The following is a 112,839-nucleotide window of genomic DNA, read 5'->3' as shown; positions in this document are numbered from 1 at the left end:
GGGATCAGCAGGTCCGCCGCTGCGCAGCAGGATTCCGTCACTGCTGAGGAACCCTCCTTCTCCAGCGATCTCGATATCACTTACGACTCCTGATGGTCGTCGGCTCTCCGTACCACGTCCATACGCCGTGCGGAGAGCCGCACTTCCTGCGCTAAAAACGCCTACGCTCTCCCGCTTCCGCGGGCCACAGCGTTGTTCGCACGATGCGATAGGCTCCGCGCGCTGGGCGACCCTCCGCCCCGTTCCGAGATGGATGTAACTCTGAGGGACCGCCAGGTGGCTCCTGGCGCAGAAAGCAGCGCCGGAGGCGTGGGGGAGAAAGTGTCCCGACGTGGCGAAGCCACTGTCCGCAGACCAGTTCCTTGCCGCCCTGAAGAAGTCTGGCGTCCGCGTCGTCGAGCACAGTAGCTGGCGCACCCACAACCGCAATCACAAGGGCGCCTGGGGCCCAGTCCACGGCGTCATGATCCACCACACCGGCCCGTACTCCACCGAGGCCGCCATGGTGGAACTCTGCCGCACCGGTTACACCGACCTGCCCGGCCCGCTGTGCCACGGCGTCATCGACCGCTCCGGCACCGTTCACCTCGTCGGCTACGGCCGCGCCAACCACGCCGGGGTCGGCGACGACGATGTCCTCAGTGCGGTCATCGCCGAGAAGCTTCTGCCTCCGGACAACGAGGCCAACACCGACGGCAACGCCCGCTTCTACGGCTTCGAGGCGATCAACACCGGCGGCGGCCAGACGTGGCCGAAGGCCCAGGTGGAGGCCATGCACAAGGTCAGCGCCGCACTCTGCCAGGCCCACGGCTGGACCGCTCCCTCCGTCATCGCCCACAAGGAGTGGCAGCCCGGCAAGCCCGACCCCGCGGGCATCAAGATGGACGACTTCCGCACCGCGGTCGCCAATCTCCTGGGCGGCAAGTCCTCGGAGAGCAAGCCGGAGTACGCCCCTTACCCCGGCGCCGCCTACTTCCGCACCGGCCGCCGCTCTGCCCTGATCACCGCGATGGGCAGGCGCCTCGTCGCCGAGGGCTGCAGCAAGTACAGCAAGGGCCCCGGTCCCACGTGGACCGACGCCGACCGACGCTCGTATGCCGCCTGGCAGCGCAAGCTCGGCTACTCCGGTGCTGACGCCGACGGCATCCCGGGCCCGACGAGCTGGGCCAAGCTCCGCGTCCCCAAGCCCTGACCTGCACGCTCACCCCGAGAGGACCCCATCCCCATGGCCACCAACCACACCCCCAAGCTCCTCGCCGACATCGCCGAGCGCGCCGTCCTCACCTACGTCGAGGCGTTCCTCGGTCTCCTCCTCGCCTCCGAAACGACCGACGTCCTCACCCTGTCCGCGCTCGAGTCGGCGGCCATCGCCGCGATCCCGGCCGGCTTGGCCGTCGTCAAGGGCGCCATCGGCTCCCTGCTCGGCCGCGCCGGCACGGCCTCGTGGCTCTCCGCCAGAACCGACCCGGCCTCCACCACCATCAACTGATCACAAGGAGCACAACGCCATGCCCGACGGAGAGATCGCCCTGGAGCTCGCCGAACTCCGCCGCGCCCTCGAAGTCGGGCTGGCGCGCATCGACGGTCAACTCGCCCTTCTGGTCCAGCGATCCGACCAGATCGACAAGGCCATCGAAGAACTCGACGCACGGGTCACCGCCCTCGAACGCACCCGGTGGCCGCTGCCCACCATCAGCACCCTCACCGGCCTTGCCGCACTCGGCGTAGCCATCTGGTCGGCGATCAGCCGCTAACGGCACCGGATCACGAACAGCCCAGAGACAGAGCGTCCGACTCGATCCTGGTCACCGGTCACCGCCCGACCCGGGCAGCCAGGAACACCGCCGCCACTGAGGGACGGACCGCGTACGTTGCGCCCGCCCCGCCCTCAGGGGCCTCCCACCAAGAGAACGGATAGCGCCGCTCACTGTTGCTGCGTGCCTTGCTCATCCCGGACAGCACGCCGGCCACACGGCGTGCCGAATCGACGCCGTTCGGCCCTCCGAGGGCCTTGTCCACCAGTTCCGTGCAGTGGATCTCCCGGCCGGGGTTGCGCAGCAGGTACTCGAACACCTGCAGGGCCTGCGGCGCGAGTTCTTCCAGGAACACCGCGGCGCGCTCCAAGTCCCCGGGGCTCCATTCCGGGTCCCCCGAGTGCCCTTCTCCGCCAGAGTGCTCAACCCAGCGCGGATCAGCCTCAGTCAGATACACCGTCACATCCGTCTCCTCGCCTCGCCCTTGAGCGCCCCATATTGCCCTGCTCCAGGCGCACGCTGGGACCGGCGGGTTCCCTGGCGGGCTCCCGTACGGATCGACTTACGCAACGGTTGTGGTGAGGCGAGCAGCGGATCAAGCGCAGGCACAAGCCGCCGGGTCAACTATGCTTGACGCATCAAGTCCATTTTATGTCACGAGCGGCCGGAGACACCGTGGCCAAGAAGAAGTTCCCCTACCTGCTGGGGCACGCGGAGATCGCGTTCCTCTACGGCGTGGAGCGACAGACCTCCCAGCTGTGGAAGACCCGTGGCGTGCTGGGCGAACCGGATGCCGTGATCTCAGGCAACCCGTACTGGCTGCTGCCGACCGCGCTCGGGCTCGCCGAGGACGGAACGCGGGAGTTCCTTCCCGAACGACTGAAGGAGTACAAGGCTCACGTCGACGGTGGGTACGAGGTCGAGGCTGCGGCGGACCTGCCCGACATCGTCGGCCTGAAGGAGATCCCCTGGATCTTCGGCAAGAAGTACATGGACGTCTACCAGTGGCGGGTCCGCAAGAGCTTCGCGCCCGAGGACGCCATGATCTCCGGCTCACCCCTGTGGCTGCTGGACACCGTCCTCAAAGACGCCGAACAGCGCGGACGGGTCACCGTGCAGGAGGGCATCGACCGGATCCGGGCGGGTGAGCGCGAGCAGATCAAACCCCGCGGTCGGAAGCCCCCTGCGGAGCCGAAGCCGACGCCCCAGCCGCTTCCGGAGGCGCGCACCTTCACTCCGGGCAAGCACACCGTGGAGGACGTGGCGGCGTTCGCGGCAGAGCTGTTGGACTCCGGGTTCACCTTGACCGTACGACCGAAACGGTAGGGCGGCCGGGCGCCCCGCTGCCCGATCACATCAGCTTGGTGCGGTGTCTACGGGCGCGAAAGCTCTGGCGCTCCTGCACACGTCATGCCATCAGTCGAGGCCGGTCTGTACGAGATGCTCCCTAAACGTGCTGCCGATGTGGGGGCGGGTGGCGTCCGGGACAGGCGTGTCCGGCAGCTCGGCCTCCAAGCCCCACTCCGTGTTGAACACGACGGCCTTGCCCGCAGGCACCACGTGATTCCTCAGCCACATGACGAACGTGGCCGCCGAGTCGGCGGTGCAGTCCATGACGGACACCCCCTCGGGCGACAGAAGGGCCATGCCCTCCATCTGCTCATCGTCCAGGGTGATCCCGAAGTGCATCGACGAGCCCTTGACCGGCCCATGGGAACCCTCGTCGACGCGGACGAACTCATCAGGATCCCGCTCTCGGAGCCGGGCCTCCAAACCCTCGTACGTAAGGCCCCAGCTCTCCCCCTCCGGCGGGGAAAAGATGTACATGGTGCGGAGGTCTGCGATCTCTTCGGGTTCCATCGTGACGGGATGCTTCCTGTACGGGGGCGGTCGTGGCAGAGGTCAGGGAACGTAACGCGCGTGGCCTTTGACACCGTAGGCGGCCATCATGATGCGCCAGTACTGGACCGACTCCTGTTTGTTCGTGACGGTTTCCACGCCTCGCATCTCGGTGTTCCGCGGGTCGTTGAGGGCGGCGGCGTACTTCTCGAGCTCCTCGCGGTCGGACCGGTAGAGGAAGTCCTTCTTCCCTGACGCATGGTTCTCGCGGAGTTCCTCGAGGGAGCGGTAGCAGCGCTGGTCGGGCTTGTTGACGTACTTGGCCTCGACGGCCATGCCGTCCAGGTCGCGGAACCCGTCCACCATCAGGGTGTTGTTCTTGCTGAGACCGGGCGGGATATGGACCTCGTACTCGGGATAGCCGGCTACGCGCCTCTGGTAGGCCACCTCTGCCGGCCTACCGCCTGAGACATCGCCTTGGCGCAGGGAGTTCAGCCAGGTCTGGAAGTTCTTCCGCTCTCCGGGCGCGAGCGGCGGAAAGCGCGGGTCGGGTGGTGTGGCCGGGGGTATCGGCTGGACACGTGGGCCGTTGGCCGGACGATAGGCGACCGGGACCAGGGTGGGAACGCGGATGATCGGCGCCAGGAACGGGGGCAGCCCGGGTATGGGGCCGTCGTTGTCCGGCCGCGGCATCTTCACCCGCGCCTTGGAGCTGTCCAGAGCGGGCGGGATGTTCCCGAGCGCGTTGATCCGCATGTCGTTCGCGACGAGTTCGTGCAGACCGCCGTCGTGGCCGTCCCCTCCGAACCTCGGCTGCTCCCACGGCCAGAGGAACTCCCCGGTGGGGTCAGTCTCCTCGTACGGCAGCCGCCGCTTGGCAGTCTCGATGTGATCGGCGTAGGCGTCGCAGGCGTTGGCGATCATTCTGCAGGCGGTCGGCAGGTTTGCCATGAGGGTCTCGTCCTCGCTCGCCTGGCTTGGCGGCGGGTTCTTGCCGACGAACTTCCTGAAGAACTCCTCGACCGCGTCGGCGGTCTGACCCGCCTCGTCGAGGGTGGCGCGCTTCCACGCGGTCTCGGAGTCCCAGTACGCGTCGTCGAGGATCTTGGCTGCGGCCCGCCAGGTACCAGCTACGGCACGGAGCTTGGCCGGTTGCCCGAGGAAGCGCTCGTTGAAAAGGTACTGGTCGACTCCGCTGGTCTCACCGACAACCTCGGGCAGGTCTTCGGCATGGTGACTGGCACGGGGCGTGCAGTCAGGGCCCGACGGCTGCGAACCGATGCCGGGATCTTGAGGACTGTTACCGAGGAGCTCTGCGGCGATCCTGCTTTCCTGCCGCAGGAACGCCTCGGCCGACTTCAGCAGCGCGCCCGCACCATTGGCCATCACCTGATGGGCAAACCCGGCCTTGTCGAAGACCGTCTTCACGGCTTCCTTGTATACGGTGGCGAACGCCCGGCCGGCCTCGTCGTCGCCCGCCATGCCCCCGTTCTCACTGAGTTCCGTGGAAAGCAGACTCAGCATGTTGTAGATCAGGTCACGCAGATCTACCAGGGACCAGGACGCATTGACGAAGTTCTCCGTCTGATGTCGAAGATCCAACATCCCTCCCCCGGTGAGACCATGACGCGCACCCCGGGAACCGTACACGGTTGCGAACGGGCTTTGCGATGAGGCCGGTTGACGCTCGACGCACGAAGACCCGCCTCGGCAGGGAGCAGGCGAGAATCTTGACCTCCCGTGCAAATTCGGCGCGATGCCCTCTATGGTGAGCCCAACATGTGTTGGAGCAATACACGGCAGCCACGAGGGAAGCGCGACACCGGGCCCACACGGCAAACCGTTCCGAAGCTGATGGTTCAGCAGTATGAACTTGACGGCAAGGCCTAATTGAAATATATTTTTATCAACTTCAATTGATCGTCACATGTGTTGCGACAGTTGTAAGTCGACAAGGGGAATCAACATGTCGGGAGGGGAAGTGGCCGAAGCTCCGGTCACCTGGCTCGCGATCCGCGAGGACCAGAAGGCGTTCGAGGACCAGCAGTTACGCGCGCTGCGCGCGGCGTTCCCGGATCTGGCGGAGGCCAGTCCGGCGCAGCTGGGGATCTTCTTCCACTACTGCAAGGCATCCGGGCTGGACCCGTTCGGCCGGCAGATCTACATGATCAAGCGGAAGTCGCGCGGCGAGATCCGCTGGACCATCCAGACCGGCATCGACGGCTACCGGCTCATCGCGCGCAGGGCCGCGGACCGGGCCGGGCAGTCCATCACCTACGAGGACTTCGTCTGGTATGACGGCGACGGCGGCGAGCACCTGGTGTGGCTGCGCGACGAGCCGCCGGCCGCCTGCCGGGTCGTCGTCTGGCGCGGGGACTCCCGGTTTCCCGCCGTGGCCCACTGGCGGGAGTACGCGCCGAAGGTGTGGGACTACGAGGCGCAGGAGTACAAGCTCGGCGGACTGTGGCCGCAGATGCCGGCCAGCCAGCTGAGCAAGGTCGCCGAGGCCCTTGCGCTGCGGCGTGCCTGCCCGGCTGATCTGTCCGGGCTGCACGTGGACGAGGAGATGCACGCCGCGGACGCTGCCGAGTCCCGTGAGCGGGTGAGGGAAGCGGCGGCTCGGCTGCGATCCACGGAGGATCAGGAGGGCAAGCAGCAGCCAGACGGAACTTCGTCCGCCCGGGCCTCCACCGTCGTCGACGTCGAGATCGTCGAGTCCGCCGATCCCGGTAGCGACAAGGCAGCGGCCCGGGAAGTGCAGCAGGCACCGGAGCAGCCTGCCGAGCCACCCACCGCCAACGACGCCGAGGAACGCCTGACGTCGGCGGACCAGGAACGTCGCCGACTCGAAGAAGCCCGCGCCCATGTCCAAGAGGTGGCTCAGCACCTCGGCCTGGGATTCGACGCGGTCAACGACCGCTGTTTCGACGCCTTCGACGTCTCGTTCCAGGACGCGAGCGCCGAGCAACTGGCCGACCTGGCCGTCACCCTCTCCTCCGCCGACCGCGCTTCCGACGGTGCCCCCGCCTCCAGGGCCTCGAACCGCAGCAAGACACCGGCACGCGCGACACCGACGAAGAAGGCCGCCGCGAAGAAGACGGCGGCCAAGAAGACGGCGGCCCGCGCCTCCAAGCCGCGCGGCACAACGGCGCGCACTGCCAACAAGTAGCCGTGTCCGGCCCGCGGTTGTCGCGGGCCGGCACTCCGACGCAGCCCGAGCAGGGCTCCACAGAGCGCGAGCACTCCATGTCCACTGACAGATCCGCAAATATGCCCATCGGCGCGAGCACCGCCCCGGTCCCCGATCTCTGGAAGGGCGCCCACCGCGACGACCGCTCCCGCCCCCGTTCTCGCCAGCGGCTCCTCGGCCCGTCCTCCATCGGCCTGTGCAGACGCCGAGCCGCCTACGAGCTGCACGGCACCTGGCCCACCGACCTCGACGACAACATGCACGCCGCGATCCTCGGCACCTGGCTGCACGAGGGCATCCTGCGCGTGCTGGCCGAGCAGTACGGCGCCCATACGGAGCTGGAACTCACCGACGGCGTCATCCTCGGTCACGCCGACGCCTATTGGACGCCGAGCGGGCAGGTCCCCGGCGTCGTCGAGGACGTCAAGACCAAGTCCACCCGGGCTCTGGACCTCGTCGTACGCCAGGGGCCTCGTCGGCACGAGTTGTTCCAAGTGCACCTGTACGCCCACCTGTTGCGCACCGGCGGCCTCACCAATCACCCGCACCTGCCGACCGGAAAGCCCCTGGAGGCCGACGTCGTACGGATCCGCTACGTCGGACGCGAGTACGGGCAGGTTGTAGTCCACCAGCAGGCTTACGACGAGGACGTCACCCGGCAGGCGCTCGCCTGGGCTGAGGACGTCCTCGACAGCCAGGAACCCGAGGCCATGCCGCGCGACCTCGACGGACCCGGCCTGTCGGTCATCTGCGACAACTGCCCCTTCAGAAGCACCTGTTGGCAACTCGACAGCCTCGCGGACGACGGCCGCGCACCGCAGACGATCCTCGCCGAGGACACCGCGGCCATCACCGAGGCCCTGAGCGCGTACGCCGATGCCGCCGAGATCGAAAGCGCCGCGAAGAAGCGCAAGGCCAAGGCCCGCAAGATGCTCGATGCCGCCGATGCCGGCACCTACGGCGCGTTCAGGCTGTCCTGGTCCGGCGGCAATCCGCGGCCGCCCGAGCCCGACGCCGAGGCGATGATCCGCGTCCTTGAGGGCCTCGGCGTCGACATCCCCATGCGGTCCGGCGGGCGGACGTCGCGCACCATCGGCGTCTCCCGCGTTCCCGAGGCCGGCTGACCAGCCGCGACCACGCCACGGGGCCACCACACGGCGGTACCGACCGCTGGCAGCCCGCGTCCACACCTGTCACCAAACACACCCTGGAGGGACAGCATGTCCACACCCGTACGCGTCCCAGGCCGCCCGGGCCGCGGAGTACGAGGCCGCACGCGATGACACGTCCGCCCCGGAGCGCGGCCACGACCTCGACGGCAAGGAGTGAACCGGTCACGCCCACCGCCTTCGCCCCCCGGCCGCACAACGTGGCGTCCGCATTCGTCATCAGCGGCGCCGACCCCGCTCGCACGCCCACCCGTCGCGTCTACGTCAGCACCACTGCCACGGGCGTCCCTGGCATTGACTTCCTCGCGGTCGAGCGGGTCGTCAACGGGGACCTCCCGCTTCCCGGCCTCAACGAGGCCGAGCAGGAACTCGCCGCGCGCCTCATGACCCGCGCGGAACTGAGCGCGGACGAGATCGCCGAACGTCTCAGCCTCGAGCCACGCACCATCACCCGCTGGCGGGCTGCCTGGAAGAAGGAAGAGGGAGCCAATTGAGCATCGAGGCCATGGCCTGGGCCTTCCGGCAGAACATCCCCAAGCCCGGCGCGAAGCTCGTACTGCTCGCCCTGTGCGACTTCGCCGACGAAGCGTGGTCCTGCTTCCCCGGGCAGGCCACCCTGGCGGAGAAGACGAGCCAGGGAGAGCGCACTGTACGGCGGCACCTGGAGTGGCTGGAGAAGGAAGGCTTCATCGTCTCGCGCGCCCGGTTCTCGGACGGACACCGCACCAGCAACCGCTACACGATCCACGCCCCGCGCCCGTCGGCGCCGCCACCGTCAGCCTCACCGACCAACGGCTCCGACGCTCCCGCGCCGGAACCCGAGAAGGGCGGGAAGAGGGACGTTGGAAAACGGACAAAGCAGGCGGCCAAAATGGCCACCGGCCAACCTGACCAGCGGACAGTTTCGGCAGAGGAACCGGCCAGTTTGGCCGGGGAACCGTCAGAGAACCACCAGAGAACCCCCCTCCCCCCGGCGGACGGTATCGGCCGGCACGGGGCTGACGGCTGTGCGGCACATCCGGATTCTCCGGCCGCCAACTGCCGCGGCTGTGGCACGAGCCCACGTGCCCGTCGCGCCGCTGCCGCGGCTCAGGACAAGCGTGAGACGGACGAGCGTGCCCGCCGCCGGGACCGCCGTTGGTTCGAGGAGGACCGGGCGCGGCGCGCTCGAGCCGCGGAGCTCCAGGCCCAGGGTGCTCTGGACGGGCCGCGCCGGGCCGCGCGCGAGGCTGTCAGACGCCGGCGCCCCGAGACGCTACATAAAGAACACTTGACGAAAGTTGATCAAGATTGATAAAATATTATTAACATCTCAATTAAGCCCACTCCATGGAGGATTCGCCCGATGTTCCGACAACTCACCCCGGACGAGCGACAGGCGCTCGCCGACAGACTCGCCGCCCAGGGCGTCACGTCCGAGCAGTTCACGCAGGCGCAGGAGCAGGCACGCGCGATCGGCGAAGCTCTGGCACGCGCCTACGGCGAGGCGGTCGGCCGCACGGTAACCCCGGTGCAGTTCATCACCGAGGTCCTCGGCGTCGAGGGCGCCGGTCGACTCCTGGCATGCGCCCTGCGCGAGGTCACCGGCCGCCCGGACCTGTACCGAGATCTGTGACGGCGCGCGGCACTTTCCCGTAGCCGCGACATGTGTGGAGACAGGCATCCGACATGGCACCTCGACTAAGCGCCCCAACCACGAGTGCGAGGAACCCGACGAGCAGCATCCCCCTGCCCGACATCACAGCGATAGTCATCGCCGCGCGCGTCCAGGGCCCGCCCACCGTCCGCGCTGACCTGGACGGCCGTCCCGTACGCGCCATGACTCTGCGCGGCCTCCGCCCCGGCGAGCTGTACGACTTCACGCTCGACCACGGCCACCGCCGCTGGCGGCTGGAGTCCGCCACGAACGACCGCGGGATCGACATGCACGGCCGCACGCTCGGCCGACGTCTGTCGGCCCGGCTTCACGCCCTGTACGGCACGGCAGTCGAGCACTTCGACCAGGAACCCCCGAGCCTCCCGTAACCCCCGCCCCCACCACCGCAGGCCCGGGACAGCGAGGGCCTGCAGCACCGACGAAGGAGAGCGAAGTGGACCAGCCCACCCGCGAGCAGTTACTGCACGCCGAAGCCGCCAAGTACGGCGTCGCTCCGGACGTGATCGACCGCGCGGTCGGCGTCATCGCGGCCGCCCAGCGCCGCGACCGCGCGGACTTCCGACGGAACTTCGGCGGAGAGCTCACCCCGGACCGCTGGCTCGCCGCCTACGGCGTTTCCGGGTTCAGGGACCTGTGCGCGTACGCGGCTCACAAGGCCGGACTCGTCGACGACGGCGACCTGATCATGCGCATCGTCTCCGCAGTCGCCCCGCCACCCGAGCAGCGCGCCGACGACCGCCCCGTGCAGTTCTGGGCCCGTCCCCTCACCGACCCCGCCGAGGCGGCGTTCGCCGCGTACCGCGTGACCTTCGAGGCGAAGTGGGCCAAGGACGTCACCGGCACGTACTGGTCCGGAGCACTGCTGCGTCAGTCCCTCGGCGCGGCCCTCACACACCACCGGGGCACGGCGAGCCTCGAGGAAGCGACGGGCATCGTCATCTTCACCGAGAAGCCCCTGCACGGCGTCTTCGCCGCCCGGCCCGCCCCGAGGCACGCCCAGCCTGCCTGCTCCGTGTGCGGCCAGTGGACGCAGGAGCACGACTCGAATACTCCCTCCGGCACCTGCCCGCAGTTCATCGCCTCGACCAGCCGGCTCAGCCCGGTCGGCGCCCTGTAGCGCCATGCAGTCCTCCGCCCGGGGCTGACGCCGATGCGCGCGGCCCCGGCCCAGCCCCGGACGGCTCACACCGAACTCCCCCCGTACGCAAAGGAGTCCAGTCATGTCTCCCAAATCCTGGTGCGCAGGCGGCGCCCAGCGGCAAGGCCGCCGCGAAGTCCAGGCGGACGTCTTCGCTGTCGCGGGCAATCAGGCCAACGGCCGTATCGCCGCAGCCGTGACCGACGGCATCGGCGACACCACGGCGGCCGCCGCGGCCGCCGACCTAGCCGCGGAAGAGGCCGTCGGCGCAGCGCTCGCTGCCACACCCGAGCTCGGCTGCATCAGGGCCCGCATCCAGCTCGCTGCCAGCGGCATCACCGCGGATGCCTCCATCGTCACCGCGCTGTTCGACCCCGCCCACAGCCGCGTCCAGTTCACCTGGGCCGGTCTGTGCCGCGCCTACGTCCTCACGACCGACGGGGAGCTCCGGCGCGCCACCTACGACCACTCCTTCGGCGAACGCATCCGCCGCCGCACCAAGCAGCGCGGCCCGCTGCGGCTGTACGACCGCAAGGTCACGCGCACCGTCGCGCGCCACGAGTTCGTGACCACGTCACTGCCCGCGCACAGCACCACCGCGGTCCTGCTGTGCACCGACGGCGTCAGCCAGAGCGCTTCGGAGCGGACCATCGCCGCCGCTCTCCTCCACGACGACCCGAACCAGGGCGCCGAACTCCTCGCCGAAGCAGCCGGCATCAACGGCCCGGACAACGCCACAGCCGTCGTCCTACGCCGCACGCACTGACCAGACCGACACCGATAGTCCACCCCTTCGACAGGAGCCAACTCCCTTGTCTGAACAGCAGCTTCGCCCCACCCAGACCCCTCTCAACGAACTCGCGGCCACGTACGTCCGGGCGGGCGAGACGCTCTTCCTCGCGATCCTGGACGACATCGCTGCCCGCGTGCGCCTGGCCCATCCCGAAGCCGAGTACCTGGAGGTCAGTCTCTACCCGACCGACGAAGTCGAGCTGCACGGCATCTGGAGCACCACGACCCCCGGACAGGGAAGCCACCGCCTCCTCTGGGCGCGCGCCGGCGCGACCGAGGACTGGCGCGACGGACCGCTGGACCTCGGCGAACTCGTCCAGGACCTCGGCCGGATCCTGCCCCACTCCTTCCTCCACCGCTGGGGCGTGATCCAGCCAGACCCCCGCATCGAGTACCGCAACCGTCGGCGCTGGCTCGCCCTCCCGTCAGCCGACCGCACCGCCGCCATCGCAGAAACGGTCCGCCGACACGTCCCCGACGCCGAGTCGCTGATCTGCCGCTTCGAAACGGACCACGGAGGCATCGCGGTCGGCTTCGAGCAAGTCACGCTCACCAGCGGCGCAACGATCAGCATCCCGTGCCCGCACTGCTCGCCGGACAGCGAAGACGGCCCCTGGCCGCATGAGATCACCTACCAACTCGCCCAGCTTCTCGGCCAGCTCTACGCCCTGCCGCATCTACGCGCCCGTCACCTCACCCCATGCGTGGACCTCGAGTCCGAGCACGAGGGACAGCTGTGGCAGCTGGTCTTCCCGTATCGCGAGCCCACCCTCGTCGGCGCCACCCACCACTGACCGGAATCCCCCTGGAAGGACGCATCCCTGATGACCGACACCGCAGCGAATCGGGTCGCCACGGCCCTGCGCTACCGCAAACGCGCCGTCGACGCCTTCAACGAGGCCCAGGCCCAGTACGAGATCGCGGTCCTCGACCACGTCACCGCGCGCATCGTCGAGGCGTACCCGGAGGCGACCCACCTCACCTTCGACCACTACACGCACGACCGCACGATCGAACTGCACGGCCTGTGGACCACGTACCGCGACTGCACGGAGGAACTGGTCCTCGACGTACGGCGTGACGCCGACACCACCGCGCTCGACCTGGACGAGCTCGCCGACGACCTGACCGACGCACTCGCCGGGCTCCACTCGGCCGCCTGGAGCGCCGTACGCCCCGACCCGAGACCGGACCGGCGATGGGTACTCGACCTCCCGCCGGCAGACCGGATCGTGCGGATCGCCGAACTCGTCCGCGTACACCATCCCCACGCCCAACTGATCACGGTCGAATTCCTCGGTGACACGTGCCGCGTACTCGACGTCACCTGCGCGGACGTCTCCGAGTCCGGAGGCGGCGTCACCGAACCGATCCCCGCCAGCGACGAGCACCCCCTGTGGCTGGAGGACACCGAGCGGCGGATCACCGCGCTCGCCCGGCAGATCCACGCCCACCCGCACCTGCGCGCGCAGTACCTCGCGCGCGTCGGCGGTCCGGCGGAGCGCAAGGCGTTCCTCCTGCTCCCGCAGACAGAGACCGGCAAGGAGTGAGCTGTCATGTCCCTGCCGACCGCACATCCGATCGCGCCACCCCTCCCTGCCGTACACGCCCAGTCAATCGCGGCGAACGTACTGAAGACCTGGCCGACGGCCATCGGCCTGACCATCGAGTACGTCGCCCACCACGACCAGGGCCCACGCGGTGCCGTCACCTTCGCCGTCGTCCGCGCCCGAGAGTCCTGGCCGAGCCCCGCCCTGATCCGCTGCGACGGCTACGGCCACCTCACCCGCGGCTGTGAGCACCCCCGCCCCGACGGACAGCCTTGCTGGCACCCCTCGGCTCCGCACCTCTCCTTACGCGACGTCGGCCTGTGCCCACAGCACCTGCCGCCGCTCGCCGAAGGCGACTGGGTGAAACACCCCGAGCATCCGCTCTACGGATGCGTCACCCGCACCAACACGGACGGCACCGTCGCTGTCGCCTTCGCGAGCGGCGAGCTGATCCTCGATCCGGCCAAGGCGCCGCGCGTCGCTCCGCACATCGCCGACGAGCTCGGCCGCGGATCGCTCAACGGACCCGTGCGCCTCGTCGACGAGTAGCCGAGCCACCACCCCAACGGCCACGCACACGACGACAAAGACCAACCAGCCAGCCACCCGCAATAGGACGTGGCACGCACCGAAGGACCTTCACACCATGAGCAGCAGCGACGCCGTGGTCACCCTCAGCTTCACCAGGCCCGTCTACGCGCACGAACTGCGCCCCGGCGACGTGTTCGCCTTCCCCGACGCACCGCACACCCCGCTCACCGTGGCCGCCGTCAAGAAGACGGTCGTCTCGGATGAACTCACCCTGCTCGCCTTCACCCTCCCGGGCCGGGCCGAACCGATGCACCTCCCGGCCAACGTCCCCCTCCGCCCCCTACGTATGGTCCGCACCGTCTCCCTCCCCTGCCTGCTGTGCCGCAAGGACCAGGAGATCGAGCTGGACCTTCCGGCCGACGGCGAACCCCTGTCGCTCGTCTGCGGCAACCACGTGCCGAGCACGGACCAGCCGAAGGCCGTGGACTGATGACCCTCCACTACCTCAGCGCCGTCCAACTCCTACGCAGGGTAGACGAGGACAAGGCCCGCGCCCTGTACGCCGACGTCATCGAAGCCCTCGAACAGCACTGCACGGACGTCGGCGTGGACTGGTGCGGCAACGAGCTGAACATCACCGTCCAGCTCACGACCGACGGTGAGCAGTACGTGGCGATCGCGGGCCGCGAGTCACTCCCGTGGCACCCGGACCGCAGCGAGATCGGCGGCTGGAAGGCCGTGCACATCGACAACACCTACGGCACGGCCAGGGTCATCTACGACTCCACGACCGCTGAGGGCGCACCGCCCGGGGACCTGTCCCTCGACCCCCTCGCCGAGGAGGTCGGGGCGTACGTCAACGGCTGGCACACCGAACACGGCGGATAACCCAGCCCACCCGCACCACAGCAGGGGGCCGAGCCTGCGTCATCGGCCGGCCCTCTACCCCACCCATGCCTGAACCACCAGAAAGGGCACCCTGTGCTGACCTTCACCATCGACGGTGGACCAGCCCTCGAGGCCGCCGAGTTCGCCGACTTCGACACCGGCCAGGCCGTCTACCGCGTCACCGGCATCGGCGCCTTCACCCTCGGCTGGGACCCCGACCACCACCCCGAGGCCGATCAGGACCCCATGGCGGAGATCCTCCACGTCGCCTACGGCACCGGCCCGATCGGCTTCCAGATGGACGAGGCCCCGGTCCTCTTCGGCGTCACGCTCGCCGGCACCGAGTCCTTCGCCCGCGCCGGCCTCGACGCGGGCACCGTCCGACTCCGCCCGTACCGGCTCATCATCAGCGCGCCCGTGCGCGTCCCGAAGGGCACCGCCCGCCGGGCCTCGGCCATCGTCTCAGCGCTGGCTCGGCACTGGCTCGACCAGCCCTGGACGCCGGAACTGCGCCGCGCCCACGAACGCCACTGCGCACCCCGATCCCTGCATCGGTACGGCGGCCTCATCGCCCAACACGAGGAACGCATGCGGCGCCTCCGCGAGGACCACGCCTACTACCTCCAGCGCGCCGACCGGGCCACGGCGGTCCTCCACGCGGGCCCCGTCCTCTCCCCCGCAGGCGCCCCGCCACACCCGTCCAATCCGACCGAGACCGCAGGACGGTGAGCGGGATGGTCCAGTTCGACCTGTTCGGCGAGGTGGAGCAGAAGCTCGAAGAGCGCGCCAAGCAACGCGAAGCAGAAGCCACCAAGCCGCCCAAATCACGCCCCGCCCCGGCTTGGCGCCGCAAGCACCGTGCCTTCCCGAGCGACCCGCAGCGGCACGCCAGCGACATCGCCGAGAACGTCATCGGTGCCTGGTTCAGCCACTACGGCGGCAACCGCGTGGACGTCCCCCTCGGCACCATCGCCGGCCTGACCTTCATCCGCGAACCCCTCATCGCCGACTGGCTCCTCACCCTCGAACCCGCCCAGCTCCCGCCCCTCCTGCGGGAGATCTGGGGAGTGCAGTGGATGATCCGCCCCGATCTCATCGAGGTGGCCCGCCCCCTGCACGGCTGGGTCGAGGAGGATCCCGACGAGTACCAGCTCAAGGCCGTCCAGGCCGTCATCCATACCGCAGTCCGCAAGGGGCTGTTCGACCTCACCGCCCGGGAGGACCCCTACTACCGCTCCCAGGCGGACGTCCTCAGCCCCTTGCTGACGGGACTGCGGCACAAGAGCGACAAGAAGTGGCGCGGCGAGTACCACACACCTGCGTGCGTCTCCGACCTGATGGCCCACATCCTCATCGACACCAACCGCTGCGAGCCCGGCATGTCCGTACGCGATCCGGCCATCGGCAGCGGCGGCATGTTCCGCTCCGTCGCCCAGCAGCTACGCGAACTCGGCCTCGACCCACACGACTTCTCCTGGTTCGGCAACGACATCGACCCACTGGCCACCGCCTGCGCCGCCGTCAACGCCATCCTGTGGGACCTCGGCCCCAAGGTCGCCATCTGGTGCGGGGACTCCCTCGCCGACGACGGCACCGCCGTCGACCAGGCCCTCGCCGAACGCGCCGCCGTCATCCAGCACCGCAACACGGTCGTGGAACAAGCCCTCTTCGAGCACAAGACCAGGCGCCTGCTCCACGCCCTCGACCAACTCCTCGAAGGAACCGCAGCGTGAGCGTCGTCTCCAGCACGATGTCGGGCGAATCCGACGGCCCACAGCACGGCTCCAGCGTGTTCCGGCCAGCCTCCGGCCGAAGCGGACACCTCCGGGCTACCCCCGCCCACAGGGCCGGATCAAGCCGGGTCGGCGCCGGCTGCGACAGCAAGCTCCAGCCCCTCGCGCAGAAAGTGCAACTCATCCATCCACCGCGGCACGGGCACCTGGAGGATCAGCTGCGACGCTTGCGCGAACACCGCGGCCGTACGCGGTGCGCCCAACGCGTCGAGCCACCGGCTCTGTGCCTCCAGAATCTGGCAGACCGCAAGCCCGTGGTCACGCTCCTTCGGGTCGGCGAACGCGAACAGCGACGGCGGGATCAGGAACACCCGCTGTTCCGCGGCATCCTGCAGCATTGGCAGCACCTCAGGCGCCGCGGCCGCGCTCGGTGGCCCGGCGTCGGCCACCAGCTCCTGGAGGATCTGGACGAACCGGAGCCGATGCCGCGCGCCGAAGCTCGGCTTCAGACCGGCCCGGTAGAAGTCGACGGCCTCGCGCCGCGCCGCACGCGCCGCCTCGACGTCTCCGATCAGCGCCATCCCCGACGCGTACCGCCCGAGCCCCTCCGCGATCGTGAGCGGCTCGGTGTCGTCCTCGTGTGCCTGCTGCCGGTACGCCTCTACTGCTCGCCCAGTTTCCCGAGCGGCCGCCACGTCGCCCCGCGCCGCGTACAGCTCGCACTGCAGCAGCCGCAGCAGCGGGATCGCCAGCGGGGGCGGGTCCTCAAGGCGCCCGTAGAGCGTGATCGCCGCCTCCGCGTCCTTGATCGCCTTGGTCCGGTTGCCGAGCTCCTCGTGGATGAACGCACGCCAACGGTGCCGTTCAGCGAGCACGTTGATCACTCGCTGGTCGTCGGATATCTGACGAAGGACCCGCTGCGTGAGCTTCACGGCCCGGTCGGCAGCCTGCAACGCGTCGCTGTAGTGGCCGTCGAGGTAAGCCCGGCCCGCCACTTCGGCGTACCAGTCGGCGTGGTCGGCGTCTTCGGTCAGGCGATCGGTCACGGTGACCATTGCACACCCTGTTGCCATCCTGATGTCCAGACCCAGGGCGGCAGATGCTCCCGCCGCCTACGTGGCGGGGTGGTCCAACCGGTCAAAACAGATGGTCCCCAGGTGGGCGATGTAGCCACTGAAGTCGGCCCCGCGCTCCTGCGGCCGAGGCACCAGGGTGCAGCAGCCCTCTCCCGGACGGCGTCCCCGCAGCTCACCACCCCCGACAGTTCGTCCACAAGGCACACGATCACAGAGCCAGCCGACACCCGCCCGAGCGCCCAGACCACCGGCCTGCTCTCCCACGCCCTGGACGACTGCCCCGTGGAAGACCTCCGCGGCTCAGTGATCTTCGCGGGCCTCGCCTCCTCCGGCCACCTGATCTCCCTGCCTGACGCGGCCCTGCCCGAAGCCCGGGCGATCTGCACCACGCCCCCGGACCAACTCCCGGCAGCCGGGCCGACTACCCCCACCGCACCACACCGCACGACCGAAGAGGACAACTCGTGACTCCACCGAAGCCGACCTCACCGAAGGACACCGACGCCCGGAAGAAGAAGCAGCGCGTCTTCCCGGCGGACTTTGACGAGTTCGTCACTGCGACCGCGGCCGAACTTGGCGACGGCTGGACCGTCGACGTCGGCAACAAGCCCCACCCGAAGCTGTCCGCTTACCTCACGCACCCCGACGGCCGCCGCATCGGCATCAAGCACCTCTGGCGCGGCGAGACCGTCCAGATCTGGGCACTCGTCGTCCCACCCCGCGAGTTCGACAACGACAGCGACGCCGAGGCGTACGCCAACAGCCTCAAGCAGCTCACCCCCGGCATCCGCTACAACGTCGGCGTCTGCTTCACGAACAACCCACCCGCCGCGACCGCAGCGAAGAACATCCGCACCCGGCTCCTGCCCGCCTTCGACGGCAAACGCCCACCGCTGCGAGCCTTCTCGAAGAAGCGCTCCCGCCGTACCTCGGTGACGGAGAAGACCCCGGCAAACGCCAACGTGACGACGCTCAGCAGCACCAAACGATCGGCGGACCGCCCCGAGCCGGAAGAGACCACCGCGAAGCCTGCCGCCCCGGCGAAGACCCCAGGCCGTACGACCAAGAAGGCACAGCCCACCGAGGAAGAGACCGAGCCGAAGAAGCGACCGGCTGCACGCCGGTCACGGCGCTCCACACCGCCTGCTGACAAGGCAAAGACGGAGAAGGAGCCCAAGGCCCAGGAGACGAGAACGACAGAGACCAGCTCCAGTGGCTGATCGACGCCCTGGGTGCGGGGGCCCGATACGGCGCCGCGCACCCTCCACATGCCAATCGACCTGAGTACTGCCATCCCCATCTTGTGCATCTTCGCCTGGATCCCAGGGCCTGCACTCACTCCAGTGCGATGCCGCGGCCCAGAGCCCACGGCATTAGAAATTCCCCAGGTCAGGTGGGGTAACAGTCGCCCGGACTGACACCGCGATCCCGGGGGAAGTGCCTGACGCCAGCAGGCCGTCCGCTCCGGCCTGGCCGGGGGTGGCTCGTCCGGCGGCCAAGGGCGCGGGTCTGCATGTCGTCCACTCCAGAGAGCAAATGGCCCGACCCCTGAGGGCCGGGCCACTCGCGGTACTCAGCCGGTCAGACCGGCGGCTGGCGGTACGCCTTGCGCCGGAACGCCGCCTTGGTCCCCGGTCCGGCGATGCCGTCGAGGGCACCGGTGTAGCCGTCGAACTTCTTCAGGTTGGCCTGGAGCGACACGATCGTCTTGGGCCCCACGATCCCGTCGATGTCACCCCTGTAGGGAGAGGGCTGGCTGGGCCAGGTAGCCAGCCAGCGCTGCATCGCCTTCCAGCTCTTGGTCCCGAGTAGCCCGTCGATCGCGCCGTTGTAGCCGTACATGGTGAGGATCCACCGCTGGATCCGTTTGGCGCCCTGCCTGTCAAGGCCGAGGTTGACCACGGCCGCGCTCGCCGGCCCTGCGAGGCCGACCACCGCCACGCCGGATGCCGCCACCGCCAGCAGCCCGCCTCGGATCAGCCCGCGACGCGAGACGCCGTTCCGCCTGCTCTGCTCCACGCTCTTCCCTCCGTTGGTCGGGAGTCTCCTCCCGGCTTGGCGCACAGGTGAGCCCGGATCACATGTCCCCTCCCCCGTACGACGGGCAGCGTATTCCGGCCCCCTGGCGGAGTGTGACGGCCATTTGACCCACACCGGAGTGCACGCAGGCCCCGACCGGGTGCGCTCTCGACCGGGCGGCCGGATCAGGTGACGTCGAGGACCTGCCGGGCGCGCACGTGGAACATGCCCCGCGTGCGCGTGTAGGCGATGCTGTCCGCGTCCTCCAGCCACAGCTCGGCGTGGCGGTCCTCGACGACCACCAGCCGCTCGGCGTACAGCCAGCGAGCACGGCATGCGGGCTCTGCGATTGAGCAAAGCTCCCTACAGGAGAGCTACACCCGTTCGATAACTGGTCTACGCGGACGGCTCGCTCACGACCGGAAGATAGCGATTTGACCGCATATCATCGGCGCAGAAGAATGGCCGGTTCAACACGGCGGGACACTCCTCCAATACAAGGGTGAATCAGACACCCCTGTGCTCCCCAGAGAGCCGCGGATACCCCTCACTTCGGGAGGGGGCCCGTCGGCGTCCGGGAAGCTCTCCCGCATGGCACGTCGAAAGTCCGCGATCGGCCTCGTACTTTGCCTCGTGATCGTACAGATGGCGAACATGCCGCACAGCGAACTTCAGCCTTCGGCGCTCTGGAGTGACCTCGGCCTGTTCGGAGCCATCGTCTTCCTTGTCCTGCTGTGCATCGGCCCAAGAAAGAAGAAAGAAGCGGGAAGTGATGCATGGAACACCGGTTCCAGGTGGGTGAATCCACTGGTGTCGCCCCCGACAAACGGGGAAGTGAACCCGCGCCGCGAAGGGCAAGCGGTGCTCACGGAACCGAAGCAGGTGACCGATCAGGGCGTCGAAGCCGCACAGGTCAGTGTCCGTCCCCGAACAGCCTCGGCGAGGACGCGACGGGGACAGCACGGGGACACACCCCACCCGACGGGGACACAACGGGGACGTAGTGCGTGGGAGACTTCGAGAGTGCCCAGGACTGTTCGGGACTCGATGGGACTGAATCCGCGCAGGTCAGAGCCCATAAGGAGGCCCAGCGCACCCACACGCGCCGCTTCCTGCCTGCTCAGCCCGCTCCCGCCTCACCAGCCCAAAAACGATCTTGGCTTTCTCCTAAAGCGGGCGTCGCAGGTTCGAATCCTGCCGGGGCACAACGCGTTACCGCTTCCTACTCGGCCTCGGACTCCTCGTCCGGGGCCGTTTGCGTGAGCAGGCGGATGGCCAGGCTCCGAAGTTCCCCCAATGGATCAGCGTGATCCGGCACAGGCGCCTGGGCAGGCTCCTTTGACCCGAGACGCTTGCCGCTGATGGAGTCCTGGGAGTCGACCGGTTCGGCGCCGGTTCCGCCCGCCAGCGGGTCTGGTCCGGCGGGCGGGGTGAGCGTCCTGACCTCCTCGACCAGATGTTGAGCTGTTGCGCTTCGGAGCGGTCGGGGCGGTGTTGCCGGGCCCGGTCGCCGTGGACGGTCCGTCGGCGCAGGTTCCCGTGCCCCGGGTTCGCCCGTGGCCGCTTCCCGCTGTTGACCCGGGTATCAGGATTCCGGCTGACTCGGTCTGTCACTCACGCCCCGGCAGCGGCAGGTCCGGATGGTGACGCAGCACGTCCAGCACGACGCGCACCGCCGCGCGAGGTGGTGAGCCGCAGCGGATCGCCGCCGTGATCGTGCGCGTCACAGGAGTCGCGAGTTCCCTGGTGGCGACTCGGTAACGGCGGTCGACCGCCAGGCCGGGCAGCAGCGCGATCGACAGCCCGGCCTCGACGTGCTGCAGGGTCATCATGTAGTTGCTGAACCGGCACACCACCCGCGGCTCGAACCTCGACTGGCGGCACAGTCGTAGCGCGAGATTCGCCATGTACGACTGTGGCATGTCGAACGCCCACGGCTCGTCCGCGCAGGCCGCGAGGTCCACGGCACCGCGCCCGGCCGCGGGATGCTCGGGCGGGACCACCAGCAAGATCGGATCCGTGGCCAGCGGCACGAGGTCGAGATCCGGCCCCAAGGGCAGCTCGTCGAAGTCCGTGGTCGTGATGATGATGTCCGCGTCGCCACCTCGCAGTGCGGGCATGCTCTCGTGCGGCTCCAGTTGCAGCAGCTCGACGTCGAGGTGCGGATGCTCACGCGCCAGACGCGTCACCGCCGGCACGGCCATGGTGTGGATCGCGCTCTGGAACACCCCCAGCCGCACCAGCCCGGCCGGTTCTTCGCCGAAGCCGCGCAGCTCCGCCTCGACGCCGTCCATGTGATCGAGGATCGCTCGCGCCCGCCGCGCGAGGATCAGCCCGGCCGAGGTGAGCCGCACCCGGCGACCCGTTCGTTCCAGCAGCTGTGTGCGCGTCTCGGCCTCCAGCACGGCGAGCTGCTGAGACACGCTCGACGGACTCAGGTTGGCGGCCTGGGCGACCGCCCGGACGGTGCCCAGCGTGTCCAGCTGGCTCAGCAGCCGCAGCCTCCAGGGGTTCATCACGCCCTCATTCTTGTGCGGCTTTGCCGAACAGGACAGCCGGAATTGTGTGATGGACGTGTCGCTCGAGCGCGGCTTACCGTCGGGGCATGGCTGCTTCGACCACCGCCGCGCCGTCCGCCGAAACCTTCTGGGCCGATGCCGACAGGCACCTCGTGCGCTACGGCGGCACCTTCACCCGCGAGATCATCGACCGCGCCGCCGGGAGTTTCCTGTTCACCGCGGACGGCCGGAAGATCCTCGACTTCACCTCCGGCCAGATGAGCGCGATCCTCGGCCACTCGCACCCGGAGATCGTCGCGACCGTCCAGCGGCAGGTCGCGACCCTCGACCACCTCTACAGCGGCATGCTCAGCCGCCCGGTGGTCGACCTCGCCCGGCGGCTGGCCGCTACGTTGCCCGCTCCGCTGGAGAAGGCGCTGCTGCTGACGACCGGCGCCGAGTCGAACGAAGCCGCCATCCGGATGGCCAAGCTCGTCACCGGCAGGCACGAGATCGTCTCGTTCGCGCGATCCTGGCACGGCATGACGCAGGCCGCCGCGTCCGCCACCTACAGCGCGGGACGCAAGGGCTACGGCCCGGCCGCACCCGGCAACTTCGCCATCCCCGTGCCGAATGCGTACCGGCCCGACTTCACCACGGCCGACGGCTCGCTGGACTGGCGCCGCCAGCTGGATTTCGCCTTCGACCTGATCGACGCTCAGTCGACCGGCAGCCTGGCCGCGTGCCTCGTCGAACCGATTCTCAGTTCTGGCGGAATCATCGAGCCGCCGGCCGGGTATTTCGCGGCCCTGCAAGCCAAATGCCGGGAGCGCGGCATGCTGTTGATCCTCGACGAGGCCCAGACCGGCCTGTGCCGCACCGGGACCTGGTACGCGTTCGAACGCGACGGCATCGTCCCTGACATCCTCACACTGTCCAAGACGCTCGGTGCGGGACTGCCCCTCGCGGCCGTGGTCACCAGCGCCGAGATCGAGCAGGAGGCGTACGAGCGCGGGTTCCTGTTCTTCACCACGCACGTCGCCGACCCGCTGGTCGCGGCGGTCGGCAACACCGTCCTCGACGTCCTGACCGGCGACAAGCTCGACGAGCGGGCGCGGTCGCTCGGCGCGTTCCTGCGCCAGGGCCTGGAGGACATCGCCGGGCGCCACGAGGTCGTCGGCGACATTCGCGGCCGGGGCCTGCTGGCCGGGCTCGAACTCGTCGTCGACCGCGAGACGAAGCGGAACTCGGACGAGTTGGGCGCACGGGTCACCCGGCGCTGCCTCGAACTCGGCCTGCACATGAACATCGTCCAGCTCCCGGGCATGGGCGGAGTCTTCCGGATCGCGCCGCCGCTGACCGCCAGCGAGGACGAGCTTTCGCTCGGGTTGACGATTCTGGACAAGGCGATCGGCGACGTCTGCGCCGCACTCTGAGCATTCACACTGCGGGCGGACGGACGGCTCCTGCCCGCCCGTCACAAGCCAAGGCACAGAAATGGCGTTCGGCGTAGCGGAACGACGCAGCAGAGCGTGCTGGGCGCAGCGATGTGTGAGCAGATGGTCGAGCACCAGCTGTCACGACCAGGGCCAAAGATCATGCTGGGGCGGGAGCGGTCGCACTGACTGTCAGGGATGTCCTCGGCAGACCGATCTGGAGTGGCCCAGGCGTATCACGCAGGAGTGTGCTGCTACTTGAGCTCGTCGGCGGTGAAGTAGTCGTCCACGACCAGAACTTCGTAGTTGGTCTTGTCGACACTCGTCGGCTGCAGCAGGACGGCAGGCACGTCCTTGGCGCCGTTGTTGTAATCCCCAACGTTGTCCACCCACGGCGTCCTGCCGTCGAGGATGTCGTCGACCATTTCCGCGGCGGCGTCGGCGAGCCGGCGGACGTCCTTGTAGACGGTCTGCGACTGCTGACCCGCGATGATCGACTTCACCGAGGCCAGTTCGGCGTCCTGGCCCGTGATGACCGGGAGAGGCTTGCTGTCGGAGCCGTAGCCATCCGACTTCAGCGCAGACATTACGCCCCTGGAGATGCCGTCGTACGGCGACAGGACCGCGTCGACCTTCTTACTGCCGTACCACTCGGCGAGGGTGCTGCTCATGCGCTTTTGCGCGGTGAGCCCGTCCCAGCGCGGCGTGGTGATCTGGTTGAGCGCGGTCTTGCCGGAGGGGACGACCAACTGCTTGCTGTCCAGGAACGGCTGCAGGAGCGCCATCGAACCTTCGAAGAAGTATCTGGTGTTGTTGTCGTCGGGGGAGCCGGCGAACAACTCGATGTTGAACGGGCCCTTGCCGTCCTCCAGGCCGAGCTTCTTGATGATGTGGCCGGCCTGGAACCTGCCGACCATCTCGTTGTCGAAGGAGACGTAGTAGTCGACGTTCTCGGTACCGAGGATGAGCCGGTCGTAGGAGATCACCGGAATGTCCGCATCGGCGGCCCGTTGAAGCACGCCGTTCAGCGACTTGGCGTCGATGGCCGCGATGATCAGTGCATCGACGCCCTGCTTGATCAGGCCCTCGATCTGTGAGACCTGGGCTTTCGGGTCGTCGTCGCCGTAGACCAGCTTGGTCTTGTGCCCCTTGCCCTTCAGGTCCTCGACGAGGCTCTTGCCGTCGGTGAGCCAGCGCTCGGACGTCCGGGTCGGCATGGCGATGCCGACGGTACCGCCCTCGGACCTGCCCTCGGAGCTGCCCCCGCTGTTCTGGCCGCATGCGGACAAGGTGAGGGTGAGGGAGGCAGCTCCGGCGAGGGCGGCGAGGGCGGCTCTTCGGTTGAACATGGTGATTGTTCCTTGTTCTTCTCGTCGTTGAGCGGGATGACGGCGTATCAGGCGTGGATGGGGAAGCGGTGGAGCGGGCCGGGTAGTCGGCCGGCAGGTCGAGCGCGAGTCGGACGCGCTGCACCCGCTCCCGGGCGGTGTGCAGGGCCAGGTCCCGCAGAAGAGCGCGCCGTACGGGTAGATGGCCGGGTGCCCTGGGGAGACCGAACTTCAGACGGAGCGGTGTGCCGGGCGGGATCAGCTCGGCGCTCTGGTGGATCGGCACGTAGCCGCCGAGATCGTCGGGCGTCTTGGTGCACGGGTTTCAAGGCGAGTGAGCAACCGGCGGACTTCGCCCAATGGTTGAGGTCAAATCGGTCGGCACGCTGCTCGAGACGTCGCTCAGGGCTTTACCGCGCCCCGGCATCCGGGGCTTGCCGACTTTCGCGATCCCTTTGCCGGTGTGCACCTGTACGTGCGTCAGGCTGCGCCGCGGCGTTCCGGCCACGTGCGTGCTGCTTCCGGGGATGCACAGGACACTTGCCTTTCAGCGTTCGAAATGTCGCCACATGTTCGGAATGCTGGCGTGACACTAAGGGTGGGTGTGCGGGGTGTCAACGGGGCGAACTGGAACGGTTACAGAAAGGTGTGGCAGATCGCTTTCGGTCTCCAACATGGATGGGCAACGTTGGAGACGTGCTTGGCGGCGTGAAAGGACCTTCTGCTGGTCGGCTGAGAGGGCGGGCGATCAGAGGATCCATTGGTTGCCTGGACCCCAACGCATCGAGCACCACCCGGCAAATCCTGCGGGGGAGGGTACAACGCGTTACCGCTTCTGACCTGGAGTTTCTCCCTCCGGGAGGGCTCCTACTCCGGGCGGATCGTATGCGCCACTGCATCGGCCGTGCCTCCGGCTCATGGGGCCGCTGTGTTGCACGGGTCAGCCGGGGCGGGTGCGGACGGTCAGATGTTGGAGAGGAGCCTGTTGACGGCTCGGCGGGCCGCCCACCACAGCTGCTGGGGTCGTCCCAGGACGATGGCCTTGCCGGTGAGCTCCATCGCGTACAGGCTCAGCTCGACGCGTCGGGCGCCCCAGACGGAACGGATGCGGTGCTCCAGGTGGCCTGCGATCTCGTCAAGCGATTCCCTGTTCAACATGCCGATCAGCTTGAGGTGGTAGTCGAGCGGCCGAGAGCGCAGGACGTGGTCCAAGAGTCGCTCCGCGACCAGCGTGGACTGTCCCTTGCTGGAATCGTGAAGGCGTCGGAAGTTCTTCAGCAGCACGGCGACATGCCCAGCCGATTGCTCCGGGCCGGCGGTGCCGAGTACGGCGTCAAGGTGTGTGGAGAGACGGGCCGTGTACAGGGCGAGGCTGAGGTTGACCACGCTTGAGGCGGTGCCGGTGCGGGCCTGGTCTGCCAGACCGGAGGGGAGCAGGTACTTGGGCCGGGTGGTGTGCAGCCTGAGCAGTGCGGCGCCCGCGTGTCCCGTGGGGCGGTCCTGTGTGGTGCAGGTATAGACGACGCCGGCGTGTTCGGACAGGCCGCCGTCGAAGAGGGCGACGAGCATGTCCGCCGCGTGCTCGGGGCTGCAGCGGGTGGCTGCCTCGGCCAGCAGGGACAGGGCGTCCATGCCGGGGTGCATCTGGTCCAGGCAGTGCAGCAGGACATGGATGTCGGCCTGTGTGCGTGAGCACAGGCTTCCTGTCAGGGCGTCGGAGGCGTCCTTGTGACGGCCTGCGACATTGAGGTCGATGATCAGCTGGGCGAGCTCGGGCGCCGGACGCGTCAGGAGTGCGTGGGAGAGCACGTCCGAGGCGGAGTCGTGCATGTTCGCCGTGTGCAGGGCGGACACGAGGGCCACGAGATGGCCTGTGGTGCGCTGCTGGGTCTGCCGGAAAACGGCGGCCGCAGCCCTGGAAAGCCCCGCCCTGCACAGGGCACCGATCAGCTCCGCGACGTCGGTGGCCAGACGGCTGCGCGCCATCGCGCTCTGCAGTGCATCGGCAAGGGGCTCGAAGCCGGATTTGTGCAAGGCAATGACCAGTTCCGCGAGTTCGGCACAGACGCGATCCTGGGCGGGGCAGGCCACGGCCTGCACCAGGGCGTCGTCGAGAGCGGGATCCGCCAGCCGGCCGCAGACGGCCAGGATCTCCGGCACGCAGCGGTGGGTCACTATGGCACTGAGCAGGACCAGCACCGCGTCGTGGTGACCGTGACGGTGGAGGGTCCTGGCCAGTTCGGCGAGCCCGTCCGGGCTGTGCAGTTCCACCGACGCCTGCAGAAGTGCGGCAGCGGGTTCCTGCAGATCGGCGCTCAGCAGTTCCCCGATGAGATCCGCCGTGTCACCGACCGGCCGCATGGCGACCATGGCCGGCAGCGCGGCTTCGGCATGCTTGTGCAGTCCCGCTTCGTAAAGGGCATTGAGCAGGGCCTGAACATCGGCCACCGGGCGGCAGCGGCTCACAGATGTGACGAGTTCGCTGGCAATGGCCCCGCGCGGGCCGGTGGCAAGCCCTCCGACCAACTGCACCAGTTCGGGCACGGAGGCCGTCTGGTCGGCGGCCTCGAGGACCTCCATGAGGGACGCCCCGGAAATGCCCTCGCCGAGGAGCTCTTCGGCGGCCTCCAGCTGCTGCTCCAGGCGGTGGCAGCGTTCCTCGGCAATCCGCAGTTCGACCCTGGTGTCGGCCAGTTGCCGCCGCAGATCGGTCACCTCGTCCTGCAGGGCGCTGCCGGCCCGCCTCAGGGCGCCGCAGCGCTCCTGCCACACCTCGACGGCCGCCGCGTACGTGTGACGCTGCTCGTCGAGGTCGGCCTGCAGCCCCGCCTGTTCCACGGACTGCCGTGCCAGTTGCTGCTGGCGCTCGTCGATGGCCTCCAGCAGGGCGCGTTCCCGCAACCGGAGCCGGCGCACCTCTTCATCCTGGGCGAGAAAGCGGTCCTGCAGACGCTGCAGGTCTGTGCCCGGCTGACGGCACGCACTGGCCGCATCGTGCAGCCTGCGCAGACCCGCGATCGCATCCGCGGTGACCGGCGTCCCGCAGTGCTCCGCCACATCAGCGAGCAAGGTGTTGACGAACGACCACGGCGTGCGCCGACTGCCGTTGAGGTATCGGCTCACCGTCCCGGGATCCATGTGCCGGCGCCCCGCGTACGCACGGACGCTGACGTCCAGACGGGCGAAGTACGTACGCAAATCAGTTACGAACGCTTCCACCGCGGGCGACAGCTCGGGGCTGAGCGCAGCCAATCCCGTGGTCCTCGCTTTGGCGTCCATGATTTCCGTCCCGTTGTGCTGTGAGTGCTGCCGTTGACAGCACAACTATGGCGAGAGGGAAGGGGAGTTCGTCTGCCGTTGAGTGTTTCCACGCTCTTCGGCAACACCCCCGGCCGTTGCCGGAACAGCCGGCTGCTGATGCAGCCTGCCGGGCAACACCCCAGGCCCGGCAGGATCAGCCGCAGCCGGCCAGCAGCCTGTGTCGGCTCATCCCTCATCGCAAGTGCACAGCAGGAGAAGCCGTGTCCGTCAGCAAGCGCCCCGCCCGCCCCGCCTCACCGCCGGCTGCTGTCCGCCGCGACATGCGTGAACGGGAAGGGCTCGGCCGGGTGACCTTCGAAGTGAGCGCGCCCAGGAAACTCACCGCGACCGGCAGCGGAGCGGTGCTCAGCAACAGCCTGCTGATCACGGGCCTGGTCAGCGGCCAGATCCCGGCCACCCCCGAGCTCGTGTGGCCGCTCGTGGCCTTGAGCATCGCCAGCATTGCCTACGACCTCGGCCGCAAGGCGATCACACACGATCGGCTCTGAGTGGGCGTTGGCGTCCGTGGGCTGCTCCACGCGGCCCACGATGCTGTGCCCGCGGTGGATTCTGCGCGGCGGCCACCGCCTGGCCCTCGTGCGGCGCGTCCTTCTCCCCGCTCTCTGACCTCTCCTCCTGACGCGGCTTGCGGCGCCCGTTCGTCTCCTCGTGCTGGAGCATCGGGTGCTCGCGCGAGATCTTGTCGCGCAGGGTCATCTCCGCCTGCATGTCCCTGGCGATGTCTTGGTACGTCTGCACGACCTTCCGCTCCCGGACAAGCCGCCGGTGTATGAGGGCCGGTTCTTCCTGGTCCGCTGATCCACGTCATGCGCGAGCCGGGACGCCCTGACGCGCATCTCGGCGAGCCTGACGGCGATGTTCTCGATCCCGTCCGGTGCTTCCTGCAGGGCGTCGAGCGCGGCGGCGAAGTGGCTGGAGCGGATGACTTCCCACGCGGCGACTCCGGCGTTGCTCCGTTCGGCGCGGGGCGTGGCCCGCAGTGCCTCGGCCTGGTCCAGGAGGCGGTTCGCCTCGGCGGCGCGGCCGGCCTCACGTACGGCGCCTTCGGGCCGCTGGGCCAGGCCCTCGACGTCCCCGTACGGACGCCGCTTCGAGGACGGGATGGCCAAGCGCTCACGCTCCTCACGCATACGGGACAACTACTGCTGCTTCTGCTCGTCGCTTCGTCTCCATGCCGAAGGCCTCGGCGATCCGCCGGATCACTTCGCATGGTTGTGGTCAGGCAGGGCGGCCTGGACGGCGCTGGCCAAGACGGTGCGGGCCTGGCGTTCGGCCTGCTCGACGGTCCACCTTCGGCGCACGAAGCATCAGTCCAGGTGGCGGATGCCCCGCAGGCACATCGAACTGGTGGAGAGACCTGCTTCCCGAGATCGCATATGCCCGACAAGTCGCGCCTGATGGGCTCCCCTCCACGATCACCTACAACTCCGAAAACGAGCACCTGATCATCGAGGGAGGCGTCGTCTTCACTGGCGTCACGCCGCGTATGCGCAACTGCCGGGCCAGCTTGCCCGCGACCCCGAAGGCCCGCAGGAGCGGTGCCGCGGCCGCGGCCGCGATCAGCGGGCGGGACAGCAGCGGGGTGAGGACGAACACGCCGATGACCAGCTGCGCCGCGCCGAGGCTCATCGGGTTCCGGGCCTTCTTGCTGTCCATCGACGTGGGCGCAGCACCAGCGACTTGACGGTGGCCTGCGCGTGCACGCTGCTCACGCCGCGACCGGCGGGATCTTCGCGGCCCGGCGGCCGGGCAGCCACGCCGCCAGCACGGTGACGACGATGCCGACGACCAGACCGGCGCCGCCGGCCACCTCACCGATCACGAACGCCTCGATCAGCACCGACCGCGTGACCTGCCGGCGCGAGGTGCCGACCGCGCGCAGCAGGGCCAGTTCCCTGGTGCGCTGGAGGACCAGCATGGTGAAGGTGTTGGCGATGATGAACGTCATCACGAGCCGGTGGTCCAGTCCGATGTCACCGTCCTCGCCAGGCGAACGGCCTTCAGACGACGTCGAATTCGTTGCCCTCGGGGTCCTGCATGGCGGCGGCATAGAGCCCCATGTCCGGCTCATCCTTGATCCGCAGCACGGTGGCACCAGCCTTGACCAGCCGTTCCACCGTAGCCTTGACCCGCTGTGCGCGGACCTCCAGTGGGACGTCACGGCCCCCGCCGACCTTCAGGTCGAAGTGCCACCGGTTCTTGGCGACCTTCGGCTCCGGAACCTGCTGGAACCACACCCTCGGTCCACGTCCCGCGGGATCGATGATCGACTCGGGGACATCCCCGGCACCGGCCGGCAACTCCGCCTCGGGCACCCCCACCGCCGCCCAGTAAGCACGCCACGTGGCGTGCCCGCCCGGCGGAGGCTCAGGCACGTAGCCCAGGGCCTCGGCCCAGAAAGTCACCATTCTCTGCGGATCGGAGCAGTCGATCGTCAGCTGCACTGTCATCTCCATGCTCGGAGCATCCCAGGCAGGTCTGACAGACGACCGGGACGCCCTGCACTCTATTCGAAACATTCGAAGATACCGAACCGGGAACTTTGATCTCTTAATCGCAGTCAGCCAGTAACGTCTCGATTTACCTCATCGATCACGGCCATGAACTGGTTCAACGCCTCCATAAGACGCCATTGCGTCAAGCGAATGTTTCGGGATCAATGCCGAAACCATTGACAGTTGACAGGGCCATATCAAAGCTGTGCCCCGTCGGCCCTACGAAGACGAGGAGGAAGCACGCTCATGAACGACGGACCCGCACACCCGACGCGCCGCAGCGTCTGCACCCTGCTGCTGGCCACCGGAGCCACGCTGGCCCTGCCCGGCACCGCCGAGGCGGCCACGGTCATCACCACGAACCAGACCGGAACCGACAACGGGTACTACTACTCGTTCTGGACGGACAGCCAGGGCACGGTCTCCATGACCCTGAACTCCGGCGGCAACTACAGCACCTCGTGGCGAAACACCGGGAACTTCGTCGCCGGCAAGGGCTGGAGCAACGGCTCACGCCGGACCGTGACCTACTCCGGCAGCTTCAACCCGTCCGGCAACGGCTATCTGACTCTCTACGGGTGGACGTCGAACCCGCTCGTCGAGTACTACGTCGTCGACAACTGGGGCACCTACCGGCCCACGGGAACGTACAAGGGCACTGTCTCCAGCGACGGCGGCACGTACGACATCTACCAGACCACGCGCTACAACGCCCCCTCCGTCGAGGGCATCCGCACGTTCAACCAGTACTGGAGCGTCCGGCAGTCGAAGCGGACCGGTGGCACCATCACCACCGGCAACCACTTCGACGCCTGGGCCCGCGCCGGAATGCGCCTGGGGAGCTTCAACTACTACATGATCCTCGCCACCGAGGGATATCAGAGCAGCGGGAACTCCAACATCACGGTGTACTAGGCCGGTTCGGAGGGGGCGGCCGCGGGTCGGCGGTAGCACGGCGACCGTGATGACGGACTGCCCCCTCTCCATCCGGAACATCGGCGCCATCCGCCCCAGTTCCAGGCACCGGCCAGGAGCGGCAGGAGCGGCACGCTGAACGTACCTCTTACAAAACCCTTTCGGGATCGCGAGCACTTCCCTACGCCAAGCGCCCGCTGAGAACATCGGACTCGTTCATCGGGCGTGAGGGCGAACTGGATTCCGTGACGGTTGAGGTGACGACCATCAGGGTCGCCGAACGCCCGCGAGTCCGAGTCCGTGACCGACGGCCCACAGCAGCAATTCCTCGAAGGATGTGTCCATGCGGCTGGCCCTGAAGACGTCGGACCCTGTGCGAGCCAGGTCCCTGCGGCGGCTCCTCATCACACTTCTGGTCGCCGCTGTCGCCGCCGGCCTGGCGATCGGCTACATCGCGGTGGCCAACGCGGTGAACCAGCCGGAGCTTCGCATACGCGGCATCCCCGACAGCGGCGTGCTGAACGCCGCCGCCGACTCCTCCGAGGCCATACTCACGGTGGACGTGGTCGATCGCCACGACGACGAGGCGCTGCGCGATGAGGCGCTGCGCAGTGTCGAGGCCAGGCTGAACGGCGAGATCGTCCCCACCCTGTGGGTCGGAGACCACAGGGTGATCGATGTGGGGGCGTTGCGGGACGGGGAGTACGAGCTGACGGTGACCGCCGACCCTGGCCTGCTCTCGCGCGAGATCACTCTCAGCCGCCGTTTCGTCGTGGGCACCCAGCCGCGCACACGGGCAGGGGAAGCACCATGAGACGGCCGTGAGGTGCGTGGTGCGTGGTGAGTGGTGCGCGGGCAGGAGTCATCGCGTGACCGAGCCCTGGCAGATGTCCGGTTCCCGCCGAGAAGGGTGGGTCGGGTCACACGATCCATGTGGTGTGGCGTTCCATCGGCCTCCGGCGCGTATCGGCTGCGATCGATGCGCCTGGAGCGGCCGGAGGCGCTGGTGGATGTGCCGCTGAGTCAGTTGTTGGCCGCGCGTAACGGCGTCATCGAGTTCACCGGACGCGGTGCTGAACTGGACGCGATGCGTTCGCTGGCATGACGAGCAGCCCGCGCGGTCGGCGGTGCTGTTGGTTCGCGGGCCCGGCGGGCAGGGGAAGACGCGGCTGGTCGCTCGGTTTGCCACGGAGTGCCGGGCCGGGGGGATGGGATGTGCTGGAGGCCAGGCGAGGGACCAGTTCGCCGAGGTTCTCGGGCGTGACCGACACGGCAGGTGTCGCTCGCCCGGGGAGACTCGGCGACCCGGCGTGCGCGCTCGCGCTGTCCCCCCTGGAATGGGCGTCCACGGCGGCCAGCGCCGCCATATGAAGCCGTGCCAGGCGGGCGCGTCCGTACTGGACCTGACGGGGGTGACATCACCGGCCGCGCCCGCGGCCGCCGTCCTGGCGGACCACAGGGTCTGCTCCCCCCGGCCGACACCGCCGAGGTGCTGGAACCGCTGCACCCGGACCGGCTGGCCGAGGATTTTGTCGCGCTGCTCCTTCCCGGCCATCAGGTCGACGGCCACGAACCCGACACGTGGACGGCCGAGTGCCCGCACAGCTCCTGGCCGACGAGGATTCCCCGTCGCTGCCGGCCGTCGTCCGGTCCACGCTCACGGTGCTCGTGGAAGCCGCGCGCCGCTGGCCCCGTCTCCGTGAACGGCACCTGAGCCCGCTCTGCACGAGCACCCGCAACCGGCGCTGGCCGCCGGGGGCGCGGTACTCGGTGCCCTGGCCGAACTGGACGCGGTCTCTATCGAGGCCTGGCTCGGCCGATGGTGCGAAGCGCCGGCCGCGGTCGAAGAGGTCGAAGAAGTCGAAGAGCCAGTGCACGCCCTCCGCGGGACTGCCGACACCGGCGGCACACCGGGCGGCGGCAAAGTCCTCTCCGAGGTGGCAGCGAGCGCTTCGTGCCGCCATTCGGAAGCTGGCTCGGCCACCACCCGCGTGACACCGTCGGAGACCGCGTGACGCCGTCGGAGACCCGGCCTCCGTCCGGGTCAGGCCAGGCCGAAGCGTTCGGCGTGTATCTGTCGTGCGGGGACCCGCAGGTCCCTCAGGCTGGAGAGCACGGCCTTGGTCATGGTGGGCGGGCCGCAGACGTACACGTCGCGTTCGGTGATGTCGGGGACCAGTCGGTGCAGGCCGCTCGGGTCGAACGGCGCGGTGCCGGACTCGCCGGTCCTGCCCGTGAGCAGGTGCAGCCGTCCGCCCCGTAGCGCGACCAGCTCCCGCACCTCGTTCAGCAGCACGGCGTCGGCCTCGCTGCGCACCCGGTACAGCACCACGACGTCGCCGGTCGCCTGCTCCTCCAGCATGGCCCGCACCGGAGTGATCCCCACGCCACCGGCGATCAGGAGGGCGCCGGGCCGGGTCCGATGCAGCGAGGTGAACGCGCCGTACGGCCCCTCGACGAAGGCGCGGCTGCCGGCCGGGACGTTCCGCAGGCCAGCGCTGGCGCTGCCCACCGCCTTCGCCGTGAGGCGCAGCCCCTGCCCGCCCGGCGCCGCCGACAGGGAGAAGGGGTTGGCAAGCCACCAGTGGTTGTGCCCGGGGAACCGCCAGATGCAGAACTGGCCCGCGCGGGCTGGGAGTCTGTCGAGGTGCCGGCCGGTGACGTACACGGAGACCACGTCGTCCGACTCCGGCACCACGGCCGCGACCCGGAATCGGTGGTACGCGTTGCGCCACAGCGGCACGGCCAGGCGCCCGGTCAGCAGCGTGCCGAAGGCGAACAGCCACAGGGTCCACCAGTAGGCGGTGGCGAACGCGGAGGACGTGAACGTCGTGGTCTCCTGCAACTGGTGGACGAACGCCAGGCCCAGGGCGACGTAGAGGAGAAGGTGCAGGCCGTGCCAGATCTCGTAGCGCAGCCGCCGCCGCAGGGGGCGGGTGGAGATCACGGCGATCGCGGTGATGACGGCCGCGGCGAGTATGCCCAGCAGGGAGGCCGGCACCCCGCTCAGCGCGACGAACGTCCTGCCCATGGACGTGTCGTCGAGCGTCGCGTAGCCGAGCACCACCAGCGTGGCGTGGGTGAGGACGGTCCACAGCAGGGTGAAGCCGACCCAGCGGTGCCACACCGTGAGCCGGTCCATGCCGATACGGCGGTCCAGCCATGGCAGCCTGGCCACCAGCAGCAGTTGGAACAGCATCAGCAGGGCCGCGTGCAGTCCGAAGAACTTGGCGACCGTGAGCACGCCGTTCTTGCCCGAACCGGCGCTGAGGAACAGCGCCTCGACGATCACCACGTTGACGGTGACGAATGCCCACATCGCCCGTCGCGCCGCGTCCACCGGAAGTACGGTGCCGTTGCGCACCGTGCCGCTCGTCGCCGCCATGGTTGCCTCACATCCCCCCGGGCCGCAGTACTCGTGGCCCGTATGAACAAACCCCATGAAGACCGAGGAATTCGGCCGGATGTGCACCTCGATCGGGTAAGAATACGGCGCGCGGGCCGGATCCGTTCACACCGGAACCGACCAATCTAACCGGGGTTGGGTGCGTTGATGTACGTGGTGCCGCCGCCGGCGATCGCTGCGTGGATCAGACGGCCGGGTCCGCTCGACCCGGGCGACAGCGACCAGGACGGGGAGTGAGCGCTCTACGCCTCCAAGGGCTGGAGCGGTGAACCGCCGGAAAGCCGACTTCGTGGACGCGACCACGCGCGCCCAGGACGCCCATGTGGAGCAGGCCCGCCCGCCGGCCCTGCGCGGACGGTACGAGGAGGCCATGCTCGGCGAACGGGCCTGGACCCTGCACGCGCCGGCCAGGCCCCGGGCGCACACTGGAAGCAGAAGGGCATGGCTTCATGAGCCGGACGTGGAGGTGGGCCATGAGCACCCTCGAAGAACATGTGGATGTCGGAGTTCCGATCGACCGGGCGTGGGACAGCCTGCACCGGGTGGAGAACTATCCGCGCTTCCTGGCGGGGGTGAGCGAGGCCCGTGCGGAGGGGAGCGGTCGGGCGCGGCTGGGTGTCGAGGCCGGCGGGCGGGCCCGGGAGGTCGAGGCCGAGGTCTCCGATCGGGCCGGGGAACGCGTGCTGGAGTGGCGTACGACAGGCGATCCCGCGCTCGCGGGGTCCTTCTCGCTGCTGGCGATCGACGACGGTCACACCCGGGTCCAGGCGCGGCTGGAGTACGACCCCGGCACGGTCAGGGACACCTTCGGCGGGCCCAAGGGGTTCGCCCAGGCGAACGCGATCGAGCGGCTGGTCCGCGGTGATCTGGAGCAGTTCAAGGAGTACGTGGAGCGGGGGCGGTGAACCGGGCCGGGGCGTGACTCAGGGCTTGCGGCCCACCCCGCAGTACGCGTCGACCGCGGCCGTCGCCGGATCCGTCGGGCCATGGGCGTCGGGGCGCCACTCGGGCACCTGGACGACGCCCGGGTCCACCAGGTCCAGGCCGTCGAAGAAGGCGGCGATCTCGCCGATGCTGCGCACGTGGTAGGGCACGGCGCCGCTGGCGTTGTACGCCTCGGACGCGGCGATCATGCCCTCGCTGGTGGCCGTGCTGTCGCTGATCACCAGGTGGCTGCCGGAGGGGAGGCCGGCCAGGAGGCGGCGTACCAGGTCGCGGGCCTGGTCGTGGTCGGCGACATGGCCGAGGGTGTTGAGGATCATCAGGGCGACCGGGCGGGACAGGTCGAGCGTGCCCGCGGCGGCCTCCAGGACGGCCTCGGGGTCGTACAGGTCGGCGTCCAGGAACGCAGTCATGCCCTCGGGGGTGCTGGTGAGCAGGGCGCTGGCGTGGGCCAGCACGACGGGATCGTTGTCGACGTACACGATCCGGGCGTCCGGCGCCACGCGCTGGGCCACCTGGTGGGTGTTGTCGGCGGTCGGCAGGCCGGTGCCGATGTCCAGGAACTGCCGGATGCCCGCCTCGCCTGCCAGGTGGCGTACGGCGCGGCCCAGGAACTGCCGGCTGGTGACGGCCACGTCGACCAGGCCCGGGAAGATCTCCTTGATCTCGTCCCCGATCCGCCGGTCGATCTCGTAGTGGTCCTTGCCGCCGACGAAGTAGTTCCAGAAGCGGGCCGAGTGGGGCCTGGAGGTGTCGATCCGGATGTCGGGGTCGAGGTCGGGCACGGTGGGCCTCCTGGGGATCGATGCGAAGCGTTCGCCGGTGATCAAATCAGCAACCAACCTAGTGAACGACCGCTGAACGCGGGCGAGTTGACGCAGAGACGATTGACACACCGTGATGTTTTGGCCATCCCTGACGCCGCGGGCAGACCGGCCGGCGCCTCAGTGATCCAAGTTCACGGCCGGCGCGGTGTCCGTGGGTCGAAGCGGACTTGTCCTCCGCCGGCTCAGGACCGGCGAACGCCCGCCGGCACCGGCCCGCCGCCCTCCTCCACGTCCCGCAGCCCCGCCCCCACCAGCCCCAGCGTGGGGAGGTGCTCGTGAAGGCCAATGGGGCGGGGGAAGTTCGTGAAGGCCGGTGGGGCCGGGCCGCGGGGTCGGCATCGAGCGGAGCTAGCATCCGCTTATGACTGCTGACACCAACGCATCCCCTCTCACCGTCGAGATCGGCGCCCTCCAGGGCGGCTCCGCGAACCTCTCCCAGTACGCCGGCAAGGCCGTCCTCGTCGTGAACGTCGCCTCCAAGTGCGGCCTCACCCCGCAGTACACCGGCCTGGAGAAGCTCCAGGAGCGCTACGCGGAGCGCGGCTTCACCGTGCTCGGCGTGCCCTGCAACCAGTTCCTCGGCCAGGAGCCCGGCAGCGCCGAGGAGATCGCCGAGTTCTGCTCGGCGACGTACGGCGTGACCTTCCCGATGACCGAGAAGGTCGAGGTGAACGGCGAAGGCCGGCACCCGCTGTACGAGCGGCTCGTCGGGTTCGCGGACGCCGAGGGGCACAGCGGCGACATCCGCTGGAACTTCGAGAAGTTCCTGATCGGCCGCGACGGCACGGTCGTCGCCCGCTTCTCCCCGCAGACCGAGCCGGAGGCAGCGGAACTCGTGGCCGCCGTCGAGGGCGAGCTGGCGTAGCCGACGGTTGACCTTGCCCCTGGGGCAGGGCTGAGCGTCCTTGTCACCGGGCGGAACGGTCCGCCCGGTGACGGAGGAGAGGGCTGTGGACGACGAACTGCTGACCATCGGCGCGTTCGCCGCGCGCTCCAGGCTCTCGGCCAAGGCGCTGCGCCTGTACGACCGCCTGGGGCTGCTGGCCCCCGCGCACGTCGACGAGTTCAACGGCTACCGCTACTACCGCGCCGACCAGATCGAACGCGCCCGCCTCGTGGCGCTCCTGCGCCAGCTCGACATGCCGCTCGCGCGGGTCGCCGAGGTCGTCGAGGCCCCGGACGGGGCCACGGCCGCCGACCGGCTCACCGCGTACTGGGCGGACGTCGAGACGCGGGTGGCGGAACAGCGGGCACTGGCCGAGTACCTCCGTGAACGGCTGTCGGGGAGGAGCTCCGAGATGTACGGAAAGTTCGATGTCGAGACGGTGGACGTGCCCGAGCAGGTGCTGATCACCGAGACGCGTCATGTGCTGGCGGGCGAGCTGCCGGCGTGGATCGGCGCGTCGCTGGGCCGGCTGACGGAGGGGGCGCGGGAGTGCGGCGGCGTCACCGCGGCACCGTTCGTCGTGTACCACTCCGATGTGTCGATGGAGAGCGACGGACCGGCCGAGTCCTGTGTGCCGGTGGCCGACGAGGCTGCGGCCCGGGCCTGGGTCGAGAAGCAGGGCCGTACGCATGACGCGAAGGTGCGCGTCGAGCCGGCCCACCGGCTCGCCTACACCCGCATCACCAAGGCCCAGGTGAACCATCCGCAGATCCTGGCCGCCTTCGAGGCGGTGGAGGAGTGGATCCCGCAGCAGGGGCTGTGGCAGGCGGGCCCGTGCCGCGAGGTGTACTTCGCGGACTGGGACGCGGCGGGCGCCGATGACCCGGTGTGCGATGTGGCGTTCCCGGTGAGGTGAAGTGAAGTGAGGTGACCGGGCCGGCCGGCCCGGCTGAGCCAGGTCTCACCCCTGGCTCAGCTCCTCCGGGCAGGGCGTGCCGCGCGGCACCCCGTACGGTGCCGCCAGGTGGTAGGTGCCGGCCTTCGGGGCCAGAAGCATCGTCCACCGGTCGCCGAAGGCGTCCTCCTCGGTCTCCGTCAGGCAGCCGTTGACGTTGTCGTACGTCTTCGGCTCGCCGTCGGGCCGGTCCTTGGACGCCTCCGTCTCCTGAGGCGGGTCGAGCTTCTTGCCCTCGGCGTCGACGATGCTCAGCCAGGGCGAGTAGGGGATGCGGACGAGGACACGGCCCGGCTTGCTCACCCGCATCGTCAGCTCGCCCTGCTCGGCCCGGTCCACGACGGCGTTCGGCTCGGCGAGCGGCGCCGGGTTGGTCACCTTGAACAACTGCCAGTTGGCGTCGCCCCACACCTGCCGCAGATACGGCATGCCGCGCTGCACCAGCTCCCGCTCCCGCTCCGCCGCCGAGGGGTCCGGCTCGTCCTTGGGCAGCACCACGAAGTGCACCGCCCAGCGCTTGAGCCACTCGTGGTAGTTCGCGGAGTTGAGGGTGTCGTCGTAGAAGAGCGGGTTGCGCTTCATGTCGGCCTGGCGGTTCCAGCCGCGGGCCAGGTTGTAGTACGGCGCGAGGGCGGCGGCCTCGCGGTGGGAGCGGACCGGTACGACCTCCACCCGGCCCTTCTCGGCGCCGACCTCCTGGAGCTCGTTGACCAGCGGCGCCAACTGGCGCGCCCAGGACGCCTCCGGGGCGGCGTGCGTGACGTCGTCGACCGTCTTGTAGCCGATCCAGCCGGCGAAGGTGAGCAGGGCCAGCACGCCCGCGTACCACTGGCGCGAGCGCGGCACCGCGAACGGCAGGGCCGCCACCAGCGTCGTGCCGGCGAACAGCATCGCCAGGCGCGTGATGTTGGAGCCGATCTGCGAGCTGATCACCCAGACGAGGACCACGGAGACGCCGTAGACCGCGGCCACCAGCCGGACCGACTTCCACTCCGTGGGCACCAGGAAGAACACGGCGACCGACATCAGCAGCGGCAGGAGCACCGAGCCGATCACCATCGGCTGGGTGCCCGAGAACGGGAACAGCCACGCCGACAGCGCGACCACCGCCGACGGCGCCAGCCCCAGCGCCCAGGCGCCCGGCCGCCGCTTCTGCAGGAACAGCGCCACCGCCACGAAGCCCACGAACAGCCCCGCGACCGGCGACGCCATGGTGGCGAGGGCGGCCAGCGGGGCCGCGCACAGCGCCTTCGCCCAGCGCTTGTAGCGCCAGCGGTGCGGCCAGCAGTACACGACGGCGACCGCGCCCAGCGCGAACATCGTGCCCAGGCCGAAGGTCACCCGGCCGGAGACCGCGTTGGCGATCAGCCCGAAGATCCCGGCGAGCGCGGCCCACAGCGGATTGCGCACCGAGCGGCTGCGCAGCAGGATCAGCGTCAGCAGGCCCGCGGAGGCGGTCCCCGCGATCATCATCGTCGTACGGACGCCGAGGACCGACATCAGATACGGCGACACCACGCTGTACGACACCGGGTGCATACCGCCGTACCAGGCCAGGTTGTAGGCCGAGTCGGGGTGCCGGCCGACGAACTCGGCCCAGGCGTCCTGGGCCGCGAGATCGCCGCCGCTGTTCGCGAACGTGAAGAACCAGATGACGTGGAGCAGCCCGGCCAGCGCCGTCATGGACAGCACCGGGTGCCGCAGCAGGCGCTCACGCAGGGCGTGGGCGGCGGCCTTCACACGGGAGGGCGGTCTTTCCTCCATACGGCTTCGATCGTCTTCCGGGCGCGGCTCGGGTACGCGTATTCGCGGACCGGCTCCTGGTCCCGGATCGGCGTCGTCGGCGCGTGTCGGCTCCGCAGTGGCCACTTGTGAGGCACTCCCCGTGCTGTCCCGTCTTCTTCTGTTCCGGCCGCGTCCCGTTTCCCGCGTGTTGTCGGCCCAGACCCTGAAGGTTCCCCGGCCGCGCCTTGTGAGCGGCGACCTGCCCGTTTCGTGACGCTAGCACGCAGCCCGCCGACGGGCGCCGTCGGCGGGCTGCGGTGCGGTCTGTTCCGGTGCCCGCGGGTCAGCCGATGCGGGTCAGCTTGTCCGTGAAGCCCGGTTCGGTGAGTTCCGTCCGCAGGGCGACCGGGATCTTCACCGCGCCGCTGGTGCCGTCACCGACGGTGAGCGTGCCCACCTGGGTGCCCGCCTTCGCGGTGTGCGGCACCTCGTCGGAGGCGAAGGTCAGCTTCACCTTCAGGCCGGACCAGCCGACCGCCGTGACGTCCTTGGTGGCGACGACCGCGGTGCGGCCGCCGAGACCGTCGTCCACGTACCCGACGACGTCACCCTTCTTCAGGATGGTCGCCGACTCGAGCGCGTCCTGGGCGGCGCGGATGAGCTGGTCGCCGCCGACGAGGGCGGCGCTGAGGATGGTGTTGTCGGTGCCGCCGGCGGGCTGGCGGACGACGGCGCCGACGATGGTGCGGGTCTCGCCGCCGATCTCCTTCTTCGCGGCGAACACCAGGTTGCCGAGGGCGGAGGTGGTGGTGCCGGTCTTGATGCCGACGACGTTGTTGCGGCCGACGAGCTGGTTCCAGTTGGAGTGGTTGACGCCCTTGTAGTCGTCGTACGACATCATCGCGGCGACCTCGCGGAAGGCGGGCTGCTTCATCGCCGCCTTGGCCAGCTTCACCTGGTCCACGGCCGTGCTGACGGTGGTGTTGTTCAGGCCGGAGGGGTCGGTGTACGTCGTGTTCGTCATGCCGAGGTCCTCGGCGGCGGCGTTCATCTTCTCTACGAACGCCTTCTCCGAACCGGCGTCCCAGCGGGCCAGCAGGCGGGCCACGTTGTTCGCGGATGCGATGAGGATGCTCTCCAGGGCCTCGCGCTGGGTGATCTTGTCGCCCTTGGTCACGTCGACGGTCGACTCCTGGCCCGCGTCCGCCTGGTCCTCGGCGGCCTGGTCGATCTCGATCTCCGGGCCCTCGGCGCCGCTCTTGAGGGAGTGGTCGCGCAGGATGACGTACGCGGTCATGACCTTGGCGACGCTGGCGATCGGGACGGGCTTCTGGTCGCCGGAGGAGCCGAAGGTGCCGATGCCGTCGACGTCGAGCGCGGCCTGGCCCGCGGCGGGCCAGGGGATGTCGATCTTGCCGCCCTCGAAGGTGTAGGTGTCCTTCGCGGTGAGGTCGAGGGTGGGGGTCGGGAGCGGGCGCACGGACTGCACGACCCCGAAGACGATCGCGAGCAGCACCACCAGGGGCGTCCAGATCTTGATCCGCCGGATGACGGTCCGCACGGCGGTGTCCGGGGGCGGCGGGGTGTTCGTCAGCTCGGCGAGCAGGTCGAGCGGCGGCTTGGGCGGCAGGGGCTGCTGCGTGGTCCGCTCGGGGCCGACCTGGGGGACGGCGGCGGTGACGTCGGGGGTGGGGCCGCGGTGCGGAGCCTGCGGGGTGGGGCTCTGCGGGGCCTGCGGCGCCTTGGGCGGCGCCGTGTCCTCGCGGATGTCCGGCTTGAGCGCGACGAACTTGCTGGTGCGCTCGGCGGGGGCCTCGGCGTCGGGCCTGGGGGCCTTCAGCATGGTGGTCGGCTGATCGACGGCGGGCTTGGCGGGGGGCCGTACGGCCTTGAAGACGGCGGTGGCCTGATCGACGGCCTCGGCTCCGCCTTCGCCCGTCCGGGCTTGCCCACCCGCACCACCCGTGCGACTTTCGTCGCCGGGTGCGGGTGGCCCCTGTGGGGGGTCACCGCCGTCGGCGGCTGCGGGTGAATCTTGGGGGGTGTCCTCGGCCTTCCCGGACGCGGACGCCGCCTGCGGGCCTCCATCACCGTCGGCGGGGGCGGGCGCCTCCTGCCGGGCCTCATCGGCGCCGGCGAGTGCGGGTGCCCCCTGCCGGGCCTCAGCTGCGTCGGCAAGTGCGGGTGCCCCCTGCCGGGCTCCGTCGGCATCACCGTGTGCGGAACCCCGTCGGGCTTCATCGGCGCCGGCGGCTGAAGGTGCCGCCTGCGAGGTGGTCTCACCCTCGCCGCGGGCACCGTCGCCGGGTGCGGGCGAGCCCTGCCGGGCTCCATCGCCGCGGGCGGGTGAACCCCGCCGGGCCTCTTCACCTTCGGCGGCGGGCGCCGCCTGCGAGACGCTCCCGTCCTCGCCGCGCGTGGGTGCCCCTTGCCGGGCCTCATCGGCGTCAGCGGCTGCGGGTGCGTCGTCGGGGGCAGCGGCGTCGTCCGCGGCGGTGGACTCGGCGTCCGCAACCTCCCCTGCGGCGCTGGTGGTGTTCACGTCGTCCGAGTCGGCGGGAGTGGTGGGCTCGGCGTCCGCGTCGTCAGCCGCGGCGCGCTTGGCGGGTGCGCCCTGGTCCGCGTCGGTGCGTCCGGCGTCCACGCCTTCGCCCTCGTCGGTGCCGGCTGCCTGGGCGGCCTCGTCTATGCCGGTGCCGGCGTCCCCGGTGGCCTCGTCGGCCCCGGGAGCGGCTCCGGTGGCCTCGTCGGGGGCAGTCGAGCCGTCCTCGGCGCTGGTGGACGGGTCGTCGGTGTCGGAGGACGCCGCAGCGGTCGCCTCTGCGTCCGGTGCCGTCTTCTCGCCCTCGGTGTCCTCGGTGTCCGCGGAGGCCACCCAAGCCGCCACAACCGCCTTCAGGCGGTCGTCACTCGACGTGGCGTCGGCCTCGGCGTCGCCCTTGCTCGGCTCGGCCGCGGCCGCAGTGTCCGCGTCCTCGGCCGGCGCCGCCACGGCCTCCGCGTCGCCGGTCCCCGTCCCGGCGCCCTCCGCGCCGGTGGTCTCCGTCCCGACACCCTCCACGCCGCTGGTCTTCACCCCGACGCCCTCCGCGTCGCCGGTCTCCGTTCCGGCGCCCTTCGCGTCGCCGGTCTTCGTCCCAGCGCCCTCCGCCTCGTCGGCCCCGGCACGCTCCTCGCCGTCCGGCTCCGTCGCGGCGCGTTCCGCGGTGTCAGGCCGCGCCTTCGTGCTCTCGTTGCTCTCGGCCACAGGCCTCGTCTGCCCGGCAGCGGACTTCGCATGCCCGGTGGCGTTCGCCTCCGTGTTGCCGACCTCAGGCCCCTGCTCGGCGTTGCCCGCCGCAGGCCCCCGCTCGGCGTCCTCGACGCCCGGCTTCGGCCCGTCGGCCTCCCCGGCGCCCCCCATCCGCGCCCGTACCGCCTCCAGTTCAGCCCGGGACAGCACGCGCGTCGCCGTGTCGACGCCGCCCCGTGACGTCTCCCGCGCCACCACCAGGCGCGGGTCGCCCTTGGGTTCGGGGGTGGGATCCGGAACCGGAACCGCGCTCCCCGACGTCGGTACTGCCGACGACTCGCGCTGCTTCGACCTGTCGGGGGACTCGCCCGCCACCGATGCCTCCTCCATGTGCCGCACGCCTCCGTGCGTCTGCCGAACCGTGAGCCGTCGCCCGGACACCGTGCCCGCACGACCCCCCGTGCCGCTGCCCGAACCATGTACCAGTGTCCTGTGCGCGGCGCTCCGCTCGTGCGGTAGACGAGAACGACATACCTACCGGTTCCCTCACGAACCGGTCACGCACTCTCGACAGACCAATGTGAGAGGGGTCACCCTGTCTTTCATCCACGCGGGGAGGCATGGATGGGCAGGAGCCGCAGAACACTTCCGGAGGAGCTTCTGCTGCTGGCACTGGACCCGGCCACGGGTACCACTGCACAGCCGCAGTCGCTCGACCTCGGTCTGGCCGGAGCACAGCTAGTGGAGCTGGCGCTGGCCGGACGGATAGCCCCTGACGGGGATCGTATCGCCGTGGTAGCCCCACGGCCGACTGGAGATCCGACTTTGGACTGCGCGTTGGAGTTGCTGCGAAGGCGCGGCGCTCCGGTACGTGCCGTCCACTGGATCGGCGGGCCCCGGCTGGGGTTGCGCCAGACCTATCTCTCACATCTGGAGAGGTGCGGCATGGTGCACGCCGTCGCCGGTCAGATGTGCGGAGTGTTGCCGACGACTCGTTACCAGGCGACGGACAACGCCATCAGCCGGGAGATCAGGGCCCGGCTGGACTCCGCGATCCGCACCGGCGTGCCGCCGGACCCGCGGACCGCGGCGCTCGCCGCCCTGGCACACGCGGTCGGCCTCGGCAAGCATCTGTATCCGGGCAACGAGGGCAGGTCCTCGAGGTCCCGGCTGCGGGATCTGATCCGGCACGATCCCATGGGCGGTCTCGTCGCGCACGCGGTGATGGACGTCCAGAACGGCGCGGCGGCCCAGCCGCGTCGCAGCCCGGCGCCGGCCGGCCGTCAGGCCGCCCCCGGAGGCAGGGCCGCAGCGGAACCCTCCCGTGGGGTTCCGGTGCAGCAGCGCCGCGGATCGATGGCGCGCGTCGTGGCCCACTGAGCCGCGGTTCCACGACCCGCAACGCATCAACCCGCAGCGCCTGAACCACCAGCTCGACAGGCACTTCACGCACGCCACGTGCAGCGCCGCACCGCAGTCACCAGACCGGTACGGGAGCCGCTGGCCGCGCGGGGTGACGGGACCGCCCCGTCCGGACATCGGACGGGAGAACACCGGTCCCGCCGCCCCGCGCGGCCGCATGTGCCGGGACAGAGGCCGAACTGGCGTGTATCCAGCGCATATCCACCGTTTCCCAGCGGTAGTAAGCACCTTGGTGGCAGTCTGCTCAACAGCAGATACGCAAAGTGGCAATCACAAGGCACGCAGCCGGAGGTGCACGTCCCGTGGCGTCCAATGTCAATCCCACCGTCAGGCGACGCCGGCTGGGCCAGGAGCTGCGCCGGCTCCGCGAGCTCAAGGGCATGACGGCCGAGGAGGTGGCCGAGCGGCTGCTGGTGTCGCAGTCGAAGATCAGCCGGCTGGAGAACGGGCGGCGCAGCATCAGCCAGCGCGATGTCCGCGATCTGTGCGGGGTCTACGAGGTGGAGGACCACCGGATCGTGGATTCGCTGATGCAGATGGCGAAGGACAGCCGCCAGCAGGGGTGGTGGCATTCGTTCGGTGATATTCCGTACAGCGTTTACATCGGGCTGGAGACCGATGCGGCGAGTCTGCGGGTGTACGACCCGCAGGTCGTCCCCGGGCTGTTGCAGACCCCGCAGTACGCCCAGGCCCTGATCGCGGGGGCGTTGCCGGAGACGGCTCAGGGCGAGATCGAGAAGCGGGTCCAGGTGCGCATGCGCCGACAGGAACGAATCTCCACCGCGGAGAACCCGCTGCGCCTGTGGACCGTCATGGACGAGGCCGCCCTGCGCCGGGTCGTCGGCAACCGCTCCCTCATGCGCGACCAGTTGGAGCAGCTCGTCGAGCAGTCCCAGTTGCCGCATGTCACCGTGCAGGTGATCCCTTTCGAGATGGGCGCGCACCCGGGCCTCAACGGCCAGTACGCGATCCTGGAGTTCCCGGACGCGGCCGACTCCAGCGTCGTCTACATCGAGGGCGTCACCAGCGACCTGTACCTGGAGAAGGCCAACGACGTCCAGAAGTACAGCGTGATGTACGAGCACCTGCGGGCGCAGGCCCTGAACGTGGACCAGTCACGCCAGTTCATCGCGGACATCGCCAAGGAGTACGCGCGCTGATGCCCCCGCCCCGACCAGGAAGCGCCGTACGGTACACCGTCTCCCGGTCGGAATGGAAGAGTCCTCTGGAATATGCACCCACCCGAGTGAATAGTCGCTTCGTAAGCCGATGTTGGCGAGTAGCGTCGATCACGCCACCCAGCACCACAGGTTGGCGTGAATCGTCCCGCGGGATCCGGTCCGGACGCGCGGGGCGGTGACAGCACTCACCATCTGGCAATTCGGAGCAAACATGGCAATTCGTCAGGGTTCCACGGACACGTGGACCAAGTCCTCGTACTCCACAGGAAACGGCGCGTGCGTCGAGGTCAAGTCACCGGTCACGGCGGCCATGGCGGTGCGGGACTCCAAGGTTCCCGAGGGCCCGGTCCTGGCGTTCCCCGCGAAGGCGTGGAACACCTTCGTGGCGTCGGTGAAGGCGTAAGGAGCGGGTCTGTCCGATCCTCAGCCGCAACCGACTTCGCGCTCAACAACTGCACAAGCACCATAGGCAGAGCCCTCTCGACCAGTCCGCCGTCCTTGCCGAGAGGGCTCGGCCGTGCCCGCGCTCAGCGCAGCTCCGCCACATACCGGTCCGTGCCCGGGACCGTGGGAACGAACGGCGCCACCAGCTCCACCCGCCCCAGTGCGGCCTCCTCGACCGCGGCGTCCAGACCTGTGAAGGCGCCCGCCCAGCACTCCCTCGGGTCCGCTTCCAGGAACCACAGCAGCGTCAGGCGGGTGTCGACGCCCTCGACCTGCTTGACGTACGACATGCGGTCCAGGGGCAAGGGCGTCGGCCGGAAAATCGTCACCAGCGCGGCCGGGGAGCCCGCCGCCAGGCGCCCGGGGAGGTGCTTCGCGCGCAGCCACTCCAGCAGTTCGGCGCGCTGCTGCGGTGAGTCGGCGTCGATGACCTGCACCACCAGGCCCGCGTACGGGTGGTCCAGGGCGTGGAAGTCGCGGGGGCCCGCCGCGCCGTCGCGGTACACCGTCGCCTCGTGGTCCTGGAACGCCGTGAAGACATGGGTGCGGTCCTGGTAGACCCGGGCGTCCCGGTTGAGGCGCTTGTTGATCGCCACCGTCCAGCGCATGTGGTCGTCGTAGCGGCCGGCGGTGATCCAGTACGTCGAGATGTAGCAGCCCGCGGTGACCGGCTGGGCGATCGCCGACTTCTCCGGGTAGCGCAGCAGTTGCAGGTCCCTGGTCGCCACCCAGCGGCGGCCCGCGAACATCCACGGCATCGCCATCGCGCCGGCGTAGTAGTGGTCGTCCTCGTACCAGCGGTTGTAGGCGTACTCGTGGCCCGGGTGCGGTTCCACCATGGTGATCAGGGCGTGGCCCGGGTGGACGCCGTACGGGCCCACGGCGGCCAGTTCGGCGTACGTCCCGCTGCGGGTGTCCTCGCTCATTGCCGTCCCCTTCCTTCCTCCCTCGGACGCCCATACTCTGACGCCCCGTCAGTTAATGCGCCATAGCCCGGAGAGCCCCGATGCCTGCGGGTGCCGCCCGGCCGCCGCCGACAGGGTGATGTCGCGGTACCGGCTCCCCGGCCCCGGCGTGTGTGGGACCGGCGGCCGGAGCGGCTTTGACGAACATGTCGGCATGTTCATCGGCCGGTGCAGGTATGCCAGACCCTCAGTCACACCCGCACGGGCGCGCCGACGGCCGGTGAACCGCAGCGAGGCGGCGGTGTACGACGTGTGGATCACGGTGCGCCACGGCGGTGCGCCGCGGTCCCGGAACGTACGCCGGGGAGGGGCATGCCCTGGGCAGCGACCGGGCCGGCGCCCTCGGACGCTCCGGCGGGACCGGGTCCCGTTTCCCGCTCACCTCGCCGGTCTCCGCCCGCTTCACCCCTCGGGAGCAGCCGCCACGGCCACCCGCCCGCCCTGCGCCCGCCGGCTCCTCCCGGCGCGGGTGGCACGGCCCACGCCCCCTCCCGGCATCGCCGCACCCGGCGAGGCCGAGGCCGGCGTGGTGGCCGAACGCTCCCGCATCGACGGCGTGCACTGCGCATGCCTGCTCACGCCCGATACACCAGGAGCCAGGCCCTGATGACCAAGACCCTCGTGACCGTCTTCGGCGCCGCCGTGCTCGCCGCCGGCGCGGTACTGGTCAAGCACCACTACTGGCCACTGGAACCGGACCACAAACCGCGCGAGGAAGTGGCCGAGTACATCGCCATGATGGTCAGTGTGCTCTACGCCCTCGTCCTGGGCCTGTCCTTGGCGGCCGTCCAGGGGATCCAGAGCAGCGCCGGGGCCCACGTCCAGGCCGAGGCAAGCGCGGCACACCAGATCCTGCTGCTCGCCGAAGGGCTGCCTCCCGCACAGGCCGAGCGGACGCGCGTCGGCGTCGACGCGTACGTGCGCCACGTCGTGACCGTCGAATGGCCCGCCATGGCGCACGGCACACTGGACGGCGGCCGGGGCTGGGACCTGGTGGAACGGCTCCGGACCGCCATGCAGGTTCCGGACACCGCCACCGCGGCCCAGCAGCTCACCGGCAGGGAGACGCTCGCCCAGCTCAGCACCCTCAGCAGAGCCCGGCGCGGGCGCGAGGCCGACGTGGGCGCGAGTCTGTCGCCCGTGCTGTGGTTCGGTCTGCTCGTGGGCGGCGTGCTCACCATGGCGTTCATCTTCGTCTTCGGCATCGACCGGAGCTTCACTCACGTGGCCATGGTGATGGGACTGAGCGCGCTGATCACCCTCACCGCGCTGCTCGTCCACCATCTCAACACGCCCTTCAGCGGCTTGTTCGCGGTGGACGCGACCCCCTTCATGCGCTACTTCCCGTTCCCTTGAACTCACCCGGCGGCACGACGGTCGCCGGGGCACCGACGGCCCAGTTCGGCATGACAAGCCGCAACACCCCTCATAGCCTTGCCCATGAATGCGGCATTCGTGTGCATTGTCGTGAATGTTTTGCATGCCGATGCGTCGGACGGGATGAAGGGAATACGGATGGTGAGTGCCGATGGCACCGATCTGACGTTCCGTCCGGGAACCGATCTCTCGTCCCCGCCTCCGTCGCCGTCGCCGAGACGGAGAGTGCCGCGCGGACGCTGCACCGCCGCGGCCGCGATGTGCGGCCTGCTGAGCCTGACAGGGGGTGTGGCGGCCCTTCTCGCCTGGCGTGCGGGCGGCCGTGCGGCCGTCGGCTCACCTCTGTTCGGGACCGCGGTGATCTGCGGGGTGATCGCGGGTTTCTGCGCCGCCCTCCTGGTCACCCGCCCCTGGGAGTTCACCGCCCGCAAGGTGTGGTTGACCAGTGTGGCCTTCACCCTGGTCTGCGTGACCGGGATGACGGTCTGCTGGGCGGCCATCCTCCGCGACGAGGGCGGGAGCCTCGCCGCCGGGCAGACCATGCGCGACGAGGGGGACGTGCAGCGGTACCTGGAGAAAGCGATACCGCAAGGACGGTCTCCGGTCATGATCCGCACCGGCCTGTACGTGGAGTCCATAGAGTTCACCAGCGCCAGCAACGTGGCCGTGACGGGGTATGTGTGGCAGCGGTATCCCGAAGGATTCCCCAAGGACGTCACCAAGGGTGTCGTCTTCCCGGAGGCCGACAACGCCTACCTGAGATACCGCGACATCGCCTACGACAAGACGGCGGCAGACGGAACACGGACCATCGGCTGGTACTTCACCACGACCTTCCGGCAGCGGTTCGACTACCACACCTACCCTTTCGACCGTCAGAACGTCTGGCTGCGGATGTGGCAGCCCGACTTCGACAAGGACGCCGTCCTCGTCCCGGACCTCTCCTCCTATCCGCCCTGGACGGACAAGCGCATACTGGGCGTCGACGGCCAGATCGTCACCGGCCAATGGCGGCCGGTGTACTCGGTCTACAGCTACGCCCGTTACTCCTATCCCACGAGCTACGGCCTGAAGGCGTACGACCGGCCCGTGAGTTACCCGGACCTGTACTTCAACATGGTCTTCGAGCGAAACTTCACCGGCGTGGTCATCGGCGATCTCGTCCCCGTCGGCCTCATCGCCCTGGTGGTGTTCGCCTCGCTGTTCGTCACCAGCCGGGACCAGAAGTTCCAGCTCTACGGCTCCACCACGTTCGCGGTCATGGCATTTCTGGTGACCATGCTGCTGGTGGTGGTCGTCGACCACAACCAGCTCAGAACGATCTCGGCGGACGGCTCGGTGATGTACTGGGAGTACGTGTACTTCGGGCTCTACCTGCTGCTGGTCCTGGCCACCGCCAATGGCGTGCTGATCGCCCTGGACCGGCCCGGCGCGGTTCTCACCAGAACCAGTTGCCTGCCGGCCAAGGCGCTGTACTGGCCGCTGCTGGCCGTGGTCATGCTGGCCGGCACCGTCGCGGTGTTCTTCGGGGTGGGCTGGTGATCAGTCCGCGGCGGCGGCCAGCTTCGGCACGAGGACCGAGGCGTCCACGGTGCCCAGGCCGGAGGCCAGGTCGTAGCCCCTGGTGGCTTCGAAGCCGTCGGGGCCGTTGTCGCCGACGGTGATGTCGACGACGCCGCCCTTCGGATCCCGGGCCAGCGCGTACAACGCGTCGTGGATGCCGCCGAGCCGGCTGCCCGCCTTCTCGTTGGCGAGCGCGACGAGGGCGGCGAACACGGGTGCGGCCCCGGCGGCGCCGCCGGCCGGCATCCAGCCCGCGCCCCCGGGCAGGAATCCCTGGTAGATGAGGGCGCCGCCGGAGGCGGAGGCGTCCATGGAGAGGTCGCAGGTGCCGCGGGACTCATCGACCACATCGCTGACCCGATCCTGGTAGACGGGCCGCGGGAAAATCTGTGACGGGCCCCCTCCGGTGGCACCGGCCCGGTCGCGCCGGACGGTGTCCGGGCCCGTGCGCTCACCCTTGTCGTCCAGGTGCAGCCGGGAGGCGCCGAGCGCGAGCACGCTCGGGTCGGAGGCCGGCCAGGACGCGGACCTGACCCGCTCGCCGCCCGGTCCGATGGGCGGGGCGGCGCCGGAGTCGCCCGCGTCGGCCACCAGGGTGGTGCCGCCCGCCACCACCGCCGCCAGGGGGTCGCCGAGTTCCTCCAGGTCGTCGGCGGGTTCACCGCTGTTGCCCGCGGCGGTGTACTCCGGGATGCCGAAGCCGATGGAGATCGCGTCCGGGGTGTGCCGGTGAACGGACTCGCCGATGCCGTCGAGGATCAGCTCGGCGCCCGCCGCCGCTCCTTCCGCGGCTTCGCGGGCGGACTGCGGACGCGGTGAGCCGGCGGGGGCGAGGACGGTGCGCCGGGCCGCCTCAGGCAGGCCGATCGCGGTGACGACGATCTTGGCATCCGGGGCCACCATGTGCACCGTCTGCACGGCCAAGGTGGTCTCCACGGCCGCGTCGGCCATCCGCTTGTTCCCCGGGTCGAACGGGGCGATGCGCCCGGCCGGGTCGTAGGGGTCGACGGCCAGGTCCGGCTTCGGCAGCTTCATCGCCCTGCTGAAGGTCTCCAGATCCTTCCTCAGGGTGTCGGGCACGACCTCCTCGTAGACCACCACTGTGCGGCCCTTGCCCGTCAGTCCGGCCGAGTTCAGCTTGTCGACGCCGTACGCGCTGCGCACCAGGTCCGGCCTGTGGCAGGCGGTGCCCAGCCTCGCACGGCACTGCGCAGCCGTCGGCATCGTGCGGAAAGGGCGCGGGGCGGCGGCGGAGGGGGAGGGAGAAGCGGAGGGCGGGGCGGAAGCGCGGACGGCGTCCGAGACGGCCGTTGCGGCGGCCCGCCTCGGCTCCGGTCCGGAGACGTCGCCGCAGCCCGAGACGGTCACGGTCAGCGTCGCGACCGACGTCGTGGCAAGGAGACACCAGCGCTTGGTGAGCGGGGCAGCCATGCTCCCATCGTGGACACGCTCCGTGCACGGCGCCCGCTGGGCTGGGCTGTCGGAGGACAACACGTACACCGTCGGACGCGGCCGGCCCGTCGCGGCCCATCCCCTTCACGCCCTTCCCTCCTCTCTCGCGCACTCATACTCTGACGCCCCGTCAGATAAATCGCCACGGTGCGCGTCGAAGGTTTCAGCCAGGGAGGCCCCATGTCACTGCTCAGCGGCAAGACCGTCGTCGTCTCGGGAGTCGGCGCCGGGCTCGGCCATCAGGTCGCGGCGGCGGTCGTACGAGGCGGCGGGAACGCCGTACTGGGGGCGCGTACGGAGGCCAACCTGGCCAAGTGCGCGGCCGAGATCGATCCCGGCGGGGCGCACACGGCGTACCGGGCGACCGACATCACGGACGAGGGGCAGTGCGAGGCGCTGGCCGCGCTGGCCCGTCAGCGGTTCGGCGGGATCGACGGGGTCGTACATGTCGCCGCCCTGGACTCCTGCTTCGGCGGCCTGGAGGACGCCGACTTCGCCACCTGGCAGTCGGTGCTCGACGTCAACCTGCTGGGGTCGCTGCGGATGACCCGCGCCTGTCTGCCGGCGCTGAAGGAGGGCGGCGGCTCGGTGGTGTTCATCGGGACGCAGTCCGCGGTGGCCGCCCCGACCCAGGTGCGGCAGGCCGCCTACGCCGCCTCCAAGGGCGCCCTCACCAGCGCCATGTACTCGCTGGCCCGGGAACTCGGCCCGCACCGGATCCGGGTCAACACCGTGCTGCCGGGCTGGATGTGGGGGCCTCCGGTGCAGGCGTTCGTCCGGCTCAGGGCGCAGACGGAGGGCGTACCGGAGACAGACGTACTGAAGCGGCTGGCGGGGCGGATGGCGCTGCCTGAGCTGGCCACGGACGGGGATGTGGCGGGCGCGGCCGTGTTCCTCGCGTCGGACCTGGCCCGGGCCATCACCGGGCAGTCTCTGCTGGTCAACGCCGGTGAGCTGATGCGATGAGGGACACGGAGAGCGATTCATGTAAGTGAACGCAGGCCATCATGGCGAATACTTTTACCTCCCCTTGACCTGACGCTCACTTGTCGTGTTCACGCGACAGCGCCCACGATGAGCGCCGGGCCGAACCCTGGGAGGACGCACATGAACGGTCTCGACTGGGCCGTGCTCATCGGCTACTTCGGCGTGATGGTGGCGATCGGCGTCTGGTCGCACAAACGGGTGGACAACGTCAGCGACTTCTTCACCGCGGGCGGCAAGATGCCGTGGTGGCTGTCCGGGATCTCGCATCACATGTCCGGATACAGCGCGGTGATGTTCACCGGGTACGCGGGCATCGCCTACACCTACGGCGTCACATCCTTCGTCACCTGGTCCTTCCCCATCGCGCTCGGCATCGCCATCGGCTCGAAGCTGTTCGCGCCGCGCATCAACCGGCTGCGCTCCCGCCTCCATGTGGCCTCCCCGCTGGAGTACCTGAAGAACCGCTACGACCTCAAGACCCAGCAGGCGCTGGCCTGGTCCGGCATGCTGCTGAAGATCGTGGACGTGGGCGCGAAGTGGGCCGCGATCGCGACGCTGCTGTCGGTCTTCACGGGCGTCAGCCTGAACCAGGGCATCCTGATCACCGGCAGCATCACCGCCGTCTACTGCACCATCGGCGGCCTGTGGGCGGACGCGCTCACCGAACTCGGCCAGTTCGTCATCCAGTTGCTGGCCGGCGTCGCGATGTTCGTCGCGGTGATCCTGGAGCTGAACGACAAGGGCATCGGCTTCTTCGGCGCCTGGGACGAGCCGGAGCTCCAGGGCCACGGTGAGCCGCTGGTCGGCCCCTACGGCACGGTCTTCCTCCTCGCCTTCCTCTTCATCAAGCTCTTCGAGTACAACGGCGGCATGCTCAACCAGGCCCAGCGCTACATGGCCACGGCCACCGCGCACGAGGCCGAGCGCTCGGCGCGGCTGTCGGCGCTGCTGTGGCTGGTCTGGCCGGTGGTCCTGTTCTTCCCGATGTGGATGTCGCCGCTGCTGGTCGAGTCGCAGAAGCCGGACGGCTCCGACTCCTACGGCCTGATGACCGAACAGCTCCTCCCGCACGGCCTGTTGGGTCTCGTCATCGTCGGCTTCTTCTCGCACACCATGGCCATGTGCTCCTCCGACGCCAACGCCATCGCGGCCGTGTTCACCCGGGACTGCGCTCCGGTGATCTGGCGCCGGGCGCGGACCTGGACCGAGGGGCAGGGGCTGCGGGTCGCCCGGATCACCACCGTGGTCTTCCTCGGCCTGTCCATGGCGGCGGCGACGCAGGTCAACTCGCCCACGTTCAAGGACATCATCACGGTCGTCATCAAATGGGTCGCCGGTCTGATGGGCCCGATGGCGATCCCGATGATGCTGGGCATGCTCCGCCCGTTCCGCCGCTCCGGCCCGACCGCCGCCCTCGTGAGCTGGTCGATGGGCCTGCTCGCCTTCTGGCTGGTCAACTACCCGATCAGCTGGCAGATCGAGGGCGGGGTGCCACTGCAGTACCAGGTCTCCATCCCGCTGGCGGTCTCGCTGGTCCTGTACATCCTCATCGGCTACATCAAGCCGGAGGACACCCCGGAGCGACTCGCGATCGTCGAGCGCATCAACACCGACGGCGACGGGGCCGCGGCGGCGGCGGTGCCGGTGGCCGGGGAGCCGGTGGCCGGGGAGCCGGTGGCCGGGGAGCCGGTGGAGGACGCGGTGGGGACGCGGGCGGCGAAGGACTGAGGCCCGCTGTCCCCCCTCTCGGCCCTGTCGGCGCGAGTGCCTCCCGAACGGCTCATCCGCCGCGTCATCCGCCGAGCAGACGCAGGTCCGACCGGACGATCGTGGTGGTGATCAGCAGGTCGGTGATGAGGTTGTGGTTCAGGGTGTTCCCGACCGGCTGCGGGACGTCTTCCTCCAGGAGCCCGGGGACGCCGTACTCCTTGCTGAGGCGTTTGCGCACCTTGGCCACGATGTGCGCGGCGCGCTTGGGGCTCCACTGCCGCTGCGGCTGCAACTCGCCCAGTTCGAAGGCGACCTGGGCCCAGGCCAGGGGCTGCGGATACCGTTCGAGCCGCAGATAGCGCTGCGCGAGGCAGACGAGCACCAGCTTCTCCTCGGCCGACAGCACCCGGGCCTCGTGGCGCGTCTCCTCCTCGCGCAGCCCGCGTCCGCTCCCCGCGCGGGCCGGCGCCGACGCCGTGATCCTGACCTCCAGCAAGTGCTCCTGCCGCGGCGATACGACGAACAGCGGCGTGAAGCCGGCCGACAGACGCGCCCGGCCGCCACCGAGCACCAGCCGCGACCCGGGGAAACGGATGGGCAGACCGCCGGTGTTGTGCAGCACCCAGCGGGCGGACTCCCGCACGATCAGGCCCTGTCGCCGGCTGACGCGCGTGTCGCCCGCGCCGACGCAGACGTGGACCTCGGGCTCGTTGCGCCCGAACACCAGGGTGAAGTCCGCGTCCGGCGCCACGCTCATGCCGCCGTTCACGCCGAGGACATGGAGCGTGCCCGGCAGCCCCGGCGGCACCGTGCGGCTGAGGCTGCCGATGTCCCGCGGAAGCAGACTGACCTTGCTCGCCGGACTCGCCATGGCCTCCCCCTGGGGCGTGTGTCGGTGGAGGGCGAGGGTAGAGGCCGGCGTCCGGGAGGGGTCCCGGGGCGGAGACGGTCACCGACTCATCGACCACCGACCATTGGCCCCTCCCCGGCCACCGCCTCATCGGCCCTCCCCGCCCACCACGTCGATCAGGCCGCGAGGCGCGTTGTCGCCGAACAGGAGCTCCTGGAGGTGGGCGCCTTCGTCGGCGGCCTCGGCGCTGCGCGGGAACATGGCCCGCTCGTACTCGGTGAGCGCGGCCTCGATGTCGTCGGCATGTGCGGCCAGGGCCCTGCCGAGTTCGGCGCCGTCGAGCATGGCCGGGTTGGCGCCCTCGCCGTTCGGGACCGCGAGGTGGGCGGCGTCGCCGAGCAGGGTCACCCCCGGCACCCGGTCCCAGCGGTGCCCCGCCGGCAGGGCGTGGCGGGGGCGCAGGACCGGCGCGGTGCCGCCGTCGGTGATCAGCGCGGTGAGTTCGGGTGCCCAGCCCTCGAACTCCGCCGCGATCCGCGCGATCACCGCCGCGGCACAGAACGCGGGCCGGCGTGAGTCCGCCGAGTCCGGCGCCGGTGATCGTGGCAGGGGTGCTGAGCATGGTGGCTCCTCGGGGATCGGGGCCTCCCGGCGGGCTCCGGGCGGCCGTCCCCGGAACGGTGCCGGGCCCCGCCGGCAAGCCGCCGACACCGAACCGACAGCACGCGACAGCAGCGACAGCACCCGACAGACAACCGGCACCCGCCCCCGTCAGTTCCTCGGCGCCGCGCCGATCCGGTCGGCGATACCGACACCCAGCAGCGCCTCCTCGTCGGTGCCGAGGAACTTCAGGGACTTCTTGTCGAAGACCCATGTGGCCTGGTCGTCGCGGTCCTTGGGGTCCTGGTCCTCGAAGGTGAGTCCGACGCCCTTGCGCCCGGCGATGTCCTCGGCGTCGCGGACCACCGAGACGCCGGGGATCCTCGCGGCGGCACGATAGAGGGCGGCGTTCAGCTCGGGCAGCAGGGTCGCCGAGGGCAGCATCGCGCCGATCTCCTCGAGCGCGGCCGCCTCGTGCGTCGGCCCCTCCCCCTCGGTGCCCTCCCAGATCTTCCGGTACAGCTTCCGCGGATCGGTCGGCAGGGCCTCCAGCTCGCGGTAGTAGGTGACGTTCGGGTCGCGGCCCAGCTTCATGTCACCGCTCTGGTGGAAGGGGTCCGGGCCGGCGAGGACCTTGATCCGGGCGAGTCCGGACCGCCTGCCGTCGACGGGCTGCCAGTCCTCACGGCGCAGGGTGTTGACGCCGTACTCCTCCATGTCCTGGGTGCCCTGGGTGGCGACGTAGACGTACTGGTCGTCGCGGACGGGGGTCGTGGGCCGGGCGGCGGCGACCTCGGCGATGCGGTTCAGCAGGTCGACGGCCTCCTGGTCGGGGGCGGGGCGGCTGCCGGATCCGCCGAGGAGGACGGTGGCGGTGACGGCGGCGGCGGTGACGAGGGGGACGGCGACGGCGGCGAAGCGCCGACGGCCGCGTGTGCTGTTGTTGGTGCTGTTGTTGGTGCTGTTGCCAGGGCTCGAGGTGAGCTCGCGCATCAGGTGTTCCCTCAGGACGGTCCGGCGGTCGCTCGGCAGGAGCGGTTCACCCGGGCTCGGCAGCAGCCGGGCCAGTTCTTCACGCTCGGTGGGGTTCATCGGCACTTCTCCTGTCTCGACCGGGCCGCTCGCTGCGGCCACCCGGTTCCTGTCCGGCGGCGGGAGTGCGTCCCGTGGTTCTTCTCAGCTCCGCCTCGGCCAGCCGCCGCAGCCGCTGCCGGGCGCGGGCGAGGCGGGAGCGCACGGTGCTGGCGGGGACGCCGAGGGCGTCGGCGGCGGCCGCGTAGCTCAGGCCCGACCAGACGCACAGCGCGAACACCTCGCGTTCGTCTCTGCGCAGCCGGTGCAGCGCCGCGCGGGCGGCCGCGAGCCGTTCGGCGTCCGCCATGCGGCCGACGACCTCGTCGGCGAAGTCCGGCACGGTCTCGCGGTCGGTGCGCCGGTCCGGGATCCGGGCGAGGGCGGCGCGGTGCCGGCGGGCGGCGCGACGGGAGTTGCGCAGCACGTTGGTGGCGATGCCGTACAGCCAGGGCCGCAGCCCGTCACCCTCGTCGGGGTCGGGGGGCTCGGGTCTGAGCCGGTCGCGCAGCCGCCAGGCCTCCAGGAACGTCAGCGACACCGCGTCCTCGGCGGCGCCGCGGTCGCCGGTCAGCCGGGCGGCGTGGCCGTAGAGGGCCTGCGCGTGGGCCGAGAACAGCTCGGCGAAGGCCTCGGGGTCACCGGCCCGGATCCGGGCGCGTAGGGAAAGGTCCACACTCCGCCCTGTCCGCCCGCCTCATCCTGTCCCTGTGACGTCCATCACGGGCCGGGAGGGGTCATCCCCGCGGATAGCGCGCGAGCCACGCCGGTGACGCACCCGCCGGGCTGTGCAGGGCCGGCCCCTGGGTCATCTCCATGGCGAAGTCGTCGGCGAGTTCGAGGATGGTGGGGCGGCCCTCGAGTTCGGCGAGCCAGGCCGGGGGGAGGGCCGTCTCGCCGTGCAGGGCGCCGAGCAGCCCGCCGGTGAGGGCGGCCGCGGCGGCGGAGGGGCCGTCGTGGTTCACGGCGAGGCAGAGCCCGTGCCGTACGTCCTCCCCCACCAGGGCGCAGTACACGGCGGCCGCGAGCAGTCCGTCCGCGGAGCCGTCGGCCGCGAGTTCCTCCACCCGCGCCGGGGTGGGCATGCCCTGCCGTACGGCGCCCAGCGCGTGCTGCAGCGCGTCGGACACGGGCTCGTGCCCGGGCCGTACGGCGAGCAGCGCGAGCGCCCGCTGCACGGCGCCGTCGAGGGTCTCCCCGCAGGCCAGCCCGTGCACGATGACGGCGTACGCGCCGGCCGACAGGTAGGCGACGGGATGACCGTGGGTCTGCGTCGCGCACTCCACGGCGAGCTGCACGACGAGCTGTGGCTCCCACCCCACGAGCAACCCGAAGGGCGCGGAACGGGCGGTGGCCTCCGGCCCGAGCTCGGCGCTGTTCTTGGGCGACTCCAGCGTGCCCATGGTGTCGTCACCGAGGCCGAGGAGAAGCGCGCGGGTCGGATCCCGCCGGGCGTACAGCCACTCCTCCCGCGCCAGCCACCCGTCGTCCTTGCGGCGCTCGTCGGGCCCCCAGTCCCGCTGCGTGGCGGCCCACCGCAGATAGGCACGATGCAGGTCGGTGGGCGGATGCCAGGCTCCGGTGTCCCTCCTGACCTGGGCCCTTATCAACCCGTCGACGGAGAACAGAGTGAGCTGCGTCAGATGACTCACGGCACCGCGCCGCCCGTACCCGAACCCCAGATCGACGACGCCCTCGGCACCGTACTGCTCCTGGATCTCCTCCAGCCCGAGCCCGTCGACAGGCGCCCCGAGAGCGTCCCCGACCGCCACACCGAGCAGCGTCCCACGCACCCGGCTACGAAAGTCCTGCTGCTCGGTACGGCCCCAGACGGCGCCGGCTGTCGCACCCATCGAGACCTCCCCGCGCGTTACTTACCCGTACGACAGTTCAGCACTGTAATCGAACGGGGACGGGCTGTTCAGGGGGCGATTCGGTATGCGAGGTGTGACCGAAGTGAGCGGGAGTGGTCAGTCATCACCCATACCAGGTGACATTGCAGACGTAGACGCATTCGTGACGCGGCACGGGAAGAAAGCTGATGAAGCCCCGCCCGCCAAAAATGTCGAATTCCCGCAGCCCGCCCTCGCGGTCGAGCGGTCTACTACACCGGGCGGCAGCCCGTCCGTCACGTACTCGGCACTCGGGTTGTAGTCCCATGCCCAGTCCGTCACAACCCGGCCTCCGCCTCGGCGGCCTCCCTGATCACGCGGATCTCGGTGATGGCCTCCGTCGGGTCCTGCTCTCCCGCATCCACGATCCGCTCCAGCTCACGCAGCCGGGCGGCGCGTTCAGGGTGTCGTTCAATCGCCACGAACACGGCCCAGGAGTGCACGAAGGATCGCAGCGGGGCGAGGCTCTGAGTCTGCTGAGCGTTCGTCGTGGCCTCGAAGAGGTGTTGTGTGAGGGCGGGGATCCGGCTCGGCGCGATGCGCGCGACTGCCGCCCTCAGCGCGTCGGGGGTCAGCTCGGGCATGGGGATCAGCGGTCCGTACGGGCCGTCGGTCTGGGCGCTCGCGGTGACCTCCGGGGCAGGTGGCTCGGTACTCGTACGGTACCGGCGGAGTCGGTGGCGCGATGCCCTGCGCAGCGCTTGTCACTGGGCTCACTTCCGGTCTCTACGCCGCCGTGAGGGACGTACGACAGTCCCGGCACTGGCCTGGCTGCGACGCCCGGAAGGCCCGGTCGCAGCCGTCGCAGTTCTGGAGGGGGGCAGGGCGGGCGGCCTCCGGCCCCAGTCCCGGCACGGGCTCGAACGGCAGAGGCAGGAGGGCGGTGAGGCGGTGGGCCAGGAAGCGCGCCGGATGACGTACGCCTTCCGGGGGCAGCCCCGCCGAAAGTGTTCGCTGTACGTCGTCGGGGGCAACGCCTCGGTCCAGCCAGGCGACGACGGCGGGAGCAAGGCGGCGTACGTCGGGCTCGGCGAGATGGAGGCGGGGATCACGGATGCGGAGGCCCGCGAGGACATTGCGCGCGGTGCGGTGGGCGGGCAGGTCGGATGTGTCCGGCACGGCCGGCGGTGCGGTCCGGGCTGGGCCGCCGGGCTGTTCCGACTCCTTGAGATCGGGAGCCGGTTCGCGGCGAGGCGCGGGGGTCGTACGGGCCGTCGTACGCCCCTGGGCTTGTTGTACGAGGTCGTACGCGTCACGATCCGACCCGACGGCAGGCGCTCCTTCGTGCGGGACAGGTACCCGTACGCCTCCAGTTCCCGCAGGGCCGAGGCGATGCGCGTCTCGCCCTCGGGGAACTTCGCCGCGAGGGCCTTGATGCCGACGAGGCTTCCGGTGGGGAGCGACTGGATATGGACGGCGAGTCCGATGGCCGTCAGAGACAGCTCGGAGTGCTGGGCCAGATGATTTCCGACGACGGTGAACTCTTGGTCATGGCTTTCGTCCACGTGGGCAACTCCGAGGGAGGAACGGCAGGGGCGGAGGCGTGCGTGCGCGCTAAGGTGCTGCTCAGTCATCGGGAAGGTCTCTTCTTCCTGGGTGATCAGGCCCTCGTTCGGGATGGCAGTCCCGACGGGGGCCGTTTGTTGTGTGCGGTTGTTCGTCGAGTTGGTGTGCGGCTGCTTGCCAAGATCGACGCTGCCTGACCAATTCGCCGACACGCCAGCGGAATTGAACGCGATCACTCGACCGAGTGACCAGGGGTGCGGTGGTCGACGGGCTGGGTGGGGTGGGGTTGGTTCTCCCCGGTTCTTTGTCTTTGGCGTCGGGCGTGGCCGGGTCACTGGTGCACGCGATCCGGCATCGGAAAAGGCCTCAGCCCCACCGGATTCCGCGCACTCAGGACCCGGGTCTGAGTGCGCGGAATCCGGGCGCCCTACAGCACTGGCGCGCAGGCAACGCCGCGAGCACCGGTCACTTCAAGGAGTCCTCGATCGCCTCGAAGATGTCCGAGTCCGTCTCCTTCTGCCAGTCCGGAAGCTCCCGCCAGTCAGCGACGTAGCCCGGCTTCGGGTCCTTGAAATGCTTGTACATCTGGGCCGTCCAGCACGTCGCCACGAAGCGGCCCTTCTGCTCGCGCGTGAGCCGTGCGGCGTGGCCGCTGCTCAGATCGAGGAACTGGCGCACCTGCTCATACACGGCACCCGCAGCCGCGCGCTCCCACTCGGGCGTGTCCTTCCAGGGAGTGACGTAGCTCGACTTCGGTTCTCCGGGGAAGTGCTTGTGCACTCCCGCGATCCACGTCTCCCGGAACAGTCGAGCGCCCTCGGTCTGCGACATGCCATCCCCTTTCGTCACGTCATACACAAGACGCCGATCTCGGCGTTCAGTTCGGCCACGCGGCGATCCTGGCCAAGGGAACCGAGCTCCACCTGTAGCGCTTGGAGTCTATGGGCGACGTATCCAGAGCCGGATTGCTGAGCCAGGCGGAGAGCCTCGCCTCCGTAGGCCACGACCTGCTCGACATCCCGGCGCTTCGCCCCAATCGCCGCGAGGTCAGTCAAAACGGCTCCGCGTCGTCGGAAGGACAGTCCCTTGGCCAGAGCTCCGGATTCGAGCACGCTTGAGAGCGTCGCTTCTGCGAGATCGAGTCGTCCGAGTTGGACGTATCGGGCACCGCGCTCCTCTGCGAGACGTGAGCCGTCGAAGCGGAGCCATCCGCCGTTGTGGATAAGCCCCGGCAGGTCGGCGACCCCCTCGGCCTCGTCAAGAGCTCGCTCGCAGGCGGTCAGGTCCGGCAGGCCGGCGTACGCCTCGGCCTGCACCGAGGCGACCCAGTACCGCGTGGACAGAGAGCTGTCACCGCGTGCCGCGACTCTCCGCGCGACGTCCAGGATCTCTGCGGCCTCCGCGAACCGCTTCGCGTACAGGCCCACGTACGCGTGCCGTACCAGTGCGCAGGCCCATAGGTCGAAGGCTCGCGCCTCGCTGCCGGCTGAGGCGGCCAGCGTGTAGGCGGCTGCCGCATCCGTGTACCGGTTGCCGTCGAACGCCAGCTCTCCGGCGAGTTGGAAGAGATCTCCTGCGGCCTCGCACAGAGCACCGGCTTGGCGAGACGAGCCGGCCTTCAAGGCATCGCTGAGCGCACTGAGCTGATCTTGAACGACTGCGGTGACGGAGCGCTTCGAGCGAGCAAGCTGATAGACCTGCCAAAGATGCCCGTTCATGCGATGGAAGTCGTCGATCGAACCGCCCTCGGCCGCCTCCGCCATGGCCTCGGCCTCGTCCGGCGACAGTGCGGTCAAGGCTCCTGTCACCGCTAAGAGGCGCAAGAACTCGCGTCGAATCATGTCGTCGATCTCCCCTGAGCCGTGACGGTCGCCAGACAGCGACGCTGACGACGCTTGGAAGTCGGCTTGTGGCGGAGTCAGCAGTACGTCGAGTTCGGCGAGATCCAGTTGCAGTAGTTCGGCCATCCTCGGCCGCTGAACAGCGTCGGGCGTCGTCTCGCCGCGCTCCCAACGGCCGACCGTTGTGCGGTCGACGCTGAGCGCGTGGGCGAATTTCTCCTGACTGTAACCCATGGCTTTCCGCCGCTTGGCCAGGCCCATTTCGTCTCCCCCCCCACTTGAGCGTGGTCTTACCCAGGCGGCGCGGCCCGTGCATCGGATGTGCATCAAGAGTGCCGCACAGGTGCCGTGGCTCGCAGCGATCTCCAGCGGTTGGCTGGACAGTGCCCGTCGGCCCCTCTTCTTCGGAGCCGGTCCGGCGGCATGGAAGAGAGCTCGGCCCTGCTGCCCCCCGTCAGGGCCGAGCGTCTACGCCGGAGGGATGGCCCCGTGACAACGACAGCCGCAAGCCCCCATGCGATCGGTGTACCCGGTTACACCGAGACACTGCCCTGCGAGCCGGAGTCGGCGCACCGCGCCCGGCTCCTTGTCTCGACCGCCCTCACAGCATGGGCCATGGAGGAGTTGGTCGAGGACGGGATACTGATCGTGTCGGAACTGCTGACGAACACGATCGACCACACGTCGTGCCGGACGGCACGCGTCATGATCCAGCATCGGCCGAGTGGGCTCGTACGCATCGGAGTCGCCGACAAGTTCTCAGGCCCGCCGCAGATGGGCACTCCCGGTGACGATGCCGTGGAGGGCCGCGGTCTGCTTCTGGTCGATGCCGTGAGCTGGAGATGGGGCTACGACCGCGACCGGCGAGGCAAGGTCGTTTGGGCCGAACTGCGGGTGCCGACAGAGTGCTGACGCATCGATTTCGACCCGGCGTTGTCCTTCCGTGGTGAGTCCTCGCCGGGCTCAAGGGGCTCGACCCGGTGATGCCGTGTGGGAGTCAACGCTCCTGTCGCCCGCCAGCCCAAGAACTCACTTCATTCCGGGCCCTTTCGGGCTCTTCTCCCTGGGGAGGTCCCCAATGCACGCTGCTCACACCCCGCTTTCCGTCCCCGCAGTCGACTGGACGGCCCTGCAGAACTTCGCCGCTCTTCGAGGCCAGTTGCGCGTCTCCTTCGGACCCGTGTGCAATCTCCTGTGCTGGTTCTGCCACAACGAGGGCGACGTTCCGCCGCCGCGCACCCGAGAGGACCGAACTCAGCAGCCGCGCAGTCGCTCGCTGTGTCCCGATCACTACGTCGCTGTCATCACCGCGCTGATGGAAGTCGGACTTCGTCGTGTCTATTTCACGGGCGGAGAGCCACTGATCTCCCGCCTCGCCCGCCCCGTGCTGGAACGCCTTCCCCGACCTGGCCCGGACTCCTCGTACACGCTCATCACCAACGGCCTCCTCTTACGAGCGAACCAAGAGTGGCTGGCCCGCTCCCCGCTGGACAAGGTGAAGGTGAGCCTCCACTACTTCTCCGACGAATCCCTACGCACGATCGCCAAGACGCGTACAGGGATCAGCGCCGTCCTCGACGGCATCGAGGTGGCGCGAGAGATCTTCGAACGCGTGGAGCTGAACACCCTTCTCCAGCAGGAGAACGCCCACGAGGTACGGGACATCCTCCACTTCGCCCTGGACCGCAGGATGCCCGTCCAGTTCATCGAGCTCGTCGGGACGGGCTTCAATGAGAACCACGCATCCTCGGCCGTCTCAGCCGACGACATCGTGACCTACCTCCGCACGCTCACGACCGACGAGCACACAGAGGTGGCCGGCGTCGGCCAGGGGCGCCGCGTGTTCCGCATCGACGGCGTGGAGATCGACGTCATTCACCGCAATCTCGGCCGTCACCACGTCGGCCAGTGCGGAACCTGCCCGGTGCGAACCAAGTGCGTCGAGGGTTTCTGGGCCCTGCGCTTCGACCATGACGGCGGCCTTCAGCCGTGCCTTCTACGCGAAGACCTGCGCCTGGACCTCAAAGAACTCCTGGCCGATTCCCGGCAATTGGCCGAGGCCGTCGCCGGACACGTCTCATCGTTCACCGAGGGGACCCTATGAACCTCCCGCCTCCCTACCGGCCCGTCTACTACGACGAGCCCGCCTCTCCTCTGATCGTCCTCGAAGGCGTCTCGGGCATCGGCAAGTCGACGCTGGCCAAGATCCTCGCGGGGCGGCTGAAGGGCTCGGTCATTCACACGCTTCCCCCGCCACACTCCGACTGGGCCCAGCAGGTGAACGCCAAACTGCGCCCGCTCTCCCAGTTCGCCTTTTACCTGTCCGGCGTCCTCCACGGCTCCGACTCGATCCGCAGGACGCGACGGGTCAGTCCGGCAATCGCCGACCGTTACGTATCGTCGGTGATCGCCTGTCATGCCGCCGTTCATGGAGTGGAGTCGAGGCGGTCAACGAACTGCTCGTGCCCTTTCGCGCCTATCTGGACATGCCGACGCACACCTTCTACCTCCGCTGCTCGGAGTCGTCCCTGCATGAGCGACTCGCGAGCAAGCAGGACCTGAAGGATGACGACACAGCTCTCCTCCGCACACCCGGACGGCTCGCCCGGCTCCTCAACACCTACGAATCCGTCGCGAACGCCGACCCCACGGCCGTCTTCCTCGACACCGATGACAAGGCACCAGACGCCTTGGCCGACCGGATCATTGATCATCTCGTGGAGGCTTCAGATGCTCAAGCCCATCGACGCTGATGCCGTCATCCGCGCCGGTGGCGCCGTGGGCGAGTACCCCGGCGAGATCCATGAGGGCGTGGCGTGGTGGTTCGGCGCCTGTCTCGTCGTCACGCAGAAGGCCCGCAGGATCGCCGTTGCGCACGACGGACATCCGATCACCGCCGAGTTCGCACACCGGTTCTACAGAGGCGCCGCCAACGCTCAGCACTATGCGTGCAGCGTCCGATTCCTCGGCCACCAGACCGAGGAACGGTTGTTGAAGACTCTCGCGTACCTCAATGGAATGCCCGGCGCCATGCTTACAGCTAACGGAGCCATCGGGTCACCCATGGTGCACATCAAGCTCTTCAATAGCCACGGCATCGTCCTGGACGACGACAACGGCCTTTCCGAGATCCGCCGCCTCATCGCGGAGGACTGCGTACCCATCCCAGTGAACGCACAAGCGAAGGGCACGATCGAGCCGTGGCACCACCAGCTCACCGAGGGAGAACGAGCGTGATCAACGCCGCCGAGATCATCGAGTCCGGCACGAGCATCCTCTTCGTCACCCTCGACTCCCTGCGCTACGACGTGGCCCGCACGGCCTTCGACGAAGGGTTCACGCCCAGCCTGAAGAGCTTGCTCCCCGAAGGCGGATGGGAGCGTCGGCACACCCCCGGAAGTTTCACGCTGCCCGCCCACATGGCGTTCTTCAGCGGCTTCCTCCCCAAGGTTCCGCAACCAAAGCAGCCCCCTCGGCTGTGGGAGTGCCGCCCGCCCGCGTTCAAGACGGTGCCCATGGAGACGTTCGTCTTCGACGCGCCAAACCTCCTCAAGGGGCTTGGGCAGCACGCGTATCGGACAGTGTGCGTTGGAGGCGTGACGTACTTCTCCCGCGAGACGCCGCTCGGCTCAGTACTACCCGCCCTTTTCGACGAGGATCATTGGCGGCCCGAGTTCTGCTCCCCCGAGACGGACTCCACCCGCCACCAGGTCGACCAGGCCATCGAACTCGCCGAACGCTACGGCGGACGCCCCCTGTACCTGTTCGTCAACGTCTCGGCCACGCACGTCCCCCACGGCCATTACATCGGTGAAAGCCGCGACACCCTGGCGTCCCAGAGAGCCGCCCTCTCCTACGCGGACAGCCACCTTGGCCGCTTGATCACCACGCTGACGGCCAAGAGGCGGTGGCTGATCATCATGTGCGCCGATCACGGTGACGCATTCGGCGACGACGGCTTTCACGGTCGAGGGATCGCACACCCCGCCGTCATGAACGTGCCGTACGCCGCCTGGGTGGGCTGATGCTCGCTACGCTCGCGTGGCATGAGCGATGACAACCAGAGCTACGGGCCCATCCGCGACGCCTCGGTGGTGGTGGCCCGCGACTCTGAGGGCCTCGTGGCCATCCTGAGCGCGGACTTCCCCCGGCATGGCGGGGAGTACCTCTTCCTCCCCGGTGGACGCCGAGAAGACGGCGAGACGCCGGAGCGGTGCGCTCGCCGGGAACTCCGGGAAGAGGCCGGCGTTACGGCCGACGCCTGGGAGTCACTCGGCTCATATACCATCACGCTCGGCTCCCCCGCCCGCGTGCACCTCTTCGATGCGACCTCGCTGACCTGCGGCCCACAGCAGCTCACTCCGACTGAGGAGGGCTTCAAGCTGACGTGGTGGCCCATGGCGGAGGCACTCAATGCCGTGGCGCAGGGGCGATTTCTGCTACCGGCCGGGCCTCTGGCGCTGTTCCTCGCGGATAGGCGCCGAGATTCCCGCCAACCCTGTCGTTCAGAGCTGTCCACACCCACGGTCGCCTTCTCCGATCTCTCCAAGAACTCGAAGCGCGTCGCCGAGAGACTCGACCGGGCCCATCGTGTGCACATCACGCGTCGGGACGGCGAGGACCTCTGTCTCACGACAGCACGCCACGACCATGAGCGCGAGGAGACGGCGGACATCACAGCCCGCCTCCTCGCTGCCCTCGTGCGCAGCGATGCCGGCGAGCGCGCCATACTGCGCGCGCTCCCCTCGGTCTTCCCGTGGGTCCGTCATCTGTCGGAGGACGAGCTCAAGGAATTCGTGGCCGAGCTCATCGACGCCACATACGACGCCGCCCAGTTGGACGTCCACGCCAATCTCCACCGAGTCGTCGTCGAGTGGCGCGCCACAGCACGCGTCCTGGCCGACCCCGAGCTCGTCACGCAGCTCACCCGCCGGCTGCCGGACGAGAACCATGGTGAGGTGGCTCAATGCGTATGTGGTGAAGCAGCCCGCCAGGGAAGATGACCCCCATGTCGACCACACCCCCACGCACCCCCCTCCACCTCACCACCACCCTCCTCACCGCGTCCGTCGCCCTCTACATCACCCTCGTCGCCTTCGGCAACATCACCGACTTCGGTACGAACCAGCAGTTCGTGCGGCATGTGCTGGCGATGGATACGACGTTCAAGGACGACGATCTGATGTGGAGAGCCGTCACCAGCAAGGGACTTCAGGACGCGGCCTACGTCGCGATCATCGTCTGGGAGACCGTCGCCGCGCTCGTGTTGATATACGGGACCTGGCTCTGGTTCCGGCGTGACGACGCCCGTGCCCGCCGTTTCTCCACCTATGGCCTGCTGATGCTGATGCTGCTGTTCGGGGCCGGGTTCATCGCGATCGGTGGGGAGTGGTTCTCGATGTGGCAGTCGGGGGACTGGAACGGTCTGGACGCGGCGACCCGGGTGTTCCTGTTCAGCGGGGTCGTGCTGGTCGTCAACCACCTGCCGTTCGGGCAGGCGGTACGGGAGAGCGACACCTGATCCGTATCAGCGGCGCAGGGCCCACTTCTGGACCGCCTCCAGGGGCCCTGCCGAAAATCGCCGCAGCCACAGCGTGGAGCCCACCATCAGCACCGTGCAGACCGCGGCCCACAGACCCACCACCCACCAGGGGCCCGTGTCGCCGAGCCGCTGCGCGAGGCCGAGTCCGATGCCGTATGAGACGAGTACGCAGAGCACGTTCTGCAGGACGTAGCCGGACAGGGCGGTGCGGCCGACCGAGGTGAGGCCCGTCATCAGAGGGCCGGGGCGTCGTACCCGGTCCACCGCCGCGCCTGTCAGGCCGATGTACCCGAGGGCCAGCAGCGGGGCGGTGACGTACCGGGCCAGGAGGAAGAAGTCCTGGCCGGCCAGGGTCGCCGCCACGTTGAGCGGCAGGCCCAGGACCAGGCCCCACAGCAGGAGGCGGGAACGCAGTCGGCGGCCCGTCTCGTCCGCGCCGAACGCGCCCGCCCGGAACAGCCGTACGCCGAGGAGGAAGAGGAAGAGCAGGAGGAAGAAGGTCAGCACCGGTTCCATGCGCAGCGCCACCGCGTTCTCCAGGCGGAAGGCGATCTGGTCCGCGAAGCTGCCGTGGGCGTACAGGTCCACGACCTCGCGGGAGACGGTGGCGTCGCCGTCCGCTTCGTCGCCGGTCAGGGCCAGGGCCGCCGTCAACAGGGCCATCAGCGTCAGATGGATCCCCGCCGCCCACCACATCACCCGCCGCTGCGCCCGCTCCGAGCGGGTCAGCAGCCAGGCGACGAGGAGTGCGGTGACCGCGTACCCCATCAGTACGTCCCAGGCGAAGACCAGGACGAAGTGCACCGTGCCCTCGCCGAACAGGAACAGCGCCCGCCACCGGTAGCGCCCCGGCCACGGCTGCCCGCGGCGCGCGGCCGAGGCGTACTGGATGGCGAGGCCGACGCCGAAGAGGATCGTCAGCAGGGACAGGAACTTGCCGTTCGCCAGCACACTGAACGCGCCCTCGACGACCCCCGTGGACGCCCCCGACTGCAGGGCTCCCCACTCCCCGCCCGGACCGGTGAAGATCCATACGTTGGTCATGAGCGTGCCCAGGATGGCCGCCCCGCGCAGTACGTCGAGGAGGGGGAGCCGGCGTCCGGTGGGGGCGGCCTGCGGTGTCCGCGTCGCTCGCGCGTCCGTGTGCGTCATGCGTTCATCGTCACGGCCGTATCGCACGGAATCGTCATGAGCGAAGTCGAACCCGGCGTACATCGAAAGATGCAGTCGGGCGCGGAGGACTGCTACTTGACCACAGTCACCGCCGTGCCCGTCTCCCCGAACGTCCACAGCGCCGCACCGTCCGCCGCGCGCGTGCGGATCCCGCCGGTCTCCTTGCCCTCGGCGGGCGGGGGCGAGGAGCCGTCCACGGCGTTGGAGAAGGCGATGGAGCTGCCGGACTTCGCGGCGAAGTAGAGGATGTTCTCGATCTGCACGCCGTCCGAGCCGGTCGTGGCCATCTTGCGCGAGGACACCGTGTAGGCGCCGGGGTCGGGGCTCACGGTGCCGGGCCAGACGGTGAAGGTACGGCGGGCGGTGTCGCTCGCGTCGACCAGCCAGACCCGCTTCTGGGAGAGGGAGTACACGATCCGGCGTCCCGAGCCCGAGTCGTCCGGCACGGCGGCGGGCGCGGCGGACTTCGTCGGGGCGGGGCTCGCGCCGGGTGACCCCGACGCGCTCGGGCGGGCCGCGCCGGCCGTCGGGTGCGGGCCCTTGTCCGCCTGCACGGCGAGGGCACCGACGGCGGCTATCGCGCCCACCGTCAGACCGGTCACCCAGACCTTGGGAGCAGGCACGGCACGCATCTCCTCAACTAAGGAAGCCCCACACCCCCTGAAGCGCGGGGGTCGGATCATCGTACCGACCCCCGCGAGGCGGTCCTCCTCAGTCCAGCACCGGCAGCAGCTCCGGCAGATGCCCGTCGGACGCGGCCGCCGCGCGCTGCCGTTCCTCCGGCACCTCGCCGTACAGCGTCGTGCGGGGCCTCGCCGGGCGCCCCGCCGCCTCGGCCACGGCCACCAGGTCACGCACCGACTTGTAGGAGCCGTACGACGAACCCGCCATCCGCGAGATCGTCTCCTCCATCAGCGTGCCGCCCAGGTCGTTGGCGCCGGAGCGGAGCATCTCGGCCGCGCCCTCCGTGCCCAGTTTCACCCAGCTCGTCTGGATGTTCGGAATCCAGGGGTGGAGGAGGAGGCGGGCCATGGCTGTCACCGCCCTGTTGTCGCGGGTCGTGGGGCCGGGGCGGGCGATGCCGGCCAGGTAGACGGGTGCGTTGGTGTGGATGAACGGCAGGGTCACGAACTCCGTGAAGCCGCCGGTGCGCTGCTGGATGCCCGCCAAGGTCCGGAGGTGGCCCAGCCAGTGCCTCGGCTGATCCACATGGCCGTACATCATCGTCGAGCTCGACCGGATGGCGAGTTCGTGCGCGGTCGTGATCACCTCGATCCACGTCGCCGTCGGCAGCTTTCCCTTGGTCAGGATCCAGCGGACCTCGTCGTCGAGGATCTCGGCGGCGGTGCCGGGGACCGAGTCCAGGCCCGCCTCCTTCGCCGCCGTCAGCCACTCCCGGATGGACATGCCGGTGCGGGTCGCGCCGTTGACGACCTCCATCGGGGAGAAGGCGTGGACGTGCATGCCGGGGACGCGGGACTTGACCGCCTTCGCGATGTCGAAGTACGCCGTGCCGGGCAGGTCGGGGTGGATGCCGCCCTGCATGCAGACCTCGACCGCGCCCACGTCCCAGGCCTGCTGGGCGCGGTCGGCGACCTGGTCCAGGGAGAGGGTGTAGGCGTCGGCGTCCGTCCTGCGCTGGGCGAAGGCGCAGAAGCGGCAGCCCGTGTAGCAGACGTTGGTGAAGTTGATGTTGCGGGTGACGATGTACGTGACGTCGTCGCCGACCGCCGACTTGCGGACGTCGTCGGCGACTTGGCACAGGGCGTCCAGTGCGGGCCCGTCCGCGTGCAGCAGGGCGAGTGCCTCGGCGTCGGTGAGCCTGGTCGGGTCGTCGGCGGCCGTGGCGAGGGCGGCCCGTACGTCGGTGTCGATCCGCTCGGGAGCCATGCCGGGCGCCGCGGCCTCGCGCAGGGCGCCCCAGTCGCCGTACACCTCGTCGAAGTCGTCGCGGCGGTCGGACGTACGGCCCTCGGTGTCGATGGTGGTGTGCAGATCCGTACGGCCGGAGGCGACGAAGGCCTCCTCGGGCTCCTGCCACGGGTGGCCCTCGACCACGGCGTCCGGGCGCGCCAGGCCCGTCTCCGGGTCGGCCAGTGCGCGGACGTGCGGGCGCAGGCGGGGGTCCAGCCAGGGCTCGCCGCGCCGCACGAACTCCGGGTAGACACAGAGCCGTTCGCGCAGCTCGAAGCCGGCCGCCGCCGAGCGCGCCGCCAGCTCCTCGATCTGCGGCCAGGGGCGTTCGGGGTTGACGTGGTCGATCGTCAGCGGGGAGACGCCGCCCCAGTCGTCGATGCCGGCGCCGATCAGCCGCTCGTACTCGGAGTCGACGAGATTGGGCGGGGCCTGCAGGCAGGCGCTCGGGCCCATGATGTGCCGGGCGACGGCCACCGCGGCGACCAGCTCGTCCAGTTCCGCGTCCGGCATGCCGCGCATCGCGGTGTCCGGCTTGGCGCGGAAGTTCTGGATGATCAGTTCCTGGATGCCGTGGTAGGAGCGGGAGATCCTGCGCAGTGCGAAGAGGGACTCCGCCCGCTCCTCGTACGTCTCGCCGATCCCGAGCAGGATCCCGGAGGTGAAGGGGACGGAGGAGCGGCCCGCGTCCTCCAGCACCCGCAGCCGTACGGCGGGTTCCTTGTCCGGGGAGCCGTGGTGCGGGCCGCCCGGCTCCGACCACAGTCGGGTCGCCGTCGTCTCCAGCATCATGCCCATGGACGGGGCGACGGGCTTGAGGCGCTGGAAGTCGGTCCAGGTCATGACGCCCGGGTTGAGGTGGGGCAGCAGACCCGTCTCCTCCAGGATCCGGACGGAGATGGCGCGGACGTAGGCGATGGTGTCGTCGTAGCCGTGCGCGTCCAGCCACTCCCGCGCCTCGGGCCAGCGGTCCTCCGGCTTGTCGCCGAGGGTGATGAGGGCTTCCTTGCAGCCGAGGGCCGCGCCGCGACGGGCCACGTCCAGGACCTCGTCCGGCGACATGAACATCCCGTGCCCGGCGCGGCGCAGCTTGCCGGGGACGGTGACGAAGGTGCAGTAGTGGCACTTGTCCCGGCACAGCCGGGTGAGGGGGATGAAGACGCTCTTGGAGTAGGTGATGACGCCGGGTCGGCCGGCCGCCTCCAGGCCCGCGTCGCGCACCCGGGCGGCGGACGCGGCGAGGTCGTCGAGGGCCTCGCCGCGAGCCTGGAGCAGCACCGCCGCCTCGGCGACGTCGAGCGCGACGCCGTCCCGGGCGCGTTTGAGGGCGCGACGCATGGAGTTCTCGGTCGGGCCAGAAGTCGGGCCAGGGGTCGAGCCGGTTCCGGAGGTCGCGGAATTCGTCATCCTTCGAGCATACGAGCGGGGTGATCGGACACTCGCACGCACTGCACTCGCACGCACTGCACTCGCACGTCCTGCACCCACACGAACTGCACTCACACGAACTGCGCGTACTCGTCCAGCGCCCCCAGCACCTCCGCCTCCCCCGCCGCAGGCAGTTGCACGACGACCTCCTCGATCCCCAACTCCGCGTAGTGCGCGAGCTTGCCGGGCGTGGGGTACACGGCGTACGGCACCACCTGAAGGGCGTCCGGGTCGCGCCCGGCGTCGGTCCAGACGGCCCGCAGCCGGGGGAGACTTTCGGACAACCCGCGTCCGCCGATCGGCATCCACCCGTCCGCGTACTCACTGATGTGCGCGAACAGCTTCGGTCCGGCGGCCCCGCCGATGAGCGTGCGCGGACCGTTGACCTTCGGCCCGCGCGGCTTCTGCACCGGCTTGGGGTGGGCGTGGCTGGCCCGTACCGACCCGAACTCGCCTTCGTGGGCGGTGGGTTCCTCCGCCCACAGGGCCCGCATCAGGGCCATCCGGTCCCGGACGAGTTCACGCCGGGTCCGCCAGTCCACCCCGTGGTCGGCGGCCTCCTCTACGTTCCAGCCGAAGCCGAGCCCGAGGGTGAAGCGCCCGCCGGACAGGTGGTCCAGGGTCGCGATCTGCTTGGCCAGGTCGATCGGGTCGTGCTGGGCGACCAGGGTGATGCCGGTGCCGAGGCCGAGCCGTTCGGTGACGGCGGCGGCCTGGCCGAGGGCGACGAACGGGTCGAGGGTGCGGCCGTACTCGGGCGGCAGATCGCCGCCGGCCGGGTACGGGGTGGTCCGCTCGACGGGGATGTGGGTGTGCTCGGGCAGATACAGCCCGGCGAAGGAGCGCTGCTCCAGTTCGCGGGCGAGCCGGGTCGGCGTGATCGTCTCGTCGGTGAGGAAGATCGTGGCGGAGAGGCGCATGACGGCATCTGTACCGCGTGGGCGCCGCGATGTCCATACCGACCGGTCGGAACAGTCGGAGCGGGGTTCCGTGTCGACCGGTGATTGGCTGCCGATTCCCTTCCCTTGCCCGGCAGTTCACGGCTGAATACGAGAGTTGTACCCACCACTGCATGGGGAGCAGCAGCATGTGCGAGGACCACCACGCCGGCCTGGGCAGACGCGCCCTGTTCGTGACGGGCGCCGCGGCCGCGCTTACGTTGGGAAGCGTGACCTTCGCGAGAGGGGCGGACGACATGCAGCACGCCGAGACCCGTACCGTACGCGGGACCCTTCCGCCCGGTTCGCCCGACTTCGTCTATGTACCCGTGGAAATCCCCGACGGCGTCAGGGAGATCAAGGTCTCCTACACCTACGACCGCCCGTCCGTCCCGGCGGGCACCCAGGGCAACGCCCTCGACATCGGCATGTTCGACGAGCGCGGCACCGAGCTGGGCGGCAAGGGCTTCCGGGGCTGGTCGGGCGGCGCGCGCACGGAGTTCTTCATCCGCGCCGACGAGGCGACGCCGGGATACCTGCCCGGACCGGTGCGCGAGGGCACCTGGCACATCGCCCTCGGCCCCTACACGGTGTCTCCGCAGGGCCTCGACTACGAGCTCACGATCACGCTGACGTACGGCGAACCGGGCGAGGCCGCCGAGCCGACGTATCCGCCGCAGCGGGCCAAGGGCCGGGGCCGCGCCTGGTACCGCGGCGACTGCCACCTGCACTCCTGGTACTCCGACGGCCGCCGCACCCCGGCTCAGATCGCGGCCCTCGCCCGCGAGGCCGGCCTGGACTTCATCAACAGCTCCGAGCACAACACGCACTCGGCGCACGCGCACTGGGCCGATGTCGCGGGCGACGACCTGCTGGTGATGCTGGGCGAGGAGGTCACGACGCGCAACGGCCATGTGGTGGCCCTCGGCACCGAGCCGGGGACGTTCATCGACTGGCGCTACCGGGCGCGCGACAACCGCTTCGGCCGGTTCGCCCGCCGGATCCGCCGCTCCGGCGGCCTCGTCGTGCCGGCCCACCCGCACGCCACCTGCGTCGGCTGCAACTGGAAGTTCGGCTTCGGCGAGGCCGACGCGATCGAGGTCTGGAACGGCCCCTACACCCCCGACGACGAGATGGCGCTGGCCGACTGGGACAGCATGCTGGTCGCCTCGGTGCGCGAGAACGGCCGTGGCTGGATCCCGGCGATGGGCAACAGCGACGCGCACCGCGACCCCGACCCGGTCGGTTCCCCCCAGACGGTGGTCCTCGCCGACGACCTGACCCGCGAGGCGATCCAGGAGGGCATCAAGGCGGGCCGCTCCTACATCGCCGAGTCCAAGAACGTCTCCCTCACCTTCACGGCGACCGGCGGCCGGGGCCGGCAGGCGGGCATCGGCGAGCGGCTGGACGTGGACCGGGACACCCCGGTGACGGTCCGCCTGGAGGCGTCGGGCGCCGCGCGCTGCACGGTCCGCTTCGTCACCGACCAGGGCGTACTGCTCACCAGCGCGCCGCTGCCGGTGTCGGGCTCCGGGGTCGTCGAGTGGCGTACTACGCCCTCGTACGCGGCGTACGTGCGTGCGGAGTTGCGGCACGAGGCGGCGGCGGGCCCACTGCCGGGCGCGCTCGCGGCCTTCACCAACCCGATCTTCCTGGGCCGTTCGTAGCGTTCGCAGCGGCGACGGAACGAGTTCTGCCGGCTGGACCTGAAGACCCGCGACCTCGCCGGAACCGCTGTCTTCTTTTCGAAGCCCCTGGGCCGGCGCTTCGCGGTGGACGAACGGGACAAGCTGTCGGCAGGCCTTACGACGGGGGCGGGAGCTCTGTTCTTCGGTTTCGCGGCGAAACTGGCCACGACAAGTAACTGAGTTGAAGAAGGTCGGCGTCCCCGAGCGCCACATGATCGTCGACACCATCGGCAAGGCCTCGATCGTGCTGCCGACCGGGGCGAACGTTATCGCTCCCCAGCCCAGGATGGACACACACGCTGTTCACCGCTCCGCCGCCCCGGTGCCGGCATGCCGGAGCCGGGCCGTCAAGGCGTCACCGCACTCGCCGGCGCGTCCACCAGATCGGCGGCCACCGCCGCGTGGTCCGAGGGCCACACGCCGTCGACCGGCTCATCGCCCGCGCGCCGCACGCCCCGCACCTGCCCCAACCCGCCCTTCCCCGGCGGCCCCACATGGATGTAATCGACGCGCGCGCTCGGCATCCGCCCGGCCGCGGCGTGCGGGTTCTCGCGGTCCCAGGTGGCGGAGGGGGCGGACGGGTCGGCGTACTCCCAGGCGTCGAAGAGGACCTGGCCGCGGACGACCGGCGCGGTGCGGTAGCCGCCGAAGAGGCGAATCTCGTCGGAGTCGGGCCAGGCGTTGAAGTCGCCGGTGACGACCGTCGGGAAGGGAGTCTCGCCCCGGTGCTCGCCGATGAACTCGGCGAGGGCGGTGACCTGCCGACAGCGGACGGCGGAGGCGTCGAGGGCAGAGGTGAGGTGAGTGGTGAAGAAGGGAATGTCGTAGGAGGGGGCGGCCAGGCGGGTGAAGAGGGCGAGGCGGCCGTCGTCGACGTCGGAGGGGGCGGGGAGGCGCAGGGTGCGCTGGGCGGTGACCGGCCAGCGGCTCAGCACGGCGTTTCCGATGTCGACCGTGTGGTCGCCGATCCGCCGACGCCAGCGGTCGGGGGCGGGTGAGGGGGCCCAGGCCCAGTGCATGCGCAGTTCCGACGCCAGCCACTCGGCCTGGTTCTCGCCGCCCGCGGCCCACACCTCCTGCAGGCCGACGATGTCCGGCCGCAGGGCGCGCAGCTCGGCGAGGATGGCCTTCTGCCGGGCCTCCCAGGGCCCGAAGCGCCACCACAGGTTCCAGGTCACCACCCGCATCCGCAGCCACCCGCTCTCGTCACGCCGCGTGGGGGACCATTGAAGCAACAGTTCGGCGGCTGCGCCGTGACACCCGAAACGAGTCAGGAGACTCACACACAATGTCCCGCCTCGCCGACCTCAGGTTCCGTGCCGCCACCACCTTCCAGCGCCACGTCGGCAACCCGGTCCTCCGGCGTCTCCCTCTCCAGACCGTCCTGGAGACCACGGGCCGTGTCTCCGGCCTGCCCCGGCAGACCCCGGTCGGCGGCCGCCGGATCGGTGACTCCTTCTGGCTGGTCTCGGAGTTCGGCGACAAGTCGCAGTACGTCCGCAACATCAAGGCCGATCCGCGGGTGCGGGTCCGGATCAGGGGGCGGTGGCACACCGGCACGGCCCACCTGCTGCCGGATGACGATCCGGTCGCCCGGCTGCGCGGACTGCCCCGCTTCAACAGCGCCGGGGTGCGGGCGTTCGGCACGAACCTGCTGACGATTCGGGTGGACCTGGAGGACTGACAGGCCGAAAGGCCTGATCAGGGCCGCACGCCGGGACCCGTCCCACGGCCGGCCCGGTACAACCGCCGTATGGAACACACCACGAAGACGAAGGGGGGAGCGACCAGGCGCGCAGCCGCTCGCTCCCGCATAGCGGCCATGGGCGCGGTCGCTCTCGCTCTGACCATGACGGCTGTCGCGGCCCATTCGGCAGCGGCAGCGGACACGCGGGCCATCTCCTATCCCTCACGCCTGAAGCAGTGCGCCGACCTCGACTGCAAGGTCCAGGTCAAGAAGGGTGAGGGGTTCAAGGCTCACCGCTTCTGGATCGAACGCGTCACCTTCCCGCAGATCAGCAGGAACAACATCCAGATCAAGGCCTACGGCGACGGCACCACAATGGGCTGCGGAGGCACCGCGCCGCTGCACTGCACCATCAACGGCGTCGACTTCACGGTCAAGGACGTCCGCGGCAGCACGGCCCGGACAGTCCGCATCCACCCGTAGACGACCCCAGAGCGCAGGGTGCCGGCGAGCCCTACCGCGCGAGCCGGCGCCCTGCCCGCGTGCGGGCGCAAGCGAGCGCCACCCCGGCCACCCTCACCCCGGCCACACGATCGACTGCACCTCGCTGTACGCGTGCAGGGCGTACGACCCCACGTCCCGGCCCACCCCGCTCTTCTTGAAGCCCCCGAACGGCGCCTCCATGTTGCGCCCGACGGTGTTCACGCCCACTCCGCCCGCGCGCAGCCGCCGCGCCACCCGGAAGGCGCGGGCGACGTCCCCCGACCAGACGTAGTCGATCAGGCCGTAGTCCGTGTCGTTGGCCAGCGCGATGCCCTCGTCCTCCTCGTCGAAGGGGATCACGCAGACGACGGGGCCGAAGATCTCCTCGCGGGCGACCGTCATGTCGTTGGTGCAGTCCGCGAGGAGCGTCGGCGCCACGTAGAAGCCCCGCTCGAACGGCGGCCGTTCACCCCCGGCCACCACCACGGCGCCTTCCTTCCGGCCCGTCTCCACATACGACTCCACCCGCTCCCGGTGCTCCGCCGAGATCACCGGCCCGACGACGGTGGACGCCGCACGCGGATCCCCGACCGGCAGCCGCCCGGCATACGCGGCCAGTTGCTCGACCAGCCGGCCGTACACGCCCCGCTGGGCCAGCACCCGGGTCGGCGCGGTGCAGATCTGCCCGCTGTAGAAGGAGAAGGTGGTCCCGATCCCGGCCACGGCCGATCCGATGTCCGCGTCGTCGAAAACGACCGCCGCGCCCTTCCCGCCGAGCTCCATCAACTGGCGTCTCATGTCCCGCCCGCACACCTCGGCGATCCGCTGCCCGACCGCCGTGGAGCCGGTGAAGCTCACCATGTCGACGTCCGGGGACGACACGGCCGCCTCGCCGACCTCGACGGATCTGCCGGAGACGACGTTCACCACCCCGGCGGGCGCCCCCGCCGCCTCCAGTGCCTCCGCCATCCGGTAGACGGACAGCGGATCCTGCGGGGCGGGCTTGACGACCACCGTGTTGCCCATGGCCAGGGCGGGGGCGATCTTGCCCGCCGGGTTGGCCCACGGATTGTTGTACGAGGTGACACAGGTGACGACGCCGACGGGCTGGCGGACGGCCAGCGCACCCATCACGCCCGCCTTCCCCATCGGCCCGGCCTCGTTGATCTGCGGCGGGATCGCCCACTCGGCGGGCTCCACGCGCGCGTAGCGCCGGAACCGGGCCGCCCCGACGCCCACCTGCATGCCCCGGGCCGTCCCCGTGGTCGCGCCGGTCTCGGCCTGGGCCAGCTCGGCGTACGGCACCAAGCGCTCACCGATGATCTCCGCCGTGCGGGCGAGCACCGCCGCCCGCTCCTGAGGCGTCGTACGCGACCACGGTCCGAAGGCCTCGCGGGCCGCGGCGCAGGCCGCGTGCACCTGATCCCGCGAGGCCTCCGGGGCCCAGCCGACGGTCTCCTCGGTCGCCGGGTCGACGACTTCGTAGTACCCGCCGTCCGGCTCCACCCACGAGCCCCCGACGAACAGCCGCTGCCGGTCCACGCCGCCCTTGGCGCTCACCTCGTGGCCACCGTCCTGGTGTCCCGCCCCGAGCGCAGCACCCGCCCGGGCACCGCCCCGCTCACCACGTCGTCCCGGATCGCCTCGACCCCGTTCACCCAGACCGCCCGCACCCCGATCGCCCGGGAGTCCAGCCGCGGACTGTCACCCGGCAGGTCGTGCACCAGGGTGGCCGTGCCGGCGTCGATCCGTTCCGGGTCGAAGAGCACCAGGTCCGCATGGAAGCCCTCCTCGATGCGGCCGCGGTCCCTGAGCCCGAACAGCCGGGCCGGATCGTCCGTCAGCATCTTCACCGCCTGCTCCAGGCTCGCCAGCTTCCGCCCGCGCAGACAGTCCCCGAGGAACCGGGTGGTGTACGGCGCCCCGCACATCCGGTCCAGATGAGCCCCGGCGTCCGAACCGCCGAGCAGCACGTCCTCGTGCTGCCAGGCCTCGGCCCGCATCGCCCAGGACTGCGGGTCGTTGTCGGTGGGCATGGGCCACAGGACGGTGCGGAGGTCGTCGTTGGCGCAGATCTCGACCAGGCAGTGGAAGGGTTCCAGGCCCCGCTCGCGCGCGATGTCCTCCACGACCCGTCCGCTCAGCCCGCGGTTCGCCTCGCTGTAGGTGTCGCCGATGACGTACCGCGCGAAGTTCGTCAGCCGCCGCAGGACGCCGGCCTCCTTCGACACCGACTGCCGCAGCATCTCGGCCCGCACATCGGGGTCGCGCAGCTTCGCGATCCGCTCCGGCACGGGCAGCGAGAGGATCGGGCCCCAGCCGGGGATGAGGTTGAGCGCGCAGAACGTACCCAGCGACATGTTCATCGGCGTGAGGATCGGCATGGTCAGCGCCACCACCCGGCCGCCCGCCTTGCGCGCCCGCTCACTGGCCAGCAACTGCCTGGGCACCCGCTCGGGAACCGCCGAGTCGATGGTCAGCACGTTCCAGTTGAGCGGCCGCCCGGCGACCGCGCTCATCTCGGCGAACAACTCGATCTCGGCATCGCTGAACTGATCCATGCACCCGGCGACGATCGCCTCGATCTGCGTCCCCTCGTGCTCCCCGACGGCCTTGGACAGCGCGAGCAGCTCCGCGGGCCGGGCGTGCCGGGAGGCCACCGGCCGGCCGTCGCCGTCGGAGTGGCTGGCGGACTGGGTGGTGGACAGGCCCCAGGCGCCGGCGTCCATGGCGTCGTGGAACAGCCGCAGCATCCCGGCGAGTTGCTCCTCGCTCGGCTGCCCGCCGACGGCGTCCGCGCCCATGACGTACCGCCGCAGCGCGCAGTGCCCCACCATGAACCCGGCGTTGACCGCGATCCGCCCTTCGAGCGCGGCCAGGTACTCCCCGAACGAACTCCAGCTCCAGGGCGCCCCCTCCTCCAGGGCCACCAGCGACATGCCCTCGACCTTGGACATCATCCGGCGCGTGTAGTCGGCGTCCTCGGGCCGGGCGGGGTTCAGGGGCGCCAGCGTGAACCCGCAGTTGCCGGCCGCGACGGTGGTGACGCCGTGGTTGAGGGACGGGGTGGCGTACGGGTCCCAGAAGAGCTGGGCGTCGTAGTGGGTGTGGGGGTCGACGAACCCGGGGGCGAGGACGAGCCCGGAGGCGTCCTCGCTGCTGCGGGCCTCCTCGGTGACGATGCCGACGGCGGCGATACGGCCGTCGCGGATGCCGAGGTCGGCGGTGTACGCGGGCGCGCCCGTGCCGTCCACGACGGTCGCGCCCTTGATCAGGTGGTCGAGCATGGTGACGGGCCCCCTTACGCGGACTGGCTTACGCGGACTGGCGGAACCTCGTGGTCCGGTGCACGGGATCCGTATCGATCTTCGGGATCACGTGCTCACCGATCAGCCGGATGGTCTGCAGCGTCTCCTCCTTCGGCACCCCCACCGGCAGCCCGAAGCTGAGCTGGTCCGCCCCGGCCTGCTCCCACCGCTTGCACTGCGTGAGCACCTCGTCCGGGTCCCCGCAGATCAGCAGCTCCTCCTCGATCAGCAGCTCCACGAACTCCGGCGTGTACTCCGGCAGCGTCTGAGGCCACACCGGGAACCCCTCGGGCCGGGGGAAGGTGTCGTGGTACCGGAACACGAGCGAGGGCAGATAGTGCAGGCCTCCGTTCACCGCGATCTCGATCGCCTCCGCGTGGGTGGGCGCGCAGATCGCCGTCGTCGTCACCATCACGTTGTCGTTGACGAAGTCCCCCACCGGCTGGGCGTCCACGACCGCCGTCTTGTACTGCTCCAGCACCCACTCCATGTCGGCGACCTTCTGCACGCTGAAGCCCAGCACCCCGAGCCCCTTCCGCGCCGCCATGGCGTACGACGGCGGCGACCCGGCCGCGTACCACATCGCGGGATGGGACTTCCCGTACGGCTTCGGCAGCACCTTCCTCGGTGGCAGCGACCAGTGCTTGCCCTGGAAGCCGGCGTACTCGTCCTGGAGCCACATCTTGGGGAACTCGGCGATCGTCTCCTCCCAGATCTCCTTGGTGTAGTTCATATCGGTCACGCCCGGTATGAACCCGAGGATCTCGTGCGACCCGGCCCCGCGCCCGCTGCCGAACTCGAAGCGGTTGGCGCTGAGATGGTCGAGCATGGCCACCTTCTCGGCGACCTTCACCGGGTGGTTGACCTGGGCGAGCGGGTTGAAGATCCCCGACCCGAGATGGATCCGCTCCGTCGCGTGCGCCAGGTACCCGAGGAACACGTCGTTGGCGGAGAGGTGCGAGTACTCCTCCAGGAAGTGGTGCTCGGAGGCCCACGCGTACTTGAAGCCGGACCTGTCCGCCTGGATGACGTACTCGGTCTCCTCCATCAGCGCCTTGTGCTCGGCGAGCGGGTCGGTCTCGGCGCGCTTGCCCACGTATCCCTGTACAAAGAGCCCGAATTCCAAGGAGGTTCACCGTCCCCGGTTCAGATTGCCTGCTGTTTCTGACGCTCCGTCAGTTTCGATGGCCCGACTGTCGCACCCGCCGCAGACAGGGTCAATAGCTGACGTCGGGTCAGATGACGCTGACGCCCGCGAGCCAGCCCCCGTCGATCACGAACGGCTGCCCGGTGATGTACGAGGAGTCCTGCGAGGTCAGGAACAGCGCCAGCCTGGCCACCTCCTCCGGCTTCCCGATCCGGCCCAGCGGCACGAGCTTGCGGTACAGCCCGTCCAGGGCCCGCCCCACCTCCTCCGCGTCCGCGCCCGGGTCGAGCTGCGCCGGGTTGGACATCGCGGTGTCGATCGCGCCGGGGCACATCGCGTTGACCCGGATGCCCCGCGGCGACAGCTCCAGCGCGGCGACGCGGGTGAGGCCGACGATGGCGTGCTTGGTGGCGGCGTAGGACCCGACGGCCACCATGCCGGTCACTCCGGTGTAGGAGGCGGTGTTGACGATCGTGCCGCCGTCGGTCATCTCGGGCGCCACTGTCTTGACGCCGAGGAAGCAGCCGACCTGGTTCACCCGCACGACCTGCATGAACTCATCCAGAGGCGTGTCGAGGAGGGTGTTGAAGCGCAGGATGCCGGCGTTGTTGACCAGGCCGTCGACATGACCGTACGCCTTCTTGGCGGCCGTGACCGCGGCACGCCAGTCGGCCTCCTCGCCGACGTCGAGGTGGACGTAGAGGGAGCCCAGCTCCTGGGCGAGCTTCTCCCCCTGGTCGTCGAGGACGTCCGCGACGACCACCCTCGCACCCTCCGCGACGAAGAGCCGCGCCTCCTGCTCTCCCTGTCCGCGCGCCGCCCCGGTGACTATGACAATCCGTCCGTCAAGCTTGCCCATTACGGCCCCTCCACACGGTGGACTCGGTGGACACAGTGGAATCTGCATCGTAGCCCCATACCTGACGATACGTCAGATGCAAGTCCTGGCCGTTGCTGAGGCGAATATCACGTGACTCGCAAGTAGGGATGTTTGACCCTGTCGGCGTCCGTCAAGGGCATCCAAAATTTTCGCCATGCCCAAGCGGAAACTGAAGAACAAGAAGATCAGGATCGTGGCGGCCGTATCCGCCTTGATGACCAGCGGGGCCGTCGTCGTCGCGCTGCCTCCGTCGGCGAACGCCGCCGCCGAGAAGACGCCGGAAGAGATCATGCGGATGTGCCAACGAGCGAAGGTGCTCAACGGCAAAGAGCAGTCCCTCGAGGATTTCGGTGGTGGCGGGATAGCAGGCCCGAATTTCGAGTCCAGCAGTTGCGAGTTCGTCCAGACGAAAGACATGGAGTTCTTCAACGGGCCCAAGGAGAAGGTCAGCATCGACTACGCGAACTGCGAGCCGAACTCCACCGAACCGACGCAGGTCCAGCTCCAGGGGTCGGCCGAGGTCGCTCAGGGCCAGGGCAAGTACACCGTGACACAACAGGGCTTCGCGGCGGGGATCTTCGGCGCCCTCAACGCCTCCTGGGTGGACCACGAGGCGACGCTGGACCTGACCGTGAAGGCGGCCGGCACCACCCTGACGGACAAGGCCAAGGTCCCGGTCGGCAAGGTGCTGTACATGACTTTCGAGCCGAAGATGCAGCGCATGACCGGCGTCTGGCGGGTGAAGATCGACGCCCATCCGGGTGGGGGGACGGCCTACACCAAGCCCCGCCCGGAGCAGATCTTCGAGGTGCCCGAAGTCATCGAGGGACCCGTCGTCCGGGACGGTGCCGCAGGTGCGCCCGGGGAAGCGGCCGGCATCCGTGACACCGAAACGGTCGACTGCTGAACCTCCTCCACCTGCTTTCACAAGGAGAAAGAGCCACCATGGCACGCACGCCCCGCAAGGGAACCCACCGCAGCAAGAAGAAGCGCATCACGCTCGCCCTCGCCCCCGTCGCCGCGCTCGCGGTGGCCGTCCCGCTGATGAACAGCGCGGGCGCCGCCACCCCCGACGAGGTGGCCGCCGACTGCCGCGCCGACTCGGACAAACTGGAGAACTGCGAGTTCGTCCCCGTCGGTGTCAGAGAGAACAGCCTCGGCCCCAACAAGGTGGTCTCCGACGTGACGGACAACTGCGGAGAAGACGAGCCGAAGGAGACGGGCTTCTCCGTGACCGGGTCGGTGTCCAGGATCGTTCAGACCGACTCGGGCTTCTCGGCCGGCGGCGACTCGAAACTCAGCAACTCGTTCTTCGAGGTCGGCATCAAGTTCTCCACGACCGAATACAACGTCAAGCGTGACGAGACCAAGACCGGCTTCTCCTACAGCATCGATGATGTGGTGAAGCCCGACCACGTCGGCGTCTTCATGTGGTCCGAGAAGCGCACCGACGTGAGCGGATACCTCAAGGCCACGTACAAGGACGAGCAGGACGGCCAGAAGGTGTTCTTCTCACCCCGCGAGGGAGCCACCGACATCCACGTCTTCTATCCGCAGCTCCTGAAGAACGGAACTCCGGACGGTCGCCTCTGGATGCGCAACGTGAAGTGCGGCACTCCGGAGGCCGACAGGCTCCTCAACAAGGCCTAGAAGAAACAAGGCCTAGAAGAACGGCCCCGGCAGTCGCAGCCGGTGGGCGTACCCCCTTCTCATGCGCGAAGTACGGGCGCGGCTCCCAGCCACCGCAGGACCGCGTCCGTGCTGCCGCGTGCGTCGAGCTTGGCGTAGATGTTGCTGAGGTTGTTGCGGACCGTCTTCTCGCTCAGCCGTAATCGCAGCCCGATCTCCTGCGCCCCGAGCCCGGTCGACAGCAGCTCCATGATCTGCCGCTCCCGCGGTGAGAGCAGGCCGCGCAGCCGCTCCACCGCCGCGTCCGCCGTGGACTCCCGCCGGGCCCCCTCACGCAGGGCGGCGCAGGCCGCCGGGGAGAGGTAGGTGTGGCCGATGGTCGCGCCGACGACGGCCGAGGAGAGCATGCAGGTGCAGTAGTCGTCCTCGACGAGATAGCCCGCTCCGCCGCGGAACACCTCCATGATGGTCTGCGTGTCCCGGTGCGGACTGACGACGATCACCGGAACAGCGACGGCCCTCAGCTCCCGCAGGGCGTCCAAGGGGTCCGCGCAGCACAGGACGACGACATCCACGTCCTCGGGGACGCGGAAGGGCTGGGCCAGACGCACCGCTCGGCCGACGTACCGGTCGTCCGGGGCCGGCCATCCAGGGTGCGGCCAGGGGCCCTCGGGGCAGGCGAGGGCGACGGTGAGTTTCCGGGGAGTGCGCACGTCGTTGTGTCCTTCCGCCGAAGCCGTACGTCCGTCGGTGTCCGTACGTCCGTACATACGGCGCTCGGCGTGGACATGTTCAAGCTTTCAATGAACGCGGTTACCGCAGCAGCGGCGCGACCTCCTCGCCGAACCGCTCGATCTGCCCCACGAGTTCGGCCCGGCTCCGGCACCGGAACCGCACCTGGATCTGGTCCACCCCCATCGCCCGGTAGGCGCGCAGGGACTCGGCGATCGCGTCCGGCGGCCCGGTGAGCGTCCGGCGCCCGACGTCCCACCCGGGCGCCCCCACGTACAGCGGCTCGGCGATGGCGCCGACGGTGAACGGGCCCTCCTCGATGCCCGCCTCTTCCCTGAGCCGCCGTATCCGCGCGATCTGCGCGGGGAGCCGGTCCCGCGGGTCCCCCTGCGGCAGCCACCCGTCCCCCTTGAGCGCCGCCCTGCGCACGGCGGCCGGGGACGATCCGCCGACCCAGACGGGGACGCGCTCCTGAGCGGGCCGCGGGCGCTGGCCCAGCCCCTCGAAGTCGTAGAGCTTGCCGCGGTGTTCGGGGAACTCCTCGGGCCCGAGCGCGGCCCGCAGCGCGTCGATCGACTCGTCCAGCACGGGCCCGCGCCGCTCGAAGTCGACCCCCAGCGCCTCGAACTCCTCCCGCACATGCCCGGCGCCGACCCCGAGGACCAGCCGCCCGCCGCTGAGGTGATCGAGGGTGGCGTACTGCTTGGCGGTCAGCAGCGGATGCCGCAGCCCCACCACCGCGACATGGCTGAGCAGGCGCACGCGCTCGGTGGCCGCCGCGAGGAAGGCGAGGGTGGCGACGGGGTCGTACCAGATCGTGCTCATCGCGGGCGCGAGGCGGCGCGGGATGGCGACGTGGTCGCAGCAGGCGACGTAGTCGAAGCCGGCGCGGTCGGCGGCGCGGGCGGCGGCGCGGAGGTCGTCGGGGCCGGCGGCGGCCTCCCAGGGTTCGGCGTAGATCGCGCTCTGGGACTGGACGGGAAGCTGGATGCCGTAGGCGAGTCGTCGCCCATCCGGCGGCAGGGCGGGCATGGCGCCCCCTTCACTGGCGGTCCGGTGTATAGAGTGACGCGCACTACATGCTGATGTCTGACGGGTCGTCAGACAAGACCCGGGGCAGAGCCGGACGGAGTCCCGGACCGTGACGGATGCCCTACGCTCCGTACCCGACCGGCGCGTCCGGGTCCACGGAAGCAACCCGGCCGCCTCGTCGGACATCTACCCAAGTGGACCCTCTGGCGCACGATCGCCTGCATAGGGTGGAAGCAGTGATGAATGGGGTGAATGTGGACGGGGATCAGCGACCCGCCATGTCCGATGTCGCCATGTCCGTCGTCGTGATCGTCTACAACGACGAGACCAGACTGCCCACGGCCGTGCGCTCGGTGCTGGAGCAGTCACTGCGCGGCGTCGAGGTCGTGATCGTCGACGACCACAGCACGGACGGGTCCTACGAGGCGGCCCGCCGGCTCGCCGACGAGCACCCCGGTCGCGTCCGCGCCCACCGGCTGCCCGAGAACAGCGGCGGCTGCGGCGCGCCCCGCAACCACGGCATCCAGCACACCCGCGGCGAGTACGTCGTCTTCCTCGACAGCGACGACGTGCTGGAGCGCGACGCCTGCCGCAACTTCCTGGAGGCGGCCGAGACCACCGGCGCCGACCTCGTCTCCGGCATGTGCGTCCGCGTCCACGTGGACTCGCGGCACCGCAAGGAGGTCAAGTGGTACCCGTGGCTGTACGCCCGCACCCGCACCCTCGACTCCATCGCCGAGCTGCCTGACCTGCTGGTCTTCGACACCCTGTCGACCAACAAGTGCTACCGCCGGCAGTTCCTCCTCGACGCCGGCCTGGAGTTCCCCGTCGGCATCCACTACGAGGACCTGCTCTTCTCCGCCCAGGCCTACACTGCGGCCCGCCGCATCACGCTCATCCCGAACCGGGTCTACGACTGGAACGTGGTCCACAAGACCGGCGCCAAGTCGATCAGCAACCGCCGGGCCGAGATCGCCAACTTCGCGCACCGCATGGAGATGCACCGCCGGGTCGACGCGCTGCTCGCCGACAAGGGCCTGCCGGAGCTGAAGTTCCGCAAGGACGTCAAGTTCCTCAAGCACGACCTGGTGCTGCACCTGCGCGACCTGCCCTTCCGGGACGCCGCCTACCGCCAGGAGTTCGCCGCCCTCGCCCGCGCCTATCTGACGTCGATCGACCCGGCCGCCTACGACGAGATCGAGCCGATCCACGCGGTCTGCGCGTATCTGCTGCGGATGAGCGACTGGGACAACCTGCTGCCCGCCGTGGACACGCTCAGCAACCGCGACAAGGTCTCCGCCCCGCTCGCCGAGCGCGACGGGCGCATCTACTGGTGCGCCGAGCACATCGACGAGGACCCCTTCGCACGCCAGGTCCTGGACGTCACCGAGCTCGGCTACCACACCCGGCCGGTCGGGAAGCTGTTCCCGCGCAACGAACTCACCGAGTACCGGCAGGAGGGACCGGGCGGCGTCGTCCGGCTCGCGGGGCGCGTCACCAACCCCCTCGGCGCCATCCCGCCCGGCGCCCGGCTCACCGCCGAGCTGGAGTTCTACGCCCGCCGCCAGGGACTGCGCTTCAAGACCTTCCGCTTCCCGGTGTCGACGGTCCGGCACGAGGGCCCGTACGTGTCCTGGGAGGCCTCGGCGAACCTGGCGAAGGGCCTGCGCCCGCTCGGCATCGTGGACGCCGTCTGGGACGTACGGCTCCATCTGGACGTCGACGGCGAGCGTACGACGACGCGCCTGACCGCCACCCGGCCGGGCCTTGCGACCGGCGAGGTGCCGGTGCGCCCGCGCCTGACCCGGCTGGTCGCCGACCGCGTCGAACCGGAGATCTCCGCCCGCGGCCACCTCGCCTTCCGCCTCGTCCCCGGCAAGAAGGCCAACGACCTCGTCGTGCGCGGCCTGCAGGGCACCCCCGGCCGGCTCGCCAAGGCCGGCTACCGCAAGGCGAAGGCACTGCGCCAACGAGCCACCTCCGGGGAGACCAAGCTCCGCGTCTACCACGACGTCTACCTGCGCATGCCGGTGCGCAAGCGGCTGGTGGTCTTCGAGAGCCATCTGGGCCGGCAGTACAGCGACAGCCCCCGGGCGATCTACGAGGAGATGCGCCGCCAGGGCCTCGACTTCGAGGCGGTGTGGTCCTACACCGGCCGCCCGCAGGGCTTCCCCGCCGACGCCACGCTGGTGCGCCGCTGGTCGCTGCCCTACCTCAAGGCGCTGGCCCGCGCCGAGTTCTGGATCGACAACCAGAGCTACCCGCTGAAGCTGACCAAGCGCCCCGGCACCACCTACATCCAGACCTGGCACGGCTCCGCGCTCAAGCGGATGGGCTTCGACGAGGCCGGCTGGAAGCTCAAGTCCCGCGCCGAGCAGGCGGAACAACAGCGCACCCTGGACCGCTTCGACCACTTCCTGATCCGCTCGGAGCACGACGTGCGCACCCTCGCCAAGGCCTTCCGGCTGCGCGAGAAGACACTGCTGCGGGTCGGCTACCCGCGCAACGACGCCCTCGTGCAGGCGCGGGGAGCCACCGAACGACCGCCACTGGCCGCCGAGTTGGGCATCCCGGCCGGGAAGACGGCACTGCTCTACGCCCCCACCTTCCGCCACCACGGCGACCGCCGCTTCGCGCTGCCCTTCGACGTGGAGCGCTTCGCGGACGAGTTCGGCGACCGGTACGTCCTCCTGGTCCGCGCCCACTACCTCAACCACGTGGTGCTGCCGCCGTCCGTACGGGGCCGCGTCATCGACGTGTCCGACCACCACGACGTGACCCCGCTGCTCGCCCTCGCCGACGCCCTGATCACGGACTACTCGTCGGTGATGTTCGACTACGCCCTGCTGGACCGCCCGATGCTGTTCTTCCCGCACGACTACGAGGAGTACGTGCACGAGGGCCGCGGCACCTACTTCGACCTGCTGGAACGGGCACCGGGCCCGGTCGTGCGCACGGAGGACGAACTGCACTCCACGCTGCGGGAGTCGTCGCTGGAGGAGCAGGCCGTCAAGTACGCGTCCGCGCGGGAGCGGTTCGTGGCCGACTTCGGCGAGTACGACGAGGGCACGGCCGCGCGGCGCATCGTCGAGGAGTTCTTCACCGACTGGAGGAAGGCGTAGTGGAGGCAGGCACGATGGGGCGGGACGGCTTCCGGGACATCTTCCTGGTCTCCAACAGCGTGGACGAACTGGGCGGAGTGACGAGCTGGTCCCACCAGATGGCCCGGCTCTTCACCGAGCGCGGCCACCGCGTCCACGTCATCGGCATCACCACCCCCGAGGACCCGCACGACCTCGGCGAACTCCCCTACCCCACGACCCGGCTGTACGCCGGCCAGCCGCCGGCCCCCGGCCGGGCGCGCTCGGCGAGCATGCGGGAGAAGGCCACCGTCCTCACGAACCTCTTCCGCGCCGCGCGCCCCGGAGCGGTCGTCATCGTCACCCAGGTATGGGCGATGGAGTGGGTGAACGTCGCCGACACCACCGGTCTGACCGTGATCGGCATGAGCCACGAGTCCTTCGAGACCTCGAAGCGCTCCTCGCGCTTCCGGCGGGTCCTCAAACACTACCGGGACGTCGACCGCATGCTCGCCCTCACCCGCGAGGACGCCGACCTGTGGATCGGCGCGGGCCTCAACAACGCGTCGTACCTGCCGAACGCCGTGCCTTGGCTGCCTTCCGCCCCCTCGCCGCGCACCGAGCGAGCCGTCATCAGCATCGGCCGGCTCAGCGACGAGAAGGGCGTCGACATACTCCTCGACACCTGGGCGGAGGTGGCCCCCCGCCACCCCGACTGGGTCCTGCGGATCTACGGCTCCGGCGAGGACGAGGAGATCCTGCGCAAGCACTGCACCGCCCTGGGCCTCGACGCCTCCGTGGAGTGGAAGGGCCGCACCGCCGATGTGCAGGGCGCGTTGCGAGGCGGTTCGGTGTTCGCGCTGTCCTCCCGGGGCGAGGGCTTCCCGCTCGCCCTCATGGAGGCCATGGCCATGGGCGTCCCCTGCACCGCCTTCGACTGCGCCCCCGGCGTCCACGAGATCATCCAGGACGGCGAGGACGGCCTCCTCGCCAGACCCGGCCACACCGGCGAACTCGCCCGCAAGCTGGACCTGTTGATGTCGGATGCGGGGCTGCGGGACCGGATGGGAGACGCGGCGCGGGAGAACATTCGCAGGTACGGGGCGGACGAGATCGCGGGGCGGTGGGAGGCTCTGTTCGGGTTCCTGGAGCGGTAGGTCTCACTCCACGGGGTGGTTCGACGTCCAGCCCGCCCAGGCCGACGCGATCATGTCGTCCACCCCGTACCGCGCCTTCCAGCCCAGCTCCGCCGCGATGCGGTCGGCCGAGGCGACGACCCTGGCGGGGTCGCCCGGTCGCCGGGCCACGACCTCGGGGGGCAGGGCGTGGCCGGTGAGCGTGTTGATCCGGTCGATCATCTCGCGCACCGAGACGCCCTCCCCGCGCCCGATGTTGAGCGTGAGATCCGTGCCGGGTGCCGCGCTCAGCCGGCGCGCGGTCGCCACGTGGGCCTCCGCCAGGTCGACGACGTGGATGTAGTCGCGGACGCAGGTGCCGTCGGGGGTCGGGTAGTCGGCGCCGAAGATGCGCGGGGGCGCGTTGTCCGTCAGCTTCTCGAAGACCATCGGGACGAGGTTGAAGACGCCGGTGTCGGCGAGTGCGGGGGTCGCCGCGCCCGCCACGTTGAAGTAGCGCAGGCATGCCGTCGACAGGCCCGTGGCCCGGCCGGTGGCGCGGACCAGCCACTCGCCGGCCAGCTTGGTCTCGCCGTACGGCGACATCGGCACGCACGGCGTCTCCTCCGTCACCAGGTCGACGTCCGGCATGCCGTAGACGGCCGCCGAGGAGGAGAACACGAACGACCCGACCCCGGCCTCGGTGACGGCGGCCAGCAAGGTGCGCAGGCCCTCGACGTTCTCCCGGTAGTAGTGCAGCGGCAGTTCCACGGACTCGCCGACCTGCTTCTTCGCCGCGAGATGGACGACACCGGTGATGCCGTGGTCCCGGACGGCGCGACCGAGCAGGTCGCCGTCCAGCGTGGAGCCGACGACCAGCGGTACGCCGTCGGGCACCCGCTCGGCGATCCCCGTGGACAAGTCGTCGTAGACGACGGCTCGTTCGCCCGCGTCGAGCATCGCGCGCACGACGTGCGCCCCGATGTAGCCGGCGCCACCGGTGATCAGCCAGGTCATGTACAGCCCTTCATCGAAATGGGTTACGCATCAGCGGATATCAGCGAAAGAAGCGCTTCACGCGACGGCGCACGACGTCCGTCACCCCGCTCAGGCCGGGCGCGAGGCGCACCGCCAGCGCCCCCGAGTGCGTGGCGTACGGCTGCACCAGCAGCACGGCGTGCCGCAGGCTCGGCAGGGCGCGCCGGCTCAGCAGCCCGGCGCCCGCGACGGCGTGGGCGGTGCTCTCCCGGTGGGTGCCGTCCTTGAAGCGCAGCCGGAGCTTCAGGTCCCAGGTGCCGCGGCCCAGCGCCGCCAGGTCGAGCGGGAACTCGGCGGACCAGGTGGAGGAGTCCGGGTGGGCCGTGAGGGGCGCCGTGCCGGAGAATCCCGGCCGTCCCTCGTCCCGCTCCACGAGCTCGGCCTCGACGGCCTCCGGTCCCGCCTGCGCCATCCGCCCGTACATCTCGTGCAGGCGCAACCGGAGCACCGTCCCGCGCGCGCGTGGCCGCAGTACGGCGTCGACGGCGGCCGGCAGCAGGTGTGCCGGGCGGACCAGGAGGTGGTCCAGCTCCACCTGGGGCAGCTGGGCCGACCAGATCGGGGAACCGTCGTCCGCGCGCGCGTACGGCGGATTCAGCCGGGCCGGGCGGGCCGCGAACTCCTTGAGCCGGTCCAGGTCGCACGGCTCCTCGGAGGCGAGGACCACCCGGGCGACGACCCCGCCGGGCGCGGGCACCGACGCGAAGTCGCCCTCGTCGAAGGAGGCCAGGTACGCGCGCGTGACGGTCCACCACTCGCGCCGGTACTCCGCGCCGCGCAGATGCAGCTCGCGCGCGTACATCCGCAGCGAGTGGTCGAGGAAGCGGGCCCGCGTCGCCTGCGCCAGCCGCTTCTCCCCGGCGCCCAGCAGGATGTCGTACGAGACCTGGTCGGCCTCGATCCGGGCCCGCCAGTTGGCGATGTTCGCGCGGTCGAGGGAGATGGACAGCCGGGCCGCCGACCGGCGTACGTGCCAGATGTACACCGGCTCCGGGACGAGCGCGATGCTCGGCGCGGCGGCCAGTACGCGCGCGGTGAAGACGAAGTCCTCGTAGGGGAAGCGCCCCTCGGGGAAGTGGATGCCGTGTCCGCGCAGGAAGTCGGTGCGGTAGAGCTTGTTGACGCTGAGCGTGTCGCGCACCAGGCGCACCCGCCGGGCGGGGTGGTCGACCAGCGCGGGCCGGGTGTACAGCTCGTGCTGCCACGGTGTCTCGCGCCCGGAGGGCAGCTCCTTGCGCAGGCACAGCCCGGCCGCGACCGGCGCGTCGTGCCGCACGGCCGCGGCCAGCAGCGCGTCGACGGCGCCCGGCGGCAGCACGTCGTCGCTGTCCAGGAACATCACATAGGGCGAGGACACGGCGTTCAGCCCGTCGTTGCGCGGGGTGCCGCAGCCGCCGCTGTTGGTCGGGCGCCGGATCACCTTCAGGCGGGGTTCGCCGGCGGCCATCCGCCCCAGCAGCTCCGCGCTGCCGTCCGACGAGCAGTCGTCGACCGCGATCACCTCACGGACGGCCGGCCCCTGCGCGAGCGCCGACCGCACCGCGTCCGCCACATGGGCGACGTCGTCGTATCCGATGACGACGATGGCGACCTGTGCGTGCTGGACAGCCATGAATGCCCCGACCCGTAGCGTTTTGTACCTGATGCCAGGTACGAGAGCTTCGCACCTCGGAGGGGAAGATGACGTCTACGGGGCCGGGGTTCCGTTCAGAGGTTTTTGATTGCGATTCGATTACCGCGGGTGGACGCCGCCGTTCCAGCGACCGTCCGGGGTCAGTCCCAGCAGCTCGATCGCGTTGCCGCGCACGATCCGCTCGACGACCTCGGGGTCCAGATGGCCCATCTGCGCCTCGCCGACCTCGCGGGACTTCGGCCAGGTGGAGTCGGAGTGGGGGTAGTCGGTCTCGTAGAGGACGTTCCCGACTCCGATCGAGTCCAGGTTCCGCAGTCCGAAGGCGTCGTCGAAGAAGCAGCCGTATACGTGATCGGCGAACAGCTCGGACGGCGGCCGGTGCACCTTGTCGGCGACCCCGCCCCAGCCCCGGTTCTCCTCCCACACCACGTCGGCGCGCTCGAGGATGTAGGGGATCCATCCGATCTGGCCTTCGGCGTACATGACCTTGAGGTTGGGGAAGCGCTCGAACTTGCCGCTCATCAGCCAGTCGACCATCGAGAAGCAGCAGTTGGCGAAGGTGATGGTGGAGCCGACGGCGGGCGGGGCGTCGGCGCTGGTGGACGGCATCCGGCTGCTGGAGCCGATGTGCATGGCGACCACCGTGCCGGTCTCGTCGCAGGCGGCGAGGAAGGGGTCCCAGTCGTCGGTGTGGACGGAGGGGAGCCCGAGGTGCGGGGGTATCTCGGAGAAGGCGACGGCGCGCACGCCGCGGGCGGCGTTGCGGCGGACCTCGGCGGCCGCGAGCTCGGCGTCCCAGAGGGGGATGAGGGTGAGCGGTATGAGCCGCCCTTCGGCGGCCGGCCCGCACCACTCCTCCACCATCCAGTCGTTGTAGGCCCGCACGCCCAGCAGGCCCAGCTCGTGGTCCTTCGCCTCGGTGAAGGTCTGGCCGCAGAAGCGCGGGAAGGTCGGGAAGCAGAGCGCGGACTGGACGTGGTTGACGTCCATGTCGGCGAGGCGGGCGGGCACGTCGTACGACCCCGGGCGCATCTGCTCGTACGTGATGACCTCGAGCTTGATCTCGTCCCTGCTGTATCCGACGGCGGTGTCGAGCCGGGTCAGGGGGCGGTGCAGGTCCTCGTACACCCACCAGTCGCCGAGCGGTCCCTCGTCGCCGGGGCGGCCCATGACGGGCTTGAACCGGCCGCCGAGGAAGGTCATTTCCTTCAGCGGGGCGCGGACTATGCGCGGACCGGTGTCGAGGTACTTCTTCGGAAGCCGGTCCTGCCACACCGTCGGCGGCTCCACCGTGTGGTCGTCGACGGAGATGATCAGCGGAAACGTCGTCTCGGTGTCCATGTCCGCCACGGTAGCGCCGATCTGACGGTCCGTCAGCTATGCGGACGCGCGCACCCGCTTGCGAAGAGCGCGTGAGGGCCTTGTGATATCCCGCGCGTCCGCATGTGATCACCCCCTCCACGGCTGACGCATCTGCCGTGAACAAGGCAAACTGGCGGAGATGTAAACGGGTCCTAGGGGGACGGCGATGGACGGGGTACCGCGAGTGCCGGAGCAGAGGCGGCCCGGCTCCTCGACAGATGCGGCGGAGCCGACGGCACTGCGCTTCGGCGTACTCGGTCCGGTACGCGCGTGGCGCGGCGAGGAGCAGCTCCCGACGGGCTCCCCTCAGCAGCGCGCCCTGCTCGCCGCCCTGCTGCTGCGCGAGGGCCGTACGGCGACCGCGGCGGAGCTGATCGACGCCCTGTGGGGCGAGGAGCCGCCCTCGCAGGCGCTGGCGGCGCTGCGGACGTACGCCTCCCGGCTGCGCAAGGTCCTGGACCCCGGGGTCCTGGTGAGCGAGTCCGGCGGCTACGCGGTGCGGGGCCTGGCCGAGGGCGCGCTGGACCTGGCGGCGGCGCAGGAGCTCGCGGCGGAGGCGGAGAAGGCGAGGAACGCCGGGGATCTGCGCCAGGCGCGGGACGTGCTGGGGCGGGCGCTGGCGCTGTGGGACGGCGAGGTGCTGGCGGGCGTTCCGGGCCCGTACGCGGAGGCACAGCGGGTCCGCCTGGAGGAGTGGAGGTTGCAGCTCCTGGAATCCCGCCTGGACATGGACCTGGAGCAGGGCTGCCACGCGGAGGCGGTCTCGGAGCTGACGGCGCTGACGGCGGAGCACCCGCTGCGCGAGAAGCTGCGGGAGCTGCTGATGCTGGCGCTGTACCGCAGCGGCCGGCAGGCGGAGGCGCTGGCGGTCTACGCGGACACCCGGCGCCTGCTGGCGGACGAGCTGGGCGTGGACCCGCGTCCGGGCCTGAGCGAGCTCCAGCAGCGCATCCTCAGGGCGGACCCGGCCCTCGCGGAGCCGTCGGCACCGGCGGGCGAACCGGCGGCGGTCCCGGTGCGCCCGGCCCAGCTCCCCGCCACCGTCCCGGACTTCACCGGCCGCGCCTCCTTCGTCGCCGAGCTGAGCGATGTCCTCGCCTCGGCCGAGGGCCGGGTGATGGCGGTGTCGGCGCTGGCCGGCATCGGCGGCGTGGGCAAGACGACGCTCGCGGTGCACGTGGCGCACCAGGCGCGCTCGGCGTTCCCCGACGGTCAGCTCTACGTCGACCTCCAGGGCGCGGGCCCGCGCGCTGCGGAGCCGGAAACGGTCCTGGGCTCCTTCCTGCGGGCCCTCGGCACACCGGACGCGGCGATCCCCGACTCCCTGGAGGAGCGCTCGGCCCTGTACCGCTCGGTGCTGGACGGCCGACGGGTCCTGGTCCTGCTGGACAACGCCAAGGACGCCGCCCAGGTGAGGCCCCTCCTGCCCGGCACGGACGGCTGCGCGGCGCTGGTGACCTCCAGGGTCCGCATGGTGGACCTGGCGGGCGCCCACCTGGTCGACCTGGACGTGATGTCGCCGGACGAGGCGCTGCAGTTGTTCACGAAGATCGTGGGCGAGGAACGGGTGGCGTCGGAGCGCGAGGCCGCGCTGGACGTGGTGGCGGCATGCGGCTTCCTGCCGCTGGCCATCCGCATCGCCGCGGCCCGCCTCGCGGCCCGCCGCACGTGGACGGTCTCGGTGCTCGCGGCCAAGCTGGCGGACGAGCGCCGGCGCCTGGACGAGCTGCAGGCCGGCGACCTCGCGGTGAAGGCGACCTTCGAGCTGGGGTACGGGGCCCTGGAGCCGGCCCAGGCGCGCGCCTTCCGCCTGCTGGGGCTGGCGGACGGGCCGGACATCTCGCTGGCGGCGGCCGCGGCGGCGCTGGATCTGCCCGTGGCGGACACGGAGGACCTGCTGGAGTCCCTCGTCGACACCTCGCTGCTGGAATCGGCGGCGCCCGGCCGGTACCGCTACCACGATCTGGTGCGACTCTACGCGCGTGCGTGCGCGGAACGGGACGAGTGGCCGCCTAGTGAGCGGGATGCGGCGCTGTCGCGGTTGCTGGACTTCTATCTGGCCACGACCGCGCAGGTGTACGCGATCGAGCACCCCGGCGACCGCCTGACCGACGACCTGGAGCCGACCCGCTATCCGGGGCTGAGCTTCACCGAGGGGACTCAGGCCCTCGACTGGCTGTACACGGAGGCCGGTCAACTGCTGGCCTGCGTACGGCAGGCGGCCGGGACGGAGCGGCTGGGGCGGGCCGTCGATCTGCTCTGGGCGGCGAAGGACCTCACCGAGTCCGGGGCCAACTCGCATCAGTACGAGATGACCGCGAGGGCCACCTGCGAGGCCACCCGGGCCGTCGGCCACGAGCGGCTGGAGGGCAGGGCGCGTACGGTGCTCAGCGATGTGCTGCTGGTCTCCGGGCGTATTCAGCCCGCCGAGCAGGAGGCCCGCGTCGCGATCGAGCTGGCGCGCAGCGCGCGGGACGCGACCGCCGTGAGCTGGGTGGCCAACAACCGGGGACTGATCTGCCTGCACGAGAGCCGGTTCGCCGAGGGCAAGGTCTTCTTCGACCAGGCCCTCGAAGGCCTGCGGGCGGCGGGGAACCGGCCCTTCGAGGCCACCGTCCTCGGCAATCTGTCACGCGCCCATCTGGGCATGGGCAACATCGCCAAGGCCGTGGAGATGGCGCAGCACGGGGTCGCCGTGCACACCGGGATCGGGCGGACGGTGCGCCTCGCGAACGGCCACTTCGCACTCGGCGTCGCCCTGACCCGGGCGGGCCGCTACGCCGAGGCGCTGAGCCGGTTCTCCGACGCCCTCGGCATCTTCAACGATCACCGGCAGCGGCTGTGGGAGGGCGTCACCCACTTCCGCATCGCCGAGGTGCACTCGGCCGACCGCCGCCCGGCCCAGGCCGCGCAGCACGCCGAGCAGGCTCTCGCGCTGGGCTGTATCGGGGGTGACCGGATGCAGGGCAACGTCCTGACGCTCCTGGGGCGTTCGCTGGCCGCGCTCGGCCAGGCGGACCGGGCCCGGGCGTGCTGGCGCGAGGCCCTGAACCTCTACGAGCAGAACGACGCCGTGGCGGCCGCGGAGGTGCGCGCACTCCTCGGCTCGGCCACGGCCGCCTAGGGCTCGGGCCTCTGACCTGGGGATTGCGGGCGTTCAGCGTTCGTTTATCTCCGCCCGGCAGTCTCATACCCGTCGGACCGTCGCGTCGGGGGGCAGGCGGTCGGACCCGGAGCCCGACCGATTACTGTGCGGCTCCGAACGCCCGTCCGGCAATCCTCGGGGGAGTTTCCGGGCGGGCGTTCCTCACTCACCGACGAAAAAAGGGAGCACGAGCCCATGAGCGACGAGAAGAAGGACACGACCGTCTCTCCGGACAACAACGCGATGCCGAGCGAGCCTGCCACGACGGACGAGCAGGTCACCACGCTCAACAACGCCATGCCGAGCGGTCCGGCCACCGCGGACGAGAAGATCACCACGCTCAACAACGCGATGCCGGCGGGCCCCGCGCACCTGGACCTGAACGACAAGTAAGCCTCACCCCACGGGGATCGGCCGCGGCAGCACGGAGGGGAGCTGCCGCGGCCGATGCGTGTCAAGTGCGGGGCGATCGGCCACTTTGCGCCAGCCCGCACCCGCAAAGCCTCCTCGGCAGGCGTTTCCCTCTGGCCCAAAAGCTCCGATTCCCACCACACCCCCTCAGCGCGAGCCCGGTTATCCACAGGGTCTGCGGGAGGGTGGGCGGGTTTGCGATCTTGGGTGGGTGGAGCGGGCGGCGTTGCGAGAGCTGGCGGAGGGGGGTGTCCTCCTCACCTCGCGTGCCGTTCAGGCCGGTTGGCCCCGGCGGAGCCTTGCGCGGGCTTTGCGGTCCGAGGGCTGGACGCAGCTCCGGAACGGCACCTGGGTCGAGCCCGGGCGAACCCCGGATTTCGTCACCCGGCTCTTCGCCGTACAGCTCCTCAACCCGCGGCTCGTCGTGAGTCACCGCTCGGCGGCCGCCCTCTTCCGTATCGAGACCCTCGGCCCGCTCGCCGGTGCGCCACTCGAGTTGACCGACCCCGAGCTCACCACTCGCCCGAAGGACAAGGGCGTCCGCGTACACCGCGTCCCGCTCTCCGCGAAGGACGTGGCGGAGCGGCAGGGGCTGCGGGTCACCGGGGCGGTGCGCACCGTCGCCGATCTGCTGCGGGCCGGCCCGAGAGACGACGCGCTCGTCGCGGTCGAATCATCCCTCACCCGTCGAAGGGTCGGCGGCGTCCGCCGCGCCCCGCTCACCGACCTCGGCTCGATCCGCGCCGCCCTGGCCGACGGCGAGGCGCCCTCCCACGGGGCGGTCAGGGCGCGCACGTGGCTGACGCTCTGCGACCCCCTCGCCGGATCACCGGCCGAAACCATCGCCCGCCTGCGCTTCCACGACGCCGGCCTCCACCCGGAGACCCAGGTCGAGGTGCGGTGCCCTGACGGTCGCCGCCGCTACCTCGACTTCCTCTTCCGGGCCGAGGGGCTGGCGGTCGAGGTCGAGGGATACGCCTACCACGGCACCCGCGACTCCCACCGGCGGGACGTCCTTCGCTTCAACCAGGTACTCCAATGCCCCGAGGTCCGAAGCCTCCTTCGCTACACCGCCGAGGACGTCTTCCACCGGCCGGGGTCGCTGATCCAGGAGGTGCGGGCTGCGCTCGGTGCCGCGGGCGGGGTGGGGATCACCTCCCGTGCGGCGAAGTGAATTGCCGACCCCAGCAACCTTCCTGGCGCGAGCGGCGACCCAGTGATGTACGACCGCACAGATTCCCCCCACAGCCAACCAAGAGCGAAGGATGTCATACGCATGACCAGCATGATCAGCACGAACAGCACGAACAGCACGACCAACACTCCCCCCACGACCCGGCACGCCCGTCGCAGCCGCAAGCCCTTGGCCATCGCCTGCGCCGTCACCGCGGGTGCCGCCCTCGCCGCCCTCGGCACCGCCTACGCCACCTCGGACCCGGCCCCGGGCGACGCGGACGCCGCCCCGCGCGCCGCCGCCGGGCCCGTCGGCTTCGGTGCCGGGACCACCGGTGGCGAGGGCGGCGAGAGTGTGACCGTCTCGGACGCGGCGGCGTTCACCGAGGCCGTGCAGAGCGACGGGCCCCGGGTGGTCAAGGTCGACGGCACGATCGAGCTGAGCGAGATGACGAAGGTCGCCGGCGACAAGACCGTCGTGGGCGTGGGCACCGCCGGCAAGATCACCGGCAGCGGGCTCAACGTCAGCGGCGTCCAGAACGTGATCATCCAGAACCTCACGTTCAGCGGCTCCGACGACGACGGCATCAACGTCCAGGAGTCGTCGAAGGTCTGGCTCGACCACAACGACATCTCCGGCGCCAAGGACGGCGGCCTCGACATCAAGCGCGGCTCGACCGACATCACCGTGTCCTGGAACCGCGCGCACGACCAGGACAAGAACATGCTGCTCGGGCACTCGGACGACAACGGCGGCGAGGACGCGGGCAAGCTGAAGGTGACGTACGACCACAACTGGTTCGACGGTACGAATCAGCGCAACCCGCGCGTGCGCTTCGGGAACCCGGTACACGTCCTGAACAACTACTTCAGCGACATCGGCTCGTACGGCGTCGCGTCGACCCAGGACGCGGGCGTGCTCGTCGAGGGCAACTACTTCGAGAACACGGAAGACCCCTTCCACCTCGGCGAGGGCGACTCCGGGCCGGGCGCGCTCGCCGCCAGGGACAACCACTTCGAGAACTCCGGCGAGGGCCAGACCGGCGGCGACGTCGCGGCGATCCCGTACGACTACACGGCGGAGTCGGCCGCGACCGTCAAGGACTCCGTCACCAAGGGCGCGGGCGTCGGCAAGCTCTGAGCCACCACGCCTGACCGTGCCGGGACACGGGACATTGACGTCTCTCGATCACATGGCCCGCCTTGTGTCGAGAGACGTCAACCCCGCTTCCGCAGCTCCCCCTTGACCACCTTCCCGCTCGCGTTCCGCGGCAGTTCCCCCACGAACTCCACCGCCCGCGGCACCTTGTAGTTCGCCATCTCCCGCCGCGCCCAGGCGATCAGGTCGTCCCCGGTGAGCACCGACCCCGGACGGCGCACCACGAATGCCTTGCCGGCCTCCCCGAGCCGTGGGTCGGGTACGCCGATCACCGCGACGTCCGCGACATCGGGGTGCAGGCCCAGCATCTGCTCTATCTCCGCCGGGTAGGCGTTGAAGCCGCCGACGATGAACATGTCCTTGATGCGGTCCGTGATGCGCAGGTTGCCCGCATCGTCCAGCACGCCCACATCCCCGGTGCGCAGCCAGCCGTCCGGCGTCAGCACCTCGGCCGTGGCCGCCTCGTCCTCGTAGTAGCCGCGCATGACGTTGAAGCCGCGCACCAGGACCTCGCCGGGTTCGCCGGGCGGGGCCTCGACGCGGATCTCCGTGCCGGGGATGGCGCGGCCCGACGTCGAGGCGATGACGGACGGGTCGTCGCCGCGCCGGCACATCGTGACGATGCCGCTGGCCTCCGACAGGCCGTACGCCGTCAGGACCGTCTCCACGCCGAGTTCCCCGCGCAGGCGCTCCACCAGTCGCAAGGGCACGACCGCGGCGCCGGTGACCACCAGTCGGAGCGCCGAGAGGTCGTAGGCGTCCCTCGCCGGGTGGTCCAGGAGGGACTGGTGCAGGGTCGGGGGGCCGGGCAGGACCGAGACGCGTTCCGCCGCGATGTTCGCCAGGGCCGTGTTCACGTTGAAGACGGGTTGGGGGATCATCGTCGCGCCGCGCATCAGGCAGGCGATCACCCCGGCCTTGTAGCCGAAGGTGTGGAAGAAGGGGTTCACGATGAGGTAGCGGTCGCCCTGGCGGAGCCCGGCGAGTTCGCTCCACACCTCGTACGCCCTGAGCGTCTGCGTGTGCGTGATCACCGCGCCCTTCGGGCGGCCCGTCGTCCCGGACGTGAAGACGATGTCGGACGGCCAGGAGCCGGATACGGCCTCGGCGCGCGCCCGCACCTGCGCCGTGCTCACCGCGTCGCCGCTCGCCAGGAAGTCCTTCCAGGTGCGGAATTCCGCGGGGGCGGCGTCGTCCGACAGCACGACCACCTGCTCCAGGTCCGGCAGTCCCGGGCCCTGAGCGACCGCCCGCCGCAGCGACGCCACGTACGACGTGCCGAGGAAGGTGCCGGTGACGAACAGCAGCCGGGTCCCGCTGCGGCGCAGCACGTCCGCCGCCTCCGTGCCCTTGAAGCGGGTGTTGAGCGGGACGAGCACCGCGCCCGCCGACACCGCGCCGAGTGCCGCCACGATCCAGTCCAGGGTGTTCGGCGCCCAGATGGCGACCCGGTCGCCCGGCGCGATGCCGTTCGCCAGGCAGGCCGCCGTCGAGCGTTCGACACGGGCGCCCAGTTCGGCGTACGAGACCCGGCTCCGGCCCTCGACCACCGCCTCGGCGTCCGCGTACCGCTCGGCCGCGGTTCGCACGAGTTCCGGAATGCTGCCCCACTCCAAGTCACCGCGCACGGCACACCTCCCGACCCCGTAGCTGACTACCCGTCAGATTAGCTGTACTCTGACGCCCTGTCAGCAGTCCTTCAGCAGCGTGGAGGTGTGCACATGGCCGGACTCAAGGACGCCACCGCGATCGTCGGCATCGGACAGACCCCCTTCGCCAAGCGCCTCGCGGAGGACGAGCGGACCCTCGCCTGCCGTGCCGTGCTCGCCGCCCTCGACGACGCCGGGATAGCCCCGGGCGAGGTCGACGCGCTGGCCAGCTACACCATGGAGGAGACCGATGAGGTCGAGCTGGCGAAGGCCGTCGGGTTCGGGGATCTCACCTTCTTCAGCAAGGTGGGGTACGGGGGTGGCGGATCGTGTGCCACCGTCGCGCATCTCGCCGGCGCCATCGCCACCGGGCAGGCCTCGGTCGGCGTCGCCTGGCGGTCCCGGAAGCGGGGCAGCGGGCCCCGGCCCTGGCGGAACACCAACGTCCAGCTCCCCACGCCGGCCCAGTGGACCCGGCCGTACGGCCTGCTGCGGCCGGTCGACGAGATCGCCATGCTCGCCCGCCGGTACATGCACGAGTTCGGCGCGACGCGGGATCACCTCTTCAACGTCGCGCTCGCCTGCCGGAACCGGGCCAACCAGAACCCGGCGGCCGTCATGTACGACCGTCCCCTGACCCGCGAGATGTACATGACGTCCCGGTGGATCAGCGAGCCGCTGTGCCTGTTCGACAACTGCCTGGAGACGGACGGGGCGTTGGCGTGCGTCGTCGTCAGCCGGGAGCGCGCCCGGGACTGCCGGCGCACGCCCGTGTACGTCCACTCCGCCGCCCAGGGGCTGCCCGCCCAGCACCACGGCATGGTCAACTACTGGAACGACGACCCGCTCACGGGACCGGCCTGGACCGCCGCCCGGCATCTGTGGAAGCACGCCGACTTCACTCCACAGGATGTGGACGTCGCCCAGATCTACGACGCGTTCACGGCGCTGATACCGCTCTCGCTGGAGGGGTACGGCTTCTGCGGGCGGGGCGAGGGCGGAGTGTTCACCGAGCAGGGGGCGCTGGAGATCGGCGGGCGGCTGCCGCTCAACACCAGTGGCGGCGGGCTGAGCGAGGCCTATGTCCATGGGTTCAACCTCATCAACGAGGGCGTCAAGCAGCTCCGCGGCACCAGCACCGCCCAGGTCCCCGGCGCCGCCACCTGCCTCGTCACCGCCGGCGAGGGCGTCCCCACCTCCGCGCTGCTTCTGAGGAGCTGATCGGACGATGCTGTCCCCCGTCACCGACGCCGACGGCGCCCCGTTCTGGCGGTACGCCGCCCAGGGCGAGCTGCGCGTCCAGGCCTGCGCCGACTGCGGCGAGCGCCGCTTCCCGCCCCGCCCCTGCTGCCCGCACTGCCAGTCCTTCGTGAGCGACTGGCGGCGCGTCGGCGGGCACGGGCGGATCTGGTCCTACGTCGTCCCGCATCCGCCCCTGCTGCCCGAGTACGCCGAGCAGGCGCCGTACAACGTCGTGGTCGTCGAGCTCGCCGACGCGCCCCGCATCCGCCTGGTCGGGAACCTCGTCACCGGCCCGGACGCGCCCCTCAACTCCCTGCCCCCCGATCGGATCCGCATCGGCGCCAAGGTCCAGGCCGTCTTCAGCGGCAGCGGTCTGCCGCAGTGGGTCCTGGAGCGGCCATGAGCCTCGACAGCCTCGACGTCACGACCGACAAGGACACCGGCGTCGCCGTCGTCACCCTCGACCGGCCCGAGCGGCTCAATGCCATCGACCTCGCGATGCGGGACGAACTCGTGGCGGTCTGGCGAGGGTTGCGGTTCGACGACACCGTACGGGCCGTCGTGCTCACCGGCGCCGGGGGGCGGGCCTTCTGTACGGGCCTTGACCGGGAGGCCGTCGTCCCGCAGCCGAACTCGCCGTACATGACGGACGATCCGCTGCTGCGGGTCGGGCCGAAGTCCAACGACCTGTGGAAACCGGTCGTCGCCGCGGTGACCGGCATGGCCTGCGGGGGCGCCTTCTATCTGCTCGGCGAGGCCGACTTCCTGGTCGCCGACCCGGACGCCACCTTCTTCGACCCGCACACCGCCTACGGCATGGTCAGCGCCTACGAGTCGATGCTGATGGCGCTGCGGATGCCGCACGGGGAGGCCGCGCGGATGGCGCTGATGGGGAGCGCGGAGCGGCTGTCGGCGCGGCGGGCGCACGAGATCGGGCTGGTGTCCGAAGTGGCCGAGCCGGGCGGGGCGTTGGCCGCCGCGGTGGAGTGCGCCGCGGTCATCGCCGGGTATCCGGCGCAGGGGGTGCAGGGGACCGTACGGGCGCTGTGGGCGGCCAAGGAGGCCGCCCTGGCCCAGGCGTTCGCGCAGGCGCCGCACCTGATCGCGCTCGGGAACCTGCCGGGCGAGCGGCAGGCGGAGCTGTTCCGGGCGCGGCGCCGCGATCACCGGGTGCGGTGAGGCGCTGAGCTACTGCGCCTCACGTGTCACATCGTCCAGGGCGCAGGTGACGCCGCTCGTGTTCGCGCCGGAGTCGGGGACGTACGCGGCGGCCACGTCCAGGGTCTCCGTGGTGTCGGGCGAGACGTACGGGATGGCGGACGAGCTGGTGCGCACGGGGGCGCCGTCGGGGTCCTTGAAGACCACGCCGAACTCGTAGGTGTACGTGGTGACGCTGCTGGTGTTGGCGGCCTCGACGCGGGCCACGATGCCCCGGCTCGGGTCGTACACACAACTGGTGATCTTCACGTCGGTGGTGGGCCGCGCACTGGCGGTCGCGGAGGATCCGCCGCTCGCCGAGCCTCCGGAGGACGAGTAGTCGTCGTCATCGTCGTCGTAGTGGTGCGTGCTGCCGCCCGAACCACTCGACGAGCTGCTGGAGTTCGAGCTGTCGTCGCACCCGCCGCCGTGCGAGCGCCGGGCTCCCGTCAGGGCGACCACCACGCAGGCGATCACGGCCACTGCGCGGACATGGCGAAGCTTCACGGTGTTTCAACCCCCGTTGTCGCGATCGTGAGCACGTCACGTTAGCAGCGGCCGCGTGGCGGTGAGCGCTCACCCGGCGTAGCGTCTCGTGTAAGAGCGGTGAAGACGCCCGCTCCCCTGGGACGGCCGCCGTCCGGACCCCTTCCGTGCACCGGCACGACGGCCGTCACACAGCCCCGGCTACGCCGTCCGTGCCGTGCCCGTGCCCTTCTCCGCGTCCAGCGCGTACACACAGCGGTCCTTGCTGCACGCGTACACCACCCCGTCCTTGACCACGGGTGAGCCGGTGATCTCGCCGCCGGTGGCGAGTTTCCATCTCAGGCGGCCGTCGTCGGCCTTCAGGGTGTACAGCAGGTGGTCGGTGGAGCCGAAGTGGATCCGGCCCTCGGCCACGGACGGGGCGCCCACGACATCGCCGCCCGCCTGGAACCGCCACTTCGGCGTCCCGGTGACCGCGTCCAGCGTGTACAGGCCCTTGCCGCTGCCGACGTGCACATGGCCCGCGGCCACCAGCACCGGCTCGATGGAGGAGCGGGACTCGGTGGCGATGCGCCAGCGGTCGCGGCCGTCGGTGGCGTCCAGGGCGTAGACGGTGCCGAGGTAGTCGGCGAGGTACACGCCGCCGCCGGTCACCGCGGGGCCCGGCACGAAGGTCGGCGGGCACAGGAAGACCGCCGGGGCCTCGAAGTGCCAGCGCACGAGGCCGCTGCGCACGTCGAGCGCGAGCACGCGCGTCCCGGCGGAGACGTACACATGGCCGTCGTGCGCCTGCGCCACCCGCACCGGCACCCCGCCGCAGGAGGCGGCGTCGCCGATCGGGTACGCCCAGCGCTCGTCGCCGGTGCGGGCGTCCAGCGCCTTCAGCCGGGCGTCCTGCCAGACGTACACCGTGCCGTCGTACAGCGCCGGGCCGGCCTCCGGGGACTCGAAGTCGGTCTGCGCCCCGGTGATCTCCCACAGTTTCTGGCCGTTCGAGGCCTCCCAGGCCTGGACGCCGCCGCCGCGGGTGCCGGTGACGACGGTGCCGCGCTCGGCCTTGAGGGAGTACACCCAGGCGTCCGTCTGGAGGCGCCAGAGGTCCGCGCCCTCGCGGCTCTCCAGGGCGAACAGGGTCGGGCCGTCGGAGGCGTGGATACGGCCGTCCGCGACCGCCATCGACCAGGCCACGTCGCGCGTCTTGAAGCGGCGGCGGCCGGTGGCCACGTCGAGGGCGTGGACCTCGAAGGAGGTGACGTAGACGAGGTCGTCGGCGACGGCCGGGGTGCCCCAGACGTCGTTCGACATGCGAAAACGCCAGGGCCGCCAGCCGGCCGCGCTCTCCGGGGGCACGGGCGGCACGGCCGGTACGGCGGGGCCGGCGGCAGGATCCGCGCCGTTGACGCCGGGGCGGGGCTTGGACCAGGAGGCGACCAGGCCGGCCTCCGGAGGGGGCGCCTGCATGGCGGCGGCGCGGGCGTCGGCGACGCGGGGGCCGGGGCCGATCGGGACGGCGGCGCCCGCGAGGCGGACCGGGCCGGTGTCGGGGGCGCCGGCCGGGACGGGCGCGGGCTGCGGGACCACCGGGTCGTGCGGGGGCGGGGGCGGCACGGGCGCGGGGGCGGGGGCGGGGACGAAACGGTCGCCACCGCTGCGGCCGGACGAAGAAGGCTTGGTCGCCGGGCGGCCGCCGCGCCGCGCCTCGATCAGGCTCACCGCGCGCTCGGGCAGCCACGCGGACGCCGTACCGCTGTCGTCGGAGCCGGAGCCGAAGAGGTGGGGTGCGAGCTGGGCCTGGAGGTCGGCCGGGTTGGGGCGGCTCGTGGCCTCCATCTGCATGAGGGACTCGATCAGCGGGCGCAGCTCGTCCGGCAGGCCCTCGAGGTCGGGGCCCTCGCGCAGCAGCATGAAGACCGTCTCGACCGGGTTGGCGCCGTGGAACGGGGGGTGTCCGGTGGCGGCGAACACCAGCATCGAGCCCAGCGAGAAGACATCGCTCGCGCCGGTGACGCTGCGCGAGTCCTTGGCCTGCTCGGGGGACATGTAGGCGGGGGTGCCGACGGCGACGTTGGTCATTGTCAAACGCGTATTCGATACGCCGGACGCGATACCGAAGTCGATGACGCGGGGGCCGTCCTCGACCACGAGCACGTTGGACGGCTTCAGGTCGCGGTGGACGAGACCGGCGCCGTGGATGGACTGCAGGGCCTCCGCGACGCCCGCCGCCAGCCAGCGCACCGCCTGAGCCGGGAGCGGCCCGCACTCGTTCACTATCTCCTCGAGCGAGGGCGCCGGGACGTACGCGGTGGCCAGCCACGGCACGGCCGCGCGCGGGTCGGCGTCGACCACGGCCGCCGTGTAGAAGCCGGAGACCGCCCGGGCCGCCTCCACCTCACGCGTGAAGCGGACGCGGAAGAGCTGGTCCTCGGCCAGCTCCGTGCGGACCGTCTTGATCGCCACGCGCCGGCCCGAAGCCGAGCGCGCGAGATAGACCAGCCCCATACCGCCGGCGCCCAGCCGTCCGAGCACCTCGAACGGCCCGATCCTGCGCGGATCGTGCTGCGTAAGCTGATCCACCACTCTGCCTGCCACCTCCCCGTACGGGCCCCGTCACCCACATATGTACGCGACCCCGTGCAGCGTCTCACCACCGCACCGCCTTGGCGGCACGCACCCCGATTCTTCCTGTCCGAGGGCGTGGTTGCGAACCCGGGGGCGGAACGGGGTGTCTTGGGACAAAACCACACTCCGGCGGCCGCGGAAAGCGCCGGTTCGCATAGTGGGACGCACGAGGTGAGAGCGCGGTCAGCGTTCCAGGACCGCGAACGACGCCCCCTGGTCGTCGGTGACGACGGCGACCGTGCCGTACGACGTTTCGAAGGGCGGCACCTGCACCCGCCCGCCGAGCCGGTTCACCGCGGCGAGGGTCTCCTCGCAGGACGCCACCCGGAAGTGGACGAGGAAATGGGGCGGCATCATCTCCGGGAAGACCTCGGAGACGGCCGCGCGGCCGAAGTCGGGCTTGGCGTCCGGCCCGAACAGGGCGTCGGCGAAGAGCTCGCCGTAGAAGGTGTTGGCGACGTCGGTGTCCCGGGCGTAGAGCTGCACCCAGGCGAAGCTGCCGGGCTCGTGCCGCCGGCCGAAGCCCCGGTGGCTGCCCGCCTCCCAGAGCGCGAAGACGGCGCCCTCGGGGTCGGTGACCAGCGCGGCGGCGCCGAGGTCCGCCCCCATCCGCACGGGCGGGACGACCACCTGCCCGCCTGCCGCGCGGATCCGCTCCCCCAGCGCCCGGGCGTCCGGGGTGGCGAAGTACACCGTCCACACGGTGGGCAGCCGCCCGTCCGCCTTACGGGCGAGCGCGGCGACCCGCTCACCGTCGAGGAGGGCCCACACGGTGGAGTCGTACGCCTCCTCGAAGTCCCATCCGAAGAGCTCACCGTAGAAGCGCTTGCCCGCCGCCACGTCGGGAAGCTGGGCGTCGACCCAGCACGGGACGCCCTCCGTGTATCCCGTTCCGTTCGCGGATGCCCTGTTTTCGGCCATGCGGCAAAAGTAACGGCCTCCCGCGCACCGCGCAGACCAGGCACACCAGCCTCGTGATCCTCGTGCACCCCATTTGCAGTCGGCCGAATCGCGCCCCGATCACGCCTCGGTAAGCTGACGGCATGACAGGACAAGTGCGTACCGTCGACGGCCGTGTGGCCGGCCGGCGTGGGCAGGCGACCCGGCAGAAGCTGCTCGACTGCCTCAGCGAGATGCTCAGCTCTTCCCCGTACCGGGACGTCAAAGTCATCGATGTCGCCCGGAAGGCGGGCACTTCGCCCGCGACCTTCTACCAGTACTTCCCGGACGTCGAGGGCGCCGTCCTGGAGATCGCCGAGCAAATGGCCGCCGAGGGCGCCTCCTTGACCGAACTCGTCGAGGGCCGCAGCTGGGTCGGCAAGGCCGGCTGGCAGACGGCTCAGGAACTCGTCGACGGATTCCTGGAGTTCTGGCGCAAGAACGACGCGATCCTCAGGGTCGTCGATCTCGGCGCGTCCGAGGGCGACAAACGGTTCTACAAGCTTCGTATGAAGATCCTGAACTCCGTGAACAACTCCCTGGCGGACGCGGTCAGTCAACTGCAGGCCAAGGGCAGGGTCGACAAGGACGTCAACCCGGCCGCGGTCGCGGGTTCGATCGTCGCGATGCTCGCGGCGGTGGCCTCGCACCAGAAGGGCTTCCAGACGTGGGGCGTCAAACAGGCCGAACTCAAGCCGAATCTGGCGCTGTTGGTGCACCTGGGCGTGACCGGCAAGAAGCCGACGAAGTAGGCCCCTGATTCATCAAGTCCTGTCTGGCAGGCGGCGGCTCACCCGACGTGGGCCGCCGCCTGCCGTGTTGTGCGGGCAGCGGTCGGTCCTGTACGACGTGCAGATGGTCCGGCTCCCCGAACAGCCGCTGTGCCTCCAGCACATGCGGGATGCCGGCCAGCGCGCTCTCGAACTCGGCGACCGTCTCCCGGTCCTCCTGCCGCATGGAGGCGAAGGCCAACGCGAGCGGCTCCGCCGACCAAGCAGTCCGGGGCAGGCTCACCGTATGTTCCCTGTCACCCGATGGGAGCAACCGGAGTGCCGGCCGGCGCTGCGCAGCCACACAGCGCGCTGGGGACCGTCCCCCATCGCCTCCGCCCACCGAACCCACGCCACCGGCCGCACCGCCGGAGGCGCGCGCCGGGCTGCGCGACCGCACCCCGGTGACGGCGGTGGCGGGCCTGGTCACCGGGTACGCGCTGCACACGGTGCTCGCGGTGGCCGGCCTCGCGGTGCCGGCGGCGGGCGAGCCGGGGCTGCTGACCGCGCGGACGGCCGCCGGCGCCGGGTACCTGGCCTGGCTGGGCTGGAGCGTGCTGCGCCGCCCGGGCACGCCGGGGGCGGCCGAGGAGACGGTGGCCACGAGCCCGGCCCGCGCCGTCCTCCGGGTCGCCACGATCAGCGGCCTGAACCCCAAGGGCCTGCTGCTCTGCCTGTCGGTGCTGCCGCAGTTCCTGGTGACGCTTCGTCGTCACGTCGTAGGCGGTCCGGTACGTACTCGCGAGTAACCGCCAGTTGCGGTCTGCCGGATCCGTATGCGCCGTCGTCGTGGCCTCATGGATCAGGCCAGGGAGATCGGCGGCGACCTGCTTGATGTTCGTCGCGCGGACCATGGCGCACAGCTACATCTGGGTCGGGGCCGAGGTCGTAGATGTTCAGAGCCTCGCGAATCGGTTGATCAGGCCGTCCAGTTGGTCCTGCCGCAGCTCTTCAAGGTAGGGCTGTCCGGTCAGTTCGGTGACCGGCACGGAGAGGACGCGGGCAAGTGCACCGATCACCGAAGGGCTGGCGGGCAGGACGCCCCGCTCCACCTTCGTCAGCATGCTGCAGGAACGTGCGAGAGGTCGGCCAACTCACGTTGCGTCAACCGGCGGACCTTGCGCACGTGCGCCTGTGTGCTCGGCAGCGTGCGGGGGCATACCGGTCTCCGTTCTGCATCGACACCAGAACGGTACCCCTGGCCCGTTGCCGGGGAACTGCGATCGGCCCTCGTCGCTCCCTGACGGGGCCGATGGGTCAGTCGTAAGTACGAGTCGCCCACCGACCCCATGGTGCCTCACGCGGACGGCGATGGCGAACTGCGACTGGAGTATTGAGAAGGGGGCTCCCGCATCCACTTCGCCAGCCGGTCCGTATCGCCCGACGACGACCTGCACCGCCCGAACAGGATCGTGCAGGCCGTCGTCACGCAGCCTCATCCACCGACGGCGTCAGAATTCATCTGAAGAGGCCTCACCTCACGCACTCACGGAAGTGACGGAAGTACTTCTTCCCACTCTCTCAAGCGCTCAGCGAATTCTTCTTCCGACATCAGCCTGGCGAGACTGAGCGCGGGCGTCACCAGATTCTTGGCGACTCGCAAACGCCGGATCTGCGAGACATGGAGAGATCGCCAACCAGAGGACAGTTGCCGAGCTTCTTCGGCCGACATCGGAAGTTCCCGAAACAGAAGCTCAATCAGATGCTCCGGATTCAGAATGTCGACCTCAGGACTCGACGGAATCTGCGGAAGCAGGGCGACGGAGAGGTTCAGGCGACGGATCACGCCTTCGCGACGATCGATCGCCCCTGAACTCACCGCGGTTTCGAGAGCGTAGTCCAGCGCCGCCGAACACATGGCCCAGCGCTCCGTCGGCACGTCGCCACAACCCTCGGCCAGGCGCATCGTCAGCAGCTCAACGACCGCCAGCCACTGACCAGGGTCCAACTCAGAGCGCATGGGCGTGCCTGTAGCCAGCATCTCGGAGAGAGAGAGCAGGTCGAGCGCCGCCAAATCATTGAGCTGGTTCATCAGAAGTGAACCCCTGCCGCCACAAAGGCATCCCTACCAATTTCGAGACTCTCACTCGACGGCAGGAAGTGGCCACTGTGGTTGTTGATATCCAGCCCGAAGTATCCATCTCGCGAAGAGCCTGCGATATCAGCCTCACCGGCCGCGCGAACGGGAGCCCCTCGAGTGAGAACCGAGTGTGAGATCTCCTGGCCATTGACAAACTTCGGCACGATCACGAGACTCCCGTCCTCCCGAACTGCCCACTTAACGGTCCCGGAACTGATTGCAGCATCAAATCCAGCAGATCCTGCGCCGACCGGTGTGACGCCCAACCTGTCCGCCAGGGCGAGTTCCCTGTCAAGAGCTCCTGGCATTGTATTGGGGAACAGGTCACAACCAGGACCGGAGTTGTGCACGAGTACCGGTGTGTTCCCGGCCACCACGTAGTACGTGTGCACTTTACTGACGGTGAGGTTGTAGACCGTGGCAGCGAGAGTCGTCCAGCGTTGGACCTTGGTGATCCGGACGTCGTTCCCGTCCGTGGTGCGCAGCCGCTCGCCCGGGGCCAGGTCGGTAGCGTCGATCCACTGTCCCAGCTCAGGAACCCAGAACGGATGCCCGTCCGTCGCCGTGACCGATGCGGTCTTGCCGCCCTCGATGTCGATGGTGACCTTGACCAGGTGCTTGAGCCCGGTCCCCCTGATCTCGGCCGTGACCGTCTCAGCCTTTGTTTCTCCCGTCCCAGGGTCCGTGGCCAGAACCTTGTCGCCGATACCGACGTCCTTGATCTTCCTCGTGGAGCCGTCGGCCATCAGCACCTCGGTGGTGCCGAGGAAGCTGTTGACCTTGCAGGACCTCGCCAGGTCCTCGTAGGCGTTGACCGTGCCCTCGAGCCTCGCGAGGGTCGCGGCGTCCAGGTCCAGCTTCTTCAGCGCCTTGAACGCCTCGCCGACTCCGATCCCGGTGCGCATCGCGGCGTCCAGCGCGCGGATCGCCCCGACAGCCTTCCCGATCGCTTTACCGGGGACGAAGTTGGAGGCTGCCCAGGCGCAGCCGCTGACGCTGCCGTGCCAGCAGTCCACGAAGTCCTGGACCAGCAGCTCCTTTCCGATCTTGAGATAGGTGTCAATGAGGCCCTTGAGGATGTCGGCTTGGGTGAAGGTACGAGTGAGCTTCTTCGTCAGCCCTTTGAACGTCTGCGTTCCGAGGAAGACCACGTCGTTCCGCGGGCAACCTGCCTCCGTCGCGGGAACGTCGGGGTCGAGGCACGCGTAGAAACTGACAGTGGCATTGAACGTGAACGTGTAGGTGACGGTGCAACTAGTGCCGAGTCCGGGTGGCAGTTCGCAGGGGTTGTCCTGCTTGGCATCGGTCACTTCTACGTCGTCGACGACGTAGAAGGTGCCGCCGACGCCCGTACCAGCCCCGGTGGCGACCTGCTTGTTCGCCTCCTTGCGTGCCGCCGACTCTGCCGCTTTCTGTGCCTCCCTGGCGTACTTCTGGGCGTCCTTGGCCGCTTCCTCGGCCGCGGTGGCGGCGGCGTCGGCGCGCTGCGCTGCGGCGCGGGCATCCTTCGCGGCCAGCTCGGCCTGTGCTGCCGCCGCACGGGCGGCGGACGCATCGAGGGCCGCCTGGTCGGCGGAGTCGCGGGCCTGCTCGGCGTGGCCCTCGGCCCGCCCGGCTGCCTTGTCCGCCGCGGCGGCGTCCTGGGTGGCCTTGCGGTCGTATTCGATCGTGCGGGCCAGGGATGCCGATGCCCGTGAGGCCGCCTTGGCGGCGTCGGCCGCGTAGCCGAGGGCCTGCTTGGCGTAGGTACGGGCGCTGGCCGCATGCCTGGCGGCTCCCGCCGCGTGCTGGTAGGCGGCCTTGGCGTCGCCCTTGGCCCGGTCTGCGAGGGCCTTGGCGGCGGCGGCCTCCTGCTGGGCGTTCTTGGCGTGGGCGTCGGCGACGGCCTTCTGCTGCTCAGCGATCGTCTTCGATGCCTGGCCGGTCAGGACCACCAGGCCGGCGGCCGAGTCGGTGGTGACGTAGGGGGAGCCGAGCTGGATGGCGTCGTTGGCCGG

At 70.0% G+C, this 112,839-nt stretch carries 106 protein-coding genes, 1 tRNA gene and 2 pseudogenes (1 of these 109 only partly in view); 62 read left to right on the top strand and 47 right to left on the bottom strand.

Features of this window, described 5'->3' with window-relative positions:
• The 4 genes from ACP4J3_RS24495 to ACP4J3_RS24480 all read left to right on the top strand — a co-directional run.
• Positions 1-93 carry the final stretch of a hypothetical protein gene (locus tag ACP4J3_RS24495; protein WP_426537886.1) on the top strand. Its footprint begins 471 nt before the window's first position, so only the last 93 of its 564 coding nucleotides appear in the window; the start codon falls outside the window, past its left edge; its stop codon occupies positions 91-93.
• 238 nt (positions 94-331) lie between these two features.
• The gene (locus ACP4J3_RS24490) at positions 332-1,192 is read left to right on the top strand and encodes a peptidoglycan-binding protein (protein ID WP_426537884.1); all 861 of its coding nucleotides are present in this window, start codon (positions 332-334) and stop codon (positions 1,190-1,192) included.
• 33 nt (positions 1,193-1,225) lie between these two features.
• On the top strand, positions 1,226-1,489 hold the full coding sequence (locus tag ACP4J3_RS24485) for a hypothetical protein (RefSeq protein ID WP_426537882.1): 264 nt from the start codon (positions 1,226-1,228) through the stop codon (positions 1,487-1,489).
• A gap of 19 nt (positions 1,490-1,508) precedes the next feature.
• A complete protein-coding gene (locus ACP4J3_RS24480; RefSeq protein ID WP_426537880.1) occupies positions 1,509-1,754 on the top strand; it encodes a hypothetical protein in 246 nt (81 codons plus the stop codon).
• Positions 1,755-1,812: 58 nt separating this feature from the next.
• Here the strand turns inward: ACP4J3_RS24480 and ACP4J3_RS24475 are convergent, their stop codons facing one another.
• The gene (locus ACP4J3_RS24475; protein WP_426537879.1) at positions 1,813-2,124 is read right to left on the bottom strand and encodes a DUF6416 domain-containing protein; all 312 of its coding nucleotides are present in this window, start codon (positions 2,122-2,124) and stop codon (positions 1,813-1,815) included.
• A gap of 305 nt (positions 2,125-2,429) precedes the next feature.
• Here ACP4J3_RS24475 and ACP4J3_RS24470 point away from each other — a divergent pair, with 305 nt between their 5' ends.
• Complete coding sequence (locus ACP4J3_RS24470) at positions 2,430-3,080, top strand: hypothetical protein (protein ID WP_426537877.1); 651 nt, start codon at positions 2,430-2,432, stop codon at positions 3,078-3,080.
• Between the two features lie 90 nt (positions 3,081-3,170).
• Here the strand turns inward: ACP4J3_RS24470 and ACP4J3_RS24465 are convergent, their stop codons facing one another.
• Both ACP4J3_RS24465 and ACP4J3_RS24460 read right to left on the bottom strand, forming a co-directional pair.
• Positions 3,171-3,614, bottom strand: coding sequence for a hypothetical protein (locus ACP4J3_RS24465; protein WP_426537875.1), 444 nt, complete (start codon positions 3,612-3,614; stop codon positions 3,171-3,173).
• Between the two features lie 42 nt (positions 3,615-3,656).
• Positions 3,657-5,198, bottom strand: coding sequence for a restriction endonuclease fold toxin-2 domain-containing protein (locus ACP4J3_RS24460; protein ID WP_426537873.1), 1,542 nt, complete (start codon positions 5,196-5,198; stop codon positions 3,657-3,659).
• Between the two features lie 376 nt (positions 5,199-5,574).
• Between ACP4J3_RS24460 and ACP4J3_RS24455 the strand changes: the two genes are divergently transcribed.
• The 15 genes from ACP4J3_RS24455 (at position 5,575) to ACP4J3_RS24385 (ending at position 16,241) form a co-directional block, all read left to right on the top strand.
• Positions 5,575-6,762 carry a recombinase RecT gene (locus ACP4J3_RS24455; RefSeq protein ID WP_426537871.1) on the top strand — a complete coding sequence of 396 codons (1,188 nt, stop codon included), beginning with the start codon at positions 5,575-5,577 and terminating at the stop codon, positions 6,760-6,762.
• Between the two features lie 77 nt (positions 6,763-6,839).
• Complete coding sequence (locus tag ACP4J3_RS24450; protein WP_426537869.1) at positions 6,840-7,907, top strand: PD-(D/E)XK nuclease family protein; 1,068 nt, start codon at positions 6,840-6,842, stop codon at positions 7,905-7,907.
• 155 nt (positions 7,908-8,062) lie between these two features.
• Positions 8,063-8,446, top strand: coding sequence for a hypothetical protein (locus ACP4J3_RS24445; RefSeq protein ID WP_426537867.1), 384 nt, complete (start codon positions 8,063-8,065; stop codon positions 8,444-8,446).
• Positions 8,443-9,246 (top strand): helix-turn-helix domain-containing protein, encoded by an 804-nt coding sequence (locus ACP4J3_RS24440; RefSeq protein WP_426537865.1) that lies wholly within the window; start codon positions 8,443-8,445, stop codon positions 9,244-9,246. The genes ACP4J3_RS24445 and ACP4J3_RS24440 overlap by 4 nt, the downstream gene beginning before the upstream one ends.
• 51 nt (positions 9,247-9,297) lie before the next feature.
• Positions 9,298-9,567, top strand: coding sequence for a hypothetical protein (locus ACP4J3_RS24435; RefSeq protein WP_426537863.1), 270 nt, complete (start codon positions 9,298-9,300; stop codon positions 9,565-9,567).
• Between the two features lie 53 nt (positions 9,568-9,620).
• Complete coding sequence (locus ACP4J3_RS24430; RefSeq protein ID WP_426537861.1) at positions 9,621-9,977, top strand: hypothetical protein; 357 nt, start codon at positions 9,621-9,623, stop codon at positions 9,975-9,977.
• Positions 9,978-10,042: 65 nt separating this feature from the next.
• Entirely contained in the window at positions 10,043-10,726 is a 684-nt protein-coding gene (locus tag ACP4J3_RS24425) for a hypothetical protein (RefSeq protein ID WP_426537859.1), read from the top strand.
• A gap of 103 nt (positions 10,727-10,829) precedes the next feature.
• Positions 10,830-11,513, top strand: coding sequence for a PP2C family protein-serine/threonine phosphatase (locus ACP4J3_RS24420; protein WP_426537857.1), 684 nt, complete (start codon positions 10,830-10,832; stop codon positions 11,511-11,513).
• A 46-nt stretch (positions 11,514-11,559) separates the two neighbouring features.
• Complete coding sequence (locus tag ACP4J3_RS24415; RefSeq protein WP_426537855.1) at positions 11,560-12,333, top strand: hypothetical protein; 774 nt, start codon at positions 11,560-11,562, stop codon at positions 12,331-12,333.
• 30 nt (positions 12,334-12,363) lie between these two features.
• A complete protein-coding gene (locus ACP4J3_RS24410; protein WP_426537853.1) occupies positions 12,364-13,089 on the top strand; it encodes a hypothetical protein in 726 nt (241 codons plus the stop codon).
• 6 nt (positions 13,090-13,095) lie between these two features.
• Complete coding sequence (locus tag ACP4J3_RS24405; RefSeq protein ID WP_426537851.1) at positions 13,096-13,638, top strand: hypothetical protein; 543 nt, start codon at positions 13,096-13,098, stop codon at positions 13,636-13,638.
• Positions 13,639-13,735: 97 nt separating this feature from the next.
• On the top strand, positions 13,736-14,110 hold the full coding sequence (locus tag ACP4J3_RS24400; RefSeq protein ID WP_426537850.1) for a hypothetical protein: 375 nt from the start codon (positions 13,736-13,738) through the stop codon (positions 14,108-14,110).
• Positions 14,110-14,508, top strand: a complete 399-nt coding sequence (locus ACP4J3_RS24395) for a hypothetical protein (RefSeq protein WP_426537848.1) — start codon at positions 14,110-14,112, stop codon at positions 14,506-14,508. The genes ACP4J3_RS24400 and ACP4J3_RS24395 overlap by 1 nt, the downstream gene beginning before the upstream one ends.
• Positions 14,509-14,601: 93 nt before the next feature.
• Positions 14,602-15,237, top strand: coding sequence for a hypothetical protein (locus ACP4J3_RS24390; RefSeq protein ID WP_426537846.1), 636 nt, complete (start codon positions 14,602-14,604; stop codon positions 15,235-15,237).
• A gap of 5 nt (positions 15,238-15,242) precedes the next feature.
• A complete protein-coding gene (locus tag ACP4J3_RS24385) occupies positions 15,243-16,241 on the top strand; it encodes an N-6 DNA methylase (protein ID WP_426537844.1) in 999 nt (332 codons plus the stop codon).
• 119 nt (positions 16,242-16,360) lie between these two features.
• On the opposite strand, the gene ACP4J3_RS24380 is transcribed toward ACP4J3_RS24385, so the two are convergent.
• Positions 16,361-17,287 carry a hypothetical protein gene (locus ACP4J3_RS24380; protein WP_426537842.1) on the bottom strand — a complete coding sequence of 309 codons (927 nt, stop codon included), beginning with the start codon at positions 17,285-17,287 and terminating at the stop codon, positions 16,361-16,363.
• 111 nt (positions 17,288-17,398) lie between these two features.
• On the opposite strand from ACP4J3_RS24380, the gene ACP4J3_RS24375 reads away from it, so the two are divergent.
• On the top strand, positions 17,399-17,785 hold the full coding sequence (locus ACP4J3_RS24375; protein WP_426537840.1) for a hypothetical protein: 387 nt from the start codon (positions 17,399-17,401) through the stop codon (positions 17,783-17,785).
• Entirely contained in the window at positions 17,782-18,537 is a 756-nt protein-coding gene (locus ACP4J3_RS24370; RefSeq protein ID WP_426537838.1) for a hypothetical protein, read from the top strand. The genes ACP4J3_RS24375 and ACP4J3_RS24370 overlap by 4 nt, the downstream gene beginning before the upstream one ends.
• Before the next feature lie 361 nt (positions 18,538-18,898).
• Here ACP4J3_RS24370 and ACP4J3_RS24365 read toward each other — a convergent pair whose 3' ends face one another.
• Positions 18,899-19,336: a hypothetical protein gene (locus ACP4J3_RS24365; RefSeq protein WP_426537836.1), complete on the bottom strand. Its 438-nt coding sequence runs from the start codon at positions 19,334-19,336 to the stop codon at positions 18,899-18,901.
• A gap of 1,084 nt (positions 19,337-20,420) precedes the next feature.
• Between ACP4J3_RS24365 and ACP4J3_RS24360 the strand changes: the two genes are divergently transcribed.
• Positions 20,421-20,541: transfer RNA gene (locus tag ACP4J3_RS24360), tRNA-OTHER, on the top strand.
• Positions 20,542-20,946: 405 nt separating this feature from the next.
• On the opposite strand, the gene ACP4J3_RS24355 is transcribed toward ACP4J3_RS24360, so the two are convergent.
• Entirely contained in the window at positions 20,947-21,852 is a 906-nt protein-coding gene (locus tag ACP4J3_RS24355) for a LysR family transcriptional regulator (RefSeq protein ID WP_426537834.1), read from the bottom strand.
• Between the two features lie 89 nt (positions 21,853-21,941).
• On the opposite strand from ACP4J3_RS24355, the gene ACP4J3_RS24350 reads away from it, so the two are divergent.
• Positions 21,942-23,270, top strand: coding sequence for an aspartate aminotransferase family protein (locus tag ACP4J3_RS24350; RefSeq protein WP_426537833.1), 1,329 nt, complete (start codon positions 21,942-21,944; stop codon positions 23,268-23,270).
• Between the two features lie 254 nt (positions 23,271-23,524).
• Here ACP4J3_RS24350 and chvE read toward each other — a convergent pair whose 3' ends face one another.
• Together chvE and ACP4J3_RS24340 are read right to left on the bottom strand one after the other, a co-directional pair.
• Complete coding sequence (gene chvE / locus ACP4J3_RS24345) at positions 23,525-24,619, bottom strand: multiple monosaccharide ABC transporter substrate-binding protein (protein ID WP_426537831.1); 1,095 nt, start codon at positions 24,617-24,619, stop codon at positions 23,525-23,527.
• A gap of 942 nt (positions 24,620-25,561) precedes the next feature.
• Complete coding sequence (locus tag ACP4J3_RS24340) at positions 25,562-27,850, bottom strand: hypothetical protein (RefSeq protein WP_426537829.1); 2,289 nt, start codon at positions 27,848-27,850, stop codon at positions 25,562-25,564.
• 269 nt (positions 27,851-28,119) lie between these two features.
• Here ACP4J3_RS24340 and ACP4J3_RS24335 point away from each other — a divergent pair, with 269 nt between their 5' ends.
• Entirely contained in the window at positions 28,120-28,407 is a 288-nt protein-coding gene (locus tag ACP4J3_RS24335; protein WP_426537827.1) for a hypothetical protein, read from the top strand.
• Between the two features lie 204 nt (positions 28,408-28,611).
• Here the strand turns inward: ACP4J3_RS24335 and ACP4J3_RS24330 are convergent, their stop codons facing one another.
• The 3 genes and pseudogenes from ACP4J3_RS24330 to ACP4J3_RS24320 form a co-directional block, all read right to left on the bottom strand.
• Positions 28,612-29,028: a hypothetical protein gene (locus ACP4J3_RS24330; RefSeq protein WP_426537825.1), complete on the bottom strand. Its 417-nt coding sequence runs from the start codon at positions 29,026-29,028 to the stop codon at positions 28,612-28,614.
• Positions 29,029-29,362: 334 nt separating this feature from the next.
• Positions 29,363-29,870, bottom strand: a pseudogene (locus ACP4J3_RS24325) (ABC transporter permease); the annotation flags it as partial.
• Between the two features lie 49 nt (positions 29,871-29,919).
• Positions 29,920-30,375: a VOC family protein gene (locus ACP4J3_RS24320; RefSeq protein WP_426537823.1), complete on the bottom strand. Its 456-nt coding sequence runs from the start codon at positions 30,373-30,375 to the stop codon at positions 29,920-29,922.
• Between the two features lie 285 nt (positions 30,376-30,660).
• Here ACP4J3_RS24320 and ACP4J3_RS24315 point away from each other — a divergent pair, with 285 nt between their 5' ends.
• The 3 genes from ACP4J3_RS24315 (at position 30,661) to ACP4J3_RS24305 (ending at position 32,434) form a co-directional block, all read left to right on the top strand.
• Positions 30,661-31,329 (top strand): glycoside hydrolase family 11 protein, encoded by a 669-nt coding sequence (locus ACP4J3_RS24315; RefSeq protein ID WP_426537821.1) that lies wholly within the window; start codon positions 30,661-30,663, stop codon positions 31,327-31,329.
• A gap of 343 nt (positions 31,330-31,672) precedes the next feature.
• Positions 31,673-32,143 carry a hypothetical protein gene (locus ACP4J3_RS24310; RefSeq protein WP_426537819.1) on the top strand — a complete coding sequence of 157 codons (471 nt, stop codon included), beginning with the start codon at positions 31,673-31,675 and terminating at the stop codon, positions 32,141-32,143.
• Positions 32,144-32,308: 165 nt separating this feature from the next.
• Complete coding sequence (locus ACP4J3_RS24305) at positions 32,309-32,434, top strand: hypothetical protein (protein ID WP_426537817.1); 126 nt, start codon at positions 32,309-32,311, stop codon at positions 32,432-32,434.
• A 939-nt stretch (positions 32,435-33,373) separates the two neighbouring features.
• On the opposite strand, the gene ACP4J3_RS24300 is transcribed toward ACP4J3_RS24305, so the two are convergent.
• The gene (locus tag ACP4J3_RS24300; RefSeq protein WP_426537815.1) at positions 33,374-34,714 is read right to left on the bottom strand and encodes a ferredoxin reductase family protein; all 1,341 of its coding nucleotides are present in this window, start codon (positions 34,712-34,714) and stop codon (positions 33,374-33,376) included.
• A gap of 494 nt (positions 34,715-35,208) precedes the next feature.
• On the opposite strand from ACP4J3_RS24300, the gene ACP4J3_RS24295 reads away from it, so the two are divergent.
• Entirely contained in the window at positions 35,209-35,640 is a 432-nt protein-coding gene (locus tag ACP4J3_RS24295; RefSeq protein ID WP_426537813.1) for an SRPBCC family protein, read from the top strand.
• 18 nt (positions 35,641-35,658) lie between these two features.
• Here ACP4J3_RS24295 and ACP4J3_RS24290 read toward each other — a convergent pair whose 3' ends face one another.
• Entirely contained in the window at positions 35,659-36,462 is an 804-nt protein-coding gene (locus tag ACP4J3_RS24290) for an SAM-dependent methyltransferase (protein WP_426537811.1), read from the bottom strand.
• 403 nt (positions 36,463-36,865) lie between these two features.
• Here ACP4J3_RS24290 and ACP4J3_RS24285 point away from each other — a divergent pair, with 403 nt between their 5' ends.
• Both ACP4J3_RS24285 and ACP4J3_RS24280 read left to right on the top strand, forming a co-directional pair.
• Complete coding sequence (locus ACP4J3_RS24285) at positions 36,866-37,369, top strand: glutathione peroxidase (protein ID WP_426537809.1); 504 nt, start codon at positions 36,866-36,868, stop codon at positions 37,367-37,369.
• 85 nt (positions 37,370-37,454) lie between these two features.
• Positions 37,455-38,306 (top strand): MerR family transcriptional regulator, encoded by an 852-nt coding sequence (locus tag ACP4J3_RS24280; protein ID WP_426537807.1) that lies wholly within the window; start codon positions 37,455-37,457, stop codon positions 38,304-38,306.
• A gap of 45 nt (positions 38,307-38,351) precedes the next feature.
• On the opposite strand, the gene ACP4J3_RS24275 is transcribed toward ACP4J3_RS24280, so the two are convergent.
• Together ACP4J3_RS24275 and ACP4J3_RS24270 are read right to left on the bottom strand one after the other, a co-directional pair.
• Positions 38,352-40,214 carry an MFS transporter gene (locus tag ACP4J3_RS24275; RefSeq protein WP_426537805.1) on the bottom strand — a complete coding sequence of 621 codons (1,863 nt, stop codon included), beginning with the start codon at positions 40,212-40,214 and terminating at the stop codon, positions 38,352-38,354.
• Between the two features lie 199 nt (positions 40,215-40,413).
• Positions 40,414-42,759 (bottom strand): D-alanyl-D-alanine carboxypeptidase, encoded by a 2,346-nt coding sequence (locus ACP4J3_RS24270; RefSeq protein WP_426538016.1) that lies wholly within the window; start codon positions 42,757-42,759, stop codon positions 40,414-40,416.
• 1,167 nt (positions 42,760-43,926) lie between these two features.
• Here ACP4J3_RS24270 and ACP4J3_RS24265 point away from each other — a divergent pair.
• From ACP4J3_RS24265 to ACP4J3_RS24255, 3 genes are all read left to right on the top strand, one after another.
• The gene (locus tag ACP4J3_RS24265; protein WP_426537803.1) at positions 43,927-44,682 is read left to right on the top strand and encodes a GOLPH3/VPS74 family protein; all 756 of its coding nucleotides are present in this window, start codon (positions 43,927-43,929) and stop codon (positions 44,680-44,682) included.
• 344 nt (positions 44,683-45,026) lie between these two features.
• The gene (locus ACP4J3_RS24260) at positions 45,027-45,884 is read left to right on the top strand and encodes a helix-turn-helix domain-containing protein (RefSeq protein ID WP_426537801.1); all 858 of its coding nucleotides are present in this window, start codon (positions 45,027-45,029) and stop codon (positions 45,882-45,884) included.
• 232 nt (positions 45,885-46,116) lie between these two features.
• Positions 46,117-46,308 carry a DUF397 domain-containing protein gene (locus ACP4J3_RS24255; RefSeq protein WP_194045001.1) on the top strand — a complete coding sequence of 64 codons (192 nt, stop codon included), beginning with the start codon at positions 46,117-46,119 and terminating at the stop codon, positions 46,306-46,308.
• 124 nt (positions 46,309-46,432) lie between these two features.
• On the opposite strand, the gene ACP4J3_RS24250 is transcribed toward ACP4J3_RS24255, so the two are convergent.
• Entirely contained in the window at positions 46,433-47,275 is an 843-nt protein-coding gene (locus ACP4J3_RS24250; protein WP_426537799.1) for a hypothetical protein, read from the bottom strand.
• Positions 47,276-47,920: 645 nt separating this feature from the next.
• Here ACP4J3_RS24250 and ACP4J3_RS24245 point away from each other — a divergent pair.
• Both ACP4J3_RS24245 and ACP4J3_RS24240 read left to right on the top strand, forming a co-directional pair.
• Positions 47,921-48,670, top strand: a complete 750-nt coding sequence (locus ACP4J3_RS24245; protein ID WP_426537797.1) for a DUF4239 domain-containing protein — start codon at positions 47,921-47,923, stop codon at positions 48,668-48,670.
• A 246-nt stretch (positions 48,671-48,916) separates the two neighbouring features.
• A complete protein-coding gene (locus tag ACP4J3_RS24240) occupies positions 48,917-50,233 on the top strand; it encodes a hypothetical protein (protein ID WP_426537795.1) in 1,317 nt (438 codons plus the stop codon).
• Here the strand turns inward: ACP4J3_RS24240 and ACP4J3_RS24235 are convergent, their stop codons facing one another.
• Positions 50,234-51,685, bottom strand: a complete 1,452-nt coding sequence (locus ACP4J3_RS24235) for a peptidase S8 (protein ID WP_426537793.1) — start codon at positions 51,683-51,685, stop codon at positions 50,234-50,236.
• A gap of 201 nt (positions 51,686-51,886) precedes the next feature.
• Here ACP4J3_RS24235 and ACP4J3_RS24230 point away from each other — a divergent pair, with 201 nt between their 5' ends.
• Complete coding sequence (locus tag ACP4J3_RS24230) at positions 51,887-52,672, top strand: SDR family oxidoreductase (protein WP_426537791.1); 786 nt, start codon at positions 51,887-51,889, stop codon at positions 52,670-52,672.
• Positions 52,673-52,813: 141 nt separating this feature from the next.
• Positions 52,814-54,421: a sodium:solute symporter family protein gene (locus ACP4J3_RS24225; protein ID WP_426537789.1), complete on the top strand. Its 1,608-nt coding sequence runs from the start codon at positions 52,814-52,816 to the stop codon at positions 54,419-54,421.
• A 64-nt stretch (positions 54,422-54,485) separates the two neighbouring features.
• On the opposite strand, the gene ACP4J3_RS24220 is transcribed toward ACP4J3_RS24225, so the two are convergent.
• From ACP4J3_RS24220 to ACP4J3_RS24190, 7 genes and pseudogenes are all read right to left on the bottom strand, one after another.
• Positions 54,486-55,274 carry a hypothetical protein gene (locus tag ACP4J3_RS24220; protein WP_426537787.1) on the bottom strand — a complete coding sequence of 263 codons (789 nt, stop codon included), beginning with the start codon at positions 55,272-55,274 and terminating at the stop codon, positions 54,486-54,488.
• 126 nt (positions 55,275-55,400) lie between these two features.
• Positions 55,401-55,808: pseudogene (locus ACP4J3_RS24215) on the bottom strand (FAD-dependent oxidoreductase); the annotation flags it as partial.
• 216 nt (positions 55,809-56,024) lie between these two features.
• Positions 56,025-56,945, bottom strand: coding sequence for a CU044_5270 family protein (locus ACP4J3_RS24210; RefSeq protein WP_426537785.1), 921 nt, complete (start codon positions 56,943-56,945; stop codon positions 56,025-56,027).
• Positions 56,926-57,600, bottom strand: a complete 675-nt coding sequence (locus ACP4J3_RS24205) for an RNA polymerase sigma factor (RefSeq protein ID WP_426537783.1) — start codon at positions 57,598-57,600, stop codon at positions 56,926-56,928. The genes ACP4J3_RS24210 and ACP4J3_RS24205 overlap by 20 nt, the downstream gene beginning before the upstream one ends.
• A 61-nt stretch (positions 57,601-57,661) precedes the next feature.
• Entirely contained in the window at positions 57,662-58,777 is a 1,116-nt protein-coding gene (locus ACP4J3_RS24200; RefSeq protein ID WP_426537781.1) for an ADP-ribosylglycohydrolase family protein, read from the bottom strand.
• A gap of 317 nt (positions 58,778-59,094) precedes the next feature.
• A complete protein-coding gene (locus ACP4J3_RS24195; RefSeq protein ID WP_426537779.1) occupies positions 59,095-59,400 on the bottom strand; it encodes a DUF6247 family protein in 306 nt (101 codons plus the stop codon).
• 142 nt (positions 59,401-59,542) lie between these two features.
• Positions 59,543-59,935 (bottom strand): hypothetical protein, encoded by a 393-nt coding sequence (locus tag ACP4J3_RS24190; protein WP_426537777.1) that lies wholly within the window; start codon positions 59,933-59,935, stop codon positions 59,543-59,545.
• Between the two features lie 290 nt (positions 59,936-60,225).
• Between ACP4J3_RS24190 and ACP4J3_RS24185 the strand changes: the two genes are divergently transcribed.
• A complete protein-coding gene (locus ACP4J3_RS24185) occupies positions 60,226-60,519 on the top strand; it encodes a hypothetical protein (RefSeq protein WP_426537775.1) in 294 nt (97 codons plus the stop codon).
• Positions 60,520-60,787: 268 nt separating this feature from the next.
• Here the strand turns inward: ACP4J3_RS24185 and ACP4J3_RS24180 are convergent, their stop codons facing one another.
• The gene (locus ACP4J3_RS24180) at positions 60,788-61,153 is read right to left on the bottom strand and encodes a hypothetical protein (RefSeq protein WP_426537773.1); all 366 of its coding nucleotides are present in this window, start codon (positions 61,151-61,153) and stop codon (positions 60,788-60,790) included.
• A gap of 14 nt (positions 61,154-61,167) precedes the next feature.
• Positions 61,168-62,424: a helix-turn-helix transcriptional regulator gene (locus tag ACP4J3_RS24175; RefSeq protein WP_426537771.1), complete on the bottom strand. Its 1,257-nt coding sequence runs from the start codon at positions 62,422-62,424 to the stop codon at positions 61,168-61,170.
• A 228-nt stretch (positions 62,425-62,652) separates the two neighbouring features.
• On the opposite strand from ACP4J3_RS24175, the gene ACP4J3_RS24170 reads away from it, so the two are divergent.
• The 7 genes from ACP4J3_RS24170 (at position 62,653) to ACP4J3_RS24140 (ending at position 67,684) form a co-directional block, all read left to right on the top strand.
• Positions 62,653-63,075, top strand: a complete 423-nt coding sequence (locus ACP4J3_RS24170) for an ATP-binding protein (RefSeq protein ID WP_426537769.1) — start codon at positions 62,653-62,655, stop codon at positions 63,073-63,075.
• 166 nt (positions 63,076-63,241) lie between these two features.
• Positions 63,242-64,267 (top strand): radical SAM protein, encoded by a 1,026-nt coding sequence (locus ACP4J3_RS24165; protein WP_426537767.1) that lies wholly within the window; start codon positions 63,242-63,244, stop codon positions 64,265-64,267.
• A 358-nt stretch (positions 64,268-64,625) separates the two neighbouring features.
• Positions 64,626-64,916 (top strand): hypothetical protein, encoded by a 291-nt coding sequence (locus ACP4J3_RS24160; RefSeq protein ID WP_426537765.1) that lies wholly within the window; start codon positions 64,626-64,628, stop codon positions 64,914-64,916.
• On the top strand, positions 64,894-65,400 hold the full coding sequence (locus tag ACP4J3_RS24155; RefSeq protein WP_426537763.1) for a hypothetical protein: 507 nt from the start codon (positions 64,894-64,896) through the stop codon (positions 65,398-65,400). Before ACP4J3_RS24160 ends, ACP4J3_RS24155 begins: the two co-directional genes overlap by 23 nt.
• The gene (locus ACP4J3_RS24150; protein WP_426537761.1) at positions 65,397-66,188 is read left to right on the top strand and encodes an STM4013/SEN3800 family hydrolase; all 792 of its coding nucleotides are present in this window, start codon (positions 65,397-65,399) and stop codon (positions 66,186-66,188) included. Before ACP4J3_RS24155 ends, ACP4J3_RS24150 begins: the two co-directional genes overlap by 4 nt.
• Positions 66,189-66,209: 21 nt before the next feature.
• Positions 66,210-67,166: an NUDIX hydrolase gene (locus ACP4J3_RS24145; protein ID WP_426537759.1), complete on the top strand. Its 957-nt coding sequence runs from the start codon at positions 66,210-66,212 to the stop codon at positions 67,164-67,166.
• Between the two features lie 5 nt (positions 67,167-67,171).
• Positions 67,172-67,684 carry a DUF2165 domain-containing protein gene (locus ACP4J3_RS24140; protein WP_426537757.1) on the top strand — a complete coding sequence of 171 codons (513 nt, stop codon included), beginning with the start codon at positions 67,172-67,174 and terminating at the stop codon, positions 67,682-67,684.
• Positions 67,685-67,690: 6 nt separating this feature from the next.
• Here the strand turns inward: ACP4J3_RS24140 and ACP4J3_RS24135 are convergent, their stop codons facing one another.
• From ACP4J3_RS24135 to ACP4J3_RS24120, 4 genes are all read right to left on the bottom strand, one after another.
• Positions 67,691-68,857, bottom strand: a complete 1,167-nt coding sequence (locus tag ACP4J3_RS24135; RefSeq protein ID WP_426537755.1) for a DUF418 domain-containing protein — start codon at positions 68,855-68,857, stop codon at positions 67,691-67,693.
• Between the two features lie 92 nt (positions 68,858-68,949).
• Complete coding sequence (locus ACP4J3_RS24130) at positions 68,950-69,510, bottom strand: hypothetical protein (protein ID WP_426537753.1); 561 nt, start codon at positions 69,508-69,510, stop codon at positions 68,950-68,952.
• 79 nt (positions 69,511-69,589) lie between these two features.
• Entirely contained in the window at positions 69,590-72,199 is a 2,610-nt protein-coding gene (locus ACP4J3_RS24125) for a bifunctional FO biosynthesis protein CofGH (RefSeq protein ID WP_426537751.1), read from the bottom strand.
• Positions 72,200-72,291: 92 nt separating this feature from the next.
• Positions 72,292-73,140 carry an LLM class F420-dependent oxidoreductase gene (locus ACP4J3_RS24120; RefSeq protein ID WP_426537749.1) on the bottom strand — a complete coding sequence of 283 codons (849 nt, stop codon included), beginning with the start codon at positions 73,138-73,140 and terminating at the stop codon, positions 72,292-72,294.
• 167 nt (positions 73,141-73,307) lie between these two features.
• Between ACP4J3_RS24120 and ACP4J3_RS24115 the strand changes: the two genes are divergently transcribed.
• Positions 73,308-74,825: a CehA/McbA family metallohydrolase gene (locus ACP4J3_RS24115; RefSeq protein ID WP_426538014.1), complete on the top strand. Its 1,518-nt coding sequence runs from the start codon at positions 73,308-73,310 to the stop codon at positions 74,823-74,825.
• Between the two features lie 368 nt (positions 74,826-75,193).
• On the opposite strand, the gene ACP4J3_RS24110 is transcribed toward ACP4J3_RS24115, so the two are convergent.
• Entirely contained in the window at positions 75,194-76,033 is an 840-nt protein-coding gene (locus tag ACP4J3_RS24110) for an endonuclease/exonuclease/phosphatase family protein (RefSeq protein WP_426537747.1), read from the bottom strand.
• A gap of 101 nt (positions 76,034-76,134) precedes the next feature.
• Here ACP4J3_RS24110 and ACP4J3_RS24105 point away from each other — a divergent pair, with 101 nt between their 5' ends.
• Both ACP4J3_RS24105 and ACP4J3_RS24100 read left to right on the top strand, forming a co-directional pair.
• On the top strand, positions 76,135-76,530 hold the full coding sequence (locus ACP4J3_RS24105; protein WP_426537745.1) for a nitroreductase/quinone reductase family protein: 396 nt from the start codon (positions 76,135-76,137) through the stop codon (positions 76,528-76,530).
• 69 nt (positions 76,531-76,599) lie between these two features.
• On the top strand, positions 76,600-77,016 hold the full coding sequence (locus ACP4J3_RS24100) for a hypothetical protein (protein ID WP_426537743.1): 417 nt from the start codon (positions 76,600-76,602) through the stop codon (positions 77,014-77,016).
• 93 nt (positions 77,017-77,109) lie between these two features.
• Here the strand turns inward: ACP4J3_RS24100 and ACP4J3_RS24095 are convergent, their stop codons facing one another.
• The 4 genes from ACP4J3_RS24095 to ACP4J3_RS24080 form a co-directional block, all read right to left on the bottom strand.
• On the bottom strand, positions 77,110-78,576 hold the full coding sequence (locus tag ACP4J3_RS24095) for an aldehyde dehydrogenase family protein (protein WP_426537741.1): 1,467 nt from the start codon (positions 78,574-78,576) through the stop codon (positions 77,110-77,112).
• Positions 78,573-80,303, bottom strand: a complete 1,731-nt coding sequence (locus ACP4J3_RS24090) for an N-acyl-D-amino-acid deacylase family protein (RefSeq protein WP_426537739.1) — start codon at positions 80,301-80,303, stop codon at positions 78,573-78,575. The genes ACP4J3_RS24095 and ACP4J3_RS24090 overlap by 4 nt, the downstream gene beginning before the upstream one ends.
• Before the next feature lie 28 nt (positions 80,304-80,331).
• Positions 80,332-81,450, bottom strand: a complete 1,119-nt coding sequence (locus ACP4J3_RS24085) for an LLM class flavin-dependent oxidoreductase (protein ID WP_426537737.1) — start codon at positions 81,448-81,450, stop codon at positions 80,332-80,334.
• A gap of 109 nt (positions 81,451-81,559) precedes the next feature.
• Positions 81,560-82,330: an SDR family NAD(P)-dependent oxidoreductase gene (locus ACP4J3_RS24080; RefSeq protein ID WP_426537735.1), complete on the bottom strand. Its 771-nt coding sequence runs from the start codon at positions 82,328-82,330 to the stop codon at positions 81,560-81,562.
• A 175-nt stretch (positions 82,331-82,505) separates the two neighbouring features.
• On the opposite strand from ACP4J3_RS24080, the gene ACP4J3_RS24075 reads away from it, so the two are divergent.
• Both ACP4J3_RS24075 and ACP4J3_RS24070 read left to right on the top strand, forming a co-directional pair.
• On the top strand, positions 82,506-83,258 hold the full coding sequence (locus tag ACP4J3_RS24075; RefSeq protein ID WP_426537733.1) for a hypothetical protein: 753 nt from the start codon (positions 82,506-82,508) through the stop codon (positions 83,256-83,258).
• A 38-nt stretch (positions 83,259-83,296) separates the two neighbouring features.
• On the top strand, positions 83,297-84,001 hold the full coding sequence (locus ACP4J3_RS24070; RefSeq protein ID WP_426537731.1) for a hypothetical protein: 705 nt from the start codon (positions 83,297-83,299) through the stop codon (positions 83,999-84,001).
• Positions 84,002-84,060: 59 nt separating this feature from the next.
• Here ACP4J3_RS24070 and ACP4J3_RS24065 read toward each other — a convergent pair whose 3' ends face one another.
• Positions 84,061-84,693: a LuxR C-terminal-related transcriptional regulator gene (locus ACP4J3_RS24065; RefSeq protein WP_426537729.1), complete on the bottom strand. Its 633-nt coding sequence runs from the start codon at positions 84,691-84,693 to the stop codon at positions 84,061-84,063.
• A 100-nt stretch (positions 84,694-84,793) separates the two neighbouring features.
• The gene (locus tag ACP4J3_RS24060) at positions 84,794-85,744 is read right to left on the bottom strand and encodes a TIGR03619 family F420-dependent LLM class oxidoreductase (protein WP_426537727.1); all 951 of its coding nucleotides are present in this window, start codon (positions 85,742-85,744) and stop codon (positions 84,794-84,796) included.
• 278 nt (positions 85,745-86,022) lie between these two features.
• Between ACP4J3_RS24060 and ACP4J3_RS24055 the strand changes: the two genes are divergently transcribed.
• Both ACP4J3_RS24055 and ACP4J3_RS24050 read left to right on the top strand, forming a co-directional pair.
• Positions 86,023-88,866, top strand: coding sequence for a bifunctional glycosyltransferase/CDP-glycerol:glycerophosphate glycerophosphotransferase (locus tag ACP4J3_RS24055; RefSeq protein WP_426537725.1), 2,844 nt, complete (start codon positions 86,023-86,025; stop codon positions 88,864-88,866).
• Positions 88,867-88,880: 14 nt separating this feature from the next.
• Complete coding sequence (locus ACP4J3_RS24050; protein WP_426538012.1) at positions 88,881-89,981, top strand: glycosyltransferase; 1,101 nt, start codon at positions 88,881-88,883, stop codon at positions 89,979-89,981.
• Positions 89,982-89,984: 3 nt separating this feature from the next.
• Here the strand turns inward: ACP4J3_RS24050 and galE are convergent, their stop codons facing one another.
• The 3 genes from galE to ACP4J3_RS24035 form a co-directional block, all read right to left on the bottom strand.
• On the bottom strand, positions 89,985-90,956 hold the full coding sequence (gene galE / locus ACP4J3_RS24045; RefSeq protein WP_426537724.1) for a UDP-glucose 4-epimerase GalE: 972 nt from the start codon (positions 90,954-90,956) through the stop codon (positions 89,985-89,987).
• 40 nt (positions 90,957-90,996) lie between these two features.
• Positions 90,997-92,589 (bottom strand): glycosyltransferase, encoded by a 1,593-nt coding sequence (locus ACP4J3_RS24040; RefSeq protein ID WP_426537722.1) that lies wholly within the window; start codon positions 92,587-92,589, stop codon positions 90,997-90,999.
• A gap of 120 nt (positions 92,590-92,709) precedes the next feature.
• Positions 92,710-93,951 (bottom strand): amidohydrolase family protein, encoded by a 1,242-nt coding sequence (locus ACP4J3_RS24035; protein ID WP_426537720.1) that lies wholly within the window; start codon positions 93,949-93,951, stop codon positions 92,710-92,712.
• 187 nt (positions 93,952-94,138) lie between these two features.
• Here ACP4J3_RS24035 and ACP4J3_RS24030 point away from each other — a divergent pair, with 187 nt between their 5' ends.
• The 4 genes from ACP4J3_RS24030 to ACP4J3_RS24015 all read left to right on the top strand — a co-directional run bounded on the left by ACP4J3_RS24030 (position 94,139) and on the right by ACP4J3_RS24015 (position 99,842).
• A complete protein-coding gene (locus tag ACP4J3_RS24030) occupies positions 94,139-97,096 on the top strand; it encodes a BTAD domain-containing putative transcriptional regulator (protein WP_426537718.1) in 2,958 nt (985 codons plus the stop codon).
• A gap of 216 nt (positions 97,097-97,312) precedes the next feature.
• Positions 97,313-97,510 (top strand): hypothetical protein, encoded by a 198-nt coding sequence (locus tag ACP4J3_RS24025; RefSeq protein ID WP_426537716.1) that lies wholly within the window; start codon positions 97,313-97,315, stop codon positions 97,508-97,510.
• A 328-nt stretch (positions 97,511-97,838) separates the two neighbouring features.
• Positions 97,839-98,702 (top strand): hypothetical protein, encoded by an 864-nt coding sequence (locus ACP4J3_RS24020; protein ID WP_426537714.1) that lies wholly within the window; start codon positions 97,839-97,841, stop codon positions 98,700-98,702.
• A gap of 102 nt (positions 98,703-98,804) precedes the next feature.
• A complete protein-coding gene (locus tag ACP4J3_RS24015) occupies positions 98,805-99,842 on the top strand; it encodes a pectate lyase family protein (protein WP_426537712.1) in 1,038 nt (345 codons plus the stop codon).
• A gap of 77 nt (positions 99,843-99,919) precedes the next feature.
• Here the strand turns inward: ACP4J3_RS24015 and ACP4J3_RS24010 are convergent, their stop codons facing one another.
• Entirely contained in the window at positions 99,920-101,488 is a 1,569-nt protein-coding gene (locus ACP4J3_RS24010) for a FadD3 family acyl-CoA ligase (protein ID WP_426537710.1), read from the bottom strand.
• A 93-nt stretch (positions 101,489-101,581) separates the two neighbouring features.
• Here ACP4J3_RS24010 and ACP4J3_RS24005 point away from each other — a divergent pair, with 93 nt between their 5' ends.
• The 3 genes from ACP4J3_RS24005 to ACP4J3_RS23995 are packed head-to-tail and all read left to right on the top strand — an operon-like array spanning position 101,582 to position 103,930.
• Entirely contained in the window at positions 101,582-102,730 is a 1,149-nt protein-coding gene (locus ACP4J3_RS24005; RefSeq protein ID WP_426537708.1) for a lipid-transfer protein, read from the top strand.
• 7 nt (positions 102,731-102,737) lie between these two features.
• Positions 102,738-103,154: a Zn-ribbon domain-containing OB-fold protein gene (locus tag ACP4J3_RS24000; RefSeq protein ID WP_426537706.1), complete on the top strand. Its 417-nt coding sequence runs from the start codon at positions 102,738-102,740 to the stop codon at positions 103,152-103,154.
• Complete coding sequence (locus tag ACP4J3_RS23995; protein ID WP_426537704.1) at positions 103,151-103,930, top strand: enoyl-CoA hydratase/isomerase family protein; 780 nt, start codon at positions 103,151-103,153, stop codon at positions 103,928-103,930. Before ACP4J3_RS24000 ends, ACP4J3_RS23995 begins: the two co-directional genes overlap by 4 nt.
• 9 nt (positions 103,931-103,939) lie before the next feature.
• Here the strand turns inward: ACP4J3_RS23995 and ACP4J3_RS23990 are convergent, their stop codons facing one another.
• The 3 genes from ACP4J3_RS23990 to ACP4J3_RS23980 all read right to left on the bottom strand — a co-directional run bounded on the left by ACP4J3_RS23990 (position 103,940) and on the right by ACP4J3_RS23980 (position 107,974).
• On the bottom strand, positions 103,940-104,455 hold the full coding sequence (locus ACP4J3_RS23990; RefSeq protein ID WP_426537702.1) for a hypothetical protein: 516 nt from the start codon (positions 104,453-104,455) through the stop codon (positions 103,940-103,942).
• 180 nt (positions 104,456-104,635) lie between these two features.
• Positions 104,636-107,011, bottom strand: a complete 2,376-nt coding sequence (locus ACP4J3_RS23985) for a PQQ-binding-like beta-propeller repeat protein (protein ID WP_426537700.1) — start codon at positions 107,009-107,011, stop codon at positions 104,636-104,638.
• A 225-nt stretch (positions 107,012-107,236) separates the two neighbouring features.
• Positions 107,237-107,974 carry a VOC family protein gene (locus ACP4J3_RS23980; RefSeq protein ID WP_426537698.1) on the bottom strand — a complete coding sequence of 246 codons (738 nt, stop codon included), beginning with the start codon at positions 107,972-107,974 and terminating at the stop codon, positions 107,237-107,239.
• A gap of 134 nt (positions 107,975-108,108) precedes the next feature.
• On the opposite strand from ACP4J3_RS23980, the gene ACP4J3_RS23975 reads away from it, so the two are divergent.
• Both ACP4J3_RS23975 and ACP4J3_RS23970 read left to right on the top strand, forming a co-directional pair.
• Positions 108,109-108,744, top strand: a complete 636-nt coding sequence (locus ACP4J3_RS23975) for a TetR family transcriptional regulator (RefSeq protein ID WP_194049583.1) — start codon at positions 108,109-108,111, stop codon at positions 108,742-108,744.
• A gap of 422 nt (positions 108,745-109,166) precedes the next feature.
• On the top strand, positions 109,167-109,511 hold the full coding sequence (locus tag ACP4J3_RS23970) for a LysE family translocator (RefSeq protein ID WP_426537696.1): 345 nt from the start codon (positions 109,167-109,169) through the stop codon (positions 109,509-109,511).
• A gap of 147 nt (positions 109,512-109,658) precedes the next feature.
• Here the strand turns inward: ACP4J3_RS23970 and ACP4J3_RS23965 are convergent, their stop codons facing one another.
• From ACP4J3_RS23965 to ACP4J3_RS23955, 3 genes are all read right to left on the bottom strand, one after another.
• Positions 109,659-109,826, bottom strand: coding sequence for a hypothetical protein (locus tag ACP4J3_RS23965; protein ID WP_426537694.1), 168 nt, complete (start codon positions 109,824-109,826; stop codon positions 109,659-109,661).
• Between the two features lie 422 nt (positions 109,827-110,248).
• Positions 110,249-110,794, bottom strand: coding sequence for a hypothetical protein (locus ACP4J3_RS23960; RefSeq protein WP_426537692.1), 546 nt, complete (start codon positions 110,792-110,794; stop codon positions 110,249-110,251).
• The coding region (locus ACP4J3_RS23955) for a Hint domain-containing protein (RefSeq protein WP_426537690.1) at positions 110,794-112,839 on the bottom strand (2,046 nt) is incomplete at its 5' end. The genes ACP4J3_RS23960 and ACP4J3_RS23955, both read right to left, overlap by 1 nt.

It is taken from the genome of Streptomyces sp. UG1, from assembly GCF_049974585.1.
Taxonomy (GTDB): Bacteria; Actinomycetota; Actinomycetes; order Streptomycetales; family Streptomycetaceae; genus Streptomyces.
The sequence above is the reverse complement of the archived record's forward strand: the minus strand, read 5'-3'. Positions and strand labels throughout refer to the sequence as shown.

What these genes read in the sequence shown, in the direction of transcription:
- ACP4J3_RS24385 (WP_426537844.1), top strand. Translation starts at nt 15,243, where the DNA reads ATGGTCCAGTTCGACCTGTTCGGCGAGGTGGAGCAGAAGCTCGAAGAG.
- chvE (WP_426537831.1), bottom strand. Translation starts at nt 24,619, where the DNA reads ATGTTCAACCGAAGAGCCGCCCTCGCCGCCCTCGCCGGAGCTGCCTCC.
- ACP4J3_RS24075 (WP_426537733.1), top strand. Translation starts at nt 82,506, where the DNA reads ATGCCCAAGCGGAAACTGAAGAACAAGAAGATCAGGATCGTGGCGGCC.
- ACP4J3_RS24100 (WP_426537743.1), top strand. Translation starts at nt 76,600, where the DNA reads ATGGAACACACCACGAAGACGAAGGGGGGAGCGACCAGGCGCGCAGCC.
- ACP4J3_RS24145 (WP_426537759.1), top strand. Translation starts at nt 66,210, where the DNA reads ATGAGCGATGACAACCAGAGCTACGGGCCCATCCGCGACGCCTCGGTG.
- ACP4J3_RS24070 (WP_426537731.1), top strand. Translation starts at nt 83,297, where the DNA reads ATGGCACGCACGCCCCGCAAGGGAACCCACCGCAGCAAGAAGAAGCGC.
- ACP4J3_RS24005 (WP_426537708.1), top strand. Translation starts at nt 101,582, where the DNA reads ATGGCCGGACTCAAGGACGCCACCGCGATCGTCGGCATCGGACAGACC.
- ACP4J3_RS24435 (WP_426537863.1), top strand. Translation starts at nt 9,298, where the DNA reads ATGTTCCGACAACTCACCCCGGACGAGCGACAGGCGCTCGCCGACAGA.
- ACP4J3_RS24410 (WP_426537853.1), top strand. Translation starts at nt 12,364, where the DNA reads ATGACCGACACCGCAGCGAATCGGGTCGCCACGGCCCTGCGCTACCGC.
- ACP4J3_RS24310 (WP_426537819.1), top strand. Translation starts at nt 31,673, where the DNA reads ATGCGGCTGGCCCTGAAGACGTCGGACCCTGTGCGAGCCAGGTCCCTG.
- ACP4J3_RS24220 (WP_426537787.1), bottom strand. Translation starts at nt 55,274, where the DNA reads ATGGCGAGTCCGGCGAGCAAGGTCAGTCTGCTTCCGCGGGACATCGGC.
- ACP4J3_RS24035 (WP_426537720.1), bottom strand. Translation starts at nt 93,951, where the DNA reads ATGGACACCGAGACGACGTTTCCGCTGATCATCTCCGTCGACGACCAC.
- ACP4J3_RS24465 (WP_426537875.1), bottom strand. Translation starts at nt 3,614, where the DNA reads ATGGAACCCGAAGAGATCGCAGACCTCCGCACCATGTACATCTTTTCC.
- ACP4J3_RS24265 (WP_426537803.1), top strand. Translation starts at nt 43,927, where the DNA reads ATGGGCAGGAGCCGCAGAACACTTCCGGAGGAGCTTCTGCTGCTGGCA.
- ACP4J3_RS24000 (WP_426537706.1), top strand. Translation starts at nt 102,738, where the DNA reads ATGCTGTCCCCCGTCACCGACGCCGACGGCGCCCCGTTCTGGCGGTAC.
- ACP4J3_RS24105 (WP_426537745.1), top strand. Translation starts at nt 76,135, where the DNA reads ATGTCCCGCCTCGCCGACCTCAGGTTCCGTGCCGCCACCACCTTCCAG.
- ACP4J3_RS24305 (WP_426537817.1), top strand. Translation starts at nt 32,309, where the DNA reads ATGCGCCTGGAGCGGCCGGAGGCGCTGGTGGATGTGCCGCTGAGTCAG.
- ACP4J3_RS23960 (WP_426537692.1), bottom strand. Translation starts at nt 110,794, where the DNA reads ATGAACCAGCTCAATGATTTGGCGGCGCTCGACCTGCTCTCTCTCTCC.
- ACP4J3_RS24355 (WP_426537834.1), bottom strand. Translation starts at nt 21,852, where the DNA reads ATGAACCCCTGGAGGCTGCGGCTGCTGAGCCAGCTGGACACGCTGGGC.
- ACP4J3_RS24060 (WP_426537727.1), bottom strand. Translation starts at nt 85,744, where the DNA reads ATGCCCGCCCTGCCGCCGGATGGGCGACGACTCGCCTACGGCATCCAG.
- ACP4J3_RS23995 (WP_426537704.1), top strand. Translation starts at nt 103,151, where the DNA reads ATGAGCCTCGACAGCCTCGACGTCACGACCGACAAGGACACCGGCGTC.
- ACP4J3_RS24400 (WP_426537850.1), top strand. Translation starts at nt 13,736, where the DNA reads ATGAGCAGCAGCGACGCCGTGGTCACCCTCAGCTTCACCAGGCCCGTC.
- ACP4J3_RS24295 (WP_426537813.1), top strand. Translation starts at nt 35,209, where the DNA reads ATGAGCACCCTCGAAGAACATGTGGATGTCGGAGTTCCGATCGACCGG.
- ACP4J3_RS24480 (WP_426537880.1), top strand. Translation starts at nt 1,509, where the DNA reads ATGCCCGACGGAGAGATCGCCCTGGAGCTCGCCGAACTCCGCCGCGCC.
- ACP4J3_RS24175 (WP_426537771.1), bottom strand. Translation starts at nt 62,424, where the DNA reads ATGGGCCTGGCCAAGCGGCGGAAAGCCATGGGTTACAGTCAGGAGAAA.
- ACP4J3_RS24135 (WP_426537755.1), bottom strand. Translation starts at nt 68,857, where the DNA reads ATGACGCACACGGACGCGCGAGCGACGCGGACACCGCAGGCCGCCCCC.
- ACP4J3_RS24185 (WP_426537775.1), top strand. Translation starts at nt 60,226, where the DNA reads ATGGACGGCGAGTCCGATGGCCGTCAGAGACAGCTCGGAGTGCTGGGC.
- ACP4J3_RS24120 (WP_426537749.1), bottom strand. Translation starts at nt 73,140, where the DNA reads ATGCGCCTCTCCGCCACGATCTTCCTCACCGACGAGACGATCACGCCG.
- ACP4J3_RS24155 (WP_426537763.1), top strand. Translation starts at nt 64,894, where the DNA reads ATGCTCAAGCCCATCGACGCTGATGCCGTCATCCGCGCCGGTGGCGCC.
- ACP4J3_RS24055 (WP_426537725.1), top strand. Translation starts at nt 86,023, where the DNA reads ATGTCCGATGTCGCCATGTCCGTCGTCGTGATCGTCTACAACGACGAG.
- ACP4J3_RS24250 (WP_426537799.1), bottom strand. Translation starts at nt 47,275, where the DNA reads ATGAGCGAGGACACCCGCAGCGGGACGTACGCCGAACTGGCCGCCGTG.
- ACP4J3_RS24125 (WP_426537751.1), bottom strand. Translation starts at nt 72,199, where the DNA reads ATGACGAATTCCGCGACCTCCGGAACCGGCTCGACCCCTGGCCCGACT.
- ACP4J3_RS24225 (WP_426537789.1), top strand. Translation starts at nt 52,814, where the DNA reads ATGAACGGTCTCGACTGGGCCGTGCTCATCGGCTACTTCGGCGTGATG.
- ACP4J3_RS24285 (WP_426537809.1), top strand. Translation starts at nt 36,866, where the DNA reads ATGACTGCTGACACCAACGCATCCCCTCTCACCGTCGAGATCGGCGCC.
- ACP4J3_RS23980 (WP_426537698.1), bottom strand. Translation starts at nt 107,974, where the DNA reads ATGGCCGAAAACAGGGCATCCGCGAACGGAACGGGATACACGGAGGGC.
- ACP4J3_RS24395 (WP_426537848.1), top strand. Translation starts at nt 14,110, where the DNA reads ATGACCCTCCACTACCTCAGCGCCGTCCAACTCCTACGCAGGGTAGAC.
- ACP4J3_RS24200 (WP_426537781.1), bottom strand. Translation starts at nt 58,777, where the DNA reads ATGGGTGCGACAGCCGGCGCCGTCTGGGGCCGTACCGAGCAGCAGGAC.
- ACP4J3_RS24255 (WP_194045001.1), top strand. Translation starts at nt 46,117, where the DNA reads ATGGCAATTCGTCAGGGTTCCACGGACACGTGGACCAAGTCCTCGTAC.
- ACP4J3_RS24040 (WP_426537722.1), bottom strand. Translation starts at nt 92,589, where the DNA reads ATGGCTGTCCAGCACGCACAGGTCGCCATCGTCGTCATCGGATACGAC.
- ACP4J3_RS24485 (WP_426537882.1), top strand. Translation starts at nt 1,226, where the DNA reads ATGGCCACCAACCACACCCCCAAGCTCCTCGCCGACATCGCCGAGCGC.
- ACP4J3_RS24025 (WP_426537716.1), top strand. Translation starts at nt 97,313, where the DNA reads ATGAGCGACGAGAAGAAGGACACGACCGTCTCTCCGGACAACAACGCG.
- ACP4J3_RS24115 (WP_426538014.1), top strand. Translation starts at nt 73,308, where the DNA reads ATGTGCGAGGACCACCACGCCGGCCTGGGCAGACGCGCCCTGTTCGTG.
- ACP4J3_RS24320 (WP_426537823.1), bottom strand. Translation starts at nt 30,375, where the DNA reads ATGGAGATGACAGTGCAGCTGACGATCGACTGCTCCGATCCGCAGAGA.
- ACP4J3_RS24420 (WP_426537857.1), top strand. Translation starts at nt 10,830, where the DNA reads ATGTCTCCCAAATCCTGGTGCGCAGGCGGCGCCCAGCGGCAAGGCCGC.
- ACP4J3_RS24460 (WP_426537873.1), bottom strand. Translation starts at nt 5,198, where the DNA reads ATGTTGGATCTTCGACATCAGACGGAGAACTTCGTCAATGCGTCCTGG.
- ACP4J3_RS24080 (WP_426537735.1), bottom strand. Translation starts at nt 82,330, where the DNA reads ATGGGCAAGCTTGACGGACGGATTGTCATAGTCACCGGGGCGGCGCGC.
- ACP4J3_RS24090 (WP_426537739.1), bottom strand. Translation starts at nt 80,303, where the DNA reads ATGCTCGACCACCTGATCAAGGGCGCGACCGTCGTGGACGGCACGGGC.
- ACP4J3_RS24300 (WP_426537815.1), bottom strand. Translation starts at nt 34,714, where the DNA reads ATGGCGGCGACGAGCGGCACGGTGCGCAACGGCACCGTACTTCCGGTG.
- ACP4J3_RS24140 (WP_426537757.1), top strand. Translation starts at nt 67,172, where the DNA reads ATGTCGACCACACCCCCACGCACCCCCCTCCACCTCACCACCACCCTC.
- galE (WP_426537724.1), bottom strand. Translation starts at nt 90,956, where the DNA reads ATGACCTGGCTGATCACCGGTGGCGCCGGCTACATCGGGGCGCACGTC.
- ACP4J3_RS24195 (WP_426537779.1), bottom strand. Translation starts at nt 59,400, where the DNA reads ATGCCCGAGCTGACCCCCGACGCGCTGAGGGCGGCAGTCGCGCGCATC.
- ACP4J3_RS24110 (WP_426537747.1), bottom strand. Translation starts at nt 76,033, where the DNA reads ATGCGGGTGGTGACCTGGAACCTGTGGTGGCGCTTCGGGCCCTGGGAG.
- ACP4J3_RS24405 (WP_426537851.1), top strand. Translation starts at nt 13,096, where the DNA reads ATGTCCCTGCCGACCGCACATCCGATCGCGCCACCCCTCCCTGCCGTA.
- ACP4J3_RS24050 (WP_426538012.1), top strand. Translation starts at nt 88,881, where the DNA reads ATGGGGCGGGACGGCTTCCGGGACATCTTCCTGGTCTCCAACAGCGTG.
- ACP4J3_RS24015 (WP_426537712.1), top strand. Translation starts at nt 98,805, where the DNA reads ATGACCAGCATGATCAGCACGAACAGCACGAACAGCACGACCAACACT.
- ACP4J3_RS24210 (WP_426537785.1), bottom strand. Translation starts at nt 56,945, where the DNA reads ATGAACCCCACCGAGCGTGAAGAACTGGCCCGGCTGCTGCCGAGCCCG.
- ACP4J3_RS24030 (WP_426537718.1), top strand. Translation starts at nt 94,139, where the DNA reads ATGGACGGGGTACCGCGAGTGCCGGAGCAGAGGCGGCCCGGCTCCTCG.
- ACP4J3_RS24230 (WP_426537791.1), top strand. Translation starts at nt 51,887, where the DNA reads ATGTCACTGCTCAGCGGCAAGACCGTCGTCGTCTCGGGAGTCGGCGCC.
- ACP4J3_RS24130 (WP_426537753.1), bottom strand. Translation starts at nt 69,510, where the DNA reads ATGCGTGCCGTGCCTGCTCCCAAGGTCTGGGTGACCGGTCTGACGGTG.
- ACP4J3_RS24315 (WP_426537821.1), top strand. Translation starts at nt 30,661, where the DNA reads ATGAACGACGGACCCGCACACCCGACGCGCCGCAGCGTCTGCACCCTG.
- ACP4J3_RS24180 (WP_426537773.1), bottom strand. Translation starts at nt 61,153, where the DNA reads ATGTCGCAGACCGAGGGCGCTCGACTGTTCCGGGAGACGTGGATCGCG.
- ACP4J3_RS24350 (WP_426537833.1), top strand. Translation starts at nt 21,942, where the DNA reads ATGGCTGCTTCGACCACCGCCGCGCCGTCCGCCGAAACCTTCTGGGCC.
- ACP4J3_RS23965 (WP_426537694.1), bottom strand. Translation starts at nt 109,826, where the DNA reads ATGCTGACGAAGGTGGAGCGGGGCGTCCTGCCCGCCAGCCCTTCGGTG.
- ACP4J3_RS24245 (WP_426537797.1), top strand. Translation starts at nt 47,921, where the DNA reads ATGACCAAGACCCTCGTGACCGTCTTCGGCGCCGCCGTGCTCGCCGCC.
- ACP4J3_RS24430 (WP_426537861.1), top strand. Translation starts at nt 9,621, where the DNA reads ATGGCACCTCGACTAAGCGCCCCAACCACGAGTGCGAGGAACCCGACG.
- ACP4J3_RS24165 (WP_426537767.1), top strand. Translation starts at nt 63,242, where the DNA reads ATGCACGCTGCTCACACCCCGCTTTCCGTCCCCGCAGTCGACTGGACG.
- ACP4J3_RS24450 (WP_426537869.1), top strand. Translation starts at nt 6,840, where the DNA reads ATGTCCACTGACAGATCCGCAAATATGCCCATCGGCGCGAGCACCGCC.
- ACP4J3_RS24235 (WP_426537793.1), bottom strand. Translation starts at nt 51,685, where the DNA reads ATGGCTGCCCCGCTCACCAAGCGCTGGTGTCTCCTTGCCACGACGTCG.
- ACP4J3_RS24445 (WP_426537867.1), top strand. Translation starts at nt 8,063, where the DNA reads ATGACACGTCCGCCCCGGAGCGCGGCCACGACCTCGACGGCAAGGAGT.